Annotated in this window: 101 protein-coding genes and 1 tRNA gene (2 of these 102 cut by a window edge); 42 read left to right on the plus strand and 60 right to left on the minus strand. The window is 70.3% G+C overall.

The window, feature by feature from the left end; all coding sequences use genetic code 11:
- From ACFY5A_RS01990 to ddaH, 3 genes are all read left to right on the plus strand, one after another.
- Window positions 1–1,006, plus strand: the 3' portion of a protein-coding gene (locus ACFY5A_RS01990) for an alpha/beta hydrolase (RefSeq protein ID WP_387231485.1). Its footprint begins 50 nt before the window's first position; the window shows 1,006 of its 1,056 coding nt (coding positions 51–1,056); its start codon lies beyond the left edge, outside the window; its stop codon occupies window positions 1,004–1,006.
- 108 nt (window positions 1,007–1,114) lie between these two features.
- On the plus strand, window positions 1,115–2,488 hold the full coding sequence (locus tag ACFY5A_RS01995; RefSeq protein ID WP_387231487.1) for a pyridoxal phosphate-dependent decarboxylase family protein: 1,374 nt from the start codon (window positions 1,115–1,117) through the stop codon (window positions 2,486–2,488).
- A 58-nt stretch (window positions 2,489–2,546) separates the two neighbouring features.
- Window positions 2,547–3,308: a dimethylargininase gene (gene ddaH, locus ACFY5A_RS02000; RefSeq protein ID WP_387231489.1), complete on the plus strand. Its 762-nt coding sequence runs from the start codon at window positions 2,547–2,549 to the stop codon at window positions 3,306–3,308.
- Between the two features lie 262 nt (window positions 3,309–3,570).
- On the opposite strand, the gene ACFY5A_RS02005 is transcribed toward ddaH, so the two are convergent.
- From ACFY5A_RS02005 to ACFY5A_RS02020, 4 genes are all read right to left on the minus strand, one after another.
- A complete protein-coding gene (locus tag ACFY5A_RS02005) occupies window positions 3,571–4,494 on the minus strand; it encodes a universal stress protein (RefSeq protein ID WP_105672861.1) in 924 nt (307 codons plus the stop codon).
- Window positions 4,491–5,948, minus strand: a complete 1,458-nt coding sequence (locus ACFY5A_RS02010) for an amino acid permease (protein WP_387231490.1) — start codon at window positions 5,946–5,948, stop codon at window positions 4,491–4,493. Before ACFY5A_RS02010 ends, ACFY5A_RS02005 begins: the two co-directional genes overlap by 4 nt.
- A gap of 86 nt (window positions 5,949–6,034) precedes the next feature.
- Window positions 6,035–7,288 carry a diaminopimelate decarboxylase gene (lysA, locus tag ACFY5A_RS02015; RefSeq protein WP_344012808.1) on the minus strand — a complete coding sequence of 418 codons (1,254 nt, stop codon included), beginning with the start codon at window positions 7,286–7,288 and terminating at the stop codon, window positions 6,035–6,037.
- Window positions 7,289–7,334: 46 nt separating this feature from the next.
- Complete coding sequence (locus tag ACFY5A_RS02020; RefSeq protein ID WP_341941316.1) at window positions 7,335–7,931, minus strand: TetR/AcrR family transcriptional regulator; 597 nt, start codon at window positions 7,929–7,931, stop codon at window positions 7,335–7,337.
- 78 nt (window positions 7,932–8,009) lie between these two features.
- Between ACFY5A_RS02020 and ACFY5A_RS02025 the strand changes: the two genes are divergently transcribed.
- The 6 genes from ACFY5A_RS02025 to ACFY5A_RS02050 all read left to right on the plus strand — a co-directional run bounded on the left by ACFY5A_RS02025 (window position 8,010) and on the right by ACFY5A_RS02050 (window position 14,794).
- The gene (locus tag ACFY5A_RS02025; protein WP_387231492.1) at window positions 8,010–9,032 is read left to right on the plus strand and encodes an agmatine/peptidylarginine deiminase; all 1,023 of its coding nucleotides are present in this window, start codon (window positions 8,010–8,012) and stop codon (window positions 9,030–9,032) included.
- A 49-nt stretch (window positions 9,033–9,081) separates the two neighbouring features.
- On the plus strand, window positions 9,082–10,791 hold the full coding sequence (locus tag ACFY5A_RS02030) for an amidase (protein WP_387231494.1): 1,710 nt from the start codon (window positions 9,082–9,084) through the stop codon (window positions 10,789–10,791).
- Between the two features lie 87 nt (window positions 10,792–10,878).
- Entirely contained in the window at window positions 10,879–11,730 is an 852-nt protein-coding gene (locus ACFY5A_RS02035; protein WP_341941313.1) for a tryptophan 2,3-dioxygenase family protein, read from the plus strand.
- Window positions 11,730–12,755, plus strand: coding sequence for a hydrolase (locus tag ACFY5A_RS02040; RefSeq protein WP_387231496.1), 1,026 nt, complete (start codon window positions 11,730–11,732; stop codon window positions 12,753–12,755). Before ACFY5A_RS02035 ends, ACFY5A_RS02040 begins: the two co-directional genes overlap by 1 nt.
- 1 nt (window position 12,756) lies before the next feature.
- Window positions 12,757–13,980 carry an aminotransferase class V-fold PLP-dependent enzyme gene (locus ACFY5A_RS02045; RefSeq protein WP_341941311.1) on the plus strand — a complete coding sequence of 408 codons (1,224 nt, stop codon included), beginning with the start codon at window positions 12,757–12,759 and terminating at the stop codon, window positions 13,978–13,980.
- Entirely contained in the window at window positions 13,970–14,794 is an 825-nt protein-coding gene (locus ACFY5A_RS02050; RefSeq protein ID WP_387231498.1) for a PaaX family transcriptional regulator C-terminal domain-containing protein, read from the plus strand. Before ACFY5A_RS02045 ends, ACFY5A_RS02050 begins: the two co-directional genes overlap by 11 nt.
- 40 nt (window positions 14,795–14,834) lie before the next feature.
- On the opposite strand, the gene ACFY5A_RS02055 is transcribed toward ACFY5A_RS02050, so the two are convergent.
- Window positions 14,835–15,326 (minus strand): FBP domain-containing protein, encoded by a 492-nt coding sequence (locus ACFY5A_RS02055; RefSeq protein ID WP_105672871.1) that lies wholly within the window; start codon window positions 15,324–15,326, stop codon window positions 14,835–14,837.
- Between the two features lie 262 nt (window positions 15,327–15,588).
- Between ACFY5A_RS02055 and ACFY5A_RS02060 the strand changes: the two genes are divergently transcribed.
- From ACFY5A_RS02060 to ACFY5A_RS02085, 6 genes are all read left to right on the plus strand, one after another.
- Window positions 15,589–15,936, plus strand: a complete 348-nt coding sequence (locus ACFY5A_RS02060) for a hypothetical protein (protein ID WP_387231500.1) — start codon at window positions 15,589–15,591, stop codon at window positions 15,934–15,936.
- 98 nt (window positions 15,937–16,034) lie between these two features.
- Window positions 16,035–16,529 (plus strand): hypothetical protein, encoded by a 495-nt coding sequence (locus ACFY5A_RS02065; protein ID WP_341941308.1) that lies wholly within the window; start codon window positions 16,035–16,037, stop codon window positions 16,527–16,529.
- Between the two features lie 23 nt (window positions 16,530–16,552).
- Window positions 16,553–16,759 (plus strand): CsbD family protein, encoded by a 207-nt coding sequence (locus tag ACFY5A_RS02070; RefSeq protein ID WP_387231502.1) that lies wholly within the window; start codon window positions 16,553–16,555, stop codon window positions 16,757–16,759.
- 104 nt (window positions 16,760–16,863) lie between these two features.
- Window positions 16,864–18,255 (plus strand): MFS transporter, encoded by a 1,392-nt coding sequence (locus ACFY5A_RS02075; protein WP_387231504.1) that lies wholly within the window; start codon window positions 16,864–16,866, stop codon window positions 18,253–18,255.
- A gap of 53 nt (window positions 18,256–18,308) precedes the next feature.
- On the plus strand, window positions 18,309–19,001 hold the full coding sequence (locus ACFY5A_RS02080) for a DUF899 domain-containing protein (RefSeq protein WP_387235862.1): 693 nt from the start codon (window positions 18,309–18,311) through the stop codon (window positions 18,999–19,001).
- 8 nt (window positions 19,002–19,009) lie between these two features.
- Window positions 19,010–19,798, plus strand: coding sequence for an endo alpha-1,4 polygalactosaminidase (locus ACFY5A_RS02085; RefSeq protein ID WP_387235865.1), 789 nt, complete (start codon window positions 19,010–19,012; stop codon window positions 19,796–19,798).
- Here the strand turns inward: ACFY5A_RS02085 and ACFY5A_RS02090 are convergent.
- The 4 genes from ACFY5A_RS02090 to ACFY5A_RS02105 all read right to left on the minus strand — a co-directional run bounded on the left by ACFY5A_RS02090 (window position 19,795) and on the right by ACFY5A_RS02105 (window position 27,077).
- Window positions 19,795–20,811, minus strand: a complete 1,017-nt coding sequence (locus ACFY5A_RS02090) for a PLP-dependent cysteine synthase family protein (protein WP_387231506.1) — start codon at window positions 20,809–20,811, stop codon at window positions 19,795–19,797. The two genes, ACFY5A_RS02085 and ACFY5A_RS02090, sit on opposite strands and share 4 nt — an antisense overlap.
- A 196-nt stretch (window positions 20,812–21,007) precedes the next feature.
- Window positions 21,008–22,366, minus strand: coding sequence for a M1 family metallopeptidase (locus ACFY5A_RS02095; RefSeq protein ID WP_341941305.1), 1,359 nt, complete (start codon window positions 22,364–22,366; stop codon window positions 21,008–21,010).
- The gene (locus ACFY5A_RS02100; protein WP_387231508.1) at window positions 22,363–26,286 is read right to left on the minus strand and encodes a Pls/PosA family non-ribosomal peptide synthetase; all 3,924 of its coding nucleotides are present in this window, start codon (window positions 26,284–26,286) and stop codon (window positions 22,363–22,365) included. The genes ACFY5A_RS02095 and ACFY5A_RS02100 overlap by 4 nt, the downstream gene beginning before the upstream one ends.
- Before the next feature lie 53 nt (window positions 26,287–26,339).
- A complete protein-coding gene (locus ACFY5A_RS02105) occupies window positions 26,340–27,077 on the minus strand; it encodes a hypothetical protein (protein WP_387231510.1) in 738 nt (245 codons plus the stop codon).
- Between the two features lie 411 nt (window positions 27,078–27,488).
- Here ACFY5A_RS02105 and ACFY5A_RS02110 point away from each other — a divergent pair, with 411 nt between their 5' ends.
- Window positions 27,489–28,064: a hypothetical protein gene (locus tag ACFY5A_RS02110; protein WP_341941302.1), complete on the plus strand. Its 576-nt coding sequence runs from the start codon at window positions 27,489–27,491 to the stop codon at window positions 28,062–28,064.
- Between the two features lie 121 nt (window positions 28,065–28,185).
- Here ACFY5A_RS02110 and ACFY5A_RS02115 read toward each other — a convergent pair whose 3' ends face one another.
- A complete protein-coding gene (locus tag ACFY5A_RS02115; RefSeq protein WP_386950867.1) occupies window positions 28,186–29,184 on the minus strand; it encodes a magnesium and cobalt transport protein CorA in 999 nt (332 codons plus the stop codon).
- A gap of 184 nt (window positions 29,185–29,368) precedes the next feature.
- On the minus strand, window positions 29,369–29,794 hold the full coding sequence (locus tag ACFY5A_RS02120) for a MarR family winged helix-turn-helix transcriptional regulator (protein WP_219844582.1): 426 nt from the start codon (window positions 29,792–29,794) through the stop codon (window positions 29,369–29,371).
- Window positions 29,795–29,896: 102 nt separating this feature from the next.
- Here ACFY5A_RS02120 and ACFY5A_RS02125 point away from each other — a divergent pair, with 102 nt between their 5' ends.
- Both ACFY5A_RS02125 and ACFY5A_RS02130 read left to right on the plus strand, forming a co-directional pair.
- Entirely contained in the window at window positions 29,897–31,105 is a 1,209-nt protein-coding gene (locus ACFY5A_RS02125; protein WP_387231513.1) for an FAD-dependent oxidoreductase, read from the plus strand.
- Window positions 31,106–31,173: 68 nt separating this feature from the next.
- Window positions 31,174–32,049, plus strand: a complete 876-nt coding sequence (locus tag ACFY5A_RS02130) for a Fic family protein (RefSeq protein WP_387231515.1) — start codon at window positions 31,174–31,176, stop codon at window positions 32,047–32,049.
- Window positions 32,050–32,079: 30 nt separating this feature from the next.
- Here the strand turns inward: ACFY5A_RS02130 and ACFY5A_RS02135 are convergent, their stop codons facing one another.
- The 4 genes from ACFY5A_RS02135 to ACFY5A_RS02150 form a co-directional block, all read right to left on the minus strand.
- A complete protein-coding gene (locus ACFY5A_RS02135) occupies window positions 32,080–32,262 on the minus strand; it encodes a KOW motif-containing protein (protein WP_386950857.1) in 183 nt (60 codons plus the stop codon).
- A gap of 107 nt (window positions 32,263–32,369) precedes the next feature.
- Window positions 32,370–33,506, minus strand: a complete 1,137-nt coding sequence (locus ACFY5A_RS02140; RefSeq protein WP_387231517.1) for an epoxide hydrolase family protein — start codon at window positions 33,504–33,506, stop codon at window positions 32,370–32,372.
- A 156-nt stretch (window positions 33,507–33,662) separates the two neighbouring features.
- Window positions 33,663–33,753, minus strand: a tRNA-Ser gene (locus ACFY5A_RS02145).
- Window positions 33,754–33,940: 187 nt separating this feature from the next.
- On the minus strand, window positions 33,941–34,987 hold the full coding sequence (locus ACFY5A_RS02150; protein WP_387231519.1) for a hypothetical protein: 1,047 nt from the start codon (window positions 34,985–34,987) through the stop codon (window positions 33,941–33,943).
- Window positions 34,988–35,066: 79 nt separating this feature from the next.
- On the opposite strand from ACFY5A_RS02150, the gene ACFY5A_RS02155 reads away from it, so the two are divergent.
- Window positions 35,067–35,843 carry a hypothetical protein gene (locus tag ACFY5A_RS02155; protein WP_223585880.1) on the plus strand — a complete coding sequence of 259 codons (777 nt, stop codon included), beginning with the start codon at window positions 35,067–35,069 and terminating at the stop codon, window positions 35,841–35,843.
- A 35-nt stretch (window positions 35,844–35,878) separates the two neighbouring features.
- Here the strand turns inward: ACFY5A_RS02155 and cydC are convergent, their stop codons facing one another.
- The 5 genes from cydC to ACFY5A_RS02180 are packed head-to-tail and all read right to left on the minus strand — an operon-like array spanning window position 35,879 to window position 42,397.
- Window positions 35,879–37,534 carry a thiol reductant ABC exporter subunit CydC gene (cydC, locus tag ACFY5A_RS02160; protein WP_387231521.1) on the minus strand — a complete coding sequence of 552 codons (1,656 nt, stop codon included), beginning with the start codon at window positions 37,532–37,534 and terminating at the stop codon, window positions 35,879–35,881.
- Complete coding sequence (cydD, locus tag ACFY5A_RS02165; RefSeq protein ID WP_387231523.1) at window positions 37,531–39,309, minus strand: thiol reductant ABC exporter subunit CydD; 1,779 nt, start codon at window positions 39,307–39,309, stop codon at window positions 37,531–37,533. Before cydD ends, cydC begins: the two co-directional genes overlap by 4 nt.
- Window positions 39,306–40,328: a cytochrome d ubiquinol oxidase subunit II gene (cydB, locus tag ACFY5A_RS02170; protein WP_387231525.1), complete on the minus strand. Its 1,023-nt coding sequence runs from the start codon at window positions 40,326–40,328 to the stop codon at window positions 39,306–39,308. The genes cydD and cydB overlap by 4 nt, the downstream gene beginning before the upstream one ends.
- A 16-nt stretch (window positions 40,329–40,344) precedes the next feature.
- Window positions 40,345–41,760 (minus strand): cytochrome ubiquinol oxidase subunit I, encoded by a 1,416-nt coding sequence (locus ACFY5A_RS02175; protein ID WP_105672892.1) that lies wholly within the window; start codon window positions 41,758–41,760, stop codon window positions 40,345–40,347.
- Window positions 41,747–42,397, minus strand: a complete 651-nt coding sequence (locus tag ACFY5A_RS02180) for a metalloregulator ArsR/SmtB family transcription factor (RefSeq protein ID WP_223585876.1) — start codon at window positions 42,395–42,397, stop codon at window positions 41,747–41,749. The genes ACFY5A_RS02175 and ACFY5A_RS02180 overlap by 14 nt, the downstream gene beginning before the upstream one ends.
- A 250-nt stretch (window positions 42,398–42,647) precedes the next feature.
- Here ACFY5A_RS02180 and radA point away from each other — a divergent pair, with 250 nt between their 5' ends.
- Window positions 42,648–44,015 (plus strand): DNA repair protein RadA, encoded by a 1,368-nt coding sequence (radA, locus tag ACFY5A_RS02185; protein WP_341941290.1) that lies wholly within the window; start codon window positions 42,648–42,650, stop codon window positions 44,013–44,015.
- A 117-nt stretch (window positions 44,016–44,132) separates the two neighbouring features.
- On the opposite strand, the gene ACFY5A_RS02190 is transcribed toward radA, so the two are convergent.
- From ACFY5A_RS02190 to ACFY5A_RS02245, 12 genes are all read right to left on the minus strand, one after another.
- Window positions 44,133–44,543, minus strand: a complete 411-nt coding sequence (locus ACFY5A_RS02190) for a dehydrogenase (RefSeq protein ID WP_105672895.1) — start codon at window positions 44,541–44,543, stop codon at window positions 44,133–44,135.
- 402 nt (window positions 44,544–44,945) lie between these two features.
- Complete coding sequence (locus tag ACFY5A_RS02195) at window positions 44,946–45,590, minus strand: hypothetical protein (protein WP_387231529.1); 645 nt, start codon at window positions 45,588–45,590, stop codon at window positions 44,946–44,948.
- Window positions 45,591–45,599: 9 nt separating this feature from the next.
- Window positions 45,600–46,103: an amino-acid N-acetyltransferase gene (locus ACFY5A_RS02200; protein WP_223585874.1), complete on the minus strand. Its 504-nt coding sequence runs from the start codon at window positions 46,101–46,103 to the stop codon at window positions 45,600–45,602.
- Window positions 46,104–46,221: 118 nt separating this feature from the next.
- Entirely contained in the window at window positions 46,222–46,611 is a 390-nt protein-coding gene (locus ACFY5A_RS02205; RefSeq protein ID WP_105672898.1) for a Rieske 2Fe-2S domain-containing protein, read from the minus strand.
- Entirely contained in the window at window positions 46,608–46,925 is a 318-nt protein-coding gene (locus ACFY5A_RS02210) for a hypothetical protein (protein WP_105672899.1), read from the minus strand. The genes ACFY5A_RS02205 and ACFY5A_RS02210 overlap by 4 nt, the downstream gene beginning before the upstream one ends.
- A 1-nt stretch (window position 46,926) precedes the next feature.
- Window positions 46,927–48,192 carry an amidohydrolase family protein gene (locus tag ACFY5A_RS02215; protein WP_105672900.1) on the minus strand — a complete coding sequence of 422 codons (1,266 nt, stop codon included), beginning with the start codon at window positions 48,190–48,192 and terminating at the stop codon, window positions 46,927–46,929.
- Window positions 48,193–48,221: 29 nt separating this feature from the next.
- Window positions 48,222–49,376: an ABC transporter ATP-binding protein gene (locus ACFY5A_RS02220; protein WP_387231531.1), complete on the minus strand. Its 1,155-nt coding sequence runs from the start codon at window positions 49,374–49,376 to the stop codon at window positions 48,222–48,224.
- Between the two features lie 40 nt (window positions 49,377–49,416).
- Entirely contained in the window at window positions 49,417–50,535 is a 1,119-nt protein-coding gene (locus ACFY5A_RS02225; protein ID WP_223585873.1) for an ABC transporter substrate-binding protein, read from the minus strand.
- A 20-nt stretch (window positions 50,536–50,555) separates the two neighbouring features.
- Entirely contained in the window at window positions 50,556–52,325 is a 1,770-nt protein-coding gene (locus ACFY5A_RS02230) for an iron ABC transporter permease (RefSeq protein ID WP_341941287.1), read from the minus strand.
- Between the two features lie 185 nt (window positions 52,326–52,510).
- On the minus strand, window positions 52,511–53,560 hold the full coding sequence (locus ACFY5A_RS02235; protein ID WP_387231533.1) for a pyridoxal phosphate-dependent aminotransferase: 1,050 nt from the start codon (window positions 53,558–53,560) through the stop codon (window positions 52,511–52,513).
- 115 nt (window positions 53,561–53,675) lie between these two features.
- Window positions 53,676–54,356: a FadR/GntR family transcriptional regulator gene (locus ACFY5A_RS02240; RefSeq protein WP_105672905.1), complete on the minus strand. Its 681-nt coding sequence runs from the start codon at window positions 54,354–54,356 to the stop codon at window positions 53,676–53,678.
- Window positions 54,357–54,534: 178 nt separating this feature from the next.
- On the minus strand, window positions 54,535–56,148 hold the full coding sequence (locus ACFY5A_RS02245; protein WP_387231535.1) for a thiamine pyrophosphate-binding protein: 1,614 nt from the start codon (window positions 56,146–56,148) through the stop codon (window positions 54,535–54,537).
- A 142-nt stretch (window positions 56,149–56,290) separates the two neighbouring features.
- Between ACFY5A_RS02245 and ACFY5A_RS02250 the strand changes: the two genes are divergently transcribed.
- Window positions 56,291–57,457 (plus strand): PucR family transcriptional regulator, encoded by a 1,167-nt coding sequence (locus ACFY5A_RS02250; protein ID WP_386950816.1) that lies wholly within the window; start codon window positions 56,291–56,293, stop codon window positions 57,455–57,457.
- A gap of 48 nt (window positions 57,458–57,505) precedes the next feature.
- Complete coding sequence (locus tag ACFY5A_RS02255; protein ID WP_341941282.1) at window positions 57,506–58,882, plus strand: aldehyde dehydrogenase family protein; 1,377 nt, start codon at window positions 57,506–57,508, stop codon at window positions 58,880–58,882.
- Between the two features lie 390 nt (window positions 58,883–59,272).
- Here the strand turns inward: ACFY5A_RS02255 and ACFY5A_RS02260 are convergent, their stop codons facing one another.
- The 9 genes from ACFY5A_RS02260 to ACFY5A_RS02300 form a co-directional block, all read right to left on the minus strand.
- Entirely contained in the window at window positions 59,273–60,934 is a 1,662-nt protein-coding gene (locus ACFY5A_RS02260; protein WP_387231538.1) for an FAD-dependent oxidoreductase, read from the minus strand.
- 35 nt (window positions 60,935–60,969) lie between these two features.
- A complete protein-coding gene (locus ACFY5A_RS02265; protein WP_341941279.1) occupies window positions 60,970–61,608 on the minus strand; it encodes a 4-carboxy-4-hydroxy-2-oxoadipate aldolase/oxaloacetate decarboxylase in 639 nt (212 codons plus the stop codon).
- Window positions 61,605–62,258, minus strand: a complete 654-nt coding sequence (locus ACFY5A_RS02270; RefSeq protein WP_341941278.1) for an RraA family protein — start codon at window positions 62,256–62,258, stop codon at window positions 61,605–61,607. Before ACFY5A_RS02270 ends, ACFY5A_RS02265 begins: the two co-directional genes overlap by 4 nt.
- 5 nt (window positions 62,259–62,263) lie before the next feature.
- Window positions 62,264–62,929: an RraA family protein gene (locus ACFY5A_RS02275; RefSeq protein ID WP_387231541.1), complete on the minus strand. Its 666-nt coding sequence runs from the start codon at window positions 62,927–62,929 to the stop codon at window positions 62,264–62,266.
- A gap of 1 nt (window position 62,930) precedes the next feature.
- Window positions 62,931–63,947 (minus strand): hypothetical protein, encoded by a 1,017-nt coding sequence (locus ACFY5A_RS02280; protein WP_105672913.1) that lies wholly within the window; start codon window positions 63,945–63,947, stop codon window positions 62,931–62,933.
- Between the two features lie 28 nt (window positions 63,948–63,975).
- Entirely contained in the window at window positions 63,976–64,977 is a 1,002-nt protein-coding gene (locus ACFY5A_RS02285; protein WP_387231542.1) for an amidohydrolase family protein, read from the minus strand.
- Window positions 64,978–65,113: 136 nt separating this feature from the next.
- Window positions 65,114–66,979 carry an FAD-dependent monooxygenase gene (locus ACFY5A_RS02290; RefSeq protein ID WP_387231544.1) on the minus strand — a complete coding sequence of 622 codons (1,866 nt, stop codon included), beginning with the start codon at window positions 66,977–66,979 and terminating at the stop codon, window positions 65,114–65,116.
- 522 nt (window positions 66,980–67,501) lie between these two features.
- Window positions 67,502–68,950: an aldehyde dehydrogenase family protein gene (locus tag ACFY5A_RS02295; RefSeq protein ID WP_387231546.1), complete on the minus strand. Its 1,449-nt coding sequence runs from the start codon at window positions 68,948–68,950 to the stop codon at window positions 67,502–67,504.
- Window positions 68,951–69,368: 418 nt separating this feature from the next.
- The gene (locus tag ACFY5A_RS02300) at window positions 69,369–71,897 is read right to left on the minus strand and encodes an ATP-dependent Clp protease ATP-binding subunit (RefSeq protein ID WP_105672917.1); all 2,529 of its coding nucleotides are present in this window, start codon (window positions 71,895–71,897) and stop codon (window positions 69,369–69,371) included.
- 259 nt (window positions 71,898–72,156) lie between these two features.
- On the opposite strand from ACFY5A_RS02300, the gene ACFY5A_RS02305 reads away from it, so the two are divergent.
- Genes ACFY5A_RS02305 through ACFY5A_RS02315 form a run of 3 tightly spaced genes read left to right on the plus strand, consistent with a single transcriptional unit; the run spans window position 72,157 to window position 73,879 of the window.
- Complete coding sequence (locus ACFY5A_RS02305) at window positions 72,157–72,927, plus strand: hypothetical protein (protein WP_387231548.1); 771 nt, start codon at window positions 72,157–72,159, stop codon at window positions 72,925–72,927.
- On the plus strand, window positions 72,927–73,652 hold the full coding sequence (locus ACFY5A_RS02310) for a hypothetical protein (protein ID WP_387231550.1): 726 nt from the start codon (window positions 72,927–72,929) through the stop codon (window positions 73,650–73,652). Before ACFY5A_RS02305 ends, ACFY5A_RS02310 begins: the two co-directional genes overlap by 1 nt.
- Complete coding sequence (locus ACFY5A_RS02315) at window positions 73,649–73,879, plus strand: helix-turn-helix transcriptional regulator (RefSeq protein ID WP_341941271.1); 231 nt, start codon at window positions 73,649–73,651, stop codon at window positions 73,877–73,879. The genes ACFY5A_RS02310 and ACFY5A_RS02315 overlap by 4 nt, the downstream gene beginning before the upstream one ends.
- A 1-nt stretch (window position 73,880) precedes the next feature.
- On the opposite strand, the gene ACFY5A_RS02320 is transcribed toward ACFY5A_RS02315, so the two are convergent.
- Window positions 73,881–74,243, minus strand: coding sequence for a YbjQ family protein (locus ACFY5A_RS02320; RefSeq protein WP_105672944.1), 363 nt, complete (start codon window positions 74,241–74,243; stop codon window positions 73,881–73,883).
- Between the two features lie 96 nt (window positions 74,244–74,339).
- On the opposite strand from ACFY5A_RS02320, the gene ACFY5A_RS02325 reads away from it, so the two are divergent.
- On the plus strand, window positions 74,340–74,672 hold the full coding sequence (locus ACFY5A_RS02325; protein WP_105672920.1) for a hypothetical protein: 333 nt from the start codon (window positions 74,340–74,342) through the stop codon (window positions 74,670–74,672).
- Window positions 74,673–74,800: 128 nt separating this feature from the next.
- Window positions 74,801–76,222, plus strand: a complete 1,422-nt coding sequence (locus tag ACFY5A_RS02330; RefSeq protein ID WP_341941270.1) for a dicarboxylate/amino acid:cation symporter — start codon at window positions 74,801–74,803, stop codon at window positions 76,220–76,222.
- A gap of 188 nt (window positions 76,223–76,410) precedes the next feature.
- Here the strand turns inward: ACFY5A_RS02330 and ACFY5A_RS02335 are convergent, their stop codons facing one another.
- Window positions 76,411–78,144 carry a cation:proton antiporter gene (locus ACFY5A_RS02335; protein ID WP_387231552.1) on the minus strand — a complete coding sequence of 578 codons (1,734 nt, stop codon included), beginning with the start codon at window positions 78,142–78,144 and terminating at the stop codon, window positions 76,411–76,413.
- Window positions 78,145–78,249: 105 nt separating this feature from the next.
- Window positions 78,250–78,546 carry a MerR family transcriptional regulator gene (locus tag ACFY5A_RS02340; RefSeq protein ID WP_341941268.1) on the minus strand — a complete coding sequence of 99 codons (297 nt, stop codon included), beginning with the start codon at window positions 78,544–78,546 and terminating at the stop codon, window positions 78,250–78,252.
- Between the two features lie 125 nt (window positions 78,547–78,671).
- On the opposite strand from ACFY5A_RS02340, the gene ACFY5A_RS02345 reads away from it, so the two are divergent.
- The 4 genes from ACFY5A_RS02345 to ACFY5A_RS02360 all read left to right on the plus strand — a co-directional run bounded on the left by ACFY5A_RS02345 (window position 78,672) and on the right by ACFY5A_RS02360 (window position 80,806).
- Entirely contained in the window at window positions 78,672–79,094 is a 423-nt protein-coding gene (locus ACFY5A_RS02345; RefSeq protein WP_341941267.1) for an Hsp20/alpha crystallin family protein, read from the plus strand.
- A 95-nt stretch (window positions 79,095–79,189) separates the two neighbouring features.
- Window positions 79,190–79,417: a DUF2795 domain-containing protein gene (locus ACFY5A_RS02350; RefSeq protein ID WP_341941266.1), complete on the plus strand. Its 228-nt coding sequence runs from the start codon at window positions 79,190–79,192 to the stop codon at window positions 79,415–79,417.
- A gap of 63 nt (window positions 79,418–79,480) precedes the next feature.
- Window positions 79,481–80,527: an LLM class flavin-dependent oxidoreductase gene (locus tag ACFY5A_RS02355; RefSeq protein WP_387231555.1), complete on the plus strand. Its 1,047-nt coding sequence runs from the start codon at window positions 79,481–79,483 to the stop codon at window positions 80,525–80,527.
- Window positions 80,528–80,596: 69 nt separating this feature from the next.
- Entirely contained in the window at window positions 80,597–80,806 is a 210-nt protein-coding gene (locus tag ACFY5A_RS02360) for a methyltransferase (protein WP_341941264.1), read from the plus strand.
- 97 nt (window positions 80,807–80,903) lie between these two features.
- On the opposite strand, the gene pheA is transcribed toward ACFY5A_RS02360, so the two are convergent.
- Window positions 80,904–81,854: a prephenate dehydratase gene (pheA, locus tag ACFY5A_RS02365; RefSeq protein ID WP_341941263.1), complete on the minus strand. Its 951-nt coding sequence runs from the start codon at window positions 81,852–81,854 to the stop codon at window positions 80,904–80,906.
- Window positions 81,855–81,955: 101 nt separating this feature from the next.
- Here pheA and pgm point away from each other — a divergent pair, with 101 nt between their 5' ends.
- A complete protein-coding gene (gene pgm, locus ACFY5A_RS02370; RefSeq protein WP_387231557.1) occupies window positions 81,956–83,599 on the plus strand; it encodes a phosphoglucomutase (alpha-D-glucose-1,6-bisphosphate-dependent) in 1,644 nt (547 codons plus the stop codon).
- A gap of 102 nt (window positions 83,600–83,701) precedes the next feature.
- Here pgm and ACFY5A_RS02375 read toward each other — a convergent pair whose 3' ends face one another.
- The 3 genes from ACFY5A_RS02375 to ACFY5A_RS02385 all read right to left on the minus strand — a co-directional run bounded on the left by ACFY5A_RS02375 (window position 83,702) and on the right by ACFY5A_RS02385 (window position 86,926).
- Window positions 83,702–84,805 (minus strand): glycerate kinase, encoded by a 1,104-nt coding sequence (locus tag ACFY5A_RS02375; RefSeq protein WP_387231559.1) that lies wholly within the window; start codon window positions 84,803–84,805, stop codon window positions 83,702–83,704.
- Window positions 84,802–85,857 (minus strand): LacI family DNA-binding transcriptional regulator, encoded by a 1,056-nt coding sequence (locus ACFY5A_RS02380; RefSeq protein WP_387231561.1) that lies wholly within the window; start codon window positions 85,855–85,857, stop codon window positions 84,802–84,804. The genes ACFY5A_RS02375 and ACFY5A_RS02380 overlap by 4 nt, the downstream gene beginning before the upstream one ends.
- Window positions 85,858–85,924: 67 nt before the next feature.
- Window positions 85,925–86,926, minus strand: a complete 1,002-nt coding sequence (locus ACFY5A_RS02385; RefSeq protein ID WP_387231563.1) for a hydroxyacid dehydrogenase — start codon at window positions 86,924–86,926, stop codon at window positions 85,925–85,927.
- Between the two features lie 130 nt (window positions 86,927–87,056).
- Here ACFY5A_RS02385 and ACFY5A_RS02390 point away from each other — a divergent pair, with 130 nt between their 5' ends.
- The 6 genes from ACFY5A_RS02390 to ACFY5A_RS02415 all read left to right on the plus strand — a co-directional run bounded on the left by ACFY5A_RS02390 (window position 87,057) and on the right by ACFY5A_RS02415 (window position 93,819).
- Complete coding sequence (locus ACFY5A_RS02390; RefSeq protein WP_181155822.1) at window positions 87,057–88,379, plus strand: sugar ABC transporter substrate-binding protein; 1,323 nt, start codon at window positions 87,057–87,059, stop codon at window positions 88,377–88,379.
- Window positions 88,376–89,350 carry a carbohydrate ABC transporter permease gene (locus ACFY5A_RS02395; RefSeq protein WP_387231565.1) on the plus strand — a complete coding sequence of 325 codons (975 nt, stop codon included), beginning with the start codon at window positions 88,376–88,378 and terminating at the stop codon, window positions 89,348–89,350. The genes ACFY5A_RS02390 and ACFY5A_RS02395 overlap by 4 nt, the downstream gene beginning before the upstream one ends.
- A complete protein-coding gene (locus ACFY5A_RS02400; protein ID WP_105672930.1) occupies window positions 89,347–90,213 on the plus strand; it encodes a carbohydrate ABC transporter permease in 867 nt (288 codons plus the stop codon). Before ACFY5A_RS02395 ends, ACFY5A_RS02400 begins: the two co-directional genes overlap by 4 nt.
- A gap of 3 nt (window positions 90,214–90,216) precedes the next feature.
- On the plus strand, window positions 90,217–90,951 hold the full coding sequence (locus tag ACFY5A_RS02405) for a tyrosine-protein phosphatase (protein ID WP_387231567.1): 735 nt from the start codon (window positions 90,217–90,219) through the stop codon (window positions 90,949–90,951).
- Window positions 90,948–92,231 (plus strand): alpha-L-fucosidase, encoded by a 1,284-nt coding sequence (locus tag ACFY5A_RS02410; protein ID WP_387231569.1) that lies wholly within the window; start codon window positions 90,948–90,950, stop codon window positions 92,229–92,231. Before ACFY5A_RS02405 ends, ACFY5A_RS02410 begins: the two co-directional genes overlap by 4 nt.
- A 97-nt stretch (window positions 92,232–92,328) precedes the next feature.
- Window positions 92,329–93,819 (plus strand): polysaccharide lyase 6 family protein, encoded by a 1,491-nt coding sequence (locus ACFY5A_RS02415; RefSeq protein WP_387231571.1) that lies wholly within the window; start codon window positions 92,329–92,331, stop codon window positions 93,817–93,819.
- Window positions 93,820–93,883: 64 nt separating this feature from the next.
- Here the strand turns inward: ACFY5A_RS02415 and ACFY5A_RS02420 are convergent, their stop codons facing one another.
- A complete protein-coding gene (locus ACFY5A_RS02420; protein WP_387231573.1) occupies window positions 93,884–94,924 on the minus strand; it encodes a LacI family DNA-binding transcriptional regulator in 1,041 nt (346 codons plus the stop codon).
- Window positions 94,925–94,926: 2 nt separating this feature from the next.
- Window positions 94,927–96,174 carry a mannitol dehydrogenase family protein gene (locus ACFY5A_RS02425; protein ID WP_387231575.1) on the minus strand — a complete coding sequence of 416 codons (1,248 nt, stop codon included), beginning with the start codon at window positions 96,172–96,174 and terminating at the stop codon, window positions 94,927–94,929.
- Window positions 96,175–96,312: 138 nt separating this feature from the next.
- Here ACFY5A_RS02425 and uxaC point away from each other — a divergent pair, with 138 nt between their 5' ends.
- Complete coding sequence (uxaC, locus tag ACFY5A_RS02430; RefSeq protein ID WP_105672936.1) at window positions 96,313–97,725, plus strand: glucuronate isomerase; 1,413 nt, start codon at window positions 96,313–96,315, stop codon at window positions 97,723–97,725.
- Between the two features lie 313 nt (window positions 97,726–98,038).
- Here uxaC and ACFY5A_RS02435 read toward each other — a convergent pair whose 3' ends face one another.
- The 7 genes from ACFY5A_RS02435 to ACFY5A_RS02465 form a co-directional block, all read right to left on the minus strand.
- Entirely contained in the window at window positions 98,039–99,976 is a 1,938-nt protein-coding gene (locus tag ACFY5A_RS02435; RefSeq protein WP_387231577.1) for a chondroitinase-B domain-containing protein, read from the minus strand.
- Between the two features lie 36 nt (window positions 99,977–100,012).
- Complete coding sequence (locus ACFY5A_RS02440) at window positions 100,013–101,605, minus strand: discoidin domain-containing protein (protein ID WP_387231579.1); 1,593 nt, start codon at window positions 101,603–101,605, stop codon at window positions 100,013–100,015.
- A 268-nt stretch (window positions 101,606–101,873) separates the two neighbouring features.
- Window positions 101,874–102,632 carry a TIM barrel protein gene (locus tag ACFY5A_RS02445; RefSeq protein WP_341941249.1) on the minus strand — a complete coding sequence of 253 codons (759 nt, stop codon included), beginning with the start codon at window positions 102,630–102,632 and terminating at the stop codon, window positions 101,874–101,876.
- A 112-nt stretch (window positions 102,633–102,744) separates the two neighbouring features.
- Window positions 102,745–103,704 (minus strand): sugar phosphate isomerase/epimerase family protein, encoded by a 960-nt coding sequence (locus ACFY5A_RS02450; protein WP_387231581.1) that lies wholly within the window; start codon window positions 103,702–103,704, stop codon window positions 102,745–102,747.
- The gene (locus ACFY5A_RS02455; RefSeq protein WP_387231583.1) at window positions 103,701–105,023 is read right to left on the minus strand and encodes a DUF993 family protein; all 1,323 of its coding nucleotides are present in this window, start codon (window positions 105,021–105,023) and stop codon (window positions 103,701–103,703) included. The genes ACFY5A_RS02450 and ACFY5A_RS02455 overlap by 4 nt, the downstream gene beginning before the upstream one ends.
- Window positions 105,023–106,183 (minus strand): Gfo/Idh/MocA family protein, encoded by a 1,161-nt coding sequence (locus ACFY5A_RS02460; protein WP_387231585.1) that lies wholly within the window; start codon window positions 106,181–106,183, stop codon window positions 105,023–105,025. The genes ACFY5A_RS02455 and ACFY5A_RS02460 overlap by 1 nt, the downstream gene beginning before the upstream one ends.
- Window positions 106,184–106,375: 192 nt before the next feature.
- Window positions 106,376–107,326 carry a LacI family DNA-binding transcriptional regulator gene (locus tag ACFY5A_RS02465; RefSeq protein ID WP_387235868.1) on the minus strand — a complete coding sequence of 317 codons (951 nt, stop codon included), beginning with the start codon at window positions 107,324–107,326 and terminating at the stop codon, window positions 106,376–106,378.
- Between the two features lie 137 nt (window positions 107,327–107,463).
- Here ACFY5A_RS02465 and galT point away from each other — a divergent pair, with 137 nt between their 5' ends.
- The 3 genes from galT (at window position 107,464) to galE (ending at window position 110,881) form a co-directional block, all read left to right on the plus strand.
- Entirely contained in the window at window positions 107,464–108,648 is a 1,185-nt protein-coding gene (gene galT, locus ACFY5A_RS02470; protein ID WP_223585848.1) for a galactose-1-phosphate uridylyltransferase, read from the plus strand.
- Window positions 108,645–109,832, plus strand: coding sequence for a galactokinase (galK, locus tag ACFY5A_RS02475; protein ID WP_341941244.1), 1,188 nt, complete (start codon window positions 108,645–108,647; stop codon window positions 109,830–109,832). The genes galT and galK overlap by 4 nt, the downstream gene beginning before the upstream one ends.
- Window positions 109,833–109,903: 71 nt before the next feature.
- On the plus strand, window positions 109,904–110,881 hold the full coding sequence (gene galE / locus ACFY5A_RS02480) for a UDP-glucose 4-epimerase GalE (RefSeq protein ID WP_387231588.1): 978 nt from the start codon (window positions 109,904–109,906) through the stop codon (window positions 110,879–110,881).
- Window positions 110,882–111,005: 124 nt separating this feature from the next.
- Here galE and ACFY5A_RS02485 read toward each other — a convergent pair whose 3' ends face one another.
- The 3 genes in view from ACFY5A_RS02485 to ACFY5A_RS02495 are tightly spaced (each overlapping or abutting the next) and all read right to left on the minus strand, a layout consistent with a single transcriptional unit that may run on beyond the window.
- Window positions 111,006–112,328, minus strand: coding sequence for an MFS transporter (locus tag ACFY5A_RS02485; protein WP_341941242.1), 1,323 nt, complete (start codon window positions 112,326–112,328; stop codon window positions 111,006–111,008).
- Window positions 112,325–113,248 carry a polysaccharide deacetylase family protein gene (locus ACFY5A_RS02490; protein ID WP_223585845.1) on the minus strand — a complete coding sequence of 308 codons (924 nt, stop codon included), beginning with the start codon at window positions 113,246–113,248 and terminating at the stop codon, window positions 112,325–112,327. The genes ACFY5A_RS02485 and ACFY5A_RS02490 overlap by 4 nt, the downstream gene beginning before the upstream one ends.
- Window positions 113,245–113,968, minus strand: the 3' portion of a protein-coding gene (locus ACFY5A_RS02495) for an ROK family protein (RefSeq protein ID WP_387231590.1). It continues 410 nt past the right edge of the window; 724 of the gene's 1,134 nt are visible here — the last part of the coding sequence; its start codon lies beyond the right edge, outside the window — the gene reads right to left on this strand; its stop codon occupies window positions 113,245–113,247. The genes ACFY5A_RS02490 and ACFY5A_RS02495 overlap by 4 nt, the downstream gene beginning before the upstream one ends.

Below are 113,968 nucleotides of genomic sequence, written 5' to 3' on the forward strand. Positions count from 1 at the left end.
CCGACGGTGGCGCCGCACGAAGATCACTCTCGGCATCCTCCTCGCAGTCGCCGCGGTCGTCGCGATCATCGGATCGATCACACCGTGGCCCTCCGCGATGGTGATCCGGGCGGTGTTCACGAAGGGCGGAGACGACACCGCCGCGGAGATGGACCGGCACGTCCCCGACACGAAGCTCACCGAGACCCTCGACGTGGCGTACGCAGACGGCGGCGCGGACACCACGATGGATGTGTTCTCTCCGGCATCCGCCTCGGGCCCGCTGCCGACCGTGATCTGGATCCACGGCGGCGCGTGGGTGTCGGGCGCGAAGGAGAACGTCGACCCCTATCTCCGGATCCTCGCCGGCGAGGGGTACACGACGATCGCGGTGAACTACACGCTCGGCCCGGAGGGCGTCTACCCGCTCGCCGTCACGCAGCTGAACGAGGCGCTGGCGTACATCGACGCGCACGCCGAGGAGCTCGGCGTCGATCCGACGCAGATCGTGCTCGCCGGGGATTCGGCGGGAGGTCAGCTCGCGAGCCAGCTCGCGACTCTCATCACGAACTCCGACTACGCCGAGATCATGGGCCTCGCGCCCGCCCTGCGGCCGGATCAGCTCGTCGCGACCGTCCTGAACTGCGGGGTCTACGACCTCTCCGCCCTCGCCGAGCTCAACGGCCTCGTCGGCTGGGGGTTCAAGTCGTCGATGTGGGCGTACTCGGGCGCCAAGGACTGGGCTGAGGGCTCGACCGGCGCCACCATGTCGACCATCGACTGGGTGACCGCCGACTTCCCGGCGACCTACATCTCCGGCGGCAACGGCGACGGTCTCACCTGGCTGCAGTCGATCCCGATGGCGAAGCGCCTCGACGAGCTGGGCGTCGATGTGACCACGCTGTTCTGGCCCGCTCCCCACGAGCCGCAGCTGCCGCACGAGTACCAGTTCCATCTCGATCAGCCCGACGCGCGGACCGCGCTGGAGAAGACGATCGCGTTCCTGGACGCGCACACCACCCGCTGACCCCTCGCCCGCGCCCGAGGAGAGGGCGGGAGGATGCCACGGAGCCGCCGTTCTGTTAGCGTTTCCCTGCCTCGGCGGGTGTGCCGCGGGGCGAAAGAGGAGTGTCCGATGAACCCGACGCGGATGCACGCGGCGACCGATGAGCAGGCGTCGATCGTCGACGCTGTGCTCGACTACTCCCGCCGGCGGATGCTGGCACGGGACGTGCCGCTCGACAAGCCCTTCCCCCCTGGGGAGCTGCGCCGCCTCGCCGGCCGCACCATCACCGACGAGGGCATCGGCGGCACCCGCGCGCTCGCGCTCTTCGAGCACATCCTCGCGCCGGCGTGCCTCACCGCGAGCCACCCGCGCTACCTCTCCTTCATCCCGACCGCCCCGACGACGGCGGCGATCGCTTTCGACCTCGTCGTCTCGGCATCCGGCCTGTACGGCGGCAGCTGGCTCGAGGGCGCAGGCGCCGTGTACGCCGAGAACGAGGTGCTGTCCTTCCTCGCGTCCGAGATCGGCTTCCCCGAGGGCGCCGGAGGCGTGTTCGTGCAGGGCGGCACGATCGGCAACCTCTCGGCCCTCGTCGCCGCGCGTGACGCCGCCAAGCGCCGCCTCGAGGAGGCCGGCACTCCGCTCCCGCCGCGGTGGAAGCTCGTCTGCAGCGCCGAGGCGCACTCCTCGAACAAGTCGGCGGCGAAGGTCATGGACGTCGACACCATCGCCGTGCCCGCGGGCGCCGACGGCAAGCTGCACGCGGAGTCCGTGCGCGAGGCCCTCGTCGAGCACGGCGACGCCGTTTTCGCGGTCGTCGCGACCTCCGGCTCCACCAACTTCGGCATCATCGACGACATCGAAGGCATCGCCGCGCTGAAGGACGAGTTCGAGTTCTGGCTGCACATCGACGGCGCCTACGGCCTCACCGGCATCCTGGCCCCGGAGGCCCGGCACCACTTCCGCGGCGTCGAGCGGGCCGACTCGGCCATCGTCGATCCGCACAAGTGGCTCTTCGCCCCGTACGACTGCTGCGCGCTGCTCTACCGCGATCCCGAGACCGGCCGTCGGGCGCACACGCAGCACGCCGAGTACCTCGACACCCTCACCGACAGCGACGACTTCAGCCCCTCGGACTACGCGATCCAGCTGACCCGGCGCCCCCGGGGCCTTCCGCTCTGGTACTCGCTGACCACCTACGGGGTGCAGGCGTACCGTGACGCGGTGTCGAGCACGCTCGCGCTCACGCAGCGCATCGCCGAGGAGATCCGTCGTCGCCCCGGGTTCACTCTCGTCCGCGACCCGCAGCTCACGGTCGTCGTGTTCGAGCGCGACGGCTGGGACCGCGACGACTACGCCCGCTGGTCCGACGGGCTGCTCGACTCCCAGTACGCGTTCGTCGTCCCGAGCTCGCACGCCGGACGACCCAACACCCGCTTCGCGATCGTGAACCCGCTGACCACCTTCGAGGACCTCGTCGCCATTCTCGACACCATGGAGTGACCTGATCCGCCAGGACCGCCGGTGGCTCGCCCTCGCGGGCCGCCGGTATTCTTGAGCCATGTCACGCCTTCTCGTCCGCCGTCCCTCTCCGCGTCTCGCCGAAGGCGAGCTCACCCACTTCGAGCGCGTCCCCGTCGACGCCGAACTGGCTCAGCGACAGTGGGAGCAGTACGTCGACGTCTACCGCGGACTCGGCTGGGACGTCATCGAGATCGACGCCGCCGACGAGCACGCCGACGGCGTCTTCGTCGAGGACACCGTGATCATGTTCGGCGACCTCGCCGTGCTCAGCCGCCCCGGCGCCGACTCCCGCCGCGGCGAGATCGACTCCACGCGCGAGGCGCTGGAGCGCGCCGGCATCCCGTTCGTCGCGATCGAGGCCCCGGGCACGCTCGACGGCGGAGACGTGCTCAAAGTCGGCACGACCGTCTACGTCGGACAGACCCTGCGCTCGAACGCCGACGGCTTCGCGCAGCTGCGCGACCTGCTCACCCCTCGCGGCTGGACGGTCATCGCCGTGCCCGTCACCAAGGTGCTCCACCTCAAGAGCGGCGTCACCGCGCTCCCCGACGGCACCATCATCGGCTACCCGCCGCTCGTCGACGACGCCTCCGTATACCCCGAGTTCCTCCCGGTGCTGGAGGAGCAGGGCACCGCGGTCGTCGTCCTCGACGACACGACCGTGCTCATGTCGTCCGAGGCGCCGCAGAGCGCCCAGCTGTTCCGCGACCGCGGACTGACCGTGATCGAGACGCCGATCAGCGAGTTCGAGAAGCTCGAGGGCTGCGTCACCTGCCTCTCGGTGCGCGTGCGCGACTGATCGACGGATGCCGGGACCGCGGTCCCGGCATCCGCCCGTCGCATCCGTCCCGGCGTCCGTCCGCGCATCCGTCCGTCGCATCCGTCCCGGCATCCGTCCGCCGCCAGAACTCCGGAGAAGCGCCGCGATACGGGTGGAAGCGGCGTGATCCGCGCCGATGCAGGCAGGATCTCCGGAGTTCTGGCGCAGGTCGGCAGCACCGCCAAACGCAGGCGCGCAGCGCCGCCAGGCACAGGCCGGCAGCGCCGCCTGACGCAGGCGCTCAGGCGCCCGGGTCCTCCGCCGCTTCCAGAAGCTCCCCCGCCGCGCCGCGGGGCACGACGATCACCGGGACCGGCGAATGCCTGACCACCTTCGTCGCGTGCGAGCCGAGGAACACCCTCGCGATCGGTCCGAGCGAGCTGGACCCCACGACGAGCACGTCGTCGGCCGCCCACTCGACGTCCTCCATCGCGCGCGCCCAGGAATCGCCGACTCCGACGACCGCGCCGTCGAGAGCGGGCGTGCGCGGCAGTGCGGAGACGTCGCGCAGGATCTCCGCGGTGTGCTCATCGATCATCCGCACCCACTCGTCGGCGATGCCCTGTTCGGCGGAGAGTCCGACGCCCGCCGTCACGCTCCCCTCGGGGACGACGGCGAACGAGGCGATCCGCAAAGAGGCCCCGATGCTCTGCGCGACGCCGGCGGCCCCGAGCACCAGATCCTTCGCGGCCTCCGTGCCCCCGTATGCCGCCGTGACCCGGCGCACGGTGGCCGTGGGCTTCGCCCTGAACCCGCGCGGCGCGATCGCCACGGGCACCGGCGAGGCGTGCAGCAGCGCGTCGTTCACCGAGCCGAGCGTGATGTGCCCGAAGGCCCCGCCCGACGACGACCCGACCACGACGAGGCTCGGGTCGTGCTCCTCGATCAGCTCCAGGATGCCGCGGTGGGCGGAGCGCGCCGAGTGCTGGAGGAACGTGGCCTTCACTCCGCCGAGCTCGGAGGCCGCGTGATCGAGCACGACCTCCGCGGAGCCGCGCAGATAGTCGCGCCACTCCACGTCGGCGTTCCTCGCGAGCGGCGGCCACGTGAGCGGGAGGACCGCCGCGACGATCAGTTCGGTGTCGGCCGAGCGCGCCAGCATCGCCGCCAGCTGCGGCACCGCGACCGAGCGGTGCCCCGGGCTCACCGCGACCAGGATGCTCATCGCTCGTCCTCCTCCACCTGACGCACGGTCGAGGTGAAGGGGATGTCGGCGCCGGCCGCGGCCTGTCGCCCGAGCGTCGAATGCGTGCGTCCGTAGAACCAGTAGTAGACGAGGAACGCGGCCGTCCAGATCACGAACACGATGATCGTGATCGGACGCAGCTGCGTGATGATCCAGATGCAGCCGAGGATCGACAGCACGGGGATCAGCGGATGCAGCGGCAGGGTGAAGCCCCGCTCGATGTTCGGCTCGCGGCGGCGCAGGATGATGACGGCGACCGAGACCACGAGGAACGCGACGAGGGTGCCGATGCTGGTCATCTCGAGCAGGAAGTTGATGGGGACGAACGCCGCGAGGACGCCCACCACCGCGGCGACGATCACGGTGTTGCGCGCGGGGGCCAGCGTGCGCGGGTTCAGCTTCGAGAACACCGGCGGCACCATGCCGTCCCGCGACATGGCGAAGAGGATGCGGGTCTGACCGTAGAGCACGACGAACGTGACGCTGAAGATCGAGACCACGGCTCCCGCCGCGACCACCGTGCCCGGCCACGACGAGCCGATGATCGACTCCAGGATCACGGAGAGCCCGGCCGTCTGCCCCTCGAACTTGTCGGGCGCCTGGGCGCCGATCGCGGCGACGGCCACGACGACGTACGCGACGACGACGATGATCAGCGCCATGATGATCGCGAGCGGCAGGTTGCGCTTGGGGTTCTTGGCCTCGCCGCCGGCTGTGGACACGGCATCCAACCCGATGAACGAGAAGAAGATGAGCCCGGACCCGGCGATGACGCCCTGCAGCCCGGCCGGAGCGAAGTTCGCGAAGTGGTCGGCGTTCCAGCCGGTCAGCGCCACGGCGACGAAGAACACCAGCACGCCGATCTTGACCATGACCATGATCGCGTTGATGGTGGCGGACTCCCCGGTGCCGCGCAGCAGCAGCAGGGCGCACAGAGCGATGACGATCACCGCCGGCAGGTTCATGATGCCGCCCTGCTCGGGGGCGTTGGAGAGCTCCGGCGGGATCTGGAAGCCGAACAGGTTGTCGAGCAGCTGGTTGACGTACTGCGACCATCCGACGGCGACGCCGGCCGTGGAGACGCCGTACTCCAGCAGCAGACAGGCCGCCACTCCCATCGCCGGAGCCTCGCCGAGCGTCGCGTAGGCGTAGGAGTATGTCGATCCGGAGACGGGCACCGACCCCGCCAGCTCCGCATAGCAGAGCGCCGTGACACCGGCGACGGCGCCGCCGATGACGAACGACCAGATGACCGCCGGCCCCGCGATCGGGACGGCGCTGGAGAGCACGTAGAAGATGCCGGTGCCGATCGTGCCACCGACCCCGATCATCGTCAGCGCGAAGAGCCCGATACTGCGTTTCAGGCCCTCCTCGCTCGCGATCTCCTGCGTGGTGGGCTTACGGCGCAGCAGCTGCTGACTCAACGACGACATGGATGTTCTCCCCACTGTTTCGGGACGATCGTCATCGACCGTCTCCACAGAATCCTCCTGTCAGAGGATTTCCACCAGTACCGCGATCAGAGATCCCTCACAAAGAGGTCGTCCCAGGTCTCGCGGCGCACCACGGCACGTGCGCTGCCGTGGTCGGCGAACACCACAGGCGGGCGTCGGTACCCGTTGTAGTTGTTCGCCATGGTGTGCGTATAGGCGCCGGTCGCCGGCACGGCGAGCAGGTCTCCCACTCGGGCCGACGGCAGGGCGATGCCGTCGATCAGCACGTCGCCGCTCTCGCAGTGACGGCCGACGACGACGGCGTCTTCGGTGGCTTCCTCGCCCATCCGCTCGGCGAGGACCGCCTCGTAGCGCTGCCCGAACAGCGCGACCTCGAGGTTGTCTCCCATGCCGCCGTCGATCGCGACGAAGTTGCGCGCGTCGCGCTTGACGGTCGTGACCGTGTACAGCGTCGTCGCGGCGGCGTTGACCATGCTCCGGCCCGGTTCGATGATGAGCTCGGCGGAGGCGGGGAGGTGCGCGCGGGCGGCGCCGATCAGCGCGTCGAGGTAGTCGGAGACGGATGCCGGATGCTCGGAGTACGTGTAGCGGGCGCCGAGCCCTCCGCCGAGGTCGTACACCTCGAACTCGCCCATCGCGGCCAGCGGCTCGACGGCGGCCGCGAGCTCGGCGGGGTCGAGGATCTGCGAGCCGACGTGCGCGTGCACGCCCCGCAGGTCGATGCGGTCGCTACGCCGCAGTCGCTCGATCAGGGGCTGCGCGGCCTCGGGGGTGAGGCCGAACTTGGAGCCGACCTGTCCCGTCGCGACGTGCGGATGCGTCGACGACTCGACGCCGGGAACGATGCGCACGAGGACTCCCTGGCGAGAGCCCGCCGGAACCGCCGCCTCGATGCGATCGACGTCGTCTTCGTTGTCGACCACGATGAGGCCGACGCCGTGCGCCACGGCGTACTCGATCTCCTCGGTCGTCTTCGCGTTGCCGTGCAGCACGACGAGCGCAGGGTCCACCCCGGCCTTCATCGCGCTGCGCAGCTCTCCTCCACCCGCGACGTCGAGCCCCAGGCCCTCCTCGACCATGACGCGCTGCACGGCCGTCGCGGGGAAGGACTTCGACGCGAACACGACGCGCGCCCGCGGCCAGCGGCGCACGAGCTCCTCGCGGTACTCCCTCGCCCGTGCGCGCAGGGCGGGCTCGGCCACGACGATCGCCGGTGTGCCGAACTCGCGCGCGAGGTCGTCGACCCGGCATCCGGAGATCCGCAGCACGCCGTCGGCGACGTCGGACCCCGCGGGGAGGAGTGTGAGCGGATCGTTCATGGGTGTCTCCTGGTCATCTGGGCCGTCGCGTCGTCGCGTCGGCGGATCAGTCTGCGTGGTCGAGCACGGCCGACAGGGTGCGGCGGGCGAGCTCCGCCCTGTCGTGCGGGGCCCATTTGACGAGCGAGTGCGCGCTCATGCCGTCGACCATCGCGAGCAGCAGCCAGGCGGCCGACGCGGGGTCGACTCCGCCGGGGCCCGAGGCGCGGATCACGTCCTCCAGCCCGCTCTGCCACAGGTCCATCTCCTCGCGCACCCGCTGACCGAGGGCCTCATTGCGGGCGCCGAGCGACCACGACTGCACCCACACCAGTGCGACGTCGTCTCGGGTGCGGTCGAGCAGCGTCTCGACCAGCGCCTGCAGGTTCTCCCTCAGGTCGCCGCTGGGGGCGAAGCCGCCGAGCACCTCGTCGCGCTCGGCGGAGACGATGTCTCCGAAGACCTCGGCGACGAACTCGTCCATGACCGGGCGGTAGTGCGCGATGAGCGCGGGCGTCACGCCGACGCGGCTCGCCACCGCGCGCACCGTGAGGGCCTCCAGGCCGCTCTCGTACGCGAGCGCGGTCGCGCCGTGCAGGATCGACCTCTCGCGCTCCTCCGGCGGCATCCTCCGCGGTGCCGCGGCTCTTGACGTGGTGCTCATCGGGAGATACCGTAGCACTCGTTGATCGGGTGTTCAATAGCGATGACGCGCTCACCCGCCACCAGCGAGGAGAACCCCATGAACTGGCGAATGCCCGCCGAGACAGCCCGCCACGACCGCATCTGGATGGCCTTCCCCGCCGAAGGCCCCACGCTCGGCGAGAGTGCAGCGGAGCGCGAGGAGGGGTACGCCACGTGGACGGCCGTCGCGCACGCCACGTCGGAGTTCACCCCCGTGTCGATGCTCGTCGACCCGAGTGAGCTCGACCGCGCCCGGCGCATGCTGAGCGGCGCGATCGAGATCGTCGAGGCACCGGTCGACGAGTTCTGGATGCGCGACTCCGGACCGACGTTCGTGGTGTCGGACGACGGCCGCCTCGGCGCCGTCGACTGGATCTTCAACGGCTGGGGCGCCCCCGAGTGGGCGCAGTGGCAGAAGGCGTCGCAGCACGCCCGCATCATCGCGGGCGCCGTCGGCGCCGAGCTGGTCAGCTCCGTCCTCGTGAACGAGGGCGGCGGCATCCACGTCGACGGCGAGGGCACCGTGCTCCTCACCGAGACGGTGCAGCTCGACCCCCGTCGCAATCCCTTCGCCGACCGCGAGCGGGTGGAAGCAGAGATGCTCCGCACGATCGGCGCCACGAAGGCGGTGTGGCTGCCCCGCGGCCTCACCCGCGACTATGACGACTTCGGAACCAACGGCCATGTCGACATCGTCGCCACGCTCGCCTCCCCCGGCCGTCTGCTCCTGCACGAGCAGCGGAACCCCGAGCATCCCGACTTCCTCGTCTCGCAGGAGCTCCGCGCACACCTGGAGCAGCAGACGGATGCCGCTGGCCGCAGCTTCGAGATCATCGGCCTGCCCGCCCCCTCCACCCTGAGTGACGACGAGGGCGTCGTCGACTGGAGCTACGTCAACCACCTCGTCACGAACGACGGCGTGATCGCCTGCGGCTTCGGCGACGAGCAGGCTGACGCCGCCGCCCGCGCGATCCTCGCCGACGCGTACCCCGGCCGCTCCGTGGTGACGGTCGACGCACGACCCTTGTTCGCCCGCGGCGGCGGCATCCACTGCATCACGCAGCAGCAGCCCAGCCTCTGACGGCGCTCAACAGCGAACGAGACGAAACGCCTCACCCCAAGGAGCACTCATGTTCGATGTCGTCGAAGCCTCCATCGCCGACCTGCGCCGCGCGCTCGAGACCGGAGCCGCCACCTCGGTGGAGCTCGTCGAGGCGTACCGGGCGCGCATCGCCGCCTACGACGCCCCCGGCACGGCGACCGCGCTGAACGCCATCGTCGTCGCGAACCCGGACGCATCGGCCGAGGCCGCCGCATCCGACGCGCGGCGGGCGGCGGGGGCCCTGCTCGGGCCGCTCGACGGCATCCCGTACACGGCGAAGGACAGCTACCTCGTGAAGGGGCTCACCGCGGCCTCGGGCAGCCCGGCGTTCGCGGATCTCGTGGCGCAGCGCGACGCGTTCACGATCGAGCGGCTGCGAGCGGGCGGGGCGATCTGCCTCGGGCTCACGAACATGCCCCCGATGGCGAACGGCGGCATGCAACGGGGCGTCTACGGGCGCGCGGAGAGCCCGTACAACGGCGACTTCCTCACCGCCCCGTTCGCCTCGGGCTCCTCGAACGGCTCCGGCACGGCCACCGCCGCGAGCTTCGGCGCCTTCGGGCTCGGGGAGGAGACGTGGTCGAGCGGGCGCGGACCCGCGACCAACAACGCCCTGTGCGCCTACACGCCCTCGCGCGGAGTGATCTCGACGCGCGGCAACTGGCCCCTGGTGCCCACGATGGACGTCGTCGTGCCGCATGCGCGCACCATGGCCGACCTGCTGGAGGTGCTCGATGTGATCGTCGCCGACGACGCGGAAACCCGGGGCGACTTCTGGCGTTCGCAGCCGTGGGTGCCGCTGCCCGCGGCATCCGCCGTCCGGCCCGAGTCGTACCCGGCACTCGCGGGCTCGGTCGCTCTCGACGGCGTGCGGATCGGCATCCCGCGCATGTACATCAACGCCGACCCGGATGCCGGGACGGCCGAGAACCCCGGCATCGGCGGCCCCACCGGACAGCGCATCGAGACCAGAGCCTCCGTGATCGCCCGCTGGGAGGCGGCCCGGCGCGACCTCGAAGCCGCCGGCGCGACCGTGGTCGAGGTCGACTTCCCCGTGGTGTCGAACTACGAGGGCGACCGGCCCGGCGCTCCGACCATCGCGACCCGTGGCCTGGTGACCCCGGAGTACCTCGAGCGCGAGATCGTCGACCTGTCGGCGTGGGGCTGGGAGGACTTCCTGCAGGCCAACGGCGACCCGGCACTGTCGACCCTCGCCGACGTCGACGGCGCCGCGATCTTCCCGCACCCTGATGGGGCCCTGCCCGACCGCTACACGGGGTTCGACGACGACATCGCCGAGTACCCCGGCTGGGTGCGCGACAATCCCGGTGTCGGGTTCCTCGACATGCCCGAGCTCCCCGACGGCCTGCGCGGGCTGGAGGAGACCAGGCGACTCGACCTCGAGGAGTGGATGGACGGGCTCGGCCTCGACGCCGTCGTGTTCCCCGCGGTCGCCGACGTGGGCCCTGCCGACATGGACGTGAACGCGGCATCCGCCGACCTGGGCTGGCGCAACGGCACCTGGATCGCGAACGGCAATCTCATGGTGCGCCACCTCGGCGTGCCGACCGTGACGGTGCCGATGGGACTGATGGACGACATCGGAATGCCGATCGGGCTCACCTTCGCCGGGCGCTCCTACGACGACAACCGCCTGCTGGCGCTGGCCACCGCGTTCGAGGCGACGGGGGCTCCCGGCTCTCGCCGCACGCCCCCGCCCCGCACCCCGCGCCTCTAGTCGCGGCCGCACGGCGGCGGGCTCCTCATCCATCTGCCAACATTTCATCATTGTGACGCCCGACACAGAAGTGATATCTTCAACGGCATGGGCACCGAGAATGAGCGCGCACTCGAAGAGGGCATCGTCACCGACCTGACCGGGCGGATGACCTACGGCTCGTACCTGTCGCTCGACCAGCTGCTCACGGCGCAGCATCCGGTCAGCGTGCCCGAGCACCATGACGAGATGCTGTTCATCATCCAGCACCAGACCACCGAGCTCTGGCTCAAGCAATTGCTGCATGAGCTCTCCTCCGCTCGCGAGCTGCTCGCGAGCGACGACCTCCGCGAAGCGCTGAAGCGGGTCGCGCGGGTGAAGAGGATCCAAGACGTGATGACGCAGCAGTGGTCCGTCCTGGCGACGCTCACGCCGACCGAGTACGCGCAGTTCCGCGGTGCGCTCGGCAGCTCCTCCGGTTTCCAGTCGGTGCAGTACCGCGCGGTCGAGTTCGCCCTGGGCAACAAGAACGAGAAGATGCTCAGCGTCTTCCGCGATCACCCCGCGAACCTCGCCCTCCTTACCGCTGAGTGGGAGAAGCCCACCCTGTACGACGAGTTCCTGCGCTACGCCTCGCGCCGCGGCCTGCCGGTGCCGGCCGAGATCCTCGAGCGCGACGTGCGCCTGCCCTACCGCGAGACCCCCGCGCTCGTCCCGGCGATCCGCGAGATCTACCAGAACCACCAGGAGAACTGGGATCTCTACGAAGCCTGCGAAGACCTGGTGGATCTGGAAGACAACTTCCAGTTCTGGCGCTTCCGTCACCTGAAGACCGTGGCCCGCACGATCGGCATGAAGATCGGCACCGGCGGTTCCAGCGGCGTCGGCTTCCTGCAACGGGCCCTCGACCTCACGTTCTTCCCCGAGCTGTACACCGTGCGCACCGAGATCGGCGGCTGATGAGGGCCGCGACGTTCTTCGACGGAGAAGGATGGCGCGAGGGCACGCTGTCCGTCCACGGCGACCGGATGCTGCTCGCCTCCGACTCCCCGGCATCCGACCTGCCACGCCTCGACGGCGTGATCGTCGGCGGCTTCACCGACCACCACGTGCATCTCCAGCTCGTCGAGCACGCGCGACTCGACGGCTCGCGACTGGGCCGCGTGGTCGACCTCGGCGCGAACCCGGACGTGGTCGCCCGGCTCGCCGTTCACAACTCCTCAAGAATCCCCGCCGACCCCGGGGAATCGCGCCGATTCCCCTCGAAGTCCGCAGATCTTGAGGAGTTGCGAACACCGACTGCCGCACGCGCGACCGACGTCGAGTACGCCGGGGCCTTCCTCACCGCGGTCGGAGGGTATCCGTCCGACCGGAGCTGGGCGCCGACGGGATCGTTCCGTGAGATCGCGACCGTCGAGGATGCCGCCGCGGCCGTCGCCGAGATGGCGGATGCCGGAGCCACGCGCATCAAGGTCGCCTGCAACAGCAGCGCAGGGCCGGTCCTCGACGATGACCTCTTCCGCACGATCGTCGAGCTGTCCTCACTGCGCGGGCTCCCCGTCGTCGCCCATGCGGAGGGACCAGGCCAGGCGCAGCGCGTCGCACGGCTCGGAGCCCGCTCCCTCGCGCACGCCCCGTTCACCGAGCGGCTCTCCGACGCGGAGATCGCCGCGCAGGCGGCATCCGTCTCGTGGATCTCCACCCTCGCCGTCCACGACGACGCCGGCCGGGCGATCGCCGTCGACAACGTCCGCCGGTTCCACGCCGCGGGCGGCGCCGTGCAGTACGGCACCGACATGGGCAACGGCCCCACGCCGGTCGACCTGAACCCGCGCGAACTAGACGCTCTCTGCGAGGCGGGCGTCGACGGCCCCGCGCTGCTGCGGGCGCTCGCCCCAGTCGATCCGCTCGACCCGGCATCCGTGCTGCTCCTGCTCCCCCACCCGACCTCCGACCCGATCGACGCCCGACCCCTGAAGGTGTGACATGACCGACCTGCTCGCCACCGCCCGCTCTCTCGACGCCGCCGATCCGCTGCGCTCGCACCTCGCGGCGTTCGCCGACATGCCCGGCGTCGGCGCGTATCTCGACGGCAACTCCCTCGGCCGCCCGCTGCGCGACATCCCGGAGAAGCTCGCCGCCTTCGTGCGCGAGGACTGGGGCACCCGGCTCATCCGCTCGTGGGACGAGCAGTGGATGGCCCTGCCGATGCAGCTCGGCGACCGCATCGGCGCTCTCGCCCTCGGCGCGGCGGCCGGGCAGACCGTGGTCGCCGACTCCACCAGCGTGCTCATCTACAAGCTCATGCGCGCTGCCGCAGGGGCGGACCCGACGCGCACGGAGCTCGTGATCGAGGCCGGCAACTTCCCCACCGACCGGTTCATGGCGGAGGGCGTGGCCGCGGAGACCGGCATGACCGTCGTCTGGCTCGAACCAGACCCCGTGCACGGGGTGACCGTCGCCGACGTCGAGGGCGTCGTCTCCGCGCGCACGGCGCTCGTGTCGCTGAGCCACGTGGACTACCGCTCCGGAGCTCTGGCCGACATGCCGTCGATCACCGCGGCCGTGCACGAGGCCGGTGCCCTGATGATGTGGGACCTCTGCCACTCGGTCGGCGTGATCCCGATGCAGCTCGACGAGTGGGGCGTCGACCTCGCGGTCGGCTGCACCTACAAGTACCTCAACGGCGGTCCCGGTTCGCCGGCCTTCGCCTATCTGCGCCGGCCGCTGCAGGGGGTGCTGCGGCAGCCGATCCAGGGGTGGTGGAGCGCTGCCGACATCTTCGCGATGGGGCCGGAGTACGTGCCGGCCGGCGACATCCGCCAGCTGCTGAGCGGCACCCCTCCGGTGACCTCGATGCTGGCCATGCAGGGCATGCTCGACCTCATCGAGCAGGCGACGATCGAGGGCGTCCGCGCCAAGTCGCAGTCGTTGACCGATCTCGCGGTGACGGCCTACGACGAGGTGCTGGCCCCGCTCGGGGTGCGCCTGCTGAGCCCGCGCGACGCGGACCTCCGCGGCGGGCACGTCACGATCGGCCACCCGGACTTCCGCGAGGTCACTCAGCGGCTGTGGGCCGACGGCATCATCCCCGACTTCCGTTTCCCCGACGGCATCCGCCTCGGGCTCTCACCGCTGAGCACCTCGCACGTCGAGACGATCACGGGGGTCCTCGCGGTGCGCGACGCCCTGGAGTCGCATGGCCGCTGATCAGCTCCCGGTGCTCGATGACATCGACGCCCGCCCCGGCAGCACGGCCTCGCTGCTGCGGACGATCGTCGGCCTGTACCTGCGCCGCCTGGACGGCTGGATCTCCGCGGCCGATCTCGTCTCGCTCGCCGGGGACCTCGGCATCCCGTCCGCCCTGGCCCGCACCGGCATCACCCGGCTCAAGCAGAAGGGCCTGCTGCTCGCCGAGCGCGACGGCACGGCGGGGTATCGACTGAGCCCCGCGGCGCTGCCGATGCTGGAGGCGGGTGATCGACGCATCTTCCGGATGCGCACGATGACGGATGCCGACACCTGGTGTCTCGTGTCGTTCTCGATCCCGGAGAGCGAGCGCAGCGTGCGCCACCAGCTGCGCAAGCGGCTGCAGTGGATCGGGGCCGGTGTGGTCTCCCCTGCGCTGTGGATCTGCCCCGGTCACCTGCAGGGCGAGGTCGAGCGCATCCTCGACGACCTGGGCGCCCGGCAGTGGGTGACCCTGTTCCCCGCGGGTGCGCCCACCACGGCCGTGCCCGTCGTGGAGGCCGCGGCGAAGTGGTGGGATCTCGACGCGCTGCGCCGCGAGCACCTCGCGTTCCAGGAGTCACTCTCGACCCTCCCCGCCGCGCCCTTCGCCGCCTACGTGCAGCTCGTCGACACCTGGCGCGTGCTGCCGTACGTCGATCCGGGGCTGCCACCCTCGATGCTCCCGGACGACTGGCCGGGGGCGCGCAGCTTCGACGAGTACGCCCGCCTCTCGTCCGCCCTCGCCGAGCCTGCGTGGGCGCACGTGCGCGGCGTCACCGGCGGCATCGACTGACACCACCGAGGTCTCCGGAGCTGTCGCCCCGCGCAGGACCTCAGGCGGAGTCCTCGACTCCCCGGAGGAACGCGAGCACGTGCTCCTCCAGCCGCAGGATCCGCAGGTCCCTCGCGAGCTCGCGATCGTAGCCCTGGTACGCGAGGGGCGGGAGCACGCGCACGTTGCGCGAGCACCCGAACTCGGCGCAGATGAGCGTGCCGATCGAGTCGCCCTTGCGCCCGGCAGGTCCTGCCTTGCGCGCGACGAACAGCTGCACGTCGTTGCGGAGGGTGACGTCGTCGCACCAGGAGCACTGGGCGCGTGAGGCGACCCGCTGCTCGGCGCGCTGCAAGAACACGCCGACCGCCTGCTCGTCGCGCCAGGCGATCACGTAGGCGCGGCGGGGCTGCTTCGGATCGACCCAGCCGAGGTAGTCGAGCCGATCGAAGTCGATGTCGGCGAAGCCCGGAGGCAGCGTGAGGTCGGAGACCTCCTTGCGGGAGGCGTTGATGAAGGATGCGCGGATGGCGCGCTCGTCGATGGGACGCATGACAGAACAGTGCTTTCGTGGAAGGGGTGAGGTGGGTACGTCTCAGCACCGGGGACGGGGGTTCCGCCTCCGGCTGATCGTCAGCCTCTGCCCGCGGCGCTGAATGCGCCTGCGGCTCCGTTCCGCGCCTGACCGGCGCTCATCGACAACAGCACCCGGCGAGCTTACACCCGTTTGTTTCGTCTCGTGTCGGCGCCGGTTCCCTCGCCGTGATCCCGCGCCTACTCTTGCGGGAACGCCATCCGATCGACAGGAGAACCCCGTGTCCACGCCGCTGAACCGCCTTTCGCCCCTCCCGGTGCGTGAGCGTGCGGCGTGCATGTGCCAGCACGGAGACGTCTGCTCCTCGTTCGCGTCGGGTCACGGTCTGCACCTGATCCAGGCCCGACTCGCCTCGGCGACGCCGGCGGAGTGGGTCGACGCGATCGTCGAGCAGTCGGATGCCGACTCCGGCGAGCTCGTGGTGCGCACGCTCGACGGCGAGGCGCACTCGCTGTGGAACGCCACCGGCGCCGCGCTCGAAGCCGCAGCGGGAACGCCGGTCGCCCTGCACGTGCGCTACGGCGTGCTGGCCGTCGGGCGGACGCAGTTCAACGTCGCCTCGATCTGAGGCGACGCGGATCCGTTCCGGATCAGGCGGCCGCCATCATCATGTCCTTCATGGCCATGCAGGCGTCCATGCAGGCCTTGCACGCCTGAGCGCACATCTTGCAGACCTCGCTGTCGTCGGCGTGCATCATGCACATGTCCATGCAGGTCTGGCACATCGCCATGCAGGCGTCGAGCATCGACATCATCGACGCGGGGGTCATGCCCTGCATCCGCATCATCGAGCGCATCATCGTGTTGCACATGTCGGCGCAGTTCATGCACGACGGCGCGCAGTCCATCATCTGCGTGGAGCACACCGTACAGGCCTGCTCACAGGCCGAACACGCGTCCATGCACGCCTGCATGACGGACATGTCCATCATCGCCATGTCGGGCATCGACATCATGTTCTTCGACATGGCGCCCATCATCATCGAGTCCATCGCACACCGCTCTCCTCTGGGGGTCAGCGGGCAGGACAGCCCGCCTGACGCCAGAGTAGTCCCCGCCGCATCGCACGTCGATGGGCGGTTTCCGCTGTCATGCGAGAAGCCGGATGTCAACCCCGTGGCCCTGCTCGCGCTCGGATGCGAACGTGGCCTCTTCGAGTGATCCGTCGACGAGAGGAAGAGCGCATGAGCGCAGCAGACGACATCAAGAACGCCGCCGAGAAGCTGGCCGGAAAGGTCAAGGAGGGCGTGGGCAAGGTCACGGACAACGAGAAGCTCGAGGCCGAGGGCCGAGCCGACCAGGTCAAGGCGTCGGCGAAGCAGGCTGCGGACGACGTCAGGGACGCCGCCAAGAAGGCCGGCGAGAATCTGCGGGACGGCTTCAAGGAGTAGTCGCGCGGGCCCACGGGCCCACCACGTATCGGAAACGCCTCCCCGCACGCACGCGGAGAGGCGTTTCCGATCCACCCCTCCCTCTTCGGCAGTAGTGTCGGGCTGTGTCATCCTTCGCCCCTCTGCAGCGGCTCGTCATCACGATCGCGATCCTCGCGTCCTTCGTGACCTTCCTCGACGGCACCGTCGTCAACGTCGCGCTCCCCGCGATCAGCCGGGAGCTGGGCGGAGGCATCACCACTCAGCAGTGGGTCGTCGACGCGTACCTCATCACACTCAGCGCGCTGATCCTGCTGGCCGGGTCGCTGTCCGACGCCTACGGCCGCGTGCTCGTGATGCGGATCGGCCTCATCGCCTTCGGCGTGGCATCCGTCGCCGTCGCCGTCGCCCCCGACCCGCTGGTGCTGATCATCGCCCGCGCGGGGCAGGGCGCCGCAGGAGCGTTGCTCGTGCCGAGCTCTCTGGCGCTCATCACCGCGACGATGCGCGCCGACGTGCAGTCGCGCGCGATCGGCGTGTGGACGGCCTTCACCACGGCGGCGCAGCTGGTCGGCCCGCTGCTCGGCGGCCTTTTCGTCGACTTCCTGTCCTGGCGCCTCGTCTTCCTCATCAACGTGCTCCCGATCGCCGTGACGCTCTTCCTGCTCTCGCGGCTGAAGCTCGACGAGCGCCGGAGCGGCGTCCGAGTGGACTGGTGGAGCGGGGCGCTGTGCGCGCTGGGACTGGGATCCGTGGTGTTCGCGCTCATCGAGCAGCCGACCAGGGGCTGGGCCTCTCCGGTGATCTGGGGCCCGGGCATCGTCGGCATCCTGCTGTTCGCGCTGTTCCTCTGGCGGCAGGATCACTCGGCGTCGCCGCTGCTGCCGATGTCGCTGTTCCGCGTGCGGGACTTCGCCTGGGGCAACCTGGCGACGCTGTTCGTCTACGCCGCGCTGTCGCTCAACGGCTTCGTCGTCGGCGTGTACCTGCAGCAGGGAGCGGGTCTCACGGCCACCGCCGCCGGGCTCGCGAGCCTGCCGATGACGATCCTGATGATCCTGGTCAGCTCGCGCGCCGGCGCCTGGGCCGGGCGCCTCGGCCCCCGCATCTTCATGACGGTCGGCCCGCTGGTGATGGCCGTCGGCGCAGTAATGCTGCTGCTCGTCTCGGAGCACTTCGACTACTGGTGGCAGGTGCTTCCGGCCATGATCGTGATGGGTCTCGGCCTCTCGCTGACGGTGGCCCCGCTGACCGCGGCGATCCTCGGCGCGATCGACGAGGCGCACTCCGGCATCGCGTCGGCCGTCAACAACGCCGTCGCCAGGGTCGCCGGCCTGCTCGTCGTCGCGATGCTCTCGACGATCGTGGGCGGCACGCTGAACCTCGCCGGATTCCACAGCGCGGCCTGGGTGACAGCGAGCCTGCTCGTGCTCGGCGGCGTCGTGTCGTGGATCGGGATCCGCCGCAACCCCGCCGAGGAGGCGCAGGCGGCGGACGCCGCCGACGCACCCCGTTGACCGTGTCGGTGGCCCGGCGCAGACTGGGGGCACCGCCACGAAACCGGAGGATCATCGTGAGCACCACCCCTCTGCCCCCTGTCGTCGACGCCGCCACCTGGCGTCGTGAACTCGATGCGCTGCGCGTGCGGGAGAAGGCCGCGACCCGCGAGCTCGATGCGATCGCGGCGCAGCGTCGCCGCCTGCCCATGGTCGAGCTGCCCGAGTACACGCTGGTCGGCGCCGACGGCCCCGTGCGCCTCGCCGATGTCTTCGACGGGGCCTCTCAGCTGATCGTCTACAACCACATGTGGTCAGACGGCAACGAGTGGCAGTGCCCGGGCTGCACCGGATTCACCTCGCAGTTCACGCGGCTCGACGTGCTGGACCGGTACTACGACGCGCGCTTCGTGATCGTCAGCAACGGCCCGATCGAGGAGCTGCTCGCCTACCGCGAGCGGGTGGGCAACCGGATGCAGTGGTTCTCGAGCGCCGACAGCACGTTCGGCGCCGACATGGACGCCCCGCCGAACGCCGGCTTCGGCGTGAACGTCTTCCTGCGCGACGGAGACACCGTCTACCGGACATGGCACACGGAAGGCCGAGGCACCGAGCGCCTCAGTCATCTGCAGGGCCTGGTCGACCTTCTTCCGTACGGCCGCCAGGAGGAGTGGGAGGACTCTCCCGAGGGCTGGCCGCAGCATCCGACCTACAGCCAGGGCATGGGCTCGAAGGAGATCGGCGCGCTGTACGGGGCGGGGAGCTGATCCGCCGCCTGGCCGCGACGGCCGCCCTCGCTCTTCTCCTCACCCTGACCGGATGCTCGACGGACGCCCCCGGCGATATCGCCCTCCCGCCATCCGGTGCCGTGCCCGACTACCAGCTCGGCGGCGCGTATCCGCCCGCCGACGGAGTGGGCATCGTGGGCCGCGATCGCTCCGCCGATCCCGCAGACGGGGTGTACTCGATCTGTTACGTGAACGGCTTCCAGACCCAACCGGGAGAGCTCGAGTCCTGGACGCAGGATCTGCTGCTGCAGCGCGACGGCGACGTCGTGTACGACCCGGACTGGCCCGACGAGGCGCTGCTCGACACCTCGACGGCCGACCGGCGCGAGCGCATCGCGGCGACGGTCGGACCGTGGATCGACGGATGCGCGGATGCCGGCTTCGACGCCGTCGAGTTCGACAACCTCGACTCATACACGCGCTCCGACGGCGCACTCTCCCTCGACGACAACCTCGCACTCGCGGCGATGCTCGTCGACCGCGCACACGCCGCTGGTCTCGCCGCCGGGCAGAAGAACGCGGCAGAGGATGCGGCGGTCCTGCACGAGCAGGCGGGGTTCGACTTCGCGGTGACCGAGGAGTGCGCCGTGTACCGGGAGTGCCCGCGCTACACGGAGGTGTACGGCGGGCACGTCATCGACATCGAGTACGCCGACGAGCTGCCGCGATCGTTCGCCGAGATGTGCGCCGATGAGGAGTCCCCAGCATCGATGGTGCTGCGCGACCGCGACCTCGTCGCGCCGGACGACGAGGACTACGCGTTCGAGACCTGCTAGCCGGCGCTGTCGAGGAAGGCCCGCACCTCGGCGACGACGGGGTCGACCGTGGCCTCCGGCACGGCGTAGCCGCGCTCGGCGAGCCACTCGTCGTCGTAGAGCTTGTCGAGGTAGCGGCGCCCGTGATCGGGGAGCAGCACGACGACCACGTCGTCTTCGGTGAGGGCGGATGCCGTGCGGAGCGCGGCGACGACCGCCATGCCGCTGGAGCCGCCGACGAACAGCCCCTCCTCGGCGGCGAGGCGACGGGTCATCGCGAAGGACTCGGCGTCCGAGATCCGCTCGTACCCGTCGACGACGGAGGGGTCGAACGTCGAGGGCATGAAGTCCTCCCCCACGCCCTCCACGTGGTAGCCGTGGATCGGCCCGCCCGAGTAGATCGAGCCCTCGGGGTCGGCGCCGATGACCCTGACCCTGCCGTCGCTCGCCTGCTTGAGGTAGCGGCCGGTGCCGGTGATGGTGCCGCCGGTGCCGATGCCGGCGACGAAGTGGGTCACACGGCCGTCGGTGTCGCTCCAGATCTCCGGACCGGTGGTCTCGAAGTGCCCGCGCGGACCGTTCTGGTTCGCGAACTGGTTGGGGTTGAAGGCCCCGGGGATCTCCGCGGCCAGACGGGCGGCCACGCTGTAGTACGAGCGCGGATCGGTGGGCTCGACGCTGGTCGGCGTCACCACGACCTCGGCTCCGTAGCCGCGCAGGGTGGCGACCTTGGCACCGGCGAACTTGTCGGGGACGACGAACACCATCCGGTATCCGCGCTGCAGGGCGACGAGCGCGAGGCCGACGCCCGTGTTGCCGCTCGTGGCCTCGACGATCGTACCTCCGGGCTTCAGCATGCCCTCGCGCTCGGCGGCGTCGATGATCGACGCGGCGATGCGGTCCTTGGCGGAGCTGCCGGGGTTGAAGTACTCGACCTTCGCGAGCACGGTCGGACGGATGCCTGCCGCGACGGCGTTCAGGCGGACGAGGGGCGTGTGGCCGACGAGTTCGGCGATGTGCTGGGCGTAGCGCACGGGAGTTTCCTGACGTTCAGGGGCGCGCGGCTGACGCGCGCGGTTGTGTGGGGTCGGTGGAGGCGAGCGGAGCGCTCAGCGACAACAACGACACGTCAGGGACACACCGGAACTGTAACCCGAGTCGGGTCCTGCCGCAAACCCGCGCGTCCGCGCCGCCCCGCGCACCCGCACGCGCCGTACGGAGACGACGGGATCAGCGACGCGAACGATCCAGGCCGAGAATCGGACCGGTGAGCGGAGCCGCGGTCTCCCCCGCGGGCCCTGGAGGCAGAGCCGGCAGCGCCGTGTCGCTCAGCCACGACTCGAACAGGCCGGCCAGCGGCATCCCGCTCACCGACTCGGCGAGCGCGACGAAGTCGGCCGTGACGGCGGTGGCGTAGGCGCGCGCCGAGGTCCACGCGCGCAGCACGCCGAAGAACGCCTCATCGCCGATCGTCAGCCGCAGCGCCTGCAGGGCGAGGGCGCCCCGCTTGTACACGCGGTCGTCGAACATCGCGTCGGCCCCGGGGTCGGCGAGCACGACATCCTGCTCCAGCTCGGCGAGGCGAGCGTGATGGGCGAGCGCCTTGGACTGCGCGCTCGGACCGCCCGACGCCTCCGACCAGATCCATTCGGCGTAGCAGGCGAAGCCCTCGTTGAGCCAGATGTCGCGCCAGCGGCGCAGACCCACGCTGTTGCCGAACCACTGGTGCGCGAGCTCGTGCGCGACGAGGCGCTCCAGCCCGTGCTCGCCGTCGATGTGGTTCGCGCCGAAGATCGCCATCGCCTGGGCTTCGAGGGGGATCTCCAGCTCGTCGGGGGTGACCACCACCGTGTACTCGCCGAAGGGATACGGTCCGAACGACCGCTCGAAGGTCGACATCATCGCCGCGAGGCCGTCGAAGTCCGCGTGCACGCGAGCCGCCAGCGCCCGGGGATAGAACAGCCGCCCCGCCACGTCGCCGAGCGGCATCCGCTCCTCGGTGTACTGGCCGATCTGCAGGGTCATCAGGTAGGTCGCGGTGGGCACGGGGATGTCGAACACCCACACGCCCCGACCTCGCGACACCGAGCGCGACGGCGGCACGGAGCCCACCACGGTGTACCCGGGGTCCGTCGTCACCCGCACCGCATAGGTCGCCTTGTCGTACGGCACGTCGTTGCAGGGGAACCAGGTGGCGGCGCCGGTCGGCTGCGAGGCGATCAGCAGCCCGTCTTCGAGCTCCTCCCACCCGAGGGCGCCCCATCGCGTGTGCCGCGGCTTCGGCGCACCGGCGTACTCGATCGTCGCCCGCACGACATCGCCGGCGGGCACCGTGCCGCCCAGCGCGACCTTGACCTTGCGATCGGTCTGGGTGAAGTTCGTCCGCGACTGCCCGTCGATGCGGACCTTCCTGACGCGCAGACCGACGAGGTCGAGCGCGAAGGCCGCGGTGTCCTGCTCGATGCGCACGTCGATCACCGCGGTGGCGGTGAGTCGATTCGTCGACAGCTTGTAGTCGAGATCGAGGTCGTAGTGCTCGACGCGGATGCGCGGGTCGCCGGAGTGCGGGGTGTAGGGGTCGACGTTCATCCGTCCGCCGCCTGGTAGGCGCGCACCGTCACGGCCCGCCACGGGCCGATCGGGTTGCCGCTCCAGCGACTCCCGACGGGTACCGTCTCGCCCCGCATGACGAGGGATGCCGGCCCTACGGTCGCGTCGGCGGCGATGGTCGCCGCGGGCAGCACGACCGAGTGCGGGCCGAGGGTGGCACCCGATTCGAGGGTGACCGTGTCGATGCTCATCACACGATCATGGAACAGATGGGTCTGAACCACACAACCGCGGTTCACCGTCGCCCCGTCGCCGAGGCTCACGAGGTCGGGCTCGGGGAGCCAGTAGCTGTCGGTCCAGACGCCGTGGCCGATCTTCGCGCCGAGGCTGCGCAGCCAGACGACGAGGGCTGGGGTCCCCGCTGCCGCGGTGGCGAACCAGGGCGCCGCGACCATCTCGGTGAAGGTGTCGGCGACCTCGGTGCGCCACACGAAGCTGGACCAGAGCGGATGCTCGCCCGCTCTGATCGGTCCGACGAAGATCCACTTCGCCGCGGTCGTGATGGCGGCCGCGAACGCTCCGGCCGCGAGCAGGACGGCGCCGGACAGCAGGATCGCGATCGGCAGCCCCCAGGTCTCGGTGATCCAGGCGAGGCCGAGCAGCACGGCGAGTCCGAGGCCGCACGTGATGAACACCGGGAGGATGCGGCCGAGCTCCCACAGGCCGCGCGCCCACCGCAGCGACTGCCGCGGGCGGTAGGTGCGCTCGAGGTCGGAGTCGTTCACGACGCGACGCAACCGCACGGCCGGCGATCCGAGCCAGGACGAGCCCGCCTTCGCCCGCTCCGGAGCGACGGAGAGCACGGCGATCAGGCCGTCTTTCGGCACGCGGTGACCGGCGGCGGCCAGCCCGGAGTTGCCGAGGAAGGCGCGCTTGCCGATGCGCGCCTTCGCGATGCGCATCCATCCGCCGTTGAGCTCGTAGGTGCCGACCATGGTGTCGTCGGCGAGGAAGGCGCCGTCGTCGATCACGGTCATGCGGGGGATCAGCAGCACCGTCGACGCCTCGACCTCCCGGCCGACCTTCGCGCCGAGCATCCGCAGCCAGATCGGGGTGAACAGGCTGGAGTAGATCGGGAAGAGGAGGGTGCGGGCGGAGTCGAGCAGGCGCTCGGTGGTCCAGGCCTGCCAGGCCACCCGTCCGCGCACGGGGTGCACGCCCTCGGTCAGACCGATCGAGAGCACCCGCACGATGAGCAGCACCGCCGCCGCGAAGACCAGACCGGTCACGAGCACGGCCGGCACGAGCCACAGCGCGAGCGGCCCGATCGCCGCGGCCAGCGATTCCGAGCCGCGGATGCCGGCTGCCAGCACGAGGCCGCCGACCGCGAAGGCGAGGAACGGCAGCAGCCCCAGCAGCGCGGAGGAGCCGCCGTATGCCCACAGCCAGCGGCGGCGCTTCGGGGGAGCCTCCGGAGCGAACGGCATGCTCTTGCCGCCTACCCGCGCTGCGGGTGAACCGGCCCAGCGCTGCCTGGCGCGCACCCGCCCGAACACCGCGGAGCCAGGGGCGATCTCGGCCCCGCGCCCGATCTTCGTGCCGGGTGCGAGCGTGCTGCGTGCACCCACGGTGGCGTCGGCGCCGATCCGGATCTCGCCGATGCGCACGGTGTCGCCGTCGATCCAGTAGCCGGCGAGGTCGACCTCCGGCTCGATGGCCGCGCCTTCGCCGATGTGCAGCATCCCCGTCACCGGGGGGAGCGAATGGAGGTCGACGCCCTTGCCGATGCGGGCGCCGAGAGCACGGGCGTAGAAGATCACCCAGGGGGCGCCCGCGAGCCCGACCGCATCGACCTGATGCGACACCTGCTCGGCGAGCCACAGCCGCAGATGCACGCCGCCGCCGCGGGGGTAGTCGCCGCCGCGCACCCCGGCCAGCAGGAGCCGGGCGACGAGGGCCGACAGTGCCATCCGTCCGAAGGGGGTCACGAACACGAGGAGGCCGAGGAGGATCGCCCACCCCGGTGCGGTGGGGAGGAAGTCGAACCCCGGCACGAGCTGCAGCAGCCAGCTCGCCGTCAGCAGCCAGGTGATCCAGCGAGCCCCGGAGAGCATGAACAGCGGGATGCCGAGCAGCGTCTGCACCCACTGCATGCGCCGCGGCGTGGGGGCCGCAGCGGTCGCCGTGCGGACCTCCTGGTCGGTGGCGACCTCGTCGACGGCATCCGCCATCTGCCGCAGCCGCGGCAGGTCGTACACGTCGGCCATCGTGAACTCGGGGGCGCGCGTGCGGATGCGCGAGACCAGCTGCGCCGCGGCGAGTGATCCGCCGCCGAGCTGGAAGAAGTCGGCGTTCTCCTCGGTCGGACGCATGCCGAGCACCGAGAACCACTGCTCGGCGAGCCACGCGGCCGTGCCGGACAGGGTCGAGTCCGCGGCATCCTGATCGACGAGAGGCCAGGGCAGAGCGGCCTTGTCCACCTTGCCCGAGGTGCGGACGGGCAGGTCGTCGACCACCGCGAGGAGCGGGATGAGCGGGGCGGGGAGGGCTTCGGCGAGCTGAGCGCGGGCGCGCTGCCGGTCGAAGCCCTCGGCGGGGACGACGTAGCCCACGAGCAGGGCGATGCCGGCATCCGTCCTGCGCACGGCGACCGCTGCCGCGGTGACATCGTCGATGGCTTGGAGCGCCGCCTCGACCTCGCCGAGCTCGATGCGGCGTCCGCCGATCTTGACCTGATCGTCGACGCGCCCCTGGAAGATCAGGCCCTCCGGGTCGGCGCGCACCATGTCGCCGGAGCGGTAGGCGCGGTCCCATCCGAGGGTGGGCATCGGAGCGTACTTCTCGGCATCCTTGGCCGGGTCGAGATAGCGGGCGAGGCCCACTCCCCCGATGATGAGCTCTCCGGCCTCGCCGTCGGCGACGAGCCGACCGTCGGCGTCGACGACCGCGAGCGCCCAGCCGTCGAGCGGCAGGCCGATGCGCACGGGGCCGTCGCCGTGCATGATCGTCGCACAGGCGACGACGGTCGCCTCCGTGGGGCCGTAGGTGTTCCACAGCTCGCGGCCGTCGCCGACCAGTCGGGCGACGAGCTCGGGCGGGCACGATTCGCCGCCGAAGATGAGCAGCCTCACGTTCTCGACCGTGTCCTGCGGCCACAGCGCCGCCAGCGTCGGGACCGTGGAGACCACGGTGATGCCGTGACCGATCAGCCAGGGACCGAGGTCCTCGCCGGAGCGCACCAGGGCTCGCGGCGCGGGCACCAGGCAGGCGCCGTGCCGCCACGCCAGCCACATCTCCTCGCACGAGGCGTCGAAGGCGACCGAGAGACCCGCGAGCACGCGATCGCCGGGGCCGAGGGGCGCGTCCTGCAGGAACAGCCGGGCTTCGGCGTCGACGAAGGCCGCGGCCGATCGGTGCGAGACGGCCACGCCCTTCGGAGTGCCGGTCGAGCCCGAGGTGAAGATGATCCACGCGTCGTCATCAGGGGTCGGCGGGGCGACGACCGGCACGGCGGAGGTGCTGGGGTGCGGGTCGGCTCCCTCGAACAGGCCGCTCTCCCCCGCCGCATCCGCCGGCATGAACACACCCCCGGCGCTGATCACGCCGCGCACCCGCGCCTCGCCGAACACGAGGTCGGCGCGCTCCTGCGGATCATCCGCGTCCACGGGCACATAGGCCGCGCCCGCCGCGAGGATCGACAGGATCGAGATGTACAGCGCACGCTCGCCCGACGGCATCCGCACGCCCACGCGGTCGCCGCGGCGCACACCCTGGTCGTGCAGACGCGCGGCCGTCACGTTGATGCGGGCGATGAGCTCGGCGTAGCTGATGGCGCCGGCCGCGTCTTCGATGGCGGAGGCATCGGGATGCCGGGCGGCGGTGTCGCGGAGGATGTCGATGAGCGTCCGGGGATCCGGCGCCTGGGCGGTGCGGTCGTAGCCCTGCTGCACGTCTGGCACTGTCGGTCTGTCGCTGTCTGCTGGCGCTGTCGGGTGGTCTCGCTCTCGCCCCGTCAGGAGGAGAGCAGCGCGATCAGCTGCGCCTTGGTCAGGCGCGAGTAGCCCGTGCGACCCGCCGCGCGGGCGCGGGCGCGCAGAGCCGTGACGGTGAGCGCATCGAGGTCGACGGATGCCGCGGCCTTCGGGGTCGCCCGCCGAGCGGGCGCGGGCGTGGGCGTGGCCGGAGCGTTCGTGGGGGCCTTGGCCGGGATCTTGGCCGGGGTCTTCACCGTCGCCTCGACCGCAGCCTTCTTCGCTGAGATCAGCCTCTTCTCGACCACATCCTTCTTCTCGACCACATCCTTCTTCTCGACCACATCCTTCTTCTCGACAACATCCTTCTTCTCGACAACATCCTTCTTCTCGACCGGCTTCTTCTCAACCGGCTTCTCCGCGGCCTTCTTCTCGGCGGGCTTCTCGACCGACTTCTTCTTCTCGGCGGGCTTCTTCTCGACCGACTTCTTCTTCTCGACCACTGCCGTCGCCGACGACGTCTTCTTCGCGATCTTCGCGGTCGCCTTCTCCAGGCGCGCGGTGGCCTCGACCGCGGCCTTCTCGACCTTGCGGGGCTTCTTCACGAGCTTCTTCTTGGACGGCTGCGCGGCATCCTTCGCCTCATCGACCAGTGCGCGCAGCTTCCTGCCGTCCTTCTTCGGGAGGGCCTTGCTCAGCTTCTTCGCGTCCTTCGCCGCGGCGGCGGCCGCATCGAGCGCCGCTTCTGCCGACTTCTGCGCCTTGGTCTTCTTGGCCATGGGGTCCTCACCATCCGATCGGGCGGCGCGGGGAGCCCGGGCCGCAGCGCGACACATGGTACTCGTGGCCGGTGAACAGCCGGAGAACTGCGGCGCCGAATGACAGCGATCACGCGGGAGGATGAGGCGGGAGGCGGCTCCTCCCCAGAAAGCCGCCACCCCGCTTCGTTTCTCGAGAGTCCCCAGTGTCGAGAAGCCTGACGAGCCGCGTGCGGGGGGCCTCGCGAACTCGTGACCTGGGTGACGATACTCCTCCGCAAGACTCAGGGAAAGAGGAAAAGCCTTCGAATTCGCTTGTTCCCTCAGGAAATCGATTCGAAGTCACTCAGAAAGCGGTTGCCCGACCTTCGGAATCCGCCGTTCGGTTGAACTCCTTTGACCTGCCGCGCGGATGTCGACCAGGATGTGGGTATGGGACGACTTGCACGCATCCGCTCACAGCTCGGGTCGGCGCAGGTATCGAGAACGTTCCTGAAGATCCATCGCTACTCCGATCCATGGGCGATCAGCGCTTTCGTCATCGATGTGGGAAAGAAGTGGGTGCTGCTCGCCCGGACGGCCGATGGCGGCTTCTTCGACGGATACGCGGCAGTGCGTGTGAGCGATATCCACAAGGTCGGCAGAGACAAGTCGTTCGAAGGCCTCTTCGCGCAGACACGGCCAGAGTGGCCCCCGACTCGCCTCCCTCACACGGAGAGGGTCGATCTCGATCGCACCCGGTCCCTCCTGCGCGACTTCCCCCAACCGGGGGCGCTCATGGGTATCGAATCGACGAAGAGATCGTCCGCCACCTGGATCGGCGTCGCCGATCAGATCGTCGACGACTGGTTCTACCTCCATGAGGTGAAGCCGAATGCCCGCTGGCACAGACGTCCGCGCGGCTACCGCATCCGGAAGATCGTGATGTTGTACTCGGACTCGCACTACCTGCGGGGGCTGGCGGCGATCGCCGGGGACCCGCCCGCCTACGACGCCACGCCCGCGTAGTTCGCTCTGCGCTCTGGAACAGCCACGGTTCCCGGATAGTACGGCGCGATCCCTCCGGATGCCGTAGAGGAGACGCGAACGCTCGGGGAGCACCAGGAGGCGGAACCCATATCGGTCGCGCTCAGTCCTTGCGCCCGCCGGGATGACGCAGCCAGAAGTAGAGCACTCCCAGCGGGATGAGCAGCCCGCCGATCCCGTAGACGAGGAACGGCACGAACCCGGCGGTGTGGTCGCCGAGCCAGCTGAAGTTCTGCCCGAAGAAGCCGGTGATGAACGTCAACGGCAGGAACACGGTGGCGAGCACGGTGAGGCGCTCCATCGTCGCGTTCTGCCGCACCCCGACGGCGGTCTGCTGGACCGTGATCACGGAGAGATTGGCCTCGAGGACGGTACCGAGCAGATCGCGCTGCGCCGCGACCTCCTCATTGATGAGGGTCAGATGATCGTGGACGTCGCGCAGATACGGCTGAAGCGCGGCCTGACGGGACGAGCGCTCGACGGAGGCCACCACTCCGAGCAGTGGATGCACCGCACGGTAGAAGTCGGTCGCCTCGCGGCGCAGCGAGTAGATCCGCTCCGTCGGCGCCGCGCTGCCGGAGAAGACGGTCGCCTCGATCTGGTCGATGTCGTGCTCGAGCCCCGCCACGACGGGGGCGTATCCGTCGACGACCTGGTCGAAGATCGCCCAGAGCACGGCATCCGTGCCCGCGGCGAGCAGGTCGGGCTGGAGTTCGAGACGCTGACGCGCACCGTGCAGCTCGCTCGCCACGCCCTGCCGCACAGTGATGACGAAGGTCGGCGCGACGAACACGCTGATCTCGCCGAACTCGACCTCCTCGGCCGCATCGTCGTAGCGCGCCGTGCGGACGATCACCAGCCGCGTGTCGTTCTCCGTGTACGTCTCGATCTTCGGACGCATGTGGAAGGTCTGCGTGTCTTCGATCGCCAGCTCGTGCAGGCCGAACGCCTCCCTCACCTCGGCGAGCTCGCCGGGTTCCGGCTCGAACAGACCCAACCACACGAAACCGTCCTGGTCTCCCAGCGCGGCGGCTTCCCGCACGCCCAGCGGTCCCTCGCCCTGACGCCGCCCGTGCAGGTAGCGGGCGCAGTCGACGATCATCGGGCACCCGCGAAGACAGGATCCGTCACGCGCTCGCACGTGTCCGTCATGAGCCGCTCCCTTTCAGCGGTCGCGGAGGTCGCGGCAGCGCGTTCGTCTCGGTCGTTGCTGACATTGTGCGCTTCTGCGGGGTTCTGCGCGAGCGCAGTCGCGTGAATCGCGCGGGAACAGTCGGTGTTCGACCTCAGTCGCGTCCGCGAAGCCGCGACGTGTGGCGCTCCTGCAGTGCCGTCGCGCGGGTGAGGAACCTCTCCACGGCATCGAGCTCGGCATCGGTGAAGTCACGGGTGACGGCATCCGTGCTCTCCTCGACCAGCGGACCGATCATCTCCCACGTGCGCCGGCGCGCGGCATCCGTGGCCTCGACGACGACCTTGCGCCGGTCATCCGGGTGCGGGGTGCGCTGAACGTATCCTGCTCGTTCCAGGCGGTCGAGCATCGTCGTCACGCTCCCCGTCGTGAGCCCCAATCGGTCGGCGATGATCCGCGGGGTGATCTCCTCCTGCGCGCCGATGAGCACTTCGAGGCAGCGCAGGTCCGTGCCGTTGACGCCGAGCAGCCGCGCCATCTGGCGGTCGAAGTCGTCGACGGCGGCCTGATACTTCTGCATGGCGGCGCCGACCCGTTGTTCCTTGACACTCAAACTACTTGACATTCAAGGCTTCCTTCGCTCATGATTGCTTGACGATCAAGATACCAAGGAGGAAGAGTCATGACCAAGGCGCTCATCATCGGTGGCGGCATCGCCGGCCCCACGCTCGCCGTCGCACTGCGGAGGATCGGCATGGAGGCGGAGGTGTTCGAGCAGCTCCCGCCGGATGCGGACCAGCGCGGGTCGTGGATCAACTTCCAGGCGAACGGCCTCGATGCGCTGCGCGCCGTCGGAATCGAGAGCTGGGTCGCCGAGATCGGCTACCCCGTCGACACGATCAGCTTCGTGAACGGACGAGGGCGCTCGCTCGGGCAGATGCCGATGGCCTTCCGCCGCCCCGACGGACTCACCTCGCTCATGATGCCCCGGGCGCGGCTGTTCGTCGCACTGGCCGAGGCTGCGCGTCACCACGGCATCCCCGTCCACCACGACAAGCGCCTGATCGACGCGCGCGACACGGGCGACGGCATCATCGCGCGCTTCGCGGACGGCACCGAGGCCACCGGCGACATCCTCATCGGAGCCGACGGCATCCACTCCACCGTGCGGCGCCTCATCGATCCCACGGCTCCCGCGCCTCGCTACGTGCCTGTGCTCAACACCGGCGGGTACATCCCGGACCTCACAGTGGATGCACCACCGCAGGACTTCCGGATGCAGTTCGGCACGAGGTGCTTCTTCGCCTGGATGAACACCCCCGACGGAGGAACGCTCTGGTTCGCGAACCCGCCGATGAAACACGAGCTCGCCCGCGGACAGCTGTCCGGGATGAGCGACGGGCAGTGGCGGACCTGGCTGCGCGAGCTGATGGACGGGGATGCCGGCCCGTCCTCCTCGATCATCGACGCGGCGCCGGGGCCGATCCAGGGCTGGGCGACCTACGACATGCCCGTGGTGAAGAGGTGGCACGACGGATCCCGCATGGCCATCATCGGCGACGCCGCTCACGCCACCTCTCCCGCAGCCGGCCAGGGCGCGTCCATGTCGCTGGAGGATGCCGTGATCCTCGCCCAGTGCCTGCGCGACTGCCCGACCACCGCATCGGCGTTCGCGACGTTCCAGTCGCTGCGTCAGACCCGCGTCGAGAAGATCGTCGAGATCGGGCACCGCTCATCGTCCGACAAGGCCGCAGGGCCGATCATGCGCGTGCTCCGCGACCTGATCCTCCCCGGGAAGTTCCGCGCCGCGGCGAAGGACGGCGGCGAGGCGATGATGTGGCTGCAGGGCCACCACATCGACTTCGACGAGCGGGTGGTGCCGGCGCCATGAATGCGTGAATTGCGAGCGTATCCTGCAATAATTCACGGTAAGTGGGACGCAACCGAGGGGATGACGGTGTGATCAATCGAGCGACGTGGGAACGACTCGACGCCACGGCCGAGGAGTACCGGCTCCTCGCCGCCCGGCACCCCCAGGCTCTCGTCGAGATCACGCTCGCCGAACTGGCCGAGTCGGTGCAGCAGTCGAACGCGATCGAGAACTCCACGCTCACGCTCGACGACACCGAGCGGATCCTCGCCGGGCTCATGCCCGTCGCACGCCGAGACCTCCGCGAGGTCTACGAGGCGAGGAACCTCGCCGCAGTGACCGAGGATCTCCTCCGTGGTGGTGAGCCGTTCACCTGTGCGCTGATGCTTCGATGGCATGGCATGCTGCTCGCAGGCATCCGAGACGACGTCGCCGGCCGCTTCCGACGAGACGATGAATGGGTGCGGGTCGGTGGCCACCTGGGAGCGAACCCCGCCTTCGTACCCCAGTTGGTCGACGACGCCGTGACCCGGTACGAGACCGACGAATCGATGTCTCCTCTCGAGAGGATCGCCTGGTTCCACTGCGAGTTCGAGATCATCCATCCCTTCGTTGACGGCAACGGACGAATCGGACGCGTGCTGATCAACAAGCAGCTCCAGGACATCGGCCTGCCTCCGGTCATCGTTCGTGCACGCAACCGTCATCTCGACTACTACCCCCAGCTCGAGGAGTACTCGAGGAAGGACTCCTCCGAGGGCATGACCCGGCTGCTCGTCCTGCTCGTGCTCGAATCACTGCACAAGCGCATCGCGCTGATCTCGAGCCCCCGGTTCATCCCGCTCGCCGACTGGGCGAGGGCAGCGGGGATCACCGGAGCTTCGGCGACGAACAAGGCGCGGAGGCAGACGATCCCCGCTTTCCGTGTGCGAGATCGCTGGATGATCGCCGAGGACTTCGCGTGAGACACCTCAGTCCGAACACCCTTGCTGACGTCAGAGGATTCGGACGTTCTTCGCGAGAGTCTTGAATCGCAGGCCGTCGGGCTGCACCACCGTGATGGTGACGGCACCCGTCCTGCTGGTGTTGACGTCCTCCACGACACCCGCCTTGCCTCGATGCGTGCCGGACACGACCTCGCACCGGTCACCGCTCCCGACCTGTCCCTCGTCTGTCATGGCTCAAGTGTGCCAGGCGGTTTCCACCGGCGTGGCACCGGCGATGCGCGCTCAACTGACGAGCAGAGTTCGGGCGGGGAGCACATCATCGAGAGCCTGCATCCGCGTCACTCCGTGATCTGAGGCTGAGACAGCGAGCGGGCGAACGCGGCGATGTCATCGGCGAGTAGGGCCGGCTCCTCGTGCGGTGCGAAGTGGCCACCCCGCGGCATCTGCGTGTATCGCACGAGGTCGTAGGTACGCTCGATCCACCGTCGAGGCGGCGAGGCGATGTCGTGCGGGAAGAGAGCGACGGCGGTCGGCACCCGCACCCGCTCGACGCGCGACGTCAACCCCGACGCATGCTCGTAGTAGGCCCGGAACGACGTGCCGATCGAGTTGGTGAACCAGTACACCGACGCGAGCGTCAGCAGGTAGTCGTCGCCGAACCGGGAGGAGACATCGCCATCGCAGTCGCTCCACGCGCGATGCTTCTCCAGGATCCACGACAGCAGTCCGGCCGGAGAGTCCGACACCGCCGGTGCCAGCGTCAGCGGGCGGGTCTGCTGCTGATGCTGATATCCGCCCTCGGTCCTCAGCCACTCCTGCACCCGTTCGAGATGGGCCTCCTCTTCAGGCGTGATCGTCTCCTCATCGATGTGCGCCGGAGGGGCCACCGCCAGCAAATGGATGCCGACCACCTCGTCGGGATACGCCTGCGCGAGTCGAGAGGTGATCCCCGCCCCGAGATCGCCGCCGTGGGCGAGGTAGCGGGGAAAGCCGAGATGCCGCGTCATCAGCGCGTGCCAGAGTTCGTGCGTCTGCTCGCCGAGCCTGGGACGTTGCGGCGAGAACGGCAGACCGGGAAGCGCCGGCACGATCACGGGGGCGGCGTCTGCAGAGTCTCCCCCGAAGAGAGACGGCGTCGCCAGGCGTCGCGCGACGTCGACGAGCTCGAGCGCCGTGCTCGGCCAACCGTTCGTGAGCAGCACGGGGACGCCGGAACCTCCCGGCTCGGGATCGAAGTGAAGGTACGCGACGGACGCGCCGTCGATGTCTGCACGTCGCCAGTGCAGCGCGTCGATGCGCTGTTGCTGAACATGCCAGTCGAAGCCGTTCAGCCATACGTCGACGAGCCGGCGGAGCTCATCCTGATCGGTGCCCGCATCCCAGCCCTGCACAGGCCACGGCTCCGGCCAGCGCGTCGCGCGAAGCCGTCGGCGCAGGTCATCGAGATCGTTCTCACTGACCTCTAGGGCTGACATTCCGGGCATGGGAGACCTCTTCTGAGACGGCGGCGGTGCAGTCCCGACGCTACCGCGGCGCACCGACACCGGGGGCACCCTCGGGTGGTGCCCTCCCAATCCCGCAGCGTTCGGAAAATGAAGAAAGACCCCCACTTCGTGGAGGTCTTTCTTCGTTGGCGGTGACGGTGGGATTTGAACCCACGGTAGGGGGTTACCCTACACAACTTTTCGAGAGTTGCACCTTCGGCCGCTCGGACACGTCACCGCGGACTAGCTTACGCGAGACGCCGCCCGGGCGCGAATCGAGCGGTCGGGCGCCCGTCGACTTCTCGTGCTCTCGCCGAGTGCACGGGACGTTCGCGGCAACGAGCCGTGCACTCGGCGACTTCACGTGAAGTCGACACGGCACCGCCCGGCACGACGCGACACGGCACGACGCGACGCGACCCGGCTCACCAGGTGGCGGCGAGCTCCGCGTGGGTGCGCAGGATGTCCTCGGTCGTTCCTGCGGGGGCGCGGCCGATGCCGCACTCCGTCGCCACGCCGAACCCGGGAGCGAAGCGCTGCGCGGCGGCAATGCGCCGGGAGGCTCCGTCGACGCCGTCCTCGCGGTGCACGAGCCCGAGGTACAGCTCGCCGTCGTACGACAGGCCGGCGAGCGGTGCGAAGTACGCCTCGTCGTCACGCTCGATCGGCACGGGCAGGTGCAGCCAGGTCAGATCCCGCGCGGATGCCGCGGTCACGGCGTTCGCGTAGCGCACGAGGTTCGCGGCATCCGTCGGCTCCACGAAGTGCTTCTCCCCCGCGTCGCCGTAGCAGAGGTGCACGCCGACCTCGACGTCGGCGGGCACGGCATCCACCAGCGCAGCCAGTCGCGACACGACACCGGCGAAGGCGTCACCCTCCCACCACGCCTCCATGACCTTGCCGTAGCCGGCCGCGCGCTCGATGATGCCCATCTCGCTCGCGACGTCCCACTGGATCGCCAGGTCGTCGTGCGGGATCGCCGCGAGGATCTCGTCGACCTCGCCCAGGATCGCCGCCGTGTACACGGGCTCGATCGCCGCCCGGTCGTCGCCGGAGAAGAACGAGGAGATCACCGCGAGCGGGGTCGGCAGCGACACCTGGAACCGGGCCCCCTCGGCGAGCTCCCCCGCCGCGCGGAGACGAGAGAACACCACGTAGGAGTCGATCGCCGCAGACGCGTAGCCGAGGGCGGGCAGGCGGATGCCGGCCGCATCCGTCCCCTGGGCGATCCGCAGCGGCCTGGCGTCGATCCCTGCACGGAACGGGATCGGCTCGTCGCCGACCCGCTCGATGCCCTCGGCCTGGCCGAGCACGTCGGGCTGGAACATGATCCAGTGGAACCTCGTGCCGACCTCCCCGTCGGGCAGACGGCGCAGCCGCCGTCCGAGGATCGCGGATGCCGTGCGCATCGTGGTCTCGGCATCGTCGTAGTTCACGCTGCCCACGAGGTGGGCGCCCTGCGGCTGAGTCATTTTTCCAGGCTATCGGCGCCTGCGAGCGACGGATGCCGCGAGTTAGGATTGCCTAAGCGAGAACCGAGGAGGACGCGGCATGGGCTACATCACGTCTGAGGCACTGGCCGAGACCGGCTACGTCGTGCTCGACGACCACGACCAGTCGTCCGACCCCGCCGAGTGGCTCGATCTCGAGTACGTGCCGTGGCGCTCGTCGGGGATCACGCGCTTCGCCCCGCTCGCGAGCTTCGCCGGCGACGTCGAGTGCAACGGTTTCTGGAACCACACCCCTCCGCGCCCCGACAAGGACGGGGTGTGGGTCGCCTCGCAGGTCGCCCTCGCCCCCGTGCTGCACCGCCGCGCCATCGAGCCCGGCGCCGGCGTCGGACGATGCCGCGTGATCGAGCTGCAGCCCAACGAGTACGCCGACGCGATCTACAACCTCCATCAGGACGACAACAACCGTCTCAACGACGAGGGCACCGGCTGGGTGGTCCGCGGCTTCTTCAACCTCTCTGACGACGCCGACTCCCTGCTCATCCTGCGCTCCGACCGCTTCGACCCCGCCACCGAGATCCGCCTGCCGCTCCGCGAGGGCTCCCGGATCATCGTCGACACCCAGCGCTTCTGGCATGCGGTGTGGCACCGCGGCGTCGCCCCGCGCTTCGCCCTGATCACGTCGTGGACCTCGGGCCCAGAGCTCGACGCCTACATCGCGGCGAACCACGGCGACCCGCATCCGCCGACCGTCGACCTGGATGCGTCGGTCGTGGAGGAGGCGCAGGTCGAGCTGCACCGCCGCATCGAGGAGCGCCGCCGCGCCTTCGAGGCGATGGGCGTCGTCATGGAGCCCCGCGCCGACCTCGCCCCCTGACCCGTCCCGCGTCTTCTGTCACGCTTCGTGCGGCCTCAGACCGTGCGGCCGCCCTCGAGCCGGACGACGCGGTCCACCGTGCCCGCCGGCGGGGCGACGTGCGAGATGAGCAGCACCGACTGCTCCCCCGCGGCGCGCAGCAGATCTCGCAGCAGCGCATCGGATGCCGCGGGGTCCACACCAGCGGTCGGCTCGTCCAGCACGAGCACCGGGAAGCCCCGGAGCAGCGCCCGCGCGAGTGCGATCCGCTGGGCCTGACCGCCGGACACCAGCGCACCGCGGTCCCCGACCCGAGCGTCGAGCCCTCCGCGCTCGGCCACCCACGCTCCGAGACCGACCCTGTCGAGGACGTCGAGCAGCTCGGCATCCGTCGCCGTGTCCCTCGCGAACAGCAGGTTCTGCCTGAGGTCTTCGTCGAACAGCTGCGGGCTCTGCTCGCACAGGCCGATGGTCCGGCGCAGCGCCGGACCCGAGAGCGACGAGGCGTCCATACCGTCCAGGGCATACTCGCCCTCGACGCGGAGGAAGCCGACGAGCACGGCGGCCAGAGAGCTCTTGCCCGCACCGCTCGGGCCCGAGACGAGCACCCGCTCCCCCGGGGCGAGATCGAGGTCGACCCCCGCGAGCGCGACGGCCCCGCCCGGCCAGTGCGCGCGAGCTCCGCGGAGCCTCAGCGTCGGCACCCCGCCGAAGTCGGCATCCGCTCCGTCATCCGAGCGGAGCTCTCGCGGCGCCTCATCCGGGAGGACATCGGCGATGCGCTGGGCGCTCGCCCTGACGCTCCGCCACGACGACGCGGCGATCGGCACGGCCCCGAAGATCTCGAACACCACCATCGGCACCAGCACGACGACGGCCAGCCACGGCCCGTCGATCGCCCCGGAGAGGATGCCGGGAGCCGCGACCGCCAGCGCCCACGCGGATGCCGCTCCGGCCGCGACCGACACCACGCCGGCCGCGATCGCCTGAGCGAGGGACGCACGGCCGACCGCACGGCGCAGGGCCCGATCGGCATCCGCGATGCGCCCGCGTGCCTGCTCCTCCGCGCCGTAGGCGATCAGCACGTCGAGGCCGCCGAAGTAGTCGACCAGGGCGGCCGACAGATCCGCTCGACGCGACGACAGCGACGCCTCCGCACGCGAGCCGAACAGCCATCCGAGCCCCACGGCGGCGCCCGCCGCGATCAGCAGGCACGCGGCGAGCGCGAGCGCGGCGGGCGGCGAGATGATCGCCACAACCCCGACGGCGCCGACCGCGACCACCCCGGCGACCGCCAACGGCTGGACCACGCGCAGCGGGAGATTCTGCAGGTTCTCGACGTCGTCGACCAGCGCGGAGAGCACCCGGCCGTGATCGGTGCCGCCGAGGCCAGCGGGCGACAACGGGATCAATCGCCGCACCAGATCCGAACGGGTGCGGGCGAGCTGGCGGAGGGCCGCATCGTGCCCGGTCAGACGTTCGAGGTAGCGCGTCACCGCGCGGGAGACCGCGAAGAAGCGCACGCCGACCACCGCGATCGACAGCGGCACCAGAGAGTCCACGATCGAGGCGCTGACGATCAGCCAGCCGCTCACCGCGAGCAGGCTCACCGCGGCGGCCGCCGACAGCACGCCCCAGACGAGGCCGGGGAGGAAGCGGAGGAACGGCGGCTGGGCCCGCCGCAGGATCGCGGACACGGAGGCGCCGGTCATGCGTCCACCCCCAGGTCGACGACGCGGTCGGCGATGTCGCGGGCCGATCGACGGTGCGAGACGAGCAGGATCGTCGCCCCGGCATCCGCGCGCTCGCGCAGGCTCGTCCACAGCCGTGCCTCCGTGTCGGGGTCGAGGGCGCTGGAGGGCTCGTCGAGCGCGAGGACCCGGTGGGCGCCGCGCGCGTGCCGATACAGAGCCCTGGCCACGGCCACCCGCTGCGCCTGCCCTCCGGAGAGCCCGCTGCCCTGCACGCCGAGCTCCCGGTCGGGGTCGAGCGCTCCGGCGCAGGCCGCGGCGAGGGCGGAGCGGATGCCGTCGGCATCCGGCTCCCGATCGCCGAGGGCCACGTTCGCGGCGATGGTCCCGCGGCTCAGCTGCGGCCGCTGCCCCGACCAGGCGAGCCAGTCGGCGGGGCTCAGGTGACGGACGTCCGCGCCCCCGAACGCCGCAGAGCCGTCGAACGGGACCGCTCCGCGGAGCGCCGCGAGCAGGCTCGACTTGCCCGCTCCGCTCGGCCCCTCGATGAGCGTGATGGTTCCGGGCTCTGCGGTGAAGGAGACGGGCGCGAGATCGCGCACGCGCAGGTCCTCGACGACGAGGTGCGCGGGCGCGGCGGTCCGTAACTCCTCAAAAACGGCCCGTTCGCCGCTCTCCAGGCCGTCTCCGCGTCGATCCAGCCAGGTTTGTGAGGAGTTGTGAACCGGGCGAGGGCCTCCCCCCGCATGCGCTCCCGGTTCTCCGGAGTTCTGGCGCGCCCCCACCGCAGCACCGGCGACCGACGCACCGGCTGTCGCGGCACCGGCTCCCGCAGCACCGGCTCCCGCAGCACCGGCCGCGTCGAGCACCTCGAACACGTCCTCCGTGGCGGCGACGCCCTCGGCCGCGGCGTGGAACTGCACGCCGACCTGACGGATCGGCAGGAACGCCTCGGGCGCGAGGAGCAGCACGAACAGTCCGACCTCGAGCGACAGGTCGCCCGCGAGCAGCCGGAACCCGATCGACACCGCGATCAGGGCCACGGCCAGCGACGCGAGCAGCTCCATCGCGAAACCCGAGAGGAAGGAGAACCGCAGCACCTTCATGGTCTCGCGGCGGTAGTCGTCTGCCGTCGCCTCGATGCGGTCGGCCGCACGCCGGTCGCGTCCGAACAGCCGCAGCGTCGACAGCCCCTGCACGGTGTCGGCGAACCGCACGGCGAGGGTCTGGAGCGTCTGCCACTGGCGGCGCTGCACGGTGCGCGTCGCCATGCCGATGAGCACGAGGAACAGCGGGATCAGCGGGAGCGTGATGATCGCGGTGAGGCCGCTGAGCCAGTCCTGCCACCACATGACGGCGACGAGCACCGGGGTCGCGATCACCGTCAGCACGAGCTGCGGGATGTACCGCGCGAAGTACGCGTCCAGAGCCTCGAGCCCGTGCCCCGCGGTGACCGCGAGAGAGGCGCGGTTGCGCTGTGCGAGCCACCCGGGTCCGAGCCGCCCGACCGCGGAGATCAGCGCGGCCCGCAGCTGCGCACCCGTCGCCGCCGCGGCGCGCGTGCCCGCGGCGTCCGACGCGGCGATCAGCAGTCCGCGGATGCCGGCGAGCCCGAGCAGCCACAGGATCGACGCCGTCACGTCGCGCCCCGCGACGGCGCCGGTGACGGCATCCGTCAGCATCCACGCGAACGCGACCGTGACCGCCGTCTGCGCCACGCCGATCAGCGCGGATGCCGCGACGAACACCCGTGCGGCACTCGCGTACCGCAGCAGACGGGGGTCGAGGGGCTTCACGCGTGCGCCGGAGCCGCCTCGATGTGACTGCGCCGGACGCGCTTGCGGAACACCCAGTACGTCCAGCCCTGGTAGAGCAGCACGAGCGGCATCGCGACCAGTGCGGTCCAGCTCATGATCTGCAGCGTGTACGGAGTGCTCGACGCGTTCTCGATCGTGAGGCTGTACGCCGGGTCGATGGTCGACGGCATCACGTACGGGAACAGCGCGCCGAACAGCATCACGACCGCACCGGCCACGGTCACCGCGGCGGCAGCGAACGCCCAGCCGTCGCGTCCGCGGAGCGAGAAGGCGACCGCTCCGATGAGAGCGACCGCGGCGAGAGCGCCGCATCCGATCACCATCCACAGCAGCGGCGCCTCTCGCCCCGCCGCCATGACGATCGTCCAGACGACCGTGCCGGCCGCGGCGAGGATCGTGGGCACCGCCGCGAGGCGGACCAGACGACGCGCGTCCTCGTGCACCTGCGCGTCGGTCTTCAGGGCGACGAACAGCACGCCGTGCAGGAAGAACAGCAGCAGCGTGGTCACGCCGACGAGCAGCGCGTACGGGTTCAGCAGCGACAGCAGCCCGCCGACGAAGATGTGGTTCTCATCGAGGGCGACGCCCTGCACGATGTTGCCGAAGGCCACGCCCCACAGGAGCGCGGGGACGACGGAGCCGATCACGATCATCCGGTCGAAGCCGCGCTTCCACTTCAGCGAGTCGCGCTGGTGCCGGTACTCGAACGAGACGCCGCGGAGGATGAGCGCGAGCAGGATCAGCAGGAGCGGGAGGTAGAAGCCGCTGAACAGCGTCGCGTACCACTCGGGGAACGAGGCGAACAGGCAGGCGCCGGCGACGATGACCCAGGTCTCGTTGAGATCCCACACGGGGCCGATGGTGTTGATCACCTGACGGCGGGAGACGTCGTCCTTGCCGAGGAACGGCAGCGACATACCCACGCCGAAGTCGAATCCGTCGAGCACGAAGTAGCCGACGAAGAAGAAGGCGACGATCCAGAACCAGAGGTATTCCACGGTCTTCTCCTTTCTCTCAGTAGACGACAGACGACAGCTGGGCCGTCTCCTCGTGGGGCTGCTCTGTGGTGTCGGGGCCCTTCTGCGCGGCCTTCACGATGAGTCGGATCTCGACGACGGCGAGCGCCGCGTAGATCGCCGTGAAAGCGATCAGCGAGATGAGCACCTCGACGCCCGAGACGCCCGGCGAGACGCCGTCCTGCGTGGTCATGAGTCCGAACACGATCCAGGGCTGTCTGCCCATCTCGGTGAAGACCCAGCCCATGATGTTGGCGACGAGCGCGAGGGGGAACGACCAGATCGCGAGCTTCCACATCCAGGGAGCCGGGGGCTTCTTGGCGCCCTTGCGGGTCAGCCAGAGGCCGACGACGGCGACGAGCGCTGCGGCCATGCCGAGGCCGATCATCCAGCGGAACGCCCAGTACGTGACCCACAGGATCGGGGCGAACTCGGTCAGCCCGGTGTCGGCGAAGGTCGTCGCGTACTCGGCGTTGAGATCGTTGATGCCGTGCACGCAGGCGTCGAACGTGTGCGTCGACAGCAGCGACAGCAGGTACGGCACGCGGATGGAGAACAGCTCGGAGCTGCCGTCGGGGGTGCCCAGCGTGAACAGGCTGAACGAGGCGTCAGGACCGCAGACCGTGTTGAACGTGGCCTCGGCCGCCGCCATCTTCATCGGCTGCGCGGCGTACATCGCGAGGCCCAGCTGGTCGCCCGTGAGCACGACACCGGCGGTCGAGACGATCATCGCCCACAGACCGAACTTGAGCGAGATGCGCATGGTGTCGAAGTGCTGGCCGCGTGCGAGGTGCCAGGCCGAGACCGAGATCACGACGCCGGCGGCGAACATCAGGGCGCCGAAGATCGTGTGCGGGAAAGCGGCGAGCGCGACCGGGTTGGTCAGCAGCGCCCAGAAGTCGGTGAGCTCCGCCCGGTTCGTCTCGGGGTTGAAGGTGTAGCCGACCGGGTTCTGCATGAACGCGTTGGCGGCGATGATGAAGTACGCCGACAGGATGCTGCCGATCGAGACGCACCAGATGGTGGCAAGGTGCAGCTTCTGCGGGAGCTTGTCCCAGCCGAAGATCCACAGCCCGATGAAGGTCGCCTCGAAGAAGAAGGCGAGCAGCCCCTCGAAGGCCAGCGGGGCGCCGAACACGTCGCCGACGAAGCGGGAGTAGTCCGACCAGTTCATGCCGAACTGGAACTCCTGCACGATGCCGGTGACCACGCCCATGGCGAAGTTGATCAGGAAGATCTTGCCGAAGAAGCGGGTCAGGTGCAGGTACTGGACCTTGCCGGTGCGCACCCACGCGGTCTGGAAGATCGCCGCGACCAGCGCCATGCCGATCGTCAGCGGTACGAACAGGTAGTGGTAGACGGTGGTGAGGCCGAACTGCCATCGGCTCAGCGCCAGCGGATCAAGCCATTCCATGTGTCGCTCCTCGCACTTCGATCGACGGCACTCGCGCGTCGCCCAGCTGCACCGTGCACTCCGACTGCTCGCCGCGCACGCACTCCGCGGTGAGCGGCCCGCCGACCTCGGCGAGCACTCCCTGCATCAGGCTCAGATGGACCTGGCACAGCACGGGACGATCCTCCGGTCGCGCCGCCGCGTGAGGGCAGGGCGAGAGATCGACGGTCAGGCGCTCGTCGTCGACGACGGGCTCGAATCCGCTCTCCTCCAGGTGCTCGATCAGCGCGTCGAGCTGGTAGTCGGCCTCGCGTCCGAGTTCGGATGCCGCGGCCGGCAGCATCCTGCGCATGAGGTCTCCTCGCGCCGCCGCGGCCTTCGCCTTGTCGCGGGCGACGGCGCTGGAGGCCCCGGGGGCTCCCGTCGCGGCGCTGTAGAGGGTGCGAGGACGGCCGCGGGTGGAGCGGCGCTCGACCTCGGCGATCACGTAGCCGCCGTCGATCAGACGCTGCAGGTGCTCGCGCACGGTGTTGGCGTGGAGCCCGGTGGCCTCGCACAGCTCGCCGATCGAGCGGTCGGCTCGACTCTGCACCAGATGCAGGATCTGCACCCGGGAGAAGCTGGAGATCGGCCCGCAGACGGGCCCGGCGCTGGCCATGTCTCCATTATGTTCCGCCGCTCGGGGCCGCCGTGAGAATAGGGCCGTGAATAATGCCCGATCGCGATAGGGATGTCGGATGCCGCCGATAGCGGGGCCGTATGAGCATCGGCACGACCGGTCGAGGAGGCGTAGGAAACGGATACTCCGGCACGCGTCCGGCCCGACCTCGTCATGCCGGGGCGGTCGCACGGACGCCCGCGGCATCCGCCGTGGCCCCGGTGTCGGATGCCGCGGATAGCCTTGACCCATGGCCGCCCGAAAACCCGCTCCTCCCGCGTACGTCTGCACGGAGTGCGGGTGGACCACCGCCAAGTGGGTCGGGCGCTGCGGCGAGTGCCAGCAGTGGGGCACCGTGCAGGAGCAGGGCGCCCAGACCGGCATCCTCAATCGGGTGACGGCACTGGCCCCTTCTGCCGATCGCGCGGCCCGCCCGATCACCCAGATCACGACGACGGATGCGCCTCGCCGCACGAGCGGAGTCGGCGAGTTCGACCGTGTGCTGGGCGGCGGCATCGTGCCCGGTGCGGCGATCCTGCTCAGCGGCGAGCCCGGTGTCGGCAAGTCCACGCTCCTGCTCGAGGTCGCGGCTCAGGCCGCACGGGCAGACCGCCGCGTGCTCTACGCGAGCGCCGAGGAGTCGCCGGCGCAGGTGCGGCTGCGCGCGGAGCGGACCGGCGCCCTGCACGACGAGCTGTACCTGGCGAGCGAGACCGACCTCGCGACGATCCTCGGGCACATCGACGAGGTGCGCCCGCAGCTCGTGATCGTCGATTCGGTGCAGACGGTGTCGTCGTCGCTGAGCGACGGCGCGGCCGGTCAGCCGAGTCAGGTGCGCGAGGTCGCGGCGACGCTCATCAGAGTCGCCAAGGAGCGCAGCCTGCCGATCATCATCGTGGGCCACGTCACGAAAGACGGACAGGTCGCCGGCCCCCGCGTGCTCGAGCACCTGGTCGACGTCGTCTGCCACTTCGAGGGCGACCGTCAGACCTCGCTGCGGTTCCTCCGCGCGCTCAAGAACCGCTTCGGTCCGACCGATGAGGTGGGCTGCTTCGAGATGACCGGAGACGGGATCTCCGAGGTGCCAGACCCCTCAGGTCTGTTCCTGTCGCAGGGGGCGACCGAGCCGGGCACGTGCGTGGCGATCGCGCTCGAAGGCCGGCGCGCGATGCCGGTGGAGGTGCAGGCGCTCACCGTCAGCTCGTCGGCGCCCAACCCGCGCCGGGTGGTGCACGGACTCGACGCCTCCCGCGTGGCGATGGTGCTGGCCATCCTCGAGAGGCGCGCCGGCATCCCGACGAGCTCTCTCGACGTGTACGTGTCGACGGTCGGCGGGGTGCGGTTCACCGAGCCGGCAGCAGACCTCGCGATCGCGATCGCGGTGGCGGGGTCGATCCAGCACAGCTCGGTGCCGCGCACGGTGGCCGCGGTGGGAGAGCTCAGCCTGGCCGGCGAGGTGCGCCCGGTGACGCAGGCCGCGCAGCGTCGGTCGGAGGCCGCGCGACTGGGCTACGAGCAGGTGATCGACGATCGCTCGAAGACGCTCCGCGCGGCGCTCGGCGACATCCGCGCGCGCAGTGCCGCTCGACGCGACGAGCGCGACATCCCGCCGTTCTGAGCGGCGAGCGGAGCATGAAGCGTTTCGTCTCGCTCCGCTCGCTCAACGATCAGAAGCCGTCCCGCGGTCATCGAGCGAGGAGCACCGTGACCAGGCGACACGTCCCTCAGCCGCGGCTCAGGCGTCGAGGGCCTTCAGCAGTTCCTCCGGCGAGGCCTGCATCGGATGCGGGCCGGCGATGTCGAGGAACACCGTTGTGATCGGGTGCGTGACGAGGAACTTCCGCAGCCAGTCGGCCGAGTAGATCCCCACGCCCGGGGGCAGGTTCGCAGGCTTGTTCTTGGCGTCGCTGAACAGCAGCAGCGCGAGGTCGCCGCTCTTCGGGTCGCGGTAGGTCCACACCTCGCCGCTGTCGAGGGGGTTGTCCCGCGCACCCGGCGTGATGAGGGGCACGACCGTGGTGCCGTGCCGAAGGGCCAGCGCGACGGCCGCGACGTCCTGCTTCTCCAGGGCCTGCGCCAGAGCATCCGACCGGAAGTCCTCCGGCGCCGGCTTCTTCTTGGCGGGCTTCGCCTTCTTCGCTGCCATGACTCCAGCCTATTCGGCTCCACCGACGAGACGCGCTCGACCTGAACGCACCCCGGCGGTCGGGCACGGCACAGCGAGGCGCACGGGATGCCGCGGCGCTCCGCCTCCGAGGCGAGCGCGGCGCCGCATCGGGCACCGCGCGAATTTTCACGGCCCTGCGTCACGCGGCGGGCGAAGCCCTGCGGATACGATTGGGGCCCTCTCGAGTCCCACATTGGGGACTGGGGTACTCGAGAGGGCCCTCGAACTCTCGAGCGGCAAGTGTCGAAGCGCTGGGGACGCTGTAAGTCGACGCCACTGGGGATGGCATGTGATGCCGCATGTTCCCGAGAGTCAAGTCAATGGTATCCCAAAGAATCCGTGCTGTCTGCACGAATTCTGAGTTCACTGCGGTATTCGCGCTCAATAGAGCAGAATCTGCTTCGATCCCGCGGCCGGGAAGCCGCCGATCTGCACGTCGACGTGGTACGAGGCCCCTCCACCGGGGGCGCGCGGACGGTTCTCCGATCCGCACGTCTCCACGCTCGACCGGGTGCGATCCCACGCGACGGGCGTCTTGCTCTCGACGGTCGCGCCCGCGGCGAGCGTCGCGATCATGCTGCTCGGATTCTCCTGGCAGTCCGTCGACCGCCACCACACGTCGTCGCCGCTGGAGACCGTGAAAACCTGGGTCGTCGAGCCGACGTCCATCGTGCAATCGGCCGCGCCGTTGTTGGTGAGGCGGATAGAGAGCTGCGGCAGCACGCCGGGCTGGTAGCTCTCGGCATCCGTCACCGCCTCGACGACGATGTCCTTCGCCTCGCACGCGACGACACCCGGAGTCTCGGAAGCCGTGGGTTCGCCGCTCGGGGTCTCGGCGGCGTCCGTCGGGGTCGCGGTCGGAGTCGCCGACGACGATGCCGTCGGGGCGGGCTTCTCGGCGGCGCCCGCCCACGGCCGGGCGATCAGCAGCCACGCGGCGACGCCGATCACGGCGATGAGCAGGATCAGCCCGAGGAGCAGGACGAGCCGCCGACGACGGTAGACGGCTGCGGACTGACGGGGCATTCCTCCAGGCTAACCGAGGCTCTTGAGCATCCTGGTGTTGCCGAGCGTGTTCGGCTTGACGTGGGCGAGATCCAGGAACTCCTCGACGCCGGCGTCGCCGCTGCGGAGCAGCTGCGAGTACACATCGGGGTCGACGACCTGCTCGCCGATCGGGGTGAACCCGCGGCGCCCGAAGAACTCCACCTCGAAGGTCAGGCAGAACAGCCGCGAGAGTCCGAGCGTCCTGGCGTTGTCTTCGAGGCGATCGACGATCGCACGGCCGACGCCGTGGTGCAGCCACTCGTCGTTCACCATCAGGGTGCGGACCTCGCCGAGGTCCTCCCAGAACACGTGCAGCGCACCGCATCCGATCAGCACGCCGTCGGACTCGGCGACGACGAACTCCTGCACGGCGCCGTAGAGCACCGCCAGGTCCTTGCCCAGGAGGATCCGCTGCTCGACCATCGGCTGCAGCAGATTGCGGATGCCGATCACATCGGCGCTGCGCGCCGGCCGGACGATGTACTCGCTCACACCTCAAGCCTAGAACCACGCGCCCGCATGGACGCTGAACCGCGAATCCGTGCCCGCACCGACACCGGGGCACGAAGGAGGGGCGGATGCCGCGGCATCCGCCCCTCTCGGGATCCTGCTAGACGGTGACGATCACGTCGTCGCCGTCGACTCGTACGGGGACCGGGCGCAGCCCCACCCTCTGATCGGCGGGGTGCTTGCCGGTGAGGATGTCGAACTCGAAGCCGTGCCAGGGGCACACGATGTTGCGGTCGGTCGGGTGGAACCCGGGTCCGCCGCTCTTGAGGCCGTCCTCTCCCCTGACCAGCTGCACGGTGCGCGGCATGATCTTGCCCTGGCACACCGGGCCGCCCTGATGAGGGCAGACGTTGTACCAGGCGCGCACCTGATCGGCGTGGAAGTAGACGCCGAGCTCGGTGCCCTCCACGTCGACGACGATGCGCTCGCGCTCCTTGAGGTCGCCGAGGCTGGCGACCCTGACGTCTCTGCGGACCACTCGGGCGCTCATTCGGCCCTCCGGTACCAGATCGCCATGTCGAAGAGGTTCACGTCGGCGGCGTCGAGCAGGGCCGTGACGAGCACGACGGTCTCGGTGGCGTTCAGCGCGTCCTCGCGGATGGGCCAGGAGATCTTGCCCACGCGGTCGGTCTTGGCGGAGAACAGGCGGGCGGCGGCGTAGAGGACGTCGGCGATGTGCTCGTCGGAGACCTCGGCGCCGCGCTCCTCCTGCGCGATCCGAGCGGTGAGCTCCCCGAGCCGGGCGACGAGCCCGTCGAGCTCGGCGGCGACGGAGGAGACGGCGGTGGTGGTGTCAGTGGTCATGTCACGAGATCCCTGGTCGCTCCGCGAGCACCTGCTCGGCGGATGGCTTCTGTCGGTCGGTGGGGAGGTTGAACACGCGCGCCGCGTTCAGCCCGAGGATGTTGCGCTTGGCCTGCTCCGAGAGGAACGGCAGCCGCGTGATGGTCGACGGGGCGTCCCAGTCCCAGTGCGGCCAGTCCGAGGAGTACAGCAGCTGCGTCTCGGCGTTGAACGACTTCATGGTGGCCTCGAGCAGCTCCATGTTGGTGCGCTCCATGGGCTGCGTGGTGTACCACATCTCCTTCATGTACTCGCTCGGCAGCCGCTTCAGTCCCGGCGCCTCGCTCGGCCGCATGAGCACCTCGTGGTCCAGGCGCTGCATGAGGAAGGGGATCCACGCGAGACCGCTCTCGACCCACACCATCTTGAGCTTCGGGAAGCGCTCGGGCATCGCGTTGATGATCCAGTTGGTGACGTGGATCTGGTTGTAGTGCGTGAACGACAGCGCGTGCATCGACAGGAACCGGTTCAGCTGCGAGAACGACGGGTCGCCCCAGTGGTAGCCGGAGTGGAATGCGAGCGGCTTGCCGCTGTCCTCGATGAGCTTGTAGAGGCGCGTGTAGACATCGGAGTGCACCGGGTTGTTGCGGGTCGAGCACACCGTGTAGCCGATGATGCCCGGGTCGTCGGCGTACTTCTCGACGAGCTCCTCGCACACCTCCGGCGTGTTGTACGGCAGATAGAGCATGCCCTTCAGACGCGGGTTCGGCGGCAGGATGACCTCGGTCAGCCAGCGGTTGAACGCGCGGCCGAGCACCACCTCGACCTCGTCCTGCGGGTGCATGCCGAGCATGAGCATCGCGCTGGGGAACACGACCTGGAAGTCGAGGCCCATGGCGTCCATGCCGCGGCGGGCCGCCGTGACGAACGGATGTCCCTCGCCGGGGTCCACCGGTTCCTTGCGCCCCTGGTGGCCGATGCGGCCGCCGACGCTCTGGTGCGACATGCCGGGCTGGATGTTCAGCAGCGCGTTGTTGCCGCCGAAGCCGTGGAACTGGCTGAGGCCCAGATCGCGCCACACGTCGTTGTCGATGAGGTCGAGCACCTCGCCCCAGAAGTGGTCCTCCGAGACGTGCGCGTCGATGTCGACGATGAAGTAGTCGTCGTAGTCCTCCTTCGCCTGCTTGGTGGCGTGCGAGAGCACGTCGCGGCTGTCGGAGCGTCCGCCGATCTCGGCGAGCTCGCGGATGCGCGGCGCGTCGGATCGGGGGGTGGGCAGATCACTCATGTTCTTCCTCTCTGAAGGTCGGGGGCGCCTCAGCGCGGGGAGACGATCGCGTTCGTCTCGATGGTCAGGTAGTCGTCCTCCGACGCCTGGCGGCTGATGACGACGGCGCGGGCGGGGTTGACCGCGAACCGCAGCTCGTCGCCGGCCTGCGGCACGGCATCCGGGCTCAGGTCCGAGGTCTCGACGCGGACGCGCAGGGGCAGGCCGTCGACCCGGACGAGGAGGTTCACCGCGCTGCCGAGGTAGGTGGTGCGCTCCACGGTTCCGGTGAAGCGCCCCGCGCCGGATGCCGTGTCGTCCGTCGTCCTGACGTGGGCGGCACGGAAGGCGATGTCGGCGCGGTCGCCGACCGCGACGGAGGAGGTCGCGGTGCCGGCGACGACGAGGGCGGTGCCGTCGACGCGGACATCGGCGACGCCGCCGCTCACGGCGACGACGGATCCGGGGAGGATGTTCTGGAAGCCCATGAAGTCGGCGACGTAGGCCGACTGCGGGCGGTCGTAGAGCTCCGCCGGGGCGCCGTCCTGGACGATCTCGCCCTCGCTCATCACGATGATGCGGTCGGAGAGCGTGATCGCCTCCTCCTGATCGTGCGTGACGTAGACGGAGGTGGTCTCGAACTGGTTGTGCAGCGCCCGCACCTGCTGCCCCATCTGGTAGCGGAGCTTGGAGTCGAGGTTCGACAGGGGCTCGTCGTAGAAGATGATGCCCGGCCGGGCGGCCAGAGCACGCGCCAGTGCGACGCGCTGCTGCTGACCGCCCGACAGGGCGGTGACCGGACGCTTCTCGAACTCCGCGAGGCCGACGGCGGCGAGCATCTCGCGCATCCGCTTCTGGCGGTCCTGCGCTCCGAGCCTGGCCACCCTGAGCGGGTAGGCGACGTTCTCCGCCACGCTCATGTGCGGCCAGAGCGCGTAGCTCTGGAACACCATTCCGACCTGACGCTTGTCCGCGGGGACGAACGTCTTCCGGTCGGTGTCGACCACGATGCGATCGCCCATGGTGATGCGGCCCGTGGTCGGACGCTCCAACCCGGCCAGGCAGCGCAGCGTCGTCGTCTTGCCGCAGCCCGAGGGGCCGAGCAGGGTGACGAATTCGCCGGAGCCGATCGTGAGATCGAGTCCGTGCAGTGCCGATTTGCCGCCGTACCGCTTGGTGAGTCCGGAAACCAGGACCTCGGTCATGGGTGTCTCGCCTTCTCGCAGGAGATTCGGGAAAGGGGTGTTACTTCGTGAACTGCTCGGTGATGAAGTCGAAGTAGGGCTGGTTGAACTCGGGGTCGGAGTTCGCGAACGGGACGCGCTTGAGCTCGTTCAGCGGCGGCGTGCCCTCGGGGCCGGGGGCCTCGGGGGTCCAGCCGTAGGAGCGGTTCTTCTCGGCGAGCGCCTGCTGACCCTCGGGCGAGTAGAGCCAGTTGATGTAGAGCTGCGCGGCGTCAGGGTGCGGGCTCTTGTCGATGATGCACATGCCGGTGCGCGACATGAAGTTGCCGCCGTCGTCGAGCGGGAAGACCGCGGCGATCGGGCCGCCCTTCTCCTTCACGTCCTCGTAGAAGCCCTGGTACACGGCGATGCCGATCGGGAACCGGCCGCTCGCGACGTCCGCGGGCACGTTCGGCTCGGACTGCGCGAACTGCACGTCCTGCGCGGCGAGCTTCTCGATGTACGGCTTGCCCCAGGTGTCTTCGCTCTCGGGGACCATGAGCGAGGTGAGGATGTAGCGGATGCCGCCGGGCACCGTCGGGTCGCCGACGGTGATCTTGCCCTTCCACTTCGGGTCGAGCAGGTCGTCCCAGTTCTTCGGCGCCTCGTCCTCCTTGACCATGTCGGTGTTGTAGACGAAGACGAAGTAGCGCATCGCGTAGTAGGTCAGCCGGCCGTCGAAGTCGCCGGGGATCTCGAAGCCGTCTGGCGCCGTGCGCACGTCGGCCTGGGTGCAGATGCCGTCTTCGGCGGCGACCTGTGGCGACTCTCCGCCGTCGTAGATGTCGGCGATCTTGCTGCCGCTCTGGGCCTCGGCCTCGATCTTGGTGATGCTCTGCGCATCGGGCTGGTCCTGCTGGACCATCTTGATGCCGGGGAAGCGGTCGGTGAAGACCTTGAACAGGTCCTTCTGCGCCGAGACGCTGGGGCCGTACAGGACGATGTCGGTCTTGCCGTCGGCGACCGCCTTGTCGTACAGCTCGTTCATGTACGCGTTGCCGTCGGCGGTCGCGCCGGGCACCTCGATCGGCTTGTCGGGCTTGGCGGCGGCTCCGCCCGACGAGCAGGCGGTCAGGGCGGTGAGCGCACCGACGGCGATGAGAGCCGTGGTGAGCCGTGCTGTCTTGCGGGAGAACGTCATTATTCTGCCTCTCGGGTGTGTCAGGGTGTGATGCGGGTGAGGGGGACTGCGGGCGCGGCGCCTGTGCGTCCGCGCAGTCGCGTGCCGAGCTTCAGGGAGAGCGCGGCGATCGCGAGCACGGCCATGGCCGCGACGAGGATGATCATGAAGAGGGCGGCGCCCTGCGACATGTTGCCCTGGAGGAACTGCTGGAACGCGGTCAGCGAGACCGGCTGGAGTCCGGGCGGGGCGAGCAGCATCGGCACGGCGAGGTTGCCGGAGATGAACAGCGCCGAGAGGAACCAGCCCGACAGGAAGCTGGGGATGACCAGGCGCAGCACGATCGACAGCAGCACCCGCCAGGATCCGGCGCCCGAGGTGCGACCCGCCTCCTCCAGCTCCGGCGACAGCTGCGCGAGAGCGCCTTCCGCGATCCGGCTGGACACCGGGATGGTCGCCACGATGAGCACGAGCGTCATGAGGAAGGCCGAGCCGTAGAGACCGCGGAACGCCGGCACGTAGAGCACCGCGAACATGTAGGCGAGCGCCAGCACGATACCGGGGAGCGCCCACGGGATCCACACCGCGAACGACGTGTACGAGCGGATGAAGCCGGTGCGGCGTGCCGTGACGTACGCGGTGAGCATGGCGATCGCGATGGAGCCGAACCCGCCGATCACGGCCAACCAGGCGGTGAGCGCGAGGCTCGAACTGAACACGGGGTCGGTGAGCATCTCGACGTAGTTGTCGAAGGTCAGGCCGGTGCTCATGACCCCGAAGATCGGCTGCAGGCTGCCGAGGATCATCGCGAACAGCGGCAGCACGAGGTTGAGCAGCATGAACACGACGATCAGGGCGGTGAACACCCAGCGCACCGGGCCCAGCTCCTGCGGCTCGCGACGAGACGTCTTGCCGGTGAGGGTCGTGAAGCTGCGACCGCGCAGCAGCCACCGCTGGGCGATGAAGAGGGCGAGGACGAGCACGATGAGCACGAGGGAGAGCGCGAACGCCTTGGTGTACTCGGCCGGGGCCTGGTCGCGCACGTAGTGGTAGATCTGCGTGGAGAACACGAAGATGTTCGCCTGACGGCCGATCAGCTGGGGGCTGTCGAACGCCTGGAACACGAGGACCGCGATGAGGATGGCCGCGCCCGTGATCGCCGGCCCGACCGAGGGGAGCGTGATCGTGAAGAACGTCCGCACCGCGCCGGCGCCGCTGATCGCCGCCGCCTCGTCGAGGGACTGGTCGCGGTTCTTGAACGCACCGAGCATGAGCAGGTACGCGAAGGGCATGTAGCCGAGCGACATCAGCAGGATCAGGCCGCCCCAGCCCTGGATGTTCATGAACGGCTCTGTGGCGCCGAGCATCCGGGCGAACTGGTTGATGAGGCCGTTCTGCGCGTTGCCGAGCATGATCCAGCCGAGCGTGTGGAACAGCGGCGGCACGAAGAGGTTCACCGCCATGAGCGGCGTGAGGAGCGTGCGGCCGGGGACGTTGGTGTTCGCGGCGACCCAGGCGAACAGCCCGCCGCCGGCGACCGAGATCGTGCCGCAGACGAGCACGAGGATCACGGAGTTCCCCATCGTCGACCAGGTCGTCGGGTCCTGGAACGCCTCGACGAGGCCGCCGATCGTGAACGGGATGTTGTCGGAGGGGAGTCCGTCGCGGAAGGCGCCGATCACGATCATCGACACCGGGAACACGAAGATCAGGGTGAGCGCGGCGATGAAGACGGCCCACAGCGTGCCGCCGGTGACCGCCCGGCGCTGCGATGCACGCCGGTCGCGCTCGAAATCGATCGTCGCAGTCACTGCCGTTCCCTTCGCGCACACTGTGCGGGTCTGCGCCGCGGTCCGGTTCGGGTCCGAACCGCGGCGTTCGTGATGTCTGTCAGCGTACGAACCGTCGGGTGGATGGTTCTTCGGCGGCGGCTCCGAAGTCCTCTCCCCCGCCTCCGACACTGTGTCGGACCGGGGTCGGCATCGAGCCGCGAGGGTCAGAGGAGGGCGGTGAGTGCGGCGTCGTTCTCGGCCGGGAGGCCGACGGTGACGCGAACGCCCCCCGCATGCGGGAAGGGCCGGGCGAGCACGCCCTGCGCCTCGAAGCGCTCCAGCAGCTCGTCGGCGTCGCCGTGCACGAAGAGGAAGTTCGACTGGCTCGGCAGGAACGAGACCCCGCCGGCGCGCAGCGCCTCCTGCATCCGCTCCCGCTCTGCGACGATCACCGCGATGCGCTCGGCGGCGACGGCCTCCCCCGCGGGGCTGAAAGCGGCGATGACCGCAGCCTCGGCGACGCTGTTCAGCGCGAAGCCGACGGAGGTGCGGCGCAGCGCCTCGGCGATACGAGGGGAGGCGGCCGCGTACCCGGCGCGGATGCCGGCGAGCCCGTGCGACTTCGACAGCGTGCGCAGGATGACGAGGTTGGGGAACTCGTCGAGCAGTGCGGTCGTCGCCTCGAGGGGCTCGGCGGTGACGAACTCGCGGTACGCCTCGTCGAGCACGACGAGGACGGTCGACGGCACGTCGCGGAGGAAGGAGCGGATGCCGTCGGCGTCGACGAACCCGCCGGTGGGGTTGTTCGGGTTGCAGAGGTACGCGATGCGCGTCTCGGGCGTGATCGCGGCGGCCATGGCCGCGAGGTCCATCGCGCCGTCCTCGGCGAGGGCCACGGGGGTGCTCTGGGCGCCGGCGAGCGCGAGGGCCGCCGGGTAGGCCTCGAAGGAGGGCCAGCAGTAGACGCCGTGCACTCCGGGCTCGCACACGAGGCGGGCCAGCCCGTGCAGCAGGGACCCGGAGCCGTTGTCGATCGCGATGCGCTCGACGTCGAGCCCCATGGCGTCGGCGACGGCCGTACGGGCGGCGGTGCGGTGGTAGTCGGGGTAGCGGTGCGTCGAGCGGGCCGCCTTCTCCATGGCGTCGACGATCACCGGCGCCGGCTCCCAGGGCATCTCGTTCTGGGAGAGCCGGATGGGGGGCAGGGAGACGCGGGCGGGACGGTTGGGAGCGGCCAGCATCTTGTCGATCACGCTGCGGAACTCGAGAGTCATAGGGGCGCCTCCTCGGGGCGAGGGCAATTATCAATATTGAATATGAACATTATTGAAACGGACCTCCCCTGTCAACCCTCCAGGGGCGGATCTCAGGCTCGGGAAGCCCGGGATATCAGGACAGGACGGCCGCCATCGACGAGCCGCGGTGACGCTCGACCGCCGACGAGGCGAGCGCGTGATCGCGACGGGCGACGGCGGCGGCGAAGTCGAGATGGGTCTGCAGCCGCTCGGGCGTGGTCGGCGCCGTCGCGCCCTCCAGCTCCTCCACGATGATGTAGTCGACGAGGTTCGTGTAGAGGCTCCGGAGCAGCTCGTTCGGAGTGATGCGCGCGATGCGCGCATGCAGCGCCCAGTTGGCGTTCGACGCCTCCGGCGTGCCCCACGCGGCCTTCAGCGCGTCGGCGCAGCGCTGCACCTCGGCGATGTCGGCATCCGTGGCGAACTCCACGGCGTCGTGCAGGATCGTGCTGTCCAGCGCGTCGAGGACCCGCAGGCAGTTCGTGACGGTCGCCGTGCTCTCCCGCAGCCGCAGCAGCTGATCGCTGAGCTGGGTGAACGGCGAGCGGTCGGCGACGAAGATGCCGCCGCCGGGGCCGGGCTTGGCGTCGACGATGCCCCGCGAGCGCAGCAGCTGGATGGCCTCGCCGAGGGTGGCCGGGGCGACGCCGAACCGCGCGGAGAGCTCCTGCCGCCGCCCGATGAAGTGACCGGGCTTCCAGGCCTCCGTCGTGATCTCCTGCTCCAGCGCGCGGGCGACCTGCACCGCGACGGCGGCATTCGTGATCTGCGACACCGCGCACCCCCTTCATTTCCCGTGACGACGCACCGAGCGCACGCGTGTCTACACAGTAGACGCACGCAGACGGAGCGCGCACCCGGCGATCGATTATATTGATCACCCTCTGTTCCGGAGCATCCATGACGCCCCGGAGACGGCGGGGACCGGCGCGACCGGACCCCGCCGTCAGGGATCAGTGCTTGCGCTCGTGGATGAATCCCCACGGCGACGGGAACACGTCGACGGGCACCTTGATCACGGCGGGCCGCCCGTTCAGGATCGCCTCGCCGATCGCGCGCTGCACGGCATCCGCATCCTGTGCGAGCGAGAAGTCGATGCCGAACGCCATCGCGAGCAGCTCGAAGTCGGGGTTCGTGAGGTCGGAGCCGATGAAGCGCCCCCCGTAGGTGTCGCGCTGGATGCGCCACACGTTTCCGAACCTGCTGTCCTCGAACAGCACCGTGATGAGAGGGATGCCGTACTTCTTGGCCGTGGCGAACTCCTGCAGCGACCAGCCGATGCCACCGTCGCCGGTGACGACGACCACGGGGCGGTTGCCCGCGCCGACCGCGGCACCCAGCGCCGTGGGCATGGCGTAGCCGAGCGTGCCCTGATAGCCCGGCCACACGTAGGAGCGCGGCGCCTGCACCGGGAAGCCGTAGGTGGAGACGTAGCCGATCTGGGTGAGCTCGTTCACGAAGATGCCGTCGGCCGGCAGCGCGGCGCGGATCGCGTCGACGAACGCCATCTGCGGAGCGACCTGCTCGCGGACGCGGGCCTCACCCTCCGCACGGAGGCGGGCGATCTCCGCACCCCAGCCCTCCTGCGGCCGCAGCCGCTCGACGAGGGCCGCGAGCACGGCGGTGGCGTCGGCGTTCACGGAGATGTCGGGGCGACGCGGAGCGCGCAGATCGTCGGGGTCGACGTTCACGAGCGCGAGGCGGGCATCGCCGACGTTCAGCTGCTGACCGAACGGGGTGAGGAAGCGGCTGCCGAAGGAGACGACGGCATCCGCCGACTCGCGCAGCTCCCACAGGGAGAACGCGGGGAGCGCGTGCGGGTCGCGCGCGTCGATGGCTCCGCGGCCGTTCTCGCTCATCACGACGGGGGCGTCGAGTAGCTCGGCGAGGCGGGACAGCAGCTCGAAGGCGCGCTGTCCGCGGACGCCGCCGCCCACGTGGATGACCGGTCGGCGGCTCGCACGCAGCAGCGCGGCGATCTCGGCCACCCCGTCTTCCGGTGCGACCGGCGGCTCGACGGCGAACGGCTCCCCCACCTCGACGTCGATCTCGGCGTGCAGGAGGTCGGGGCCGAGCTCGAGCGCGACGGGACGGGGCCGCCCCGTGCGCATCTGGCGGAAGCCCTCGTGCACGAGCTCGGGGATCTCCTCGGCGCGCGTCGGCCGTGCCGTCCACTTGGTGAGGCCCTCGATGGTCTCGCTCTGCTTCGGGATCTCGTGCAGGGCGCCGAGACCCGAGCCGACGAGCGTCGACGGGATGGTGCCGGCGAGCAGCATGACCTGCGAGGAGCACGCGTAGGCGGTGGCCATGCCCGCACCCGCGTTGAGGACGCCGGGTCCGGGGACCACCATCGCGACGCCGGGGCGCCCGGTGACGCGGTGATAGCCGTCTGCCATGTAGGTGGTGCTCTGCTCGTGCCGCGGCACCATCAGGTGCACCTCGTCCTGGCGGCGGTACATGCCGTCGGTGAGGCCGTCGAGCTGGACTCCGGGGATGCCGAACACCGTGTCGGTCCCCTCGCTGATCAGAGCCTGGGTGAGCGCGTCGCCGCCTGTCATCTTCGCCATACTGGTCGCCTCTCGTGTAATTGACTATAATGAATATAGATCTAATCTCCGCTGCGCGACAAGTCGGCCGGTTCTCCGGCATCCGATCCACGGCGCGGAGGAACGGAAGAGATGCGCATCGCGGCGCACGGAGAGGTGGACGATGAATCTCGAAGGACAGGTCCAGGCGTACGCCGACCGACTCGGACGACCCATCATCGTGTTCGACGTCGACTTCAACGTCATCGCCTTCAGCGTGCACGACCGCGACGTCGACCACGCCAGGCTGGCGATCATCCTCGCGCACAAGGGCTCCTCCCGTGCGCGCGAGTCGATCCGCGAATACCGCGTCGGCCACGCCGACGGCCCCGTCCGCATCCCCCCGATGGACGGCGGTCTGACCAGGCACGTCGCCCCCGTGCGGCACGACGGACATCTCGTCGGCTACGTCTCCTCGACGATCCCCGAGGAGACACCAGACGAGGAGCTCGCCGAAGACGACGTCATCCGCTCCTCCCGCGACCGCATCGGCGTGACCCTCGCCGCGATGGCTCTCGGCAACAGGGAGGACGAGGACCGCGCACTCCGACTCCTCACCGCCCTCCTCGACGGCGACGCCGAGCAGCGCACGAGAGCAGCCGACGAGCTGCTCACGGGCGGCCTCATCTCCCCCGTGCCGCACTACACCGTGATCACGATCTCGGCACCGCCGACCGTCGATCCGGGCTCGGCCGCCCTGCGGCTCGTGCTCGACCGTGCGCTCTCCGGCATCCCCGTCTTCCCCACCCTGAAGGCCGTCGGCACGGTGGTCGACGGCGAGGCCGTGCTCGTCGTCCCCTACGAGATCGACCACGAGCGCCTCACCGCCCTCCTCGCGCAGCCGGCGTTCACCGGCCTTCGCGCAGGGGTCGGCGGCGCGCACGCACCACTCGCCGAGGCGCACCGTTCCCGACGCGAAGCGCGCATCGCCGCACGAGGGGCCGCGATCGATCCGACCAGGGGACGCGTCGTGCACTGGAGCGACCTCGGACTCGACAGGGTGCTGCTGCAGCTCCCGCTGGAGAAGCTCGCGCTCGGCGACCTCCCCGAGCCGGTGCAGCGCATCCTCGACGCGCAGTCCGGTCCCGATCTCGCCCAGACACTGGAGGCCTACCTCGACTTCGGCTGCGACGCGCAGCGCACCGCCCAGGAGCTGCACGTGCACCGCAGCACGCTGTACTACCGCCTCGACCGCGTCCGCGCCATCGCCGACGTCGATCTCGCCGACGGCTTCGTCCGCCGCGAACTGCACACCGCCCTGCGAGTGGCGACGCTCGCCGGGCTCCGCTGACCCCATCCGCACGCCCCACCCGGCGACCGCCGGGGGAAGGAACCAGACATGAACGCCCTCCTCACCACCGTCAGCGCCGACCCCGCCCTCGGCCGCCCGATCCTCGACGCCGCCACCCGCGAGGTCGTCGGCCACGCCCCGGTGCAGACCGTCGCCGATCTTGACGCGGCGATCGCCGCGGCATCCGCAGCGCAGCCCGCCTGGGCCGCCCTCGGGCATGCCGAGCGCGCGCGGCTCATGCGCCTCGCCGCCGACGACATCGACGCGCACGCCGACGAGCTCGGCGAGATCATCACGCACGAGCAGGGCAAGGTCGCCGGAGCCGGAGAGGCACACGGCGCGGCGCACTGGCTTCGTGGCGCGGCGGACACCGTGCTCGAACCGCAGCAGCTGGGCGCGGGGGCCGAGCTGCACTACGTGCCTCTCGGCGTCGTCGCCTCGATCGGTCCGTGGAACTTCCCGGTCATGATCGCGGTGTGGCACCTCGCCCCCGCGATGCGGATGGGCAACACCGTGGTCATCAAGCCCTCGGAGAACACCCCGCTCAGCGTCCTCGCCCTCGTCGAGATCCTGAACCGCCACCTTCCGGCCGGGGTCGTCACGGCGGTCTCCGGCGATCGCGAGGTGGGAGCCGCCCTCGCCTCGCACCCCGACATCGCGAAGATCGTCTTCACCGGATCGACCGCCACCGGGCGGCGCATCGTCGAGAGCTCCGCGGCGAACCTCGCACGCCTCACCCTGGAGCTCGGCGGCAACGACGCGGGCATCGTGCTGCCGGGAACGGATGTCGAGGCCGTCGCCGACACCCTGTTCTGGGGCGCGTTCATGAACACCGGGCAGGTGTGCGCCGCCCTCAAGCGCCTCTACGTGCACGACTCCGTGTACGACGAGACCGTCGCCGCCCTCGCCGCCAGGGCCGAGGCGGCGCCGATCGGCTCGGGCCATGACAAGTCGAACAGGCTCGGCCCTGTGCAGAACCCCGCGCAGTTCGACATCGTCGCGCGACTCGTCGACGACGCCCGCGACCGCGGAGCCCGCATCGTCACCGGCGGCGAACCCGCACCCGAGCTCGGGCCGCTCTTCTACCGCCCGACCATCGTCGCCGACATCGACGACGATGCCGCGGTCGTCGCCGAGGAGCAGTTCGGCCCGGTGCTCCCCGTCATCCGCTACTCCGACGTGGACGACGCGATCCGCCGCGCCAACGGCACCGAGCAGGGACTCGGCGCCTCGGTCTGGGGAGCGGATGCGGATGCCGCCACGGCGGTCGCCGAGCGCCTCGACGCCGGCACCGTGTGGATCAACCAGCACGGCGGCGTCGACCCCTCCATCCCCTTCGGCGGCACGAAGGCCTCGGGCTACGGCCTCGAGTTCGGCGTCGAGGGGCTGAAGGCGATGGCCGCGACGAAGGTCATCCGCCGCTGACCCCTCCACCCCGGCACCTCCCGTTCGGGAGGAGATCGCACGCTCGGGAGGAGAACTCACCTTCGGGAGGAGAACTCACGCTTGGGAGGAGGAATCCCCGCCAAGACTCCTCCCGAACAGGACTTCTCCTCCCGAACACGCGAAAGCACTTCCAAACCCGAGGCGAGCCCCCGTCGCACGTTCGGGAGGAGAACTCACCCTCGGGAGGAGAAATCCCCGCCAGCACTCCTCCCGAACAGGATTTCTCCTCCCGACACGCGAAAGCACGCCCAGACCCGAGCACGCGGGGAGTCCCGAGGGTGCGAGTCGCGAGGGAGAACCCCCACGTGCGAGGCTCCCTCCCTCAACGCCCGGGGCTCGACTTACCCAACGACCGAAGGGGAGCGCGACTCAGCGCGCGGCGACCGCGCCGCGGAGGAGATCCCACAGCTCGGCGGATGCCGCGGCATCCGCGCCCTCGCCGCGCCACACCACGTGCTGGTCCTGCCGCACGAGCGTGAGCGGGAAGCGGTACTCTGCGGGAGCGGTGGACCCGTCGACGACGGCGAACGGGATGCCGCGGCGCTCCGCCTCAGCGGCGAGGGCGGCGAGCGCGGAGCCGTCGGCCCCCGGCCGGGCGACGAGCGTGTAGCCGCTGGTGAGCAGATCGTAGAACGAGGTCCCGTCGGCGAGGCGGAAGTGCGGGGCACGGCATCCGGGCACGGTCGACGGCGTGTACGCGCCCATCGAGTACCCGGGGGCCTCCTCGTCGTCGTAGTCGATGATCGGCGAGGCGTCGTAGACGTAGCCGTAGTTGAGCCCCGCGGCGGCGAACTGCGGCTCGTTCAGCGCATGCACGGCAGCGCCGAAGGACGCCCGCGCCGCGGCGCCCTCCTCCGTGTCATCCTCCAGGGCGTCGGGCAGCGAGGGCTTCGCGAGCTTCTGCTGGTGGTTCATCGCGAAGTGCGAGACCTGCTCGGTGATCGGGCGGCGCTCGGCCTCGTACGCGTCGAGGATGCCGGCATCCGCCCATCCGTTCAGGTGCGCGCCGAGCGCCCACGTGAGGTTGAGAACGTCGGCGATCCCGGCGTTCATGCCGAAGCCGGCGAACGGCACCCACAGGTGCGTGGCGTCTCCGGCGAGGAACACGCGGCGGTCGCGGAACCGGTCGGCGAGCAGGCGCCGCGCCACCCAGTCCTCCTTCGAGACGGCCTCGTACGCGAAGTCCTCGTCGACGCCGAGGATCGCGCGGATCGCGGCATCCCTGTCCACCGATCCCTCCGCTGCGGCCTCGTCGGGCGACAGGTACGTGTGCACGAGGAAGGTCTCGCGACCGTCGATCGCGTACACGTGGCCGAGGCGGCGCGCGTTGAAGGTGTAGTACCCCCAGGCGCGCGGCTCGTCCGCGGTCATGCGCGCGTACAGGTCGGCGGAGCGGATGCAGGTGGACTGCACGTGCTGCAGCACCGGGTCGCCGCTGAGCGTCGCGCCGATCTGCTTGCGCACGTTCGAGCGTCCGCCGTCGGCGCCGATGAGGTGGCGTCCGCGGAGGGTGCGCTCGTTCGCGCCGTCGAGGTCGGAGACGACGATCGACACGGACTCCTCGTCCTGGGAGAGCGTGTGGAACAGGGTCCGGTTGAGCAGCGTGACACCGGGGGCGTCCGCCGCGTGCCGCGCGAGGATCGGCTCCAGGAAGGTCTGGTTGATGCGGTGCGGGGGTTCGGGGGTGTTCCACGAGGTGTCGGGCCCGATGGTCGACGTGTACCGCTCTCCGCTCGCGGGGATCGGGATGCGGGCGAGCTCGCGCCCCGTGAGGGCGGTGCGGAAGGCGACGTCCTGCGGGTAGTCGGCGGGGAGCCCGGCCGCGCGGACCTCGGCGGCGAGGCCGAGGCGGCGGAGGGCCTCCATGGTGCGCGAGGCGACGTGGTTGCACTTCACGTTCGGCGGTTCGAGGTACTCGCGCTGCTCGACGACGATCACCGAGACGCCGCGGGCCGACAGGTCGAGGGCGGCGACGAGGCCGACGGGGCCCGCTCCGATGATGAGGACGTCGGCGTCCAGTTCCTGGGTCATGTTCTCCCTCTCGGGCCGGGGTGACCGGCGCGCTCTCAGGCCGGGGTGATGGGCGCGCCGAGGCGCCGGAAGTCGTACACGTCGAGGGTCAGCTCGCCCTCGCGGAGGCGCGCCATGTAGGCGTCCTCCTTCTCCGCGCGCTCTCGGGATGCCGCGAGCACCTCGTCGTAGCGGTCGACCGGGAGGGCGATGACGCCGTCGCGGTCGGCGACGATCACGTCGCCGCGGCGGATGACGCGACCGCGCAGCGTGATCGGCAGCCCGACCGTTCCCGGCCACTGCTTGATGGTGCCGCGGATGGAGATCGCGGTGCTGAACGCGGGGAACCCGAGCGCGGCGAGCTGCACGGTGTCGCGCACGCCGCCGTCGATCACCAGCCCACGGATGCCGCGCGCCTGCGCCGCGACCGCCATGACCTCCCCCCAGTAGCCGAAGGGGGCTCCCCCGCCGTCGACCACGAGCACGTCGCCGTCGCCGGCGGCCTCGATGCCGTGGTGCAGTGCGAGGTTGTCGCCCGCCTGGGCCGAGACGGGCACGGCCCTGCCGACGAGCTGCGCGCCGTCCCACGCCGGGCGGAACGCCGCGTCGAGGAAGCAGTCGCTGCGCGAGGCCTCGTACAGGGTGGCGGTGCCGAGGCGCAGCAGCTCTGCGGCATCCGCGTCCGGATCGATCACTGCTCGGCCCGCTGCAGGTCGTGATAGCCGAACCGCGCCCGCGCCTCGGCGATCGAGGCGCCGCCGAGGGCCGCGGCGAGGATGGACTCCTCGCGGGCGTGGATCATCTCCGCGGTCTCCAGCACGGCGTCCTCGATGTCCTGCGGGATCGCGACGACGCCGTCCGAGTCGCCGATCAGGATGTCGCCCGGCCGCACGGTGACCCCGCCGATCGTGACGGGTCCCTGCTCCTCGGCGACCTCGACCCGGTCCTTGCCGGTGCGCATGAAGCGCCCGCGGCTGTAGATCGGATAGCCGATCGACAGGGCGCGGTGCGTGTCGCGGCAGACGCCCTCGATCACGGTGCCGGAGATGCCGCGGTGGTGCGCGACGGCGGTGAGGATGTCGCCCCACACCGTGCAGTCCACGCGTCCGTCGTTGTCGAGCACGACGACCTGCCCCGGCTCGACCTGGTCGATGAAGTCGCCGACGGTGCCGGCGGGCACCTGCGCGCTGACGTAGCGGACGGTGAAGGCGCGACCGGTCATGCGCTGGCCGTCGGTCAGGGGCGCGATGCCGAGCAGGCTGCCGGGGCGCGCGTGCCGGTCGAGCGCGTCGGAGACGGTGGCGGTGCCGAGGGCGGCGAACCGTTCGATGAGGGTGTCGGTCATTCTTCTCACTCCGCGGTGACGGTGGGGAACTGGGAGTCGTGCATGACCTCGCTCACGTCGCGGCCGCTGCGCACGGCATCCGCCATGCGCGCCTCGCGGTCGACGATGCGCTGGGCGAGGGGGATCACGCGCTCGGCGTCGGATGCCGTGACGAACACGACCCCGTTGACGTCGGCGATCACGTAGTCGAACGAGGCCACGGAGACTCCGGCTACCTGGATGCGCTCGTCCATCGCCTGCTGCACGATGCGGCCGCGCGCGCTCACGGGCACGGCCGCGCGGGCGAAGACCGGGAGCCCGAGGGCCTCGCTCTCCTGCACGTCACGGCAGGCGCCGTCGACGATCACCCCGGCGACGCCGCGCTGCACGGCGGCCTCCGCGAGGAGACCGCCCCAGCACGACACGTCCGTGCGGGCGTGGTTGTCGATGACGACGACGTCATCGGGTTCGGCGATGGCGACGAGCGGTGTGGCGATGTGGGTCGCCGGCCCCGCCGCGGCCTTGGGCGCGGCGGTCACCGTGCGCACCCGACCGGCGACCGTGCGGCCCGCCGGCCACATCGGATGCAGCGGCGTCACCGCCCCCGGCAGCCCCAGGGTGTCCAGGGCGTCCGAGACGGCGCAGCTGTCGAGCTTCCGCAGCGCCGCGACGATCTCCGAGGATGCGGTCATCTCAGGCGCGCTCCCAGGTCAGGAACCCCATGGCGTTGCCGGTGCCCGCCTCGGTGCGGTAGCAGGGCTCGTAGTCGACGCGCGTGACGTTCAGCCCGACCTCGTCGGCGATGCCGGCGACGGCGATCCAGTTGCGCAGCTCGGACGCGCCCGACATCATCTCGCCGGCGGGGACCGACGTCAGGTAGTCGGCGTCGTGGTCCTTCATGGCCTGGATGAACTCGCCGTCGAGCTTCTCGTCGATCACGAAGTGACTGAGGCCGCCCGAGGCGACGACGCCCACACGGAGGTCGCCGGGGAACGACTGGATGGCGCGGCCGACGGCGCGGCCGAAGTCGTAGCAGCGCTTGGCACTCGGCGGGTTCGGCTCCCAGAAGGTGTTGATGAAGATCGGCACCATCGGGATCGTGGACTCCTGGCCCATGAAGCGCTGGTAGATGAAGCCGAAGCCGTGCGGGATCGTGTGGTTCTCGTAGCGGCCCGCGGGGATCACCTCGGTGGCGCCGGTGTCGAAGTCGTCTGCCTGCGTGGACTGGATGATGTGCTTGCCGAGACCGCGGTGGGTCGGACGCATGACGGTGCGGTCGGGCACATCGCCCAGGGCCGCCTCGGCGAGACCGGGCGCCATCTCATCGAGCTGCGCCTGCGTGTAGGGCACGTGCGCGACCTCGTCGCCCCAGAAGACCGAGAACGGCGCGAGCCACTCGTCTCCGTAGGTCTCCTTGTGGTCGCTGGAGATGATGACGAGCACGTCGACCTTCTGCTCGTGGATGAAGCGCGACAGGTCGTCCATCGACGCCTGGCAGCTGTCCCATCGGCGCTGCATCACGTCGTGCGTGATCTCGGCGGAGAAGTCCTCGCGGAGTGCCGCGAGCTCCTCGAAGGAGTAGGTGCCCCCGCGGAACTTGAGGCCCTTGCTGCGGCGGTCGGCGGTGCCGCGCGTCTCCCAGGCCGCGGGCGGCGCGGCCTTCAGCTGCGGTCCGTGCGAGGTGCCGAATCCGGCGACGATCTCGGTCATGAGGGATCCCTTCTCGAAGTGCGGATGCTCAGAGCCGGAAGAGGCTGCGGGCGTTGTTCTCGAGCACGTCGGCTCGACGGTCGGCGCCGAGCCACTCGATGTCGTCGATGAGCAGATGGATGTCGTCGAACCAGCGACCGGTCGCAGGGTCGATCTGCGAACCGGTGCCCGGCTTCTCCGAGCCGAACAGCACGCGGTCGGTGCCGACGGCCTTCATGAGCAGCTCCAGGCTGTCCTGCGTGTAGAGGCAGGAGTCGAAGTAGAAGTTGCGGAGCTTGTCGAGGTACGAGACCCCCGTGCGCACCACAGAGGGGAGGAAGCGGCCCATCTGGTACGGGATCGCCCCACCGCCGTGCGCGACGATGACCTTGAGGTCGGGGAAGTCCGCGAACACGTTCGCCTGGATCATGCTCCAGACCGAGACCGTCTCCTCCTGGATGAAGTGCAGGCTGTACGGCTCGCGAGCAGGGTACTTGCACCCGGCCGAGTGCAGCAGCATCGGGACGTCGAGCTCGCACAGCGCCTCGTACAGCGGGTACCAGTAGCGCTCGCCCATCGCCGGCGGCACCTCGGTGCCCTCGTACGGGTCGGAGTTGACCATGGCGCCGACGAAGCCGAGATCGGTGACCGCGCGGCGCAGTTCGGGCAGCCACTGCTCGACCGTGAGGTACGGGCTCTGCGGGATGCCGGCGATGCCGCGGAACCGTCCGGGGAACAGCTCGGTGGTGCGGTGGATGATGTTGTTCGTCTCGGCCGTGAACCACTCGACGATCTTCGTCGGACGCTCCGAGTGCATGGCGTGGAACGGGCGCGGCGACAGCAGCTGCAGGTCGATGCCCGCACCGTCGATGTGGTCGAGGTGGGAGACGTGACCGAAGCTCGGGTGCGGCGCGTGATACGAGGCGATGAGCTCGTCGTCGCTGATCACAGGGGGCTTGCCGCCGTGCGATCCGCGGGCCGCCAGCAGCGACGCCTTCCACGCGTAGTAGGAATCCGGGGCGGTCATGTGGCCGTGGACGTCGATGATCACGGGGGCTCCTTCAGAAGGGTGGTGCGGGTTCGCGTCGCGCTTCCGACGCTACGGAAGCGGCGAGCGGCGGGGATCGGCGGGCTGCGGGAAACTCCTCCGCGGCGGTCCGACACGGTGTCGGATCGCCGCGGAGGGCTCAGCGCACGAGGACGTCGGCCGCGGCGCGGATGCGACGCAGATAGGGCTCGGCGGGGTCGTCGGCGGGGGCATCGCCACCGCGGAGGATCACGGCGAGCGCGGACGAGAGGGCGGATGCCGCGTCCTCGGGAAGAGCCGACGCACGCCACGCGACCTTGCGGTCGGGCCGCACGAGGAGGGCGCCGTCGGCGTCGACCTGCCGGGCGACGGCCCAGCCCTCGTCGGCGTCGTCGACGACGGCGACGGTGATCGGCATGCTCGCCTCGACGGCGGCCACGGCATCCGTCCACCGCTCAGCGGCGGATGCCGAGGTGAGCAGCGTCAGGCCGACGGGGGCGATCAGGTCGTGCGAGGAGACCCGCTTCTGCCCCGCGAGCCACACGTGCGGAAGGTGGTGCCCAGGGCGCGATGTCGCGTGGAACGTCACCGGATCCGACGGGTCGCCGGGCACGGGGGTGCCGTCGGGCACGAGCGCCCCCGCCCAGTAGTGGTACCCGGCCTCGACGCCCAGCTGGCTGTAGTCGTGGGCGTTGTGCCCGACCTCCGCGGCCACGCGCTCGCGCATCGCCACCCCCTCGGGGGTGTCGCTCACGAAGACCTCGAGGCTGCGGAAACCCTCGGCCTCGTCGTCGGTGAAGCCCAGGGCCTCGGCGATCGGAGGATGCCGGTTCGCGTTCTCGAGCGAGTGCGCCGTGTACCAGGCGACCGTGGGCCTCCGCTCGGCCTGATAGCTGTCGAGCAGAGCATCCGTCGCCTGACCGTCGAGCACCGCTGCCAGCTTCCAGCACAGGTTCTGCGCGTCCTGGATGCCGCTGTTGAGGCCGAGCCCGCCGGTCGGAGGATGCTTGTGCGCGGCGTCGCCGGCGAGGAACACGCGCCCCTCGCGGAAGCGCTTCGCGACGAGCGCGTCGTAGCTCCAGCGCGTCATCGAGTGCATGGTGATCTCGTGATCGTCGGCGAGGCCGAGCATGCGGCGGATCGACGCGAACAGCGCCGCCTCGTCGTCGGGGTCGCCCTCGACCATCCAGGCGGCGACGGAGACCAGCCACTCCTCCGCGTCGCGGTTGTAGTGGGTAGGGCCGAGTGCCTGGATCGTGCCCCGGCGGCGCGCTCCCCCGGCGGGGTGCATGAAGTGGCCGAGCAGCGCATCGGGCTCCGACCACGCGGAGAGGTCCATGCTGACGTGGTAGTTGACGACCTCGCGCATGTCGCGCGGGCCCTCCATCTCGACGCCGAGCAGTGCCGCACTGTCGCGCCCGCCGTCCGCCGCGATGACGTAGCGGGAGCGCACGGTGCGCAGCTCCCCCGACTGCAGATCGCGGACCGAGACGACAGCAGCATCCGCATCCTGCTCGATGCCGACGACCTCCTGCCTGCTGCGGATGCGACCGGGGGCCGCGGCCACGGCGTGGCGGTGGATGAGAGGGTCCAGTCGCAGCTGCGGCATGTTGGCGAAGGCCCGGGGGCTCGAGGAGCGGTAGCGCTCGGCATCCGGTCCGCCGCCCCAGGCGGGGACCTCGCCGATCTTCATGCCGTCGAAGCGTCCGGGGCCGGTCGCGGTCGTGTACCAGACGGCCTTGCGCCAGCGGTCGTGCGTGGGGGTGGCGGCGTAGATGTCGTCGGCCACGTGCATGTCGTGGAACGCCTCCATGGTGCGCGGGTTGAGCAGGTGCGCGCGGGGGAAGCGGAACACGAAGTCGCGGCGCTCGACGAGCAGCACGTCGATGCCGCGCTGGGCGAGCAGGATCGCGCACGACATGCCCACGGGGCCGCCGCCCATGATCAGGACCTCGACGGAGTCGGGCCAGGCGTCGTCGCCGAGCGGCGACAGCGGGGCACGGGGGCTCTTGACGGATGCGGACACGGACTCCTCCTCGACTGCGGGAATCCCAGGCTAGATTTCGCGGAATCCCGCCCGATACGTGACCGCGGCGCGAAAGTCGGGCCCGGACTCCGACACGATGTCGCACATCCGCCCCCTCGGTCGTCGAGCGCGCGCGCCCGGTCGTTGAGCGAGCGCACCCCCACGGTCGTCGAGCGAGCGCAGCCCCACGGTCGTTGAGCGAGCGCAGCGAGACGAAACACCCCTCCCCGCGCACCGCTCTCCCCGAGCCGACCGCACCACACGCGTTTCGTCTCGGTCGCTGCGCTCCCTCGCTCAACGACCGAGACCCCCGGTCGTCGAGCGCGCGCGCCCGGCCGTCGAGCGTGCACCCCGGTCATCGAGCGACCGCCCCGCCCGTCGAGCGCGCGCGCCCGGTCGTCGAGCGCGCGCGCCCGGTCGTTGAGCGAGCGCAGCGAGACGAAACGCCCCTCTCAGGAACGACGGAAGAGGGCGAGTCGACCCCCTCGGCGCGACTCGCCCTCTCCGTCCGCAGACCGGGTCTCAGTCTGAGATCGTCGGGACCGTCACCCACTGCCAGTAGGTGAACTCGTCCAGGTTCCAGTGGCCGCCGTGCCGCCCGCCGTTGCCGGAGGCGCCGATCCCGCCCATGGGGATGTGCGCGGCGTCGTAGATCGTCTGCCCGTTGAGCGCGACCATGCCGGCGCGCAGCCGGGAGGCGAAGCCGAGACCGCGGGCGATGTCGCGCGTGTGGATCGCGGCGGAGAGGCCGTAGTCGCTCGCGTTCGCGAGGGCCAGTGCCTCCGCCTCCGTGGCGAACCGGGTCACCGGCGCGACGGGGCCGAAGATCTCGCTCTGGAACGCCGCGTTCGCGGCATCCACTCCGTCCAGCACCGTCGGGGCGAAGAAGACGCCCTCGTGGGTGCCGCCGTGCACGACCCGCGCGCCGTCGGCGACGGCCTGGTCGACGATGCCCTGCACGCGCTCCGCCTGGGCGGTGGTGATGAGCGGACCGAGGGTCGTTCCGTCGGTGAGCGGGTCGCCGAGGCGCAGGGCGGATGCCGCGGCCCGCAGCCGCTCGACGTACTCGTCGGCGATGCTCTCGTGCACGAGGTGCCGACCGGTCGCCATGCAGATCTGCCCCTGGTGCCGGAAGGAGCCGCCGATGCCGCTGGCGACGGCCAGGTCGAGGTCGGCATCCGCCATCACGATGAACGCGTTGTTGCCGCCGAGCTCCAGGATGACCCGCTTGAGCAGGCCGCCGGCGACCTCGCCGACCCGGCGGCCGGCGGCGGACGACCCGGTGAAGGAGATGACGTTCGTGTGCGGGGAGCGCACGACGGCCTCGCCGGTCTCGGGTCCGCCGGGGAGGATGTGCAGGATGCCGTCCGGCAGCCCCGCCCTCTCGAAGATCTCGGCCATCACGGCGCCGCCCGAGAACGCGGTCTTGACGTCGGGCTTCACGATCACGGCGTTGCCGAGGGCGATCGCCGGTGCCACGGAACGGATCGCGAGCATGAGCGGGGCGTTCCACGGCGCGATCACGCCGACCACCCCGACGGGGATGCGGCGGGCGATGCCGAGGGTCGTGGGGTCGTCGACGGGGAGCACGTCGCCCTGCGACATCGTCACCAGGCTCGCGGCCTCGACGAGCTCGTCGATCGCCTTGCTCACCTCGTGGCTGGCCTTGCTCGGCAGGGAGCCGCTCTCGCGCACGAGCAGGTGCTCGACGTCGGCGCGGATCTCGCGCAGCGCCTCGGCGGCCCGGCTGAGCACGCCCGCTCTGACGCGGTACGACGACCGCGCCCACTCGCGCTGCGCGTCGACGGCGAGGAGACCTGCGCGCTCGACATCCGCGTCGTCGGCGATGCCCACGGTGCCGACGGGCAGGCCGTCGCCGGGAGAGATCACCGCCGCCGTGCCGCCGCCGGGCTCGCGCCAGCCGCCGGAGAAGATGCGTCCGTCCGCTGCGCGCGGTTCCCAGTGCGCCATCGCACCCTCCTGCTCGATCGAGGTCCCTGCGATGCTAGCCGCTGGCCGACGCCACGACTTCCACCCTCCGCACGAATCCGGCCCCCGCCCGCACGACACGGTGTCGCACACCTCTCGTCTGGCCCGTCCGCCCGGGGTCCGCCCCTCGAACACGGCTACCCCTCCCGGGCACGGTTCCACCTCGTGAGCACGGTTCCACCTCGTGAGCACAGTTTCGGACCCGGCATCCGACACGCCGCGTCCACAGACCCGACACCGGCGTGTCACCGCCGCACTCCGGCTATGCCCGGCGCCGCACTCCGAAACCGCGCCCGGTGCCGCACTCCGAAACCGTGACCGACGCCGCAGATCCACGGGCCGTCCCGGGGACGACGAAGGGGCGGATGCCGCAGCATCCGCCCCTTCGTTCATCGGGAGGTCACTCCCCGCTGGCGACCGCCAGGTCGGGGGTGGCCGTGATCTCGCCGCCGGTGGTCACACCGACCGCGACCTTCTCGCCGCGCGGGCCGTGCTCGAACTGGAACTCGCCGTCCGCGGCATCCACCTTGACGTGGTCACCGGAGTTGAGCTCGCCGTGCAGGATCTTCTCCGACAGACGGTCCTCGATCTCGTGCTGCATCGCACGGCGCAGCGGACGGGCGCCGAGGGCCGGGTCGAAGCCGATCTCGATGAGACGCTCCTTCGCGGCCTGCGACAGCTCGATCGTCATGTCGCGGTCGAGCAGCCGCTCGCCGAGGCGCTTGGTGAACAGATCGACGATCTGCACCAGCTCCTCCTTGTTGAGCTGCGGGAACACGATGATGTCGTCGACGCGGTTCAGGAACTCGGGCTTGAAGTGACGCTTCAGCTCCTCGTTGACCTTGCCCTTCATGCGCTCGTAGGTCGTGGCGTTGCTGCCCTCGATCTGGAAGCCGACGGGACCGCCCGCGATGTCGCGTGCACCGAGGTTGGTGGTCATGATGATGACCGTGTTCTTGAAGTCCACGATCCGACCCTGACCGTCGGTGAGGCGACCCTCTTCGAGGATCTGCAGGAGCGAGTTGAAGATGTCCGGGTGGGCCTTCTCGATCTCGTCGAACAGGACCACGCTGAACGGCTTGCGACGCACCTTCTCGGTGAGCTGGCCGCCCTCTTCGAATCCGACGAACCCGGGAGGGGCTCCGAACAGACGCGAGACGGTGTGCTTCTCGCCGAACTCGCTCATGTCGAGCGAGATCAGGGCGGCTTCGTCGTCGAACAGGAACTCGGCGAGTGCCTTGGCGAGCTCGGTCTTTCCGACGCCCGTGGGGCCGGCGAAGATGAACGAGCCGGAGGGACGCTTCGGGTCCTTGAGGCCGGCGCGCTGGCGGCGGATCGTCTTGGAGAGGGCGGCGATCGCCTCCTCCTGACCGATGACGCGCTGGTGCAGGGCCTTCTCCATGAAGACGAGACGCGAGGACTCCTCTTCGGTGAGCTTGAAGACGGGGATGCCGGTGGCCTGTGCGAGCACCTCGGCGATCAGGCCCTCGTCGACGACCGCGGAGGTCGCGACGTCACCCGAACGCCACTGCTTCTCGAGGCGCAGGCGCTCCGCGAGGAGGCTCTTCTCCTCGTCGCGCAGCGAGGCCGCCTTCTCGAAGTCCTGCTCCTCGGAGGCCAGCTCCTTCTGCTCGCGGACAGCGGCGATCTTCTCGTCGAACTCGCGCAGCTCGGGCGGCGACGACAGGATGCTGAGGCGCAGACGCGCGCCGGCCTCGTCGATCAGGTCGATCGCCTTGTCGGGCAGGAAGCGGTCGGACACGTAGCGGTCGGCGAGGTTCGCCGCGGCCACGAGTGCGCCGTCGGTGATCTGCACCTTGTGGTGCGCCTCGTAGCGGTCGCGCAGACCCTTGAGGATGTTGATCGTGTGCGGCAGCGTCGGCTCGTTGACCTGCACCGGCTGGAAGCGGCGCTCGAGCGCTGCATCCTTCTCGAAGTGCTTGCGGTACTCGTCGAGCGTGGTGGCGCCGATGGTCTGGAGCTCTCCACGGGCGAGGAGCGGCTTGAGGATCGACGCGGCGTCGATCGCGCCCTCGGCGGCACCCGCACCCACGAGGGTGTGGATCTCGTCGATGAAGACGATGATGTCGCCGCGCGTGCGGATCTCCTTGGTGACCTTCTTCAGGCGCTCCTCGAAGTCGCCGCGGTAGCGGGAACCGGCGATGAGCGAGCCGAGGTCGAGCGAGTAGAGCTGCTTGTCCTTCAGCGTCTCGGGGACATCGCCCTTGACGATGGCCTGCGCCAGTCCCTCGACGACGGCGGTCTTGCCGACGCCGGGCTCGCCGATGAGGACGGGGTTGTTCTTGGAGCGACGAGAGAGGATCTGCATGACCCGCTCCGCCTCCTTCTCGCGCCCGATGACCGGGTCGAGCTTGTTGTCGCGCGCGGCCTGCGTGAGGTTGCGGCCGAACTGGTCGAGCACCGCCGACCCGCCCTGGGCGCTGGCCTGCGAGTCGTTGGTCTGCGCGCCGACGGCGGCGGGCTCACGACCGGGGGCGCCCGACAGCAGCTGGATGACCTGCTGGCGCACCTTGTTCAGGTCGGCGCCGAGCTTGACGAGCACCTGAGCGGCGACGCCCTCGCCCTCGCGGATGAGGCCGAGCAGGATGTGCTCGGTGCCGATGTAGTTGTGGCCGAGCTGCAGAGCCTCGCGGAGGCTGAGCTCGAGCACCTTCTTGGCGCGCGGCGTGAACGGGATGTGCCCGGTCGGCTGCTGCTGACCCTGGCCGATGATGTCCTGGACCTGCTCGCGGACGGCGTCAAGGGAGATGCCCAGGCTTTCGAGCGCCTTGGCGGCGACGCCCTCGCCCTCGTGGATGAGGCCGAGCAGGATGTGCTCGGTGCCGATGTAGTTGTGGTTGAGCATCTTCGCCTCTTCTTGGGCGAGGACGACCACTCGACGGGCTCGGTCCGTGAATCTCTCGAACATGCTGTGACTCCTTATTCGCACGGGGCGAAGACGCGTGAAGCGCTTGTACATCGAGAGTAACCACCACATCGAGCCGGTATGCCCGTGTTCGCCGTGGGCATACCGGAGGAGTCGTTCGATTGCGTGCGCCGCGATCTCCGCGGACGTTGCGAGCGGAGATCACGGCAGCGGGTCCGTCTGGCGATGTCATTGACCCGACGATCGAGTTCGGTCTAGGTTAACGAAAGTCGATAACAACGATATTCGATAAGGATCGGACATGACCCCTCTCTTCACCCTCGTGGCGCTCGCGGTCGCCGCAGCGGTGATCGCCGTCATCGGCGTATTCCTCTGGCAGCTCGGCCGAGGAGCTCTCGGCGACGGCGCCCAGACCTTCCGCATCGTCTTTCGCGGGGCCTGGGCGGCCGCGGCCGTGATCGTCCTCGTCGCCGTGATCACGATGATCGTCGACCTCGCGTCTCCCGCGATCACGATGACCGTGCCCCTGCAGAACGTCTGGCCGAGACCTCTTCCCGGGGTTTCGATCACCCCTCCAGCTGCTCAGGTGCAGGCAGCCGGGATCACACTGGCCGATCTGACCGTGACGGGCGTCTCCTGGCCTGCCCGCATCATCTGGACCATCGGACAAGGGCTCTCGATCCTGCTGCCCGCCGCTGCGGCCGCGCTCATCGCCCTGGCCGCCCGGCATCTCCTGAACGGCGTGCCGTTCTCTCCCGTCTTGACGCGCACGGTCCGCCTGGCCGCGTTCACCGTGCTGATCGTCGGCTCAGTTGCCCCCGTCCTTCGCGGGATCGCCGGCTCGATGACGTCCTACGAGGCACTTCAGATCGGAAGCGCCTCGTGGACCGGATACCCCGACGACTGGGCGCCATCCGACGCGCTCCCCCAGCCGACGATCCACATCCCGTTCGAGTTCTGGCCGCTCGGAGTCGGCATCGCGCTTCTTCTCGTCGCCGCGATCCTGCAGTTCGGCACTCGGCTCGGCGCCGAGAAGGATCTCCTGCAGAAGGACACGGAAGGGCTGGTCTGATGACGTTCACCGCGGAGAATCTGGGCGCGGGTCTGCTGACCCTGCTCATCGGCTTCCTGATCGTCGGAGCGGTCGTCGCGATGAGCGTCGCGAGCTCCCACCGCCGGCGCCGCAAAACCCTCGTCCTCGACGTGGTCGACCGGCTCAGCCTCGGCTGGGTCTTCCTGTGCGGGGTCGGCGTGCTCCTCGCCGTCTTCCAGGCGCTCACCATGAAGACGATCTACCTCGACCAGCCGGTGCTCGACCGTGCGAAGGCCTCCACGCCGGACAACTGCGACTTCGCTGGCGCCGAAGGTGGGACGGAGCTGGACTGCTACGGCGCCGTGGTGAACCCGCCCGTGGGCGCGCAGATACTGATGCTCATCTCCGGTGTGCTGCTGCTGGTCTGCTCCGCCTCGATCGCATGGGCGATCCACGTGGCCGCGCAGCGCGCCGCGCTCGGCGCCCCGTTCGACGCGACCGTCCCCCGGGTCTTCGTCGCGACTGCGATCATCGTCATGACGACGGCGGTGATCGGCGGCATCCTCCGCCAGGTCGGGATGACCGTCGCCGCACAGGCTCTACCGCAGACGGACGACGCCTTCATCCCCTTCGAGTTCAGCGTGCCGGTCTGGCCCTTCGCCGTGGGCGTCGGATGCTTCGCCCTCGCCGCGATCTTCCGCCACGGCAGTCGACTGCAGGGCGAGAAGGAGCAGCTGGAGAAGGAGACGGAGGGGCTGGTGTGACCCCGGCCGAGAGCGACGACGAGTTCACCGGCATCCACTGCCGACTCGATGAGCTGCTCGCCGATCGCGGCATGACCCTCACCGAACTGAGCGCGCAGGTCGGCGTCAGCATCGTCAACCTGTCGGTCCTCAAGAACGACCGTGCACGCGCCATCCGCTACTCGACGCTGCGGGCGATCTGCGAGGCGCTGCAGTGCGAGGTCGGCGAGCTGCTCGTGATGGCCTGAGTCACACCGCCGGCTGCTGCGGGACGACGGGCGGTGCGGGCGGCGCCCCCACCGGCTCCACCACCACGGCCGTCCCGTAGGCGCAGATCTCGCTGAAGGTGCCGATCGACCCGGCGTCGAAGCGCATGGCGACGATCGCGTTGCCGCCGCGCTGCTGCGCCTCGGCCCACATGCGGCTCATCACGACCTGGCGGCTCTCGTACATCATCTGCGTGTACTCGGGGATCTCCCCGCCGCCGAGCGCCCGGAAACCCGCCGTGAACCCCTGGCCGAAGTCGGTCGAGCGGACCGTGATGCCCATGACCTCTCCGAGCACGTTGGTGATGCGGTAGCCGGGGATGTCGTTCGTCGTCACCATGAACATGACCACATGGTGCCACAGGCGCCGCCCCCGGGGTATGGGCAGTTCTCTCCGCCCGCCGCCCTCTGATCCGGCGCCGGAACGCGTACGGTGGAGGCCATGAATCCGGACCGGAAGTTGCGCACCCCCGCACGCGTGCTGATGGCGCTGCCCGTCGCCGCCCTCGCCCTCTCCCTCGCCGCCTGCGGTGCGAGCCGACCGACCGAGAAGCAGTTGACCGACGGGCTGATCGACTACTACACCTCGCAGAGCATGAGCGATCAGGTGAACGCGGATGCCGCGGCCTGCTTCGCCGGCTACCTGCTGGATTCGAAGCTCAGCAACGAGACCCTCAGTTACATCGCGCAGGGCAAGGACCAGGCGTCCAGCGTCGAGGACCGCGACCTCACCGTCAAGATCCTCAAGGACAACTTCGAGGAGTGCACGACCTGACTCGGGCACGACGGATGCCGCCGGCATCCGTCATGCTTCGTCACATCCACCCAGGGAATTCACAGGCGCTCATAGCGTTGAGGCTATGGCGTGCACTCGGCACGCAGTCATTCCTGGAGTCCCCCCACATGAGCACCACCGCCCGCGCCGCGAAGGCGCCCGACACCCGCGGTCCCGTACGGAAGCTGCTGACCTCGTTCGGCTTCCAGATCATCGCCGCCCTCGTCCTCGGCATCGTCGCAGGCCTCGTCGCCCGCAACCTCGGCGCCACCGCCGAGGCGCCAAACGGCCTCTCCGCGACCCTCGACACGATCGGCGGCTCGTACGTGACGCTGCTGCGCGCCGCCGTCATCCCGCTGATCTTCACCGCGATCGTCGCGAGCATCTCGAACCTGCGCCGCGTGCAGAACGCCGCGCGCCTGGCGGGGCAGACGCTCCTCTGGTTCGCCTACACGGCGTTCATCGCCGTGGTGATCGGCATCGGCCTCGGCCTCATCATCCAGCCCGGTTCCCGCGCGGGCGAGGGCCTGCAGGAGGGCGACCCGTACACGGTCGGCACCTGGTGGAACTTCCTCACAGGCCTCATCCCGCAGAACTTCCTCGGCCTCACCGTGAGCACCTCGGTCGACGCGGAGTCGGGCAGCGCGACGTCCAGCATCGGCTTCAACGTGCTGCAGATCATCGTCGTCGCCGTGGCCGTGGGCATCGCCGCGCTCAAGGCGGGCAAGAAGGCAGAGCCCTTCCTCGCCTTCACCGAGTCGCTGCTCAAGGTCATCCAGCGCGTGCTGTGGTGGATCATCCGCATCGCCCCGCTCGGCACCTTCGGCCTCATCGGCGCCGCCGTCGTCAAGTACGGCTGGGAGAAGCTGGCCTCGCTCGGCTGGTTCGCCATCGCGATCTACATCGGCCTCGCCCTCGTGCTCTTCGTGGTCTACCCGATCATCGTCAAGACCAACGGCCTGTCGATCAGGCAGTACTTCTCGGGCGTGTGGCCGGCCGTGCAGCTGGCCTTCGTCAGCCGCTCGTCGATCGGCACCCTGCCGCTCACCGAGCGCGTCACCGAGCGCAACCTCGGCGTGCCGCGCTCCTACGCGTCCTTCGCCGTGCCGCTGGGTGCGACCACCAAGATGGACGGCTGCGCCGCGATCTACCCGGCCATCGCCGCGATCTTCGTGGCGCAGTTCTTCGGCATCCAGCTGGAGTGGTGGCAGTACATCATGATCATCGTCGTCTCGGTGGTGGGCTCGGCAGCGACCGCAGGGACCACCGGCGCCATCGTGATGCTCACGCTGACGCTCTCCACGCTCGGCCTGCCGCTCGCCGGCGTCGGCCTGCTCATCGCGATCGACCCGATCCTCGACATGGGACGCACCGCGGTGAACGTCGCCGGTCAGGCGCTCGTGCCGACCATCGTCGCCAAGCGCGAGGGCATCCTCGACGAGGAGCTCTACAACGCGCCGCGCGAGGGCCTGCCCTTCGCCGACGACTCGGGCGACGACTCCCCCGAGGCGGATGCCGCGTCGGACAAGCAGCCGGTCGCCGCGAGCTGACCGCTCGCCCACCGCACGCGAGAGCGCCCCATCCCGTCCGCGGGGTGGGGCGCTCTCGCGTCTGAGCGGTTCACAACTCCTCACGAACCGCAGACCACGCAAGCGCCCGCCCCAGAACCACAGGGGCGTCCTCGGGCGCGAACCCGTTCTTTGAGGAGTTGTGAACGGGAAGAGCGGATGCCGCCGCGCTACCGCTCCTGCTGGCGCATCGCGCCGCGGGTGTCGAGCGCCAGCTCCTCGGCATCCATCGCCGCGAGCAGCTCGCGCATGACCTCCTCGTCGAGGTTGCCGGCATCGCGCTCGGCGAGAACGATCTCCCGACGCACGTGCAGCCACCCCCTGAACAGAGAGACGAGGTCTTCGTACGAGGGGCGGGCCGCGGCATCCTCCACCTGCTGCGCCTCATCGGCGTCCTTCTCCACGCGGGTCATCCGCTTGGCGAAGGCGTCGAAGACGCTGAGGTCGAGGGAGCCGTGCTTCGCCTCCCACTCCACGCGCTTGGCGGCGATGAACTCCTTGCCCGCCTCGCGGGTCTTCGCCTGCACGGCGGCGAGCGCCTGCGCGTCCTCCTCGTGCTCCGAGTCGCTCCCGATGCCGAGGCGCCGGATCAGCACCGGCAGCGTGAGCCCCTGCAGCAGGAGCGTGCCGACGGTGACGATGAAGGCGACGACGACGATCGCGTGCGAGGCCTCGGGGGCGAGCGTCGCGAGGTCGGCCGCCGCGAGGGCGGTCGCCAGCGTGACGACGCCGCGCATGCCCGCCCAGGAGATGACGGCGTTGTCCTTCCAGGTGAGCTGGAGCCCCGCCATCCGCTCCTTCACGATCTGCTCCCGCAGCTCATCGGGATCCTGATCGCGCCACCGCCGCGAGCGGCCTCGCCGCTTCTCGAACTCGCCGGACTCGACCCCGCGGTCCCACCGCTCGAGGCGTTTGCGGTCGAGGCGGTTCGCCCACGCGTTCGCGGGGTACACGTAGAGCGGACGCACCAGCAGCACGACCACCAGCACCGCCGCCGACAGCCACAGGATGTGTCCGACAGACTCTCCGCTGAGGTCGCGGAGCACACGGGGGAACTGCAGCCCGATGTAGGCGAACACGAAGCTCTCCAGCAGCAGGTCGGCCGAGAGCCACAGGGGCTTCTCCTGCTGCCGCGTGGTGTAGTCGGTGCGCGGGGCGTTGAAGCCGACGTAGATGCCCATCGCCACGACGGCGAGCACGCCGGAACCACCGAGGTGCTCCGCGATCGCGTACGCGCCGAACGGGGCGAGCAGCCCGAAGGTGCCGATCACGACCGCGTCGTCGATCCGCATCCGCAGCTGATGCAGCACGATGCCGAAGATCAGGCCGATGACGACGCCGACCGCGACGGCGACGATGAACTGCCAGATGCCGTCCCACACGGTGATGGTGACGGTGGCGCTGACGAGGAGCGAGGCGAACACCCGGTACAGGGTGAGCGAGGTGGCGTCGTTGATGAGGCTCTCGCCGGAGAGCACGTTCATGATGCGCCGGGGCAGTCCGAGCTTGCGGCCGATCGCCGCGGCCGACACCGCGTCGGGCGGGGCGACGATCGCGCCGAGCAGCAGCGCGCCAGGAAGGGTCAGCGAGGGCAGGATCAGCCACGCCACCACGCCGACCGCGAGCGTCGTGAGCAGCACGAGCCAGATCCCGAGGCGCTGGATCTGCGGCAGGCTGCGCTTGAAGCCCACGAACGAGACATCGAGCGCCGCCGAGTACAGCAGCGGCGGCAGCACGAGGTTCAGCAGCAGGTGGCCGTCGGTCTGCAGATCGGGGACGAACGGGAGGAAGGATGCCGCGAGCGCGACCACCGTGACCAGCAGCGGCGCCGGCCACCCCCGCCATCGCGCGATCGCCGCCACGACGACGCTGCCGACGAGGATGTAGAAGAATTCGACGCCCATGCCCACCACGGTACTGGGAGGAAGGATCGTCGTCGTGGAGGACGTGGGCGGCGGCGATCGGTCGCCGTCTCGACAGGGCGAGCGGTGCGCCGGATGCCGTCGACCTCAGTCCGCCTCGTCGTCCCGGCGCCCCGACACCTGTTCGCGAAGCCCGGCGTTCTCGTCCTCCAGATCGAGCACCCGCCTGATCCCGGCGAGGTTGATGCCCTCACCGCGCAAATCGGTAACGCGCTGCAGGCGGGCGACGTCGTCGTCGCTGTATCGGCGTGTGCCTCCGTCGCTGCGCGCGGGGGTGAGGAGCCCCTTGGCCTCGAAGAGACGCAGGCTGGCCTCGGGGAGCCCGCTCAATTGCGCGGCGACGGCGATGCCGTAAAGGGGGGTTCGCGGGTCACGCTCGGTCATCGGCAGATTTCCTTCTCAACGACTTGCATTCTAGCGGCAATCTGATCTATAAAAAATCTATAGCGCGAGATGCAGATAATCTCGTGAACCTTCGCCCGAGAGGGCGCGCACGAAAGGAGAAACTCATGGCACTGTCATTCGACCCGTTCAGTCAGCTCGATCGCTTCGCTGCGAGCGTTCTGGACTCCGTTCGGGCACCCCGGCTGATGCCCGTCGACCTCTACCGCGACGGCGACCGTTACCTGCTCCACGCCGATCTCCCGGGTGTGGACCCCGGTTCGATCGACGTCGACGTCGACGGATCCCAGCTCACGATCCGCGCCCAGCGCACGGCGGACAGCCTTGAGGGCGTCCGTTGGCTCGCCCGCGAACGCGGCGCCGGCCAGTTCCTGCGCCAGTTCACGCTCGGCGATGGGGTCGACCTCGATCGCATCAGCGCCTCGTACGAGAGCGGGGTGCTGTCGGTGATCATCCCGGTCAGCGAGCGCGCCAAGCCGCGTCGCATCGAGGTCGAGTCCGGCGACCAGCGGCAGGCGATCGACGCCTGATCCCTCGCGGGGTCGCGCCGGCGGACCCCGTCGCGACCCCGCGACCGGTGATCACCGCCCCGCTCGTCCACCACCTCAAAGAAAGGGGGAACGCCATGGCGCTCTCGACCGACCTCGACCGCTTCCTCGCCGGAATGGAGTATCCGGCGGTGCGGGACGATCTGCTACGCGAAGCCGCGCGCGAAGGCCTGTCCGCCGAGGACAGGGCCGTGCTCGATGCTCTGCCGGAGCAGAGCTACGGCGCCGCCTGGCACGTCCGCTACCGACTCGCCCGGCAGGCCCTGGCCGGCATCTTCTCTCCTGGCGAACCTGCCCACGCCTGACAGGCGCCGCGCAGGAGGACGGGGCGGGGAATTCCCCGCCCCGTCCTCCTGTTACGGATGGGGATGACTTCCACCGCTCTCTCCGTCCTCGACCTCGTCCCGGTCCGCTCCGGGCAGACCAGCGCGGAGGCCATCGCCGCCTCCCTCAGCCTCGCGCAGACCGCCGATCGGCTGGGGTACCGCCGCTACTGGTTCGCCGAGCACCACAACATGCCGGCCGTGGCATCGACGACTCCTCCCGTGCTGATCGCGGCCGCCGCGACCCGCACCACGAGCATCCGGCTGGGCTCCGGCGGCGTGATGCTCCCGAACCACGCCCCGCTCATCGTCGCGGAGCAGTTCGCCGCGCTGGAGGCCATCGCCCCCGGACGCATCGACCTCGGTCTCGGCCGGGCGCCGGGCAGCGACCCCGTCATCACCCAGCTGCTCCGCGGCTCCGGCACCACGAGCGACGTCGAGCAGTTCCCCCGGCACGTGCAGGACATCGCGGCGCTCCTCTCCGGAGACGGCGCCACCGTCCGCTTCACGTCCGGCGGCGAGTACACGGTGCACGCGACGCCCGCCGCCACCAGCTCCCCCGAGGTGTGGCTGCTCGGCTCGAGCGACTACTCGGCGCAGCTCGCGGCATCCCACGGTCTGCCGTACGTGTTCGCCAACCACTTCTCCGGCCAGGGGCTGGAGCGCGCCCTCGACCTGTACCGCACCGGCTACCGCCCGAGCGAGGAGCACCCAGAGCCGCGCACCTTCCTCACCGTGAACGCCGTGGCCGCGCCGACGCAGGACGAGGCGGAGGCCCGCGCTCTCCCCCAGCTGCGCATGATGGCGCGGCTGCGTCTGAACAAGCCGCTGGTCGCGCTGGAGACCGTCGAGCAGGCCGTCGCCGCCTCGGCGGAGGCGGATGCCGCCACCGAGCAGGTCGTGTCGGCCGCCCGCGAGCGCTGGTTCGTCGGCACCGGGGAGTCGGTCGCCGCCGAGGTGCGCGGGTTCGCGGAGCGGTTCGGCGTCGACGAGGTCATGCTGTCTCCGGTCGCCGCGTCGTACGACGCGGAGCCCCGCGACTCCTCCCCCGGCCGCGCGCAGACGCTGGAGCTCATCGCCGCCGCGATGTGAATCGCCGCACGAGGGTGGTCTTCTGTGCGGGACAGGCGTAGCGTCGCCCGCAACGGAAGGAGTTCGATGATGAGTACCACGAAGACCCTCGCTCTCTGGGTCGCCTACGGCACGAACGGAGTCGTCGGCAGCATCCGCCACGACGACGACGGCTACACGGTCGTGATGGCAGGGTCGGATGCCGCAACAGGCAGCTACCCCAGCCTGGCGTCGGCGAAGGGCGCTCTGCACTCCCGCATGACGCCGGGCAGCGCCTGGCCGCTGTTCCGCGAGCACTGACCCCGCCCGGGTCCGCAGGATGGGTCAGGAATGACGCTCCGGGGAGTCTCTCCCCGGCATTTCTGATCCATCGTCGCGTGCCCGCACGCGAGGGCGGTCAGGCGTCGGGCTCTCCGGAAAGGATGCCGCGCAGCCAGTCGCGCGCCTCGACGAACACGTCGTCGGAGTAGCGCTCCGGGTACTGCACGATCTGCCTGTCGGCGCGGGGGTAAGAGCCGAGGAACACCACTCGGGGGCTGAACCGGCGGATGCCGAGCAGCGCGTCGGCCATGCGCTCGTGCTCGATGTGACCGTCGGCGTCGATGACGAACCGGTAGCGACCGAGCGCGTCGCCGATGGGGCGGGATTCGATCAGCGACAGGTTGATGCCGCGGGTCGAGAACTGCTCGAGCATCTCGAGCAGCGAACCGGGGCGGTCGTGGGGCAGCTCGACGATGAGCGAGGTCTTGTCGGCCCCGGTGGGTTCCGGCGAGCGCGTCGTGCGGGTCACGAGCACGAAGCGGGTGACCGCCTGGGCGTTGTCGCCGATGCCATCGGCGAGCACGTCCACGTCGTAGTGCTTCACGATGCCGGGGGGCGCGATCGCCGCCTGGGCGGGGAGCGAGCCGTCGAGCACGCCGATCGCGGAGGCGACGTTGCTCGCGGCCGGCACGTGGGAGTGCTGCGGCAGGTGCTCGCCGAGCCAGCCGTGGCACTGGGCGTAGGCGACGGGGTGGGCGGCGATGACGGAGACGTCCTCGAGCCGGGTGCCTCGGGGCGCCACCAGCACGAAGTTCACCCTGACGAGGTACTCGCCGATGATCCGCAGTCCTGGCAGCGTGGCCAGCGCGTCCTGCGTGGTGGAGACGCCGCCCTCGATCGAGTTCTCGATCGCGATCATCGCGGCATCCGACACCCCCGACAGCACGTCGTCGAGCGCCTCCCCGACGTTGTGCACGGGGCGCCATTCCTGGCCGCGCGCCTCGGGGACCTGGTCGAGCGCCGCTTCGGTGAACGTTCCTGCGGGGCCGAGGTAGCTGTAGGTGCGGCGTTCAGTCACGCGTTTCACCTTAGCCCTCCGCGTCGCGCGCGAGACTCCCGTCGACGAAAACCTTCACACCTCTGGAAATGAGACGTGCGCGAACGGCCCGCTCGGTGCAGACTGTCTGCATGACGAGCCGTGCCGGCCTCCCCGCGGAGGAAAGTGACCTCATCGACGTCGACGAGCTGATCGCCGCCTACTACGACCGCGTACCGGACCCCGGCGTCGCGGCCGAGCGCGTCGTGTTCGGCACCAGCGGCCACCGCGGCTCCTCGCTGTCGAACAGCTTCAACGAGAATCACATCCTCGCGACCACCCAGGCGATCGTCGACTATCGCACCGGCCAGGGCATCACCGGCCCGCTCTTCCTCGGACGCGACACCCACGCACTGTCCCTCCCCGCCGAGCGCAGCGCCATCGAGGTGCTCATCGCCAACGGGGTGGACGTGCGCGTCGACTCCCGCGACTCCTGGGTGCCGACGCCGGCGCTGAGCCACGCGATCCTCACCTACAACCGCGACCTGGCTCCGGATGCCGCCGGCCGCGCCGACGGCATCGTGGTCACCCCGAGCCACAACCCGCCCCGCGACGGCGGCTTCAAGTACAACCCTCCGCACGGCGGCCCCGCCGACACGGATGCGACCGGCTGGATCGCCGACCGCGCCAACCAGCTCATCGCCAACGGCCTCGACGGCGTCAAGCGCATCCGCTACGCCGACGTCGACGGGGACACGATCGGCGAGTACGACTTCCGCGACGCGTACGTGCGCGACCTCTCCACCATCATCGACGTCGACGCCATCCGCCGCGCGGGCGTGCGGATCGGCGCGGACCCGCTGGGCGGAGCATCCGTCGAGTACTGGGCGCTCATCAAGGAGGTGCACGACCTCGACCTCACCGTCGTGAACCCTGAGGTCGACCCGACCTGGCGTTTCATGACGTTGGACTGGGACGAGAAGATCCGCATGGATCCGTCCTCCCCCTCGGCCATGGCCTCCCTGGTCGCCAAGAAGGGCGACTACGACGTACTCACGGGCAACGACGCGGATGCCGACCGCCACGGCATCGTGACCCCGGATGCCGGTCTCATGAACCCCAACCACTACCTCGCGGTCGCGATCGACTACCTGTTCTCGCACCGCGCCGAGTGGCCGCGGGATGCCGCGATCGGCAAGACGCTCGTGTCGTCGATGATCATCGACCGCGTCGCCGAGTCGCTGGGTCGCCGCCTGCTGGAGGTGCCGGTCGGGTTCAAGTGGTTCGTGCCCGGCCTGCTCGACGGCTCCGTCGCGTTCGGCGGGGAGGAGTCGGCCGGCGCCTCGTTCCTGCGCAAGGACGGCACCGTCTGGTCGACCGACAAGGACGGCATCCTGCTGTGCCTGCTCGCCGCCGAGATCATCGCCGTGACGGGCAAGACCCCGTCGGAGCGGTACCGCGAGCTGGACGAGGCGTTCGGGTCGTCCGCGTACCAGCGCGTCGATGCGCCGGCCTCGCCCGAGCAGAAGGCCGCGCTGGCGAAGCTCGCCCCGGAGGCCGTGTCGGCGTCGACTCTCGCCGGCGAGCCCATCACCGCGAAGCTGTCGCACGCACCGGGCAACGGCGCGGCGATCGGCGGCCTCAAGGTGCAGACCGAGCACGCCTGGTTCGCTGCCCGCCCCTCGGGCACGGAAGACGTCTACAAGCTGTACGCCGAGAGCCTCCTGGGCCCCGAGCACCTCGCCGAGGTGCAGTCGGAGGCCCGCGCCGTGGTGTCCGCCGCGCTCGGGGGCTAGGGCGCGCGGATCTCCCCGCGTCTCGTCTCGCTCCGCTCGCTCGACGACCTGCTCTGCTGCCCCGGGCCGCTGAGCGAGGAGCGCAGCGACGAGACGAACGCCTCAGCGGATGCTGCGGGCGAGCGCGGCGCCGGCCTCGACGAGCCAGCGAGCGGGGTCGGCGAGAGCGGCCTCCGCCGATCCGGCGAGCGCCGTCAACGAGGTGGATGCCGCGAACGGCGAGGTGTCGGCATCCGGGGTGATGCGGCCGGCCGCGAGCAGCGCGCGAACCCCCGCGTCGGCGGCCAGGGCGGAGGTGTACGAGGGCACCTTGCCGTCGCCGGACTGCCCGTCGTACGACCCTTCGCCCGTGATCACCACGTCGGCGCGGGCGATCGCGTCGGCGAGCCCGATGAGCGATGCGACCTCCGCCGCACCGGGGGCGAGAGCCGCGCCCCACACCACGAGTGCGGCGCCGGTTCCTCCGGCCGCGCCCGCGCCGGGCATGGACGCGTCGAGGCCCAGCAGCCCGGCGAGACGTGCGAGCCCTGCGTCCACGACGGGGATGTCGGATGCCGTGAGCCCCTTCTGCGGGCCGAACACGGCGGCGGCGCCGCGCGGACCGGTCAGCGGGTTGGTCACGTCGGTGAGCACGAGCGTCGATGGCGCAGACCGCAGACCCGCGAGGTCGACGGAGGCGAGGTCGGCGAGTCCCCGAGCCCCGCGGGCGACGGGTGCTCCCGCGGCGTCGAGGAACCGCGCTCCGAGAGCGGTCAGCATGCCCATCCCGCCGTCGGTCGACGCACTGGACCCGATGCCGACGACGAGCCGCGAGACGCCGTGGTCGAGCGCCGCGGCGATCGCCTGTCCGAGTCCGGTGGTGTCGGCATCCCACGGGCGCAGCGTCGCGAGGAGCTCGATGCCCGACGTGGAGGCGAGGTCGACGACCGCGGTGCCGCCGGGCGCCTCGTCTGTGGGTGGCAGCAGCAGCCAGGCCGTGTCTACCGATTCGCCCGCGGGTCCGTCGACGGTGACCGGCATCCGCTCTGCGCCCGGCACCGCCGCGGCGAACGCGGCGACCGTGCCCTCTCCCCCGTCGGCCATGGGTCGATGCACGAAGGAGGCGGCGGGGTCGACGGAGGCCCATCCCGCGGCGAGCGCGTCCGCGGCGTCCGCGGCCGTGATCGTGCCCTTGAAGCTGTCGGGCGCCAGGACGACGGAGGTCATGCGAGACCGGGAGTGCTCGCGCGCACGATCACCTCGAGCGGGAGCGGCGCCTGCTGCCAGTCCGCGTCGACGGTCGCCCGGAACGCCTGGTAGCCGACCTCGCTGAGCGGCACCCGGACCGTCGTGAGGGCTGGCGCGACGTCGCTGCTGGACGGCACGTCGTCGAAGCCGCACACCGCGATGTCCTCGCCCACGGCGCGTCCGGCGTCGCGGATCGCCGACATCGCTCCTATCGCGACGATGTCGCTCATCCCGAACACCAGGGTGCCGGGTTCGACGCCCGCGGCGAGCTGGGCGGCCATCAGGGCCGTGCCCGACTCGCGGCGGAAGTCACCGCGCACCACGCGGTCGACCGAGCCACCACCCGCGGCGAACCCGGTCTCGAAGCCCGCGAGACGCTCGTCGGAGGTCAGCACGCCCTCCGCGGCCCCGATCAGGATCGCTGACCGGTAGCCGAGCTGGGCCATGCGCTCGCCCAGCGCCCGCGCACCGCTGCGGTTGTCGATCTCGACGTGGCGTCCGTCGCCCTCGCCGGCGCCGAAGGTGACGATCCGCCCGCCCAGGCGCGAGAACTCTGCGAGCTCGCGCGCCGTTCCCGTGTCGGGCGGCCCCGTGGTGCGGGAGGCCGCGAGGATGAGCCCCTGAGGGCGCTGTCCGCGGAGCGCCCTCACGATGCGGGCCTCGCGCTCGGGGTCCCGTTCGGTGATCGCGATCGTGACGACGAGACCGTGCTCGTCCGCTCCGCGCGCGACGCCGGAGGCGATGAGTCCGAAGTACGGGTCGGCGATGTCGGCGACGAGCAGGGCGATCACGGGAGAGGTTCCCCTGGCGGTCGACTGCGCGGAGACGTTCGCCGTGTACCCGAGTTCGGATGCCGCCCGCTCGACGCGCTCGCGGAACGACTCGGCGACCTTGCGCTCCGAGCCGTTGAGGACACGGGATGCGGTGGCGAGTGAGACGCCGGCCTCGCGCGCGACGTCGTGCAGGGTCGGGGCCGCTCCGCGCGCATGCCGCGGCCGGCGGACCGGGGAAAGGCTTTCCGGCGTGCTCATGACCCGAGCATACTGGGATGACCGACAGACTCCGAGAGGTTTCGCGGCCTGGCAACCGCTTGCCGGGTCAGGCCATCCTCGCGAGAGCGCTCTCGTCGATCGCGTGCAGCAGGGGCTCCCCTGCGACGAGGCGCTCCAGCTCCTCTCCCACGAGCTCGCCCATCGCCCCGCGGTCGGCGCCCATGGAGCCCGCGACGTGCGGTGTCAGCTCGACGTTCTCGAGCTCCCAGAGCGGCGAATCGGGCGCGGGCGGCTCGTCGACCGTCACGTCCAGGAGCGCCGTGAGGTCGGTCCGGCGCGAGAGCACCGTGACCAGTGCGGCCTCGTCGATCAGCCCGCCCCGAGCGGTGTTGACGAGCGTCGCGCCCTGCGGCATCCGCGCGAGCAGCGCAGCGCCGATCATGCCCGTCGTCGCCGGCAGCAGCGGGGCGTGCAGACTCACGACCTCCGAGCGCGAGAACAGCTCCTCGATCGAGACGAGCTCGATCCCCAGCTCCGCAGCCGCCGCGGGGGAGGCGTAGGGATCGGCGGCCAGCAGCCGCACACCGGCGCCCTGCAGCCGCTCCGCGACACGGCGGCCGATCGCGCCGAGCGCCACCAGCCCGACCACGCTGCTCCGCGTTCCGGAGGCGAACTGCGCCGCGGCATCCTTCGACCGCAGCTCGCGGTAGGCCCGCCGCGCTGCGGGCACTCCGCGGGCGGCGAGCACGATCTGCGCCGCCGTCATCTCGGCGACGGGCTCGGCGTTCGCCGCGGCCGCCGAGACCACCGTGATCCCTCGTGCCCAGGCAGAATCGGTGACGATGTGCTTGACCGATCCGGCCGCGTGCAGCACCGCCGTCAGCCGCGGAGCGCGCTCCAGCAGGGGCGTGTCGATCACCGGAGCCCCCCAGCCCGTGAGCAGCACGTCGACGTCACGCAGCGCCTCGGGGTCCGCCGCCAACTCCTCTGCGGTGAGGAACGGTCGGACCAGGTCCACGGTACGGTCGATACCTGCCAGAACCTCTGCCGGATAGACGTCGTCTCGACGTCGCTCCTCCATCACCAGCCGCGCTCGCATGCGCTCCATGTGCTCTCCTTCGAAGGCGAAACATCCGATCAATGATTGACAGTGCTCGCGTCCCTAGGTTAGATTCGCCAACGACGTCTTGCAAAGTGGCAAGCGTTTGCCAAACCCTGGAGAACCCATGCACACAAAGATGAAAGCAGCCGCAATCCTGGGCGTCGTGACGCTCGCCCTTGCCGGCTGCTCCAGCACGGCCGCCCCCGAAGGCGGTTCCGGCGTCACGCAGGACGAGGATGCCGTCCTCGAGATCTGGACCCGCACGACCCCCGGAAGCCCCAGCGAGGCGGCGACGATCCGGCAGGTCGAGGCGTTCACGGAGGCCACCGGCTACAAGGCCGAGGTCACCGCGATCTTCGACGACTTCGAGATCAAGCTCGCCCAGCGTGCAGGGCAGAAGGACCTGCCCGACATCGTGCTCAACGACGTCAGCCAGCTCGGCACCATGCAGTCCCAGGGCATCCTCCGCGAGATCGACCTCAAGGACATCAAGAACTCCAAGGACATGACGGCGCAGGCGCTCGAGGCCGGCAAGGCCGTCGACGGCAAGACCTACGGCATCCCGTACTCAGCACAGGCGAACGCGCTCATGATCCGGAGCGACTGGCTGCAGAACCTCGGCCTCGAGGCGCCGACCGACTGGGACGAGATGCTCGAGGTCGCCACGGCCTTCACTGAGAAGGACCCCGACGGCAACGGCCAGGCCGACACCTACGGCCTCGCGGTTCCCGGATCGACCAAGCGCGGCTACGCCTCCTGGTACTTCTCCAACTTCCTGTGGGCCGCGGGCGGCGACTTCATCACGGGCTCCGGCGACGAATGGCTGCCGTCGATGAGCTCCGACGAGGCGATCGAGGCCGCGACCTGGTTCCGCGACCTGCAGTGCAAGGCCGGGGTCGTCCAGCCGGGCGCTCCCAGCATGGACACGCCGCCGACCAACGAGGCGTTCGAGTCCGGCGTCGCGGGCATGTACCTGACCGGCCCGTACATGATGCCCCGCTTCGACAAGGTGCTGGGCGCCGACAAGTACACCGTCGTCCCCGCCCCCAAGGGTCCGAAGGACTCCTCCGTGCTCGCCGAGGGCGGCACGGTCTACCTGATGGCCGGCTCCGAGAACGAGAAGGGCCAGACGGCCTTCGCCGACTGGTACGTCAGCCCCGACGCCCAGAAGTTCGGCATGGAGGGTACGGATGCCTTCGCGATCCAGCTCCCGGTGAACGAGAAGGTCGACATCGCCGACGTGCGCGACGACCCCCGCTGGCAGACCTTCGCGACCGCCTACCAGGAGAGCGGCCACTACGCGCCGACCATCCCGAGCTGGACCCCGGTCCGCCAGATGAGCGCCGACACCATCAACGCGCTGCTCGCCGACTGCTCGCTCGACGTCGAAGAAGAACTCACCAAGCTCGACGGCAAGCTGACGGCCGAGCTCCTGACGCAGGGAATCCTCAAGCAGTGACCATCCACACAGCCGACGCCGCGACCGCGGCCGACGCACCCCAGGCAGCGGCGGGGGCCATCGCGTCCCCGCCGCCCGCCCGGCGGCGCCGCCGCCGCCATCGAGTGCAGGGCCAGTGGTGGGTCCCGTGGGCCTTCCTCGCCCCCGCCCTGCTGCTGTTCCTGATCTTCCGCTACATCCCGATGTTCCAGGCCGTGGGCATGTCCGTCGAGAACGTCCGCCCCTACCTCGGCAACGAGTTCGTGGGGTTCAAGAACTACGAGACGATCCTCACCGACGCGGTCTTCCGCGACGCGACGATCAACACGCTCGTGCTCGCCCTCGGGCAGACCGCGGGCTGCCTCATCCTCGGCTTCCTCCTCGCGCTCCTGCTGGAGGGCCAGACCCGCAAGCTCTCCTTCATCCGATCCGCGGCGTTCCTGCCCGTGGTCGTCCCGATGGCCGTGGTCGCCGAGCTGTGGCGCATCATGTACCACCCGTCTCCCGACGGGTTCCTGAACTCGATCATCGGCATCATGGGCATCGCCCCCAGCGAGTACATCAACAGCCCGGACTCGGCCATGTGGTCGATCATGCTGATGGGCATCTGGCGCGGCGGCCCCTACGACATGATGATCATCCTCGCCGGTCTCGCCGGCATCGACCGCGGGCTGTACGAGGCCGCGACGGTCGACGGCGCGAACCGCTGGCAGCGGATCGTCCACGTGACCCTCCCCGGACTCCGCCCGGTGTTCACGATCCTGTTCATCCTCGCCGCCATCCGCGGCTTCCGGGTGTTCACCGAGGTCTACCTGATGACCAACGGCGGCCCGAACGGCGCCACCGAGGTCGTCATGACCCTCCTCTACAAGCTCGGACTGGAGCAGCAGAAGCTCGGGGTCGGATCGGCGGGCGCAGTGCTGCTGTTCCTCGCGACCCTCGTGCTGACGCTCACCGTGCAGCTGCTGCTGCGGAAGAAGAAGGACGCATGAGCGCCGGAACCGATACCGCTCTCGGACTCACCGAGAGCCGCACCGTCGTCGGAATCGGCGTAAAGGTGCTGCTGTACGCCGTCGTGGTCGTCCTGTTCGCAGGCCCCCTGGTCGCGCTGCTCTCCGGCGCCTTCAGCGAGGTCTCCGACCCGACGGAGCTCAGCGTCATCCCCAACCGGCCCACGCTGGACAACTTCGCGGTCGCCTTCGACTTCGGCGTGCTCGGCTACCTCATGAACTCGTTCTTCGTGGTCGGCTTCGGCCTGCTGCTGCAGGTCGTCGTGTCGGTGCTCGCCGGCTACGCCCTCGCCCGCAAGAAGTTCCGCTTCTCGGCGCTGGCGATGGTCGCGATCCTCGCCACGATGATGCTGCCCGATGAGATCCTCGCCCTGCCGCTGTCGATCCTCCTGGCCGACCTCCCCCTCGTGCACATCAACCTGATGGGCACGCTCGCGGGCATGATCGTCCCGATCGGCGCCTGGGCGTTCTCGATCCTCGTCATGACGGAGTTCATGAAGGACGTGCCGCTCGAGCTGGAGGAGGCCGCACGCATCGACGGCGCCAGCGAGCTGCGGGTCTTCGCGCAGATCATCGTCCCGCTGTGCAAGCCGGCGCTCGGCGTCATCGGCGTGTTCGGCTTCACGATGATCTGGGACCAGTACCTGCTGCCGCTGCTCGTCTCGACGTCGAGCGACACCTACACGCTCCCCCTCGCGCTGCGCACGCTGCGCATCGAGCCGGAGGTCACTCCCGGCGTGGTCATGGCGGCGTCGCTGCTCGCACTCGCGCCGTCGGTGATCGTGTTCCTGCTGTTCCAGCGCTCCTTCGCCCGCGGACTCACGTCCGGCGCTCTGAAGGGCTGACCCGTGGGCGTGATCGTGGTCGACGGCGTGCCCGGTTTCCGGGACGTCGGCGGCATCCCGGCATCCGGCGGGGTGATCCGCACCGGGCGCCTGTTCCGCTCGGGTCACCTCGCCGCGGTCGGCGCGGATGGGGCGGATGTCGTGCGCTCCCGCGTCCGCCGCATCGTCGACCTCCGCGCCGACGACGAGGTCTCCGAGGACGCCACCGCCGTCGACGGCGTCGCGATCACCCGGCTCCCGCTCTACCTCGGCTCGACCCGCTCCTTCTTCGTCGAGGACTACAGCCTCGGCGAGATCTACGCGCACCTGCTCTCCCGCTCATCGGCGCAGCTCGTTGAGGCCGTGCGTATCATCGCCGCGGGCGAGCCGACGCTCGTGCACTGCACCGCAGGCAAGGACCGCACCGGAGTCACGATCGCGCTCGCGCTCTCGGCCGTCGGCGCCGACCGCGAGGCCGTCGTCGCCGACTACGCGCTCACCGCCGACCTCATCCCCGCCGAGCACCGCAGGGCCACCTCCGCGCGGCTCGCCGAGAAGTACCCCGAGTCCCGCCACGCGTGGATGCTCGCGACCGAGTCCCCCGCCGAGGTCATGCGCGACACCCTCGCCGCCCTCGACGCGGAGTGGGGATCGGCCGCCGACTACCTCCGCGCCCACGGCGTCACATCCGACGAGCTCGCCGCGCTCCGCGACGCCCTCGTCTCCCCCGCAGATCCCTCAGAAGGAGCATCGTCATGACGGCATCCGCCGACCTCGCCTGGTTCACCGAGGCGCGCCTCGGGATGTTCGTGCACTGGGGCCTGTACTCGCTGGCCGCCAGGCACGAGTGGGTCAAGAACCGCGAGCGCATGACGGATGCCGAGTACGAGCCGTACTTCGCGCACTTCGATCCCGACCGCTACGACCCGCGGGCGTGGGCGCGCACGGCGAAGGCCGCGGGCGCGGGCTACGTGGTGCTCACCGCGAAGCACCACGACGGCTTCTGCCTGTGGGACTCCGCGCTCACCGACTACACCTCGATGAACACGCCGTTCGGTCGCGACGCCGTCGCCGAGTTCGTCGACGCCTGCCGGGCCGAGGGGCTCCGCGTGGGCCTCTACTACTCCCTCATCGACTGGCACCACCCCTCGTTCCCCGTCGACGGCACGCACCCGCAGCGCGACGACGAGGAGTTCAAGGCCGCAGCCGCCGACCGCGACATCCGCGACTACCAGCGCTACCTGCACGGGCAGGTCCGCGAGCTCCTCACCGGGTACGGGCAGATCGACTACCTGTTCTTCGACTTCTCCTACACCCACCGCCCCGACTACTGGGGCGGCAAGGGGGCGGCGGACTGGGATGCCGAGAACCTGCTGAGCATGGTCAGGGCGCTGCAGCCGAACATCATCGTGAACGACCGCCTCGGCATCCCCGGCGACATCGTCACCCCCGAGCAGTACCAGCCCCTGAAGCCGATGGAGCGCGACGGCGTCCCCGTCGCGTGGGAGGCCTGCCAGACCCTCGACGGCAGCTGGGGGTACGACCGCGACAACCTCGACGCGAAGAGCCCGGAGTCGCTGATCAAGCTGCTCATCGACGGTGTCTCGAAAGACGGCAACCTGCTGCTCAACGTCGGACCCGACGGCCGAGGGCGCCTCGACGCGACGGCGCAGCGCACCTTCGACGAGATCGCCTCCTGGATGGACGATCACGCCCGCTCCGTGCACGGCGCCGGCCCCGCTCCGTGGCAGGCGCCCGGCGACACCCGGTACACGCTCCGCGGTGACCGCCTGTACGTGCACCTGTTCTCCTGGCCGTTCAAGCACCTGCACCTGCCCGGCCTCGCCGGCAAGGTGGGCTACGCGCAGCTGATGGCTGATGCCTCCGAGCTGGTGCCGCTGCACGTCGACCCGAACCGGGTCGCGCAGAACACGCTCATGGGCGGCCTCCCCGACGGGACGCTCACCCTGCAGCTGCCGGTGCAGCGCCCCGACTCCCCCGTGCCGGTGATCGAGCTGTTCCTCACCGACGCCCCCTGAGCCGGTCGGGCCCCTCACCCCTCACGCTTCCGCCCCTCGGGATCGCGCGCCGAGGGGCCCGACCCTCCACCCCCCATCCCTCGACGAGGAGGAAAAAATGAAACGCCGAACCTTCATCCTGTCCGCCGTGGCCGGCGCCGCTGCGGCGGTCACCATCCCGCAGCAGGCGGGCGCCGCCGTGCTCGGCCGGCCGTCCGCGGCATCCGCCCGCGATCGCATCGCGCCGATGCTGCCCGGCCGCGGGCCGTACTCGCACGTGTCGAGCATCGCCGAGCTGCAGACCGCGGTGCGCGCGATGACCAAGGGCGGCACGATCATCGTCGCCGACGGCACCTACGCCGTGCCGGACGGCGCCCCCATCGACCTCACCGGGGTGGGCGGACGCGGCAACAAGCCGCTCACGATCATGGCGGCGACCGTCGGGGGCGTCACCCTCACCGGAGCGCAGAGCTTCGTCTTCGACGGCACGCACGACCTCGTCATCAGCGGCTTCGTGTTCACGCAGTCGACGATGATCGAGGTCCTGCCGACCTGCAACGCCGTCACGTTCAGCCGCAACGAGTTCCGCCTGTCCGACATCGAGGGCATGCACTTCATGATGGTGCGCGCCGACAACACGGTGATCGAGTACAACCACTTCCACAGCAAGTCGACGCTGGGGCTGTTCCTCGGCATCGAGGGCGCGAACTCGACCGAGATGGCCGAGAACGTGCACATCCACCACAACTACTTCTCCGACCACTCCTTCCCCGGAGACAACGGCGGCGAGCCGATCCGCCTCGGCGTCAGCCCCCGCGCGCTGAGCAGCGCCTACGCGATCGTCGAGTACAACCTCTTCGAGCGCACGAACGGCGACCCTGAGGCGATCTCGGTGAAGTCCAGCGACAACACCGTGCGCTTCAACACCTTCCGCGACAGCGGCGGCGGCATCGTGCTGCGGCACGGCAACCGCACGCGCGTGGAGTCGAACCACATCATCCGCGGCCAGCGCGGCATCCGCATCTACGGCAACGACCACGTCATCGTGAACAACTACATCGGCGAGACCGCCGACACCGCCGTCGTGCTCGGCGCGGGCACCGTGCGCGACCACTACGAGGGGGAGCCGGCGAACTCCCGCAACAAGAACGACGCGGTCGACCGCGTGCGCGTCGCGCTCAACACGATCGTGGGCAACGCGGGCGGCATCTCCGGTGAGACGCATCGCCCGATCCCCCCGGCCGACTGCGTGATCGTCGACAACATCATCCAGGGGGATGCCGGAACCCTCGCGAGCGTGCCCACCGGCACCGGCTTCACGTGGGCGGGCAACATCCTGTGGGGTGCGGCGCCCGACGGCGACCTGCCTGCGTCCGGCTTCACGCGCGTCGATCCGCTGCTCGCCCGCGACGCCGCCGACGTGCTGCGCATCGGCAGCGGCAGCCCCGCCGTGAACGCGGGGACCCAGGACCACTCGGCGTTCGTGCGAGACGACATCGACGGTCGCAAGCGCACCGGTGCGGCCGACGTGGGCGCGCACGAGCTCGGCTGGGGCCACGCGAAGCGCGAGCCCCTCACCCCCGAGGACGTCGGCCCCCTCGCCTGCTGAGCACGCAGGAGGGGCGGATGCCGTCGGCATCCGCCCCTCCTGCGTCTCCCCCGCGGGTGACGGATCAGCGGGCGGCGGGGCCCGTCGACCCGCGCACGACGAGCGTGGTCGCGAGGTCGAAGCCATCGGCCGAGACCTCGGTGTCCGTCACACGTCCGAGAAGCGCCGCCATGGCGTGATCGCCACCCTCGCGCAGCGGCGACTTGATCGTCGTGAGGGGCGGCGAGGTGAAGTCGGCCCCGAAGATGTCGTCGAAGCCGACGACGCTGATGTCGGCGGGGATGCGGATGCCGGTCTCGACGAGCTCCTGCATGAGGCCGATGGCGATGAGGTCGTTGTAGGCGATCACGGCGGTGGCGCCGCTGTCGCGCACGGCCACCGCGGCGCTGCGGCCCCCGGCGACGGTCGGTGCGACGGAGTCGAGCGTCGCGAGCTCGATGTGCGCCCACTCGCAGCGCTGGGCGAGCAGCTCGCCGCGGCGCCGGGCCATCCACGACAGCGGAGGACCCGGTACGTACGCGATGCGGTTGTGGCCGAGCCCGCGGAGGTGACGGACCGCCTCGGCGATGCCGTGCTGCACGTCGGGGATCACCGACAGCACATCGTCGACGAGGCGGTTCACGACCGCGACCGGCTTCTGCCGCGCGAGGGCCGTGATCTGCTCGTCCGACATGCGCGGGGTGGCCAGCAGCATCCCGTCGACCATGCGCAGCATCCGCTGGGCGCGCTCGTACTCGCGCTCGTCCGACTCCTCGGACTCGGTGAGAACCAGCGTGTAGCCCGACCGGGTGGCCGCCGCCTCCGCACCGCGGATGACGTCGAAGAACACCGGGTTCGTGATGTCGGAGACCACGAGGCCGACGATCGAGGTGCGCCCGGTCGGCAGCGCCCGCGCCATCGGGTTGACGTGGTAGTTGAGGGTCTCGGCTGCTGCGCGGATGCGGCGCTCGGTCACGGCATTCACGCGACCGGGCCGGTTGAGCGCACGAGACACGGTCGACGGATTGACGCCGGCGAGCTTGGCGACGTCGTAGATCGTCACGCTCTCGGACGCACGCACGGCCTCCGACTCGGCGGGCGATCCGACCGCGATGTCGTCTGCCATGCCTAGCTCCTCACTGGTTCGACCCGCGTCGCCGCTGCGACGGGATCTTCTTCCAGCCTACGGAGTTCTCGTCCGATCGCCGCGCGCATTGCGGCGGCGGTTCCCCCCGCCCCGTCCAGGAGAGTGTCGATCTCGGCGGGCGAGTGGCCGCCGGCGATGGCCCAGGCCGCGATGACGGATGCCGGGGCCGCGGCATCCGCTCCCGATCGCAGCGCGTGGTCGATCACGGGGACGATGCGGACGGGCAGCTTGTGGGCGCCGTCCGTCGCGATCTGCGCGAGCAGGTGACGGATGCGCGGGTTGGCGAACCGGACGCGCGTCGTGGCGATCGCGTCCTCGACCTCGCCGCGGGGCAGCACGCAGCTCTTCGCGGCGACGGTCCAGTACTCCTCCAGGAGGTCGCGCAGGGCGGGGTCGCCGAAGGCGGAGGCCACGTCGTCGATGCCGCGCAGCAGCCCGTGGTAGGCGAGCAGGGAGTGTGCGCCGTTGAGCAGCCGCAGCTTGCGCTGCTCGTACGGTGCGAGGTCGCGCGTGAACCGCACGCCGACGCGTTCCCACGCAGGACGCGGCCCGGCGAAGCCGTCTTCGATCACCCATTCCGAGAAGGGCTCGGTGACGACCGTGCCCTCGTCGCGGATGCCGGTGGCGCGCTCGACCTCGTCGATGTCGGCATCCGTCGTCCGGGGGGTGATGCGATCGACCATCGAGGAGAGGAACACGACGTGCTCGTCGATCCAGTCGGCGAGGGTGTGGTCGATCCTCATCGCCGCGTCGAACACGGCGTCCCGGGCGACGTCTCCGTTGCTGCCGAGGTTGTCGCAGCTGATGACGGTGAGCGCCCCCGCGCCCGAGGCGCGCCGGGCCGCGAGACCGCCGGCGAGCCTCGTCGACGCGGTGCCGCCGGGCAGGTAGCCCGCCTCGGTGACGGTGAGGGTGACGATGTGGGTCTCAGGGGCGGCGAGCGCCTGCTCCCAGAGGGCTCTCTCGGCGCCGTCGTGGACGGCGCGGATGCTGCGCACCTCGCTGAAGCCGTCTCCCTCCGCGCCCCTGGTGACGAGCGTGTACCGGCCGCCCCTCGCCTCGAGGAGGCGGGCCTGGGTCGCCGAGCGCCCGGTGAAGGCGACGATCCGCCAGGGCTCTCCGACCTCAGCCGCGCGGTCGGTGTACCAGGCCTGATGGGCACGGTGGAAGGCGCCGACGCCCAGGTGCGCGATGGCGGGCGCCTCGGTCTCTGACTGCCCGTGCGGCATGCGTTCTCCTCCGGTCGGATGCCGACGACGGCGTCGACTTCCGACATTCTATGGCAAACGGTTGCCAACCGCACGGGAGAACAGGTACCGTCGATGAGGGGATCCCCGTATCCCCCCGCACGACCGCCGAAGGACAGCATGCCGACCACGAAGATGCATCCGGATCGACTGTTCCCCAGCGATCCCGCCACCCGAGACATCGCCCGCGAGCTCTACGCCTCCGTCGCCGACGCCCCGATCTGCTCCCCGCACGGTCACGTCCCCGCCGCCCTGCTCGCCGAGAACGAGCCGTTCGCCTCGCCCACCGACCTGCTCATCACGGGCGACCACTACGTCACCCGCGTGCTGCACGGGGCCGGCATCCCCCTCGGCCGCGTGCAGGCGCCCTCCGGCGAGCCCGCCGTCGACCCTCGGGAGGCCTGGCGCGTGCTCGCCGCGCACTGGCGCCTCTTCCGGGCGACGCCCGTGCAGTACTGGCTCGAGTACCAGCTCAGCGAGGTCTTCGGGGTCACCGCACGGTTGAGCGCCGACACGGCGGACGCGATCTACGACGAGGTCGCCGAGCTCCTGCGCGAAGACGAGTTCCGCCCCCGTGCGCTGTTCGAGCGCTTCGGCGTCGACGTGCTCGCCACCACCGACGATCCCGCAGACGACCTCGCCGCGCACCGCGCCCTCGCCGCCGACCCCAGCTTCCACGGCAGAGTGCTGCCCACGTTCCGCGCGGATCGGGTGATGGACCCGTCCGCACCCGGATGGCTCGCCGCCGTCGATCGGCTGGCCGCGGCATCCGGCATCCCCTGCGGCACCTACGAGGGGATGCTGGCGGCACTGCGCGCCCGACGCGCGTACTTCCGCTCGGTCGGCGGCACCGCGACCGACACGGGGGTGGCCGACGCATGGGCCGTTCCGCTCGACCCCGCCGAGGCCGCGCGCATCCACGTCGCCGGCTTCCGCGGCCGTGCGACCGCCGCGGAGGGGGTCGCGTACCGCCGCGACATCCTCTACCGGCTCATCGAGATGTCGGCCGACGACGGCATGGTGATGCAGCTGCACCCGGGGGTGCATCGCAACCACCACGCGCCGACGCTCGCGCGCCACGGCGCCGACACCGGGCATGACCTGCCGCTGCCCACCACGTACACCGAGCCGCTGCGTCAGGCGCTGAACGACTTCGGCACGGGCACCGCGCTGCGGCTCGTGCTGTTCACGGTCGACGAGACCGCGTTCTCGCGCGAGCTCGCCCCCCTCGCCGGCTTCTACCCCAGCGTGTACGTCGGCGCCCCGTGGTGGTTCCTCGACACCCCCGACGCGATGGAGCGCTACCGCCGCGCCATCACCGACAGCGCGGGCTTCGCGAAGACCTCGGGCTTCATCGACGACACGAGGGCGTTCTGCTCGATTCCCGCGCGTCACGACATGGCACGCAGGGCCGATGCCTCGTACCTCGCGTCGCTCGTCGCCACGCACCGGCTGACCGAGGCGGATGCTGCGGAGATCGCGCTCGACCTCGTGCAACGCATCCCCTACGACACGTTCCGCATCCCGCGCTGAGCTCTGGCGCCCCGTTCGCGCGACCCCGACCGAGGTCGTACGCACCTCACCGCGTTTCGTCTCGCTCCGCTCGCTCAACGACCCGCTGAGGCGGGGGCCACTCCCTCACCCGGTCACGCCGGCGAGGGCGCCCCCTCACCCGGTCGTTGAGCGAGGAGCGCAGCGACGAGACGAAACGCCCCGATCCGCACGACCCCGACCGAAGTCGCACGACCCTCACCCCGTTTCGACTCGCTCCGCTCGCTCAACGACCCGCGCCCCGCACGCGAAACGACCGCCCCTCGCGAGAGGGACGGCCGTTCCGATCGGCGGGCTACGGGGCGCTCGGGCCGACCTTCGAGGTGGTCAGCGGAGCACGGGTCGCCGCGTTGCTGGTCGCCTCATGGGCGCCGACGTCGTAGACGCCCGCACGCTGACGACCCTCGATGTCATCCGTCACCCACGTGCCGTGGTCGGTCATGAACGCCGCGTTCACCGCGGGGCTCGACGAGCCGATCTTCCACACGCCCGTGGCATCCTGGGCGAGCTGCGGGTTGACCCGCGTGTAGCCCACCGTGGGGATGTTGCCGTTGGCGGCCGACCCCCACAGGATGTTGCCGCGCCAGTAGAAGTCCTGCATGAGCGGGACGTCGGCGAGCTTGTTCGTGCTGCCCTGGAAGATGTTGTCGACGATCGTCACGTTCCGCGGCTCCACCGTGCGGTGCGTCTCGCCGGCCAGGCCGTTGACGTTGTTCACGACGGTGTTCAGTCCGATGCGGATGCGGTCGGGAGCGTCGTACTTCTTGCGCGAGTCGGCGCTCTCCCCCACGAAGTGGTCGCGCACCGTGCCGGAGCCGACGATGATCGCCCCATCGACGTTGCTGATGCCGCTCACGTAGTTGTTCATGATCACGTGGTCGTTGCCGTAGATGCGGATGCCGTTCTCACCGTTCAGGATGTAGTTCGACAGCACCTTGTTGTTGTTGCCGTGGCGCAGCACGATGCCGCCCTTGCTGTCGCGGATCGTGTTGTAGCGGATGGTGTGCCCGCTGGACTTGACCGAGATCGCCTCGGGGTCGCCGTTCGCGTTCTCGAACAGGTTGTACTCCACGATCGCACCTCCGCTGGAGAGGGCCTTCGGGCTGGTGCCGAGCCTGATCGACTCGCCGCCGTTGGCTCCGGCGAAGGTCTGGTCGGAGAAGTAGTTGTGGTGGATGTGGGAGTTCTTGGCGACGGTGTCCGTCCCCGGTCCCTCGATGCCGAGGTAGACGCCGATCGTGCTCTTGCCGTGGAACCAGTTGTAGGCGATCTCCGAGTCGTCCGAGCGGACGATCAGGTTGTGCTCGGCCGACTGGGCGAAGAGGAACTCGTTGCGGATGAAGTCCACCGCCTTGCTGCTCGAGCCCACGTCGATCGTGGTCGACTGCGTGAACCTGAAGCCCTGGATGCTGACGTCGTGCACGCCGGAGAAGGAGAAGCTCGATGATCCGGTCAGCGTCACCCCGCCGACGGTCTCGGCCTTGATGGTCACCGGCTCGGACGAGGTCCCGGAGGCGCCGGAGCCGAGGCTCACCGCGGAGGAGACGCTGTAGCTGCCGTTCTTCAGCACGATCGTGTCACCGGGATCGGAGTTGTTGATGGCCGTCTGCAGCGCCGAGATCGAGGTGACCGTGGTGGTCGAACCGCTGCTGCTGCCGCCGCCCGGGGTGCCCGGCGTGCCGTAGACCTGCAGCTCCCAGAGCGAGTAGCCGTAGGCGGTGCCGCGCGCGGTGCCGTGCACCCGCAGGTAGCGGCCGGTGCCGTTGAGCCCTGTGATGTCATCGGTGCCGCCGTCGCCCGCCGTCTCGTTCTTGAGCGTGGTCCAGGTCGTGCCGTCGTCCGAGATCTGCACCGTGTATTTCGATGCGTACGCGTCCTCCCAGTTCAGCAGCACCCGAGACACCGAGGCTCCGGCGCCCAGGTCGACCGTGATCCACTGCGGATCGACGCCCTCCTGGCTCGCCCAGCGGGTGGTCGAGGATCCGTCCAGAGCGGCGGATGCGGGGAACGCGGACGTCTCCACAGAGGATGCCGTCGCCGGACGCCCCTGCGAGATGAGCGTCTCGGCGAGCGGGCCGACCTCGGTGGAGGTCAGCGGGCCCGCCTGGCCTGCCGGCGACGCCGGTGCGGCGGACTGGGGTGCGATCTCCGCGGCGCCGGCCGCAGCCGGCACGCAGGTCAGCGACAGGGTCGCGGCGGCGAGCACCGCGACGACCCGATGGGTGGTCTTCATATGCAGCTTCCGATCTTCATCGATGGGGAGACGCGGTCAGGGGGTGACCGCGACGTTGGTGAGCCCGGAGGTGGCGCCTGTCACCGTGTTCGAGGCGTAGACCTCGTTGGGGTTGGCTGAGCACTTCGAGGTCGAGGAGACGAACACCGCATAGCGGCCGACGCCGCCGAGGTCGGAGTCGTTGCCGCGCCAGATGTTGCCGCATCCCCAGCCGGTGAGCGGGTTGTGGGTCTCGTAGCCGTTCGCGAAGACACCGGGAGAGGAGAAGGTTCCGGTGTTGTCCTCGAAGAGGTACCCGTTGCCCTTGACGTCGATCCAGGAGTCGGCCGAGTTCTGACCGGAGAGCCCGGTGCCGTCGAAGGTGTTGCCGCGGACGACACCGCCCTCGGTGCCCTCCTTGACGTCGATGTGCTCGGCGGCGATCCCCGGGCCGAAGGCGTTGTCGAGCACCTGGACGCGGTCGGAGCGGTCACGCCCGGACGAATCGGCATAGCAGGTGAAGTTGGAGTTCGCGGAGCCGAGGTAGAGGCCCTCGCCGTACCCGGGCTGGGCGAGTCCGGTGCGCATGATCTGCGAGTTCTTGATGACGCCGTCGGCGGAGGACTTCCGGAAGTGCACTCCCTCGTCGTCGATGTCGCGCACGAGCACCCCGTCGATCGTGACGTGGGTCGCCGTGTCGAGCACGATGCCCTTCTTCGCGTCGGCGACGGTGAGGCCCGAGACGTTCCAGTAGGAGGCGCCGTACAGCCAGAGACCGTATCCGGAGTCCCAGCCGTCGCCGGGGTGCGGGCATCCGTTCAGGGTGCCGCTGGGGCCGTCGTTCGTGATGACGGCCGTGCGCGGCCCGGTGAGCGTGATGGGAGCGGATGCCGTGCCCGGCGTCGTCGCGACGAAGCTGCCCTGGTAGGTCCCCGGCGCGAGGCGGATGGTCTGGCCGGGGGTCGCGGCCGCGAGGGCCGACGTGAGCTGCGCCGCCGTGGAGACGTCGACGATCGTGCCGCCGCCCGGTGTGCCGGTGCCGGCCGTGCCGTACACCTGGACCTCGTACAGCGAGTATCCGTACGAGGTGCCGCGGGCGGTGCCGTGGATGCGCAGATAGCGTCCGGTGCCGTTCAGCCCCGTGATGTCGTCGGTGCCGCCGTTGCCCGCCGTCTCGTCCTTCAGCGTCGTCCACGACGACCCGTCGGCGGAGATCTGCACTCGGTACTTGGACGCGTACGCGGCTTCCCAGTTCAGCAGCACCCGCGATACGGACGCCCCGGCGCCCAGGTCGATCTGGATCCACTGCGGGTCGACGCCCTCCACGCTCGCCCAGCGCGTCGTTCCCGACCCGTCCACCGCGGCGGATGCCGGGAATGCCGATGTCTCCACGGACGACGCCGTGGCCGGGCGCCCCTGCGAGATCAGGGTCGCCGCGGTGACGGAGGCCGCCGGCTGAGCCGTTGCTGCCGTTGCTGCGGAGGCCGTGGACGGAGTGGCGCCCGTGGTCACGGATGCCGAGGCCGCCGGCGATGCGGCGCCCGTGGAGGCGGAGGCCGCTGTGGCGACGCCGAGTGGCAGCGCGACCGCGGCGGCGACGCAGGCCGTGAAGAGGCGCCTGCGGAAGGAAGTGGATCGTGCGTGTGACATCGTCGTCTCCTGCGCGTTCGGAAGAGCATCCGTCGGAGCCGGTCAGCCCCGTTCGTAAAACTTCTTACCATTAGTCGGCCGGTGTACGCCAGTGTTTTTGGCAAACGTTTGCCAGCCGGACGACACCACTCTACGACACGGGACCGCTCCCGAGCCAGCACGAATGCTCACGCGCAATCGGCACCTCGCGCCGGTACACGGCGGGCGCAGCGACATCCGGTGTCGGATCGAGGGAGTCGCTTCCCCGCCGTGAGCGCGGCGCCCGACGTCAGACGGCGAGGTAGGAGCGCAGCGTCGCCGCCTCGGACGCGAGGAGCGACGGGTCATCGCCGGGCACGAACTCCAGCAGCGCGTCGCGCGGCGGCTGCGCGGCGGCGCGCGCATCGGAGAAGAAGCGCGTCCACAGATCTGCGCGCTCGCGGAGCGGGAGGCGCTCCTTCACCGGCCACCAGGAGAAGACGTGGGCGGCGCTCGTGTGGGCCGCGATCTGTCGGTACTCGTCGATGGCGTCATCGACGGATGCTGCGACCGTCGGCTGCCAGTAGGTGCGCAGGTGCGGACTCCCGACCTCGGCGAGGAGCCGCAGCGTCGAGGGGGCGGTGGCGGCGAGGGTGCCGGAGTGGAACTCCAGCGCCAGCTCCATGTCCCGCTCTCCGGCTTCGGATGCCGCGGCCCGCAGCCGCTCGACGGCCCGAGTCCACTCGGCATCCGTCGCTTCCGCGGCATCGACGGAACCCGCCCAGATCCGCACGCGGTCGGCGCCGAGGGCCTCCGCGCTGTCGAGGACGGGGGCGATGTCCTCCCCCGAGCCCGCCCGGAAGTACGACCCGTACGATGCCACCGCGAGGCCCGCATCCCTCGTCGCCCGCGCGACCCGCTGCGCCCGGACGGTGTCACCCGCAGGCACGTGCACGTCGCCGCCCCACTCGATCGCCTCGAGCCCGGCATCGGCGGCGAGCGCGACGATCTCCTCCGGCCCGAGCGCTCGGAAGGTCACCGAGCAGAGCCCTGCGCGGATCCTGGTCATGTGCTCATCCTCTCGTGTTCTCTCCTGCAGTGCCGCAGCTTCGTCTCGCCGGAACCCCGTTTCGTCTCGGTCGCTCCGCTCCCTCGCTCAACGACCGAAGGGAGGAGTGGCCTCAGCCCAGGTGCGGTGACACCGCGGCGGCGAAGGTCTCCGCGGTGCGGCGCACGACGGCATCCGGAGCATCCGCCCAGATGTCGGCGTTGAAGATCTCGACCTCGATGTCGCGGTTGTAGCCGGCCTGGACGACGGCACGGGTGAGCGACCCGAAGTCGATCACCCCGTCGCCCGTGTAGTGCCGCGACAGCAGCACATCGGCGGCGAGCGGGGTCTTCCAGTCGCACACCTGGTACGTCGCGATGCGGCCCTCCCGCCCTGCGCGGGCGATCTGGTCGAGCACCTGCGGATCCCACCAGATGTGGAAGGTGTCGACCGCCGCGCCGACGACCGCAGGCTCGAAGTCCGCCGCGATGTCGAGCGCCTGCCCGAGGGTCGAGACGACCGCCCGGTCGGACGCGTACATCGGATGCAGCGGCTCGATCGCGAGCGTCACCCCCGCGGCCCTCGCGTCGTCGGCGAGCACACCGATCGCATCACGCACTCGTTCCCGCGCGCCCACGAGATCGCGTGAGCCCTCGGGAAGACCGCCGGCGACGAGCACGAGCACGGCCGTCGAACCGTCGGCGCCGGCCGCGGCGAGCGTCGCGGTCTCCTCGATCGCGCGACGGTTGTCGTCGAGCGCTGCGGTGCGCTCCGGTCCGTCGGGCAGGGTGAAGAACCCTCCGCGGCAGTGCGTCGTGAACCGCAGACCAGCGTCGGCCAGCATCCGTGCGGCGACGTCGAGTCCGACCTCGTTCACGGGCTCGCGCCAGAGCCCGATGGCCTGGATGCCGGCATCCGCCGTCACCCGCAGCGCCGTCGCGAGGTCGGCGTGCTTGATCGTGGCCTGATTGATCGACAGGCGAGGATCGGGGGCGCCGTCGCTCTGTCGGCTCAGATCCCGAATGTCGGTCGAAGGGATGCCGTGTCGAGCGACATTCGGGTTTCCTGCTGACGTTCCGGCCTGGATGCTCATGCGTCGACTCCGTTCAGACGCAGCATCCCGTGCCAGCGCTCTCGCGCGAGCTCCGGATGCTCCAGCGCGAGCGAGGCGTTCGCGAGCTCGACGATGCGGCTGAGGTGCGGGAGGCTGCGGGCCGAGTGGAGCCCCGCGACCATCTGGAACGCGGGCTGGTGACCGTTCAGCCAGGACAGGAAGGCGACACCGGTCTTGTAGTAGAACGTCGGCGCGGCGAAGACCTGCCGACTGAGTTCCTCGGTCGGGCCCAGGATCTCCCGGTAGCGCGCCGGATCCCCTGCGTCCAGCGCCTGGATCGCTGCCGATGCGACCGGGGTGATCGCGGCGAACGCGCCGAGCAGCGCATCGGAGTGCCCCGCGCCTGTCGATGCCGCCCCCGCGCCGGTCGTCGGGCGAGCACCCCCCGCGCCGGTCGTTGAGCGAGCGGAGCGAGACGAAACGCCCGCATCCGACGTCGACTCCGGCATGGAGCGTTTCGTCTCGTCGCTCCGCTCCTCGCTCAACGACCGGGTGGCGGTGGCCGGGTCGCCGCCGATGAGACCCACGTAGTTGAAGTCGTCGCCGGTGAACATGCGCACGCCGTCGGGCAGCTGCGAGCGCACGGCGATCTCGCTCTCGGCGTTCAGCAGGCTCATCTTCACGCCCGCGACCTTGCCCGGGTTCTCCGAGATGATGTCGAGGAGCACGGCGGATGCCGTCTGCCAGTCGTCCGCGCCGAAATACCCGGCGAGCTCCGGGTCGAAGGCCGTGCCCAGCCAGTGCAGCACCACCGGGACGATCGCGCTCTCCAGCACCGCACGGTACACGCGGCGGTAGTCGTCGGCATCCGCGGCCACGCGTGCGAGGTGGCGGGAGGCCATGAGCACCGGCCCCGCCCCCTGCTCCTCGGTGAAGTGCAGCTGCTCCCGGTAGGCGTCGATCACCCGATCGAGCGAGATGCGCTGCTCGTCGACGTGATCGGTGTTGACGCCGACGACGACAGAGCCGCCCTCCTCGCGCGCCACCTCGGCGCTGCGGGCGATGAGCTCGCGGGTGGCCGCGGCATCCAGTCCCATGTTGCGCTGCGCCGTGTCCATGGCGTCGGCGACGCCGAGGCCCCACGAGTACACGTTGCGGCGGAACGCGAGGGTGGAGTCCCAGTCGATGTCGGCGGGACGACCGGGAGTGTTGTCGGCGTGCGCCTTCGGCACGACGTGCGCCGCGGCGTACGCGACGCGGCTGCGCAGAGCGGATGCCGGGCGCGCGTAGCCTCCGGAGTCGTTCAGCGCCGCGTGCGACACCGTGCCGTCGGGCGCGAGGAGCGTCAGGGCGGACATCAGAGCGCCAGCGGTTCGATGGCGATCTTGCGGCCCTCGGCGCTGGAGGTGAGGCCGGCCTCGGCGAACTGCACGCCCTTGGCGCCCGCGAGCAGGTCGAACGGGTACTCGGTGCCCTCGACGTAGGAGACGAGGTACTCCTCCCACTGCTGGCGGAAGCCGTTGAGGAACACGTCGTTGGTCGGGACCTTCTGCCAGTCGGCGTCGTAGTCGCGGGTGTCTTCGAGGTCGGGGTTCCACACCGGCTTCGGCGTGGCGTTGCGCGGCTGGATCTTCGCGCCGAACAGTCCGACCACGGCGGAGCCGTGCGTGCCGTCGACCTGGAACTCGACGAGCTCGTCGCGGTTCACGCGCACGGTCCAGCTGGAGTTGATCTCGGCGATGATGCCGCCCTCGATCTCGAAGATGCCGTACGCGGCGTCCTCGGCGGTGGCGGTGTAGTGCTCGCCCTTCTCGTCCCACCGGTCGGCGATGTGCACGGCGGCCTGCGCGTACACGCTCGTGACCTCGCCGAACAGGTTCTCGAGCACGTAGTTCCAGTGCGGGAACATGTCGGAGATGATGCCGCCGCCGTCTTCGGTGCGGTAGTTCCAGCTCGGGCGCTGCGCGGGCTGCCAGTCCCCCTCGAAGACCCAGTAGCCGAACTCGCCCCGCACCGACAGGATGCGTCCGAAGAACCCCGAGTCGATGAGGCGCTTGAGCTTCTGCAGGCCGGGCAGGTACAGCTTGTCGTGCACGACGCCGGTCTTGACGCCGGCGGCCTTCGCCAGCCGGGCGAGTTCGAGCGCCTCGTCGAGGGACTCCGCCGTGGGCTTCTCCGTGTAGATCGCCTTCCCCGCGGCGATGGCCTTGCGGATCGCGGATGCCCTGGCCTTCGTCACGAGGAAGTCGGCGTAGATCTCCCACCGCGGGTCGGCGAGCGCGGCATCCAGATCAGTGGTGTAGTCCTCGATGCCGTGCTTCTCGGCGAGCTCGGCGAGCTTCGCCTCGCTGCGTCCGACGAGGATCGGCTTCACGGTGATACGGCTGCCGTCCGGCAGCTCGATGCCGCCCTCCTCGCGGATCGCGAGGATCGAGCGCACCAGGTGCTGCCGGTAGCCCATGCGTCCGGAGACGCCGTTCATGATGATCCCGATCTCGCGGGTGGTCGCCTGTGACATCAATCGTCCGTTCTGTGGGAAGTGGGGGCGCGTCCGTCGATAGTGGGTAAGCGCTTTCCGAAAGCATCCCATGCCGCACCACGCTCTCGCAACCCTTTCAGGAAAGCGCATTCCAGTTCCCAGGCTCTCTTCGCGCTCGACCAGAAGCGCATCCGAAGGCGCCCCGCTGCGGACGGCAGGCCGGCGGCGGGGTCAGCGGGTGCTGGAGCGCTCGATCAGCAGCGTCGGGATGATCGAGGGGCCGGGTGTCGCATCCTCCCCCTCGATGTCGGCGACCAGCGCGGCGACCGCGCGGTGGGCGAGAGCCGTGAAGTCCTGGCGGATCGTGGTCAGCGGGGGCCGGTAGTTCGCGGCATCCGGGACGTCGTCGAAGCCCACCACGGCGACGTCCTCCGGCACGCGGCGCCCCGACTCGGCGAGCGCGCGCAGGAGCCCCAGTGCCATCTGGTCGTTCGCGCAGAAGACGGCGGATGCCGCGGAGAGGGCGGCCCCCGCGGCGTATCCCGACTCGGCGCTCCAGTCGCCCCTGACCACCTCGGGGGCGTCGATCCCCGCCGCGGCGAGGGAGTCCCGCCACCCGCGCTCGCGCTCGGCCGCCGCGAAGGAGTCAGCAGGCCCCGCGAGGTGGTGGACGATCGGGCGCCCGGCCTCGAGGAGCCGCGCGGTGGCCAGTGCCGCGCCTCCGGCGTGGTCGCTGTGCACGGAGATGAAGCCGTCGTCGGTGGCCGCATCGACCACGACGAGCCGCAGCCCGGCCGGACGCTGAGCGGTCGGCACCTGGGCGGAGGCCTCGTTCAGCACGATCGCACCGTCGACCTCCTGCTCGGCGAGGTGCTCGAACGCCTCGGCGACGCCACCGGACGCGGTGACGAGCGTGAGGGCGTATCCCCGCTCCGCCGCGGCCTCGGCTGTGGCCTGCAGCATCCGCGAGTTGCCGACGGTGGCGAGGGTCGTGACGACGAGGCCGATGGTCTGCGAACGGCCGGTGCGCAGAGCCCTGGCGGCGCGGTGCGGGCGGTAGCCGAGCTCGGCCATCGCCTTCTCGACGCGTTCGCGCGTGGCGGGGTCGACCCGGGGGCTGTCGTTGACGACGCGGGAGACGGTCTGGCCGGAGACTCCGGCGCGGGCGGCGACGAGGGCCATCGACACGCGCCCCGATGCCGGGCGACGGCGCGGCATCCGCTCGCCGGGGAGTCCGAGTTCGCTGCGGGTCACCGGCATCCTCCGTTCACAACTCCTCAATGTTGACGTTACCACGCCGTCGGACGTACCATGTTTACGTGAACACGCACGAATCTCCGGAGTTCCGAACGGCGACCCTCTCCGCCGGCGTCACCAAGCGCGCGACGACGCTCGCCGACGGCCGCGACCTCATCTACTACGACGACCCCGACACCGCGCTCCCCGCGGAGCGCTCGATCGACGCCCGCACCCTCGACCCGCGCCCCGACACGGCCACGATGCGGCTCGACGTGCTCACCGGCGACTGGATCACGGTCGCCGCGAACCGCCAGAACCGCGTCATGATGCCGAGCGCAGACGCCGACCCGCTGGCGCCGCAGACTCCGACCAATCCGTCGGAGGTCCCCTCGCGCTACGACGTCGCGGTGTTCGAGAACAAGTCCCCCGCGTTCGGACCCGCCCTCGCCGAGGCCACGGGCGACGCTCCCGGAGCATCCAACCCTCCGCGCGGACTCGACGACCTCGCCGCCCTCGGACTCGGACGCACCCGCACCTCGGTCGGCCGCTGCGAGGTCGTGTGCTTCAGCCCGGAGCACACCGGATCCTTCGGCACCCAGAGCGTCACCCGCGCCCGCACCGTGATCGAGGCCTGGGCCGACCGCACCGCCGCTCTGTCGCAGCTGCCCGGCATCGAGCAGGTCTTCCCCTTCGAGAACCGCGGCGAGGCGATCGGCGTGACCCTGCCCCACCCGCACGGCCAGATCTACGCCTACCCCTACGTCACCCCGCGCACCACCCGCGTGCTGGAGAGCATCGACCGCACGGCGCCCGACCTTTTCCAGCGCATCCTCGAATTCGAGCAGTCGTCGGAGCGGGTCGTCTTCCGCGGCGAGCACTGGACGGCCTTCGTGCCCTTCGCCGCCCGCTGGCCGCTGGAGGTGCACCTGATGCCGCACCGTCACGTCCCCGACTTCGCCGAGACGACGGATGCCGAGCGCGACGAGCTCGCCCCGCTCTACCTGCGTCTGCTCCGCGGCGTCGACGCGCTGTACGAGACCCCGACCCCGTACATCGCCGCGTGGCACCAGGCTCCGGTCAACACCGGCCGCGACAGCGTGCGCCTGCACCTGCAGCTCACCAGCCCCCGCCGCGCCGCCGACAAGCTCAAGTTCCTCGCCGGATCCGAGGCCGCCATGTGGGCGTGGGCCGCCGAGGTCGCACCCGAGCAGGGCGCCGCCCGCATCCGCGAAGCCATCGCACGCGCAGAGGAGGCGTCCGCATGACCACCACCCAGGATGCCGCGACGGCGCTGTTCCTCGAGCTCACCGGCCGCGAGCCCGAGGGCCTCTGGTCGGCTCCCGGCCGGGTGAACCTCATCGGCGAGCACACCGACTACAACGACGGATTCGTGCTGCCGTTCGCGATCCCGCACCGCACGGTCGCGGCCGTCGGTCGACGCGATGACGGCGTCGGCCGTGTGCGTGTCGCCTCGACGTTCGCCACAGAGCCGGTCGAGGTCGCCCTCGACGAGCTCGACGGCCTGTTCCCGACGGCGGCCGGCGCGGAGCCCGCCGTCCCGGAGTGGGCGGCCTACCCGCTGGGGGTCGCCTGGGCTCTGGCTCAGGCCGCGTCTGTCGCCGGATCGGGCGTCGACATCGCGATCGCCTCCGACGTCCCCGTCGGCGCCGGGCTCTCCTCGTCCGCTGCGATCGAGGGCGCCACGGCATCCGCCCTGAACGACCTGTGGGGAGCCGGCCTCGACCGGGTCGCCCTCGCCCGCGTGGGCCGCAGGGCAGAGAACGAGGCCGTGGGAGCGCCCACCGGGATCATGGACCAGATGGCCTCCATGCTCGGCGAGCCGGATGCCGCGACCTTCCTCGACTGCCGCTCGCTGGAGGCGCAGCTCGTGCCGCTCGGCGTGGCCGAGGCCGGTCTCGCGATCCTCGTCATGGACACCCGCGTGAAGCACGCGCACTCCACCGGTGGCTATGGAGAGCGCCGTGCCGCGTGCGAGCGCGGAGCCGCGATCATGGGCGTCCCTTCGCTGCGCGACGTGACGGTCGCCGACCTGCCCAGGGCAGAGGCGCTCATGGACGACGTCACGTTCCGCCGCGTGCGCCACGTCGTGACCGAGAACCAGCGTGTGCTCGACACCGTCCGCGTGCTGCGCGAGTCCGGCGCCAGGGCGATCGGCGACCTGCTCGTCGCCTCGCACGCCTCGATGCGCGACGACTTCGAGATCTCCGTTCCCGAGCTCGACACGGCGGTCGAGGCGGCCCTCGCGGCCGGGGCGCTCGGCGCACGGATGACGGGCGGCGGCTTCGGCGGAGCCGCGATCGCGCTGATCGAGGCCGACGCCGTCGCTGAGGTGTCGGACGCCGTGGCCTCCGCGTTCGCGGCATCCGGGTTCTCCGCGCCCCATCTGTTCACCGTCGTGCCGTCCGCCGGCGCCGGTCGCGACGCCTGAGGACGTGCGCCCGTGCGGTGAGCACGCAGGTCGCACTGAAACACTGAGCCCCCCGACCCTGAAGGAGAACCATGTCCTGGATCGTCACCGGCGGCGCCGGCTACATCGGATCGCACGTCGTGCGGGCACTGTCGGATGCCGGGCTCACTCCGGTCGTGATCGACGACCTCTCCAGCGGGGTCGCGTCGTTCGTGCCGGAGGGCGTGACGTTCGTCCGCGGCAGCATCCTCGATCGGGAGCTCGTCGAGCGCACGCTGCGCGAGCACGACGCCGAGGGAGTGATCCACGTCGCCGGCTTCAAGTACGCGGGCGTCTCGGTGCAGCGCCCGCTGCACACCTACGCCCAGAACGTCGAGGGCACGCGCGTGGTGCTGGAGGCCATGGCGGCCGCGGGTGTCGCGAACATCGTGTTCTCGTCGTCGGCCGCGGTGTTCGGCACCCCCGACGGTGACCTGGTCGTCGAAGACACGGCGAAGCGGCCGGCCAACCCCTACGGCGAGTCGAAGCTCATCGGCGAATGGCTGCTGCGCGACCAGGCCACCGCGACCGCCGACTCCGCGCATCCGCTCCGGCACACGTCGCTGCGCTACTTCAACGTCGTCGGCTCGGCCGACCCCACGGTCTACGACGTGAGCCCGCACAACCTCTTCCCCATCGTGTTCGAGGCGCTGATCGCGGGCAGGACCCCGAAGATCTTCGGGGACGACTACGCCACCCCCGACGGCACGAACGTGCGCGACTACGTGCACGTGGGCGACATCGCCGCCGCGCACGTCGCCGCCGCGCGACGCCTGTCGGCGGGCGCGCCGATCGAGCCCGCCTACAACCTGGGCTCGGGTGACGGTCTCAGCGTGACGCAGATCATGGATGCCGTGGCTCGCGTGACCGGCATCGACTTCATCCCCGAGGTCGGCCCCCGGCGCCCCGGCGACCCCGACCGCATCGTCGCGACCGGCGAGCTCGCCGCCCGCGACCTCGACTGGCGGATGCGCTACACGGTCGACGAGATGGTCCGCACCGGCTGGGAGGCTCGTCGCGCGGCAGTCTAGTCGGGACGGCTCCGGGATCGCCCGTCCGGGCGAAGAACGGGTACCCCTTCCCCGATTCGCCCGGACGGGCGATCCCTCCGCCTCGCGTCGCGGTCGGGCGACGCCCTCGGGGTGCTCGGAAGGGTCAGAGGTCGCGGGTGCGGATCGGGTAGAACCAGAAGCACACCCAGGCCAGGGCCGTGAAGACGAGCGGGATCACCGCGACCATCACGCGGATGCCGCCGTCCACGGCATCCGGCTGGCCGTCGCCCAGCGTCGCGTCGAACCCGGATGCCGTCAGCACGGCGGCGGCGACGATCGCCTGCACCACCACGGCCCCGCGCACGACGAAGCCGTTCACGCCGAAGTACGCGCCCTCGCGCCGATGCCCCGTGCGCACGGCGTCGTCGTCGATGATCTGCGCCAGCATCACCTCGAGCAGCTGCAGGAGGCCTCCGATGCCGACCCCCACCGCGATGCCGACGAGAGCCGCGGCGAGCACCGTCGTCGGGAGCAGGTAGCCGAGCACGGCGACGCCGAAGACGCCGACGCTCCACAGCAGAGCCGTGCGCGGCGAGGTGCGCCGCACGACCGCGCTCCACAGCACGATCGACGGGATGGCCGTCACGAAGATGGCGCCGAGCAGCACGCTGCCCTCTCCCTCGGCCGCGTGCAGCGAGTACCGCACGTAGAACGGGAGGGCGGCGAGGATGATCGCGATCGACGTCTGCACGCACAGCGACCCGAGCACGTAGGGCACGAAGGCGCGGTTGGCGAAGGTGAGCGTCAGCTGGCGCCGCCAGGTCATGGCTTCGGATGCCGCCTCCGGCACGGTGCGCTCGACCATGCCGCCGAGGAACGACCACACGAGGAGGACGAGGCAGACTCCGCCGAGCACGAGCGCCATGCCAGGCCAGCCCATCGAGCCGTACAGCGCCGGGGCTCCTGCCGTGCCCAGCACCATTCCGAGGATCGCGAAGATCTGCCGCGGGACGTTGCCGCGGGCGCGCTCCTCCGTGGTGCGGAAGATCTCGGGGAACAGGGCGGAGATGTTGAGCACGACCACGACGAAGGCGATGTCGTACACCGCGACGACCACGAGGAACCAGGCGATCAGCCCGGCGACGGGGAGTTCAGGCGGCATCCACACCAGCGCGAAGGCCACGACCAGCGGCACGATGCCGAGCCCGATCCAGGGCACCCGGCGCCCCCACGGCGTGCGGATCCGGTCGGACAGCGCACCGACGACGGGGTTGAGCACGGCGTTGAGGATGCCGTGGGCGATCATGGCCGCGGCGACCCACCCCGGCGGCACGCCCAGGTGCGTGACGTAGAAGTAGACGACGAAGGCCGAGAAGGTCTGCGCCATCAGCTGGGTCGGGAACCCGGAGGCGCCGAAGGCGATCGTCTGGGCGCGCGGGGGCGCCGCGTCGATGCGGCGGTCGCGGAGCGCGCCGAGCAGGGTCACCGCGCCGCACTCCGCTGCAGCTCGCGCAGCGCACGCCAGCCGATGCGCACGAGACCCTCGTCCTCGATCGCCTGCAGCACCGCGGGGTCGGCGAGCAGCCGGTGCTCGTAGCCGCGTTTGGCGGCGGCGAAGTCGACCGCCGCCCTGAGCTCCGCGTCGTCGATCATCGGATGCAGGTAGATCTCGGTGACTCCGGCGGGGACGGCGCGCAGCAGCGCGATGAAGCCGTCGCGCACCTGCTCGTACCCCTCCTCGGCATCCGTGCCCTCGCCGACGATCTCGAAGGGGTGCGACCAGAGCCGGTCGATGATCTCGACGCCGAGGGAGTCCGCCGCAGCGGCCGCCCGGTCGAGGGTGCGCTGCAGCTCGACGTCCGCGTCTGCGCCGTCCATGCTGCGCGGCAGCCGGAAGGGCAGACCGTGGCGTGCGGCGAGCGCGAACACCGGTGCGAGGAAGTCGCGGCCGGTGAGGAGTCCGTAGACCGAGCCCATGTGGTTATCGAGGTGGGTGACGTCGACCCCGGCGTCGAGCGCGGCCTGCAGCTGCGCGGCGATCTCGGCGGCGACGTCGTCTTCGGCCGCGTTCTCCTCGACCGGCCGCACCTCCGAGGGGAAGAATCCGTCGGCGTCGACGAGCGTCGTGCCCACGCCGGTCAGCGGCCGCCAGCGGTACCGGGTCCACTCGCTGGTCAGCACGAGGTGCACGCCCACGTCGAGGTCGGTGCGGGATGCCGCGAACGCCAGCGCCTCCGGCGACCACGGGCACGGCACCATCACCGTCGTGGAGTCGATGCGCCCGGCATCCAGCAGCTCGGTGATCGCGAGGTTCGCCGCGTGGCACATGCCGAAGTCGTCGGCGTTGAGGATGATCGCCCGTGCTCCGGGGGCGAGGCCGAGCCGATCGGCGAGGTCGGAGATCATCGACTGCTCCTGTCGGGGAGGACGCTGCTGAACACGGTGGTGCGGAGGGCGGATGCCGCCTCGCCGATCGCGCCGACCAGCGGCGCCTCCGGCCCGAACGACGAGACCAGGAAGCGCATGGGCAGCTGCGCGGCATAGGCGTCGGCCACGGACTGCACGGCGTCGACGAGCACGGGATGCGCCGCCGATCCGCTCAGCACGAACGCCTCGGGGTCGAGCACGAGGGCGACGCTGCCCGCGACGAGGGTGATGCGCCGACCCATCTCGGCGGCCATCGCGAGCGCGGCCTCATCACCGGCGGCCGCCGCGTCGAGGTGCTGGTCGAGCGTGAGCGAGGGGTCGCGCCCGTTCGTCAGCGCCAGGTCGCCCACGACCGCGTCGCCCAGCACGGGCGCGCCGATCGGCAGCGGGGTCTGCGGCAGGTACATGACCTCTCCCGCGACACCGGAGAAGCCTCTGTGCAGCATGCCGTCGATCACGATGCCCCCGCCGAGGCCGTCGTCGAGCAGCAGCAGCGCGAAGCTGGAGAGCTCGGCGCCCGCTCCCGAGGTGAGCTCGGCGAGAGCGGCGAGGTTGACGTCGTTCTCCACCCGCACGGGGCAGTCGAGCCGGGAGATCAGGGCCGCCTTGAACGCGCCGCCGTCTGGGCCCTGGTCGTCGCGGATGCCGCCGTCGGCCGTGACGATGCCCGGCACCCCGATGACGACGAGGCGCAGCGGC

Source organism: Microbacterium sp. NPDC012755 (assembly GCF_042901325.1).
Taxonomy (GTDB): domain Bacteria; phylum Actinomycetota; class Actinomycetes; order Actinomycetales; family Microbacteriaceae; genus Microbacterium; species Microbacterium natoriense.

Bases quoted from the DNA above. Each gene is read 5' to 3' on its own strand.
- ACFY5A_RS02310 (WP_387231550.1), top strand. From the start codon at position 72,927: ATGACGTTCACCGCGGAGAATCTGGGCGCGGGTCTGCTGACCCTGCTC.
- ACFY5A_RS02195 (WP_387231529.1), bottom strand. From the start codon at position 45,590: ATGCCCCGTCAGTCCGCAGCCGTCTACCGTCGTCGGCGGCTCGTCCTG.
- ACFY5A_RS02035 (WP_341941313.1), top strand. From the start codon at position 10,879: ATGGGCACCGAGAATGAGCGCGCACTCGAAGAGGGCATCGTCACCGAC.
- ACFY5A_RS02250 (WP_386950816.1), top strand. From the start codon at position 56,291: ATGAATCTCGAAGGACAGGTCCAGGCGTACGCCGACCGACTCGGACGA.
- ACFY5A_RS02050 (WP_387231498.1), top strand. From the start codon at position 13,970: ATGGCCGCTGATCAGCTCCCGGTGCTCGATGACATCGACGCCCGCCCC.
- ACFY5A_RS02390 (WP_181155822.1), top strand. From the start codon at position 87,057: ATGAAAGCAGCCGCAATCCTGGGCGTCGTGACGCTCGCCCTTGCCGGC.
- ACFY5A_RS02425 (WP_387231575.1), bottom strand. From the start codon at position 96,174: ATGCCGCACGGGCAGTCAGAGACCGAGGCGCCCGCCATCGCGCACCTG.
- ACFY5A_RS02245 (WP_387231535.1), bottom strand. From the start codon at position 56,148: ATGGCGAAGATGACAGGCGGCGACGCGCTCACCCAGGCTCTGATCAGC.
- ACFY5A_RS02190 (WP_105672895.1), bottom strand. From the start codon at position 44,543: ATGGCAGCGAAGAAGGCGAAGCCCGCCAAGAAGAAGCCGGCGCCGGAG.
- ACFY5A_RS02335 (WP_387231552.1), bottom strand. From the start codon at position 78,144: ATGGGCGTCGAATTCTTCTACATCCTCGTCGGCAGCGTCGTCGTGGCG.
- ACFY5A_RS02010 (WP_387231490.1), bottom strand. From the start codon at position 5,948: ATGTCGTCGTTGAGTCAGCAGCTGCTGCGCCGTAAGCCCACCACGCAG.
- galE (WP_387231588.1), top strand. From the start codon at position 109,904: ATGTCCTGGATCGTCACCGGCGGCGCCGGCTACATCGGATCGCACGTC.
- ddaH (WP_387231489.1), top strand. From the start codon at position 2,547: ATGTCACGCCTTCTCGTCCGCCGTCCCTCTCCGCGTCTCGCCGAAGGC.
- ACFY5A_RS02450 (WP_387231581.1), bottom strand. From the start codon at position 103,704: ATGAGCATCCAGGCCGGAACGTCAGCAGGAAACCCGAATGTCGCTCGA.
- ACFY5A_RS02460 (WP_387231585.1), bottom strand. From the start codon at position 106,183: ATGTCACAGGCGACCACCCGCGAGATCGGGATCATCATGAACGGCGTC.
- lysA (WP_344012808.1), bottom strand. From the start codon at position 7,288: ATGAACGATCCGCTCACACTCCTCCCCGCGGGGTCCGACGTCGCCGAC.
- ACFY5A_RS02120 (WP_219844582.1), bottom strand. From the start codon at position 29,794: ATGCAGAAGTATCAGGCCGCCGTCGACGACTTCGACCGCCAGATGGCG.
- ACFY5A_RS02270 (WP_341941278.1), bottom strand. From the start codon at position 62,258: ATGACCGACACCCTCATCGAACGGTTCGCCGCCCTCGGCACCGCCACC.
- ACFY5A_RS02005 (WP_105672861.1), bottom strand. From the start codon at position 4,494: ATGAGCATCCTGGTCGCGGTGAGCCCGGGGCACCGCTCGGTCGCGGTG.
- ACFY5A_RS02280 (WP_105672913.1), bottom strand. From the start codon at position 63,947: ATGACCGAGATCGTCGCCGGATTCGGCACCTCGCACGGACCGCAGCTG.
- ACFY5A_RS02355 (WP_387231555.1), top strand. From the start codon at position 79,481: ATGACTTCCACCGCTCTCTCCGTCCTCGACCTCGTCCCGGTCCGCTCC.
- ACFY5A_RS02440 (WP_387231579.1), bottom strand. From the start codon at position 101,605: ATGTCACACGCACGATCCACTTCCTTCCGCAGGCGCCTCTTCACGGCC.
- ACFY5A_RS02400 (WP_105672930.1), top strand. From the start codon at position 89,347: ATGAGCGCCGGAACCGATACCGCTCTCGGACTCACCGAGAGCCGCACC.
- ACFY5A_RS02025 (WP_387231492.1), top strand. From the start codon at position 8,010: ATGAACTGGCGAATGCCCGCCGAGACAGCCCGCCACGACCGCATCTGG.
- ACFY5A_RS02445 (WP_341941249.1), bottom strand. From the start codon at position 102,632: ATGACCAGGATCCGCGCAGGGCTCTGCTCGGTGACCTTCCGAGCGCTC.
- ACFY5A_RS02415 (WP_387231571.1), top strand. From the start codon at position 92,329: ATGAAACGCCGAACCTTCATCCTGTCCGCCGTGGCCGGCGCCGCTGCG.
- ACFY5A_RS02105 (WP_387231510.1), bottom strand. From the start codon at position 27,077: ATGGCCAAGAAGACCAAGGCGCAGAAGTCGGCAGAAGCGGCGCTCGAT.
- ACFY5A_RS02110 (WP_341941302.1), top strand. From the start codon at position 27,489: ATGGGACGACTTGCACGCATCCGCTCACAGCTCGGGTCGGCGCAGGTA.
- radA (WP_341941290.1), top strand. From the start codon at position 42,648: ATGGCCGCCCGAAAACCCGCTCCTCCCGCGTACGTCTGCACGGAGTGC.
- ACFY5A_RS02340 (WP_341941268.1), bottom strand. From the start codon at position 78,546: ATGACCGAGCGTGACCCGCGAACCCCCCTTTACGGCATCGCCGTCGCC.
- ACFY5A_RS02455 (WP_387231583.1), bottom strand. From the start codon at position 105,023: ATGTCCGCCCTGACGCTCCTCGCGCCCGACGGCACGGTGTCGCACGCG.
- ACFY5A_RS02220 (WP_387231531.1), bottom strand. From the start codon at position 49,376: ATGACCGAGGTCCTGGTTTCCGGACTCACCAAGCGGTACGGCGGCAAA.
- ACFY5A_RS02410 (WP_387231569.1), top strand. From the start codon at position 90,948: ATGACGGCATCCGCCGACCTCGCCTGGTTCACCGAGGCGCGCCTCGGG.
- ACFY5A_RS02300 (WP_105672917.1), bottom strand. From the start codon at position 71,897: ATGTTCGAGAGATTCACGGACCGAGCCCGTCGAGTGGTCGTCCTCGCC.
- ACFY5A_RS02070 (WP_387231502.1), top strand. From the start codon at position 16,553: ATGAGCGCAGCAGACGACATCAAGAACGCCGCCGAGAAGCTGGCCGGA.
- ACFY5A_RS02135 (WP_386950857.1), bottom strand. From the start codon at position 32,262: ATGACAGACGAGGGACAGGTCGGGAGCGGTGACCGGTGCGAGGTCGTG.
- cydC (WP_387231521.1), bottom strand. From the start codon at position 37,534: ATGACCGGCGCCTCCGTGTCCGCGATCCTGCGGCGGGCCCAGCCGCCG.
- ACFY5A_RS02150 (WP_387231519.1), bottom strand. From the start codon at position 34,987: ATGACTCAGCCGCAGGGCGCCCACCTCGTGGGCAGCGTGAACTACGAC.
- ACFY5A_RS02235 (WP_387231533.1), bottom strand. From the start codon at position 53,560: ATGACTCTCGAGTTCCGCAGCGTGATCGACAAGATGCTGGCCGCTCCC.
- ACFY5A_RS02490 (WP_223585845.1), bottom strand. From the start codon at position 113,248: ATGATCTCCGACCTCGCCGATCGGCTCGGCCTCGCCCCCGGAGCACGG.
- ACFY5A_RS02360 (WP_341941264.1), top strand. From the start codon at position 80,597: ATGAGTACCACGAAGACCCTCGCTCTCTGGGTCGCCTACGGCACGAAC.
- ACFY5A_RS02420 (WP_387231573.1), bottom strand. From the start codon at position 94,924: ATGGCAGACGACATCGCGGTCGGATCGCCCGCCGAGTCGGAGGCCGTG.
- ACFY5A_RS02275 (WP_387231541.1), bottom strand. From the start codon at position 62,929: ATGACCGCATCCTCGGAGATCGTCGCGGCGCTGCGGAAGCTCGACAGC.
- ACFY5A_RS02305 (WP_387231548.1), top strand. From the start codon at position 72,157: ATGACCCCTCTCTTCACCCTCGTGGCGCTCGCGGTCGCCGCAGCGGTG.
- ACFY5A_RS02115 (WP_386950867.1), bottom strand. From the start codon at position 29,184: ATGATCGTCGACTGCGCCCGCTACCTGCACGGGCGGCGTCAGGGCGAG.
- ACFY5A_RS02380 (WP_387231561.1), bottom strand. From the start codon at position 85,857: ATGAGCACGCCGGAAAGCCTTTCCCCGGTCCGCCGGCCGCGGCATGCG.
- ACFY5A_RS02020 (WP_341941316.1), bottom strand. From the start codon at position 7,931: ATGAGCACCACGTCAAGAGCCGCGGCACCGCGGAGGATGCCGCCGGAG.
- ACFY5A_RS02320 (WP_105672944.1), bottom strand. From the start codon at position 74,243: ATGTTCATGGTGACGACGAACGACATCCCCGGCTACCGCATCACCAAC.
- uxaC (WP_105672936.1), top strand. From the start codon at position 96,313: ATGCCGACCACGAAGATGCATCCGGATCGACTGTTCCCCAGCGATCCC.
- ACFY5A_RS02040 (WP_387231496.1), top strand. From the start codon at position 11,730: ATGAGGGCCGCGACGTTCTTCGACGGAGAAGGATGGCGCGAGGGCACG.
- ACFY5A_RS02095 (WP_341941305.1), bottom strand. From the start codon at position 22,366: ATGAACGTCGACCCCTACACCCCGCACTCCGGCGACCCGCGCATCCGC.
- galK (WP_341941244.1), top strand. From the start codon at position 108,645: ATGACCACCACCCAGGATGCCGCGACGGCGCTGTTCCTCGAGCTCACC.
- ACFY5A_RS02215 (WP_105672900.1), bottom strand. From the start codon at position 48,192: ATGAGTGATCTGCCCACCCCCCGATCCGACGCGCCGCGCATCCGCGAG.
- ACFY5A_RS02175 (WP_105672892.1), bottom strand. From the start codon at position 41,760: ATGGAATGGCTTGATCCGCTGGCGCTGAGCCGATGGCAGTTCGGCCTC.
- ACFY5A_RS01995 (WP_387231487.1), top strand. From the start codon at position 1,115: ATGAACCCGACGCGGATGCACGCGGCGACCGATGAGCAGGCGTCGATC.
- ACFY5A_RS02435 (WP_387231577.1), bottom strand. From the start codon at position 99,976: ATGAAGACCACCCATCGGGTCGTCGCGGTGCTCGCCGCCGCGACCCTG.
- ACFY5A_RS02210 (WP_105672899.1), bottom strand. From the start codon at position 46,925: ATGACCACTGACACCACCACCGCCGTCTCCTCCGTCGCCGCCGAGCTC.
- pgm (WP_387231557.1), top strand. From the start codon at position 81,956: ATGACGAGCCGTGCCGGCCTCCCCGCGGAGGAAAGTGACCTCATCGAC.
- ACFY5A_RS02325 (WP_105672920.1), top strand. From the start codon at position 74,340: ATGAATCCGGACCGGAAGTTGCGCACCCCCGCACGCGTGCTGATGGCG.
- ACFY5A_RS02375 (WP_387231559.1), bottom strand. From the start codon at position 84,805: ATGACCTCCGTCGTCCTGGCGCCCGACAGCTTCAAGGGCACGATCACG.
- ACFY5A_RS02205 (WP_105672898.1), bottom strand. From the start codon at position 46,611: ATGAGCGCCCGAGTGGTCCGCAGAGACGTCAGGGTCGCCAGCCTCGGC.
- ACFY5A_RS02345 (WP_341941267.1), top strand. From the start codon at position 78,672: ATGGCACTGTCATTCGACCCGTTCAGTCAGCTCGATCGCTTCGCTGCG.
- ACFY5A_RS02465 (WP_387235868.1), bottom strand. From the start codon at position 107,326: ATGGCCCTCGTCGCCGCCCGCGCCGGAGTCTCCGGCCAGACCGTCTCC.
- ACFY5A_RS02045 (WP_341941311.1), top strand. From the start codon at position 12,757: ATGACCGACCTGCTCGCCACCGCCCGCTCTCTCGACGCCGCCGATCCG.
- ACFY5A_RS02180 (WP_223585876.1), bottom strand. From the start codon at position 42,397: ATGGCCAGCGCCGGGCCCGTCTGCGGGCCGATCTCCAGCTTCTCCCGG.
- ACFY5A_RS02125 (WP_387231513.1), top strand. From the start codon at position 29,897: ATGACCAAGGCGCTCATCATCGGTGGCGGCATCGCCGGCCCCACGCTC.
- ACFY5A_RS02385 (WP_387231563.1), bottom strand. From the start codon at position 86,926: ATGGAGCGCATGCGAGCGCGGCTGGTGATGGAGGAGCGACGTCGAGAC.
- ACFY5A_RS02255 (WP_341941282.1), top strand. From the start codon at position 57,506: ATGAACGCCCTCCTCACCACCGTCAGCGCCGACCCCGCCCTCGGCCGC.
- ACFY5A_RS02225 (WP_223585873.1), bottom strand. From the start codon at position 50,535: ATGACGTTCTCCCGCAAGACAGCACGGCTCACCACGGCTCTCATCGCC.
- ACFY5A_RS02055 (WP_105672871.1), bottom strand. From the start codon at position 15,326: ATGCGTCCCATCGACGAGCGCGCCATCCGCGCATCCTTCATCAACGCC.
- ACFY5A_RS02295 (WP_387231546.1), bottom strand. From the start codon at position 68,950: ATGGCGCACTGGGAACCGCGCGCAGCGGACGGACGCATCTTCTCCGGC.
- ACFY5A_RS02030 (WP_387231494.1), top strand. From the start codon at position 9,082: ATGTTCGATGTCGTCGAAGCCTCCATCGCCGACCTGCGCCGCGCGCTC.
- ACFY5A_RS02140 (WP_387231517.1), bottom strand. From the start codon at position 33,506: ATGTCAGCCCTAGAGGTCAGTGAGAACGATCTCGATGACCTGCGCCGA.
- ACFY5A_RS02350 (WP_341941266.1), top strand. From the start codon at position 79,190: ATGGCGCTCTCGACCGACCTCGACCGCTTCCTCGCCGGAATGGAGTAT.
- ACFY5A_RS02260 (WP_387231538.1), bottom strand. From the start codon at position 60,934: ATGACCCAGGAACTGGACGCCGACGTCCTCATCATCGGAGCGGGCCCC.
- ACFY5A_RS02155 (WP_223585880.1), top strand. From the start codon at position 35,067: ATGGGCTACATCACGTCTGAGGCACTGGCCGAGACCGGCTACGTCGTG.
- ACFY5A_RS02330 (WP_341941270.1), top strand. From the start codon at position 74,801: ATGAGCACCACCGCCCGCGCCGCGAAGGCGCCCGACACCCGCGGTCCC.